The sequence below is a fragment of the Streptomyces sp. NBC_01006 genome, from assembly GCF_045162725.1.
Classification (GTDB): domain Bacteria; phylum Actinomycetota; class Actinomycetes; order Streptomycetales; family Streptomycetaceae; genus Streptomyces.
In genome coordinates, this window is sequence record NZ_CP108700.1 from 7,633,641 (window position 1) to 7,746,715 (window position 113,075).

General features: G+C 73.2%; 94 protein-coding genes, 1 tRNA gene, 4 pseudogenes and 1 riboswitch (2 of these 100 cut by a window edge). Of the genes and pseudogenes, 49 read left to right on the forward strand and 50 right to left on the reverse strand.

Annotated elements, in window-relative coordinates:
* Together OG509_RS34835 and OG509_RS34840 are read left to right on the forward strand one after the other, a co-directional pair.
* Nucleotides 1–6, forward strand: the end of a protein-coding gene (locus tag OG509_RS34835; protein ID WP_406186557.1) for a bifunctional 4-hydroxy-2-oxoglutarate aldolase/2-dehydro-3-deoxy-phosphogluconate aldolase. The gene continues 630 nt to the left of window position 1, outside the view; 6 of the gene's 636 nt are visible here — the last part of the coding sequence; its start codon lies beyond the left edge, outside the window; it ends in the stop codon at nt 4–6.
* 2 nt (nt 7–8) lie between these two features.
* Nucleotides 9–1,016, forward strand: coding sequence for a PfkB family carbohydrate kinase (locus tag OG509_RS34840; RefSeq protein ID WP_406186558.1), 1,008 nt, complete (start codon nt 9–11; stop codon nt 1,014–1,016).
* On the opposite strand, the gene OG509_RS34845 is transcribed toward OG509_RS34840, so the two are convergent.
* The 3 genes and pseudogenes from OG509_RS34845 to OG509_RS34855 form a co-directional block, all read right to left on the reverse strand.
* Complete coding sequence (locus tag OG509_RS34845; protein ID WP_406186559.1) at nt 1,013–1,894, reverse strand: aldo/keto reductase; 882 nt, start codon at nt 1,892–1,894, stop codon at nt 1,013–1,015. The genes OG509_RS34840 and OG509_RS34845 overlap by 4 nt on opposite strands.
* Nucleotides 1,891–3,075 carry a serpin family protein gene (locus OG509_RS34850; RefSeq protein WP_406186560.1) on the reverse strand — a complete coding sequence of 395 codons (1,185 nt, stop codon included), beginning with the start codon at nt 3,073–3,075 and terminating at the stop codon, nt 1,891–1,893. The genes OG509_RS34845 and OG509_RS34850 overlap by 4 nt, the downstream gene beginning before the upstream one ends.
* Nucleotides 3,076–3,208: 133 nt before the next feature.
* Nucleotides 3,209–4,534: pseudogene (locus OG509_RS34855) on the reverse strand (glycoside hydrolase family 18 protein).
* A 172-nt stretch (nt 4,535–4,706) separates the two neighbouring features.
* Here OG509_RS34855 and OG509_RS34860 point away from each other — a divergent pair.
* The 5 genes from OG509_RS34860 to OG509_RS34880 all read left to right on the forward strand — a co-directional run bounded on the left by OG509_RS34860 (nt 4,707) and on the right by OG509_RS34880 (nt 8,672).
* Nucleotides 4,707–5,471 (forward strand): ankyrin repeat domain-containing protein, encoded by a 765-nt coding sequence (locus OG509_RS34860; RefSeq protein ID WP_406186561.1) that lies wholly within the window; start codon nt 4,707–4,709, stop codon nt 5,469–5,471.
* Nucleotides 5,472–5,526: 55 nt separating this feature from the next.
* Nucleotides 5,527–5,600: transfer RNA gene (locus OG509_RS34865), tRNA-Trp, on the forward strand.
* Nucleotides 5,601–5,703: 103 nt separating this feature from the next.
* A riboswitch (cobalamin riboswitch) is annotated at nt 5,704–5,780 on the forward strand.
* A 56-nt stretch (nt 5,781–5,836) separates the two neighbouring features.
* Nucleotides 5,837–6,826, forward strand: coding sequence for an ABC transporter substrate-binding protein (locus tag OG509_RS34870; protein ID WP_406186562.1), 990 nt, complete (start codon nt 5,837–5,839; stop codon nt 6,824–6,826).
* Nucleotides 6,823–7,872: a FecCD family ABC transporter permease gene (locus tag OG509_RS34875; RefSeq protein WP_406186563.1), complete on the forward strand. Its 1,050-nt coding sequence runs from the start codon at nt 6,823–6,825 to the stop codon at nt 7,870–7,872. Before OG509_RS34870 ends, OG509_RS34875 begins: the two co-directional genes overlap by 4 nt.
* Nucleotides 7,869–8,672 carry an ABC transporter ATP-binding protein gene (locus tag OG509_RS34880; RefSeq protein WP_406186564.1) on the forward strand — a complete coding sequence of 268 codons (804 nt, stop codon included), beginning with the start codon at nt 7,869–7,871 and terminating at the stop codon, nt 8,670–8,672. The genes OG509_RS34875 and OG509_RS34880 overlap by 4 nt, the downstream gene beginning before the upstream one ends.
* Before the next feature lie 17 nt (nt 8,673–8,689).
* On the opposite strand, the gene OG509_RS34885 is transcribed toward OG509_RS34880, so the two are convergent.
* The 6 genes from OG509_RS34885 to OG509_RS34910 form a co-directional block, all read right to left on the reverse strand.
* Complete coding sequence (locus tag OG509_RS34885; protein ID WP_406186565.1) at nt 8,690–9,088, reverse strand: VOC family protein; 399 nt, start codon at nt 9,086–9,088, stop codon at nt 8,690–8,692.
* An 84-nt stretch (nt 9,089–9,172) separates the two neighbouring features.
* Nucleotides 9,173–10,801, reverse strand: coding sequence for a N,N-dimethylformamidase beta subunit family domain-containing protein (locus tag OG509_RS34890; protein ID WP_406186566.1), 1,629 nt, complete (start codon nt 10,799–10,801; stop codon nt 9,173–9,175).
* Nucleotides 10,802–10,830: 29 nt separating this feature from the next.
* Nucleotides 10,831–13,224: a polysaccharide lyase 8 family protein gene (locus tag OG509_RS34895; RefSeq protein WP_406186567.1), complete on the reverse strand. Its 2,394-nt coding sequence runs from the start codon at nt 13,222–13,224 to the stop codon at nt 10,831–10,833.
* An 87-nt stretch (nt 13,225–13,311) separates the two neighbouring features.
* On the reverse strand, nt 13,312–14,151 hold the full coding sequence (locus OG509_RS34900; RefSeq protein ID WP_406186568.1) for a sugar phosphate isomerase/epimerase family protein: 840 nt from the start codon (nt 14,149–14,151) through the stop codon (nt 13,312–13,314).
* Nucleotides 14,148–15,326, reverse strand: a complete 1,179-nt coding sequence (locus OG509_RS34905; RefSeq protein ID WP_406186569.1) for a dihydrodipicolinate synthase family protein — start codon at nt 15,324–15,326, stop codon at nt 14,148–14,150. Before OG509_RS34905 ends, OG509_RS34900 begins: the two co-directional genes overlap by 4 nt.
* Complete coding sequence (locus OG509_RS34910) at nt 15,323–16,447, reverse strand: Gfo/Idh/MocA family protein (RefSeq protein WP_406187772.1); 1,125 nt, start codon at nt 16,445–16,447, stop codon at nt 15,323–15,325. The genes OG509_RS34905 and OG509_RS34910 overlap by 4 nt, the downstream gene beginning before the upstream one ends.
* A 251-nt stretch (nt 16,448–16,698) precedes the next feature.
* Here OG509_RS34910 and OG509_RS34915 point away from each other — a divergent pair, with 251 nt between their 5' ends.
* Entirely contained in the window at nt 16,699–17,775 is a 1,077-nt protein-coding gene (locus OG509_RS34915; protein ID WP_406186570.1) for a LacI family DNA-binding transcriptional regulator, read from the forward strand.
* Nucleotides 17,772–18,581 (forward strand): sugar phosphate isomerase/epimerase family protein, encoded by an 810-nt coding sequence (locus OG509_RS34920; RefSeq protein ID WP_406186571.1) that lies wholly within the window; start codon nt 17,772–17,774, stop codon nt 18,579–18,581. Before OG509_RS34915 ends, OG509_RS34920 begins: the two co-directional genes overlap by 4 nt.
* Here the strand turns inward: OG509_RS34920 and OG509_RS34925 are convergent.
* From OG509_RS34925 to OG509_RS34945, 5 genes are all read right to left on the reverse strand, one after another.
* The gene (locus OG509_RS34925) at nt 18,569–19,555 is read right to left on the reverse strand and encodes a hydroxyacid dehydrogenase (RefSeq protein WP_406187774.1); all 987 of its coding nucleotides are present in this window, start codon (nt 19,553–19,555) and stop codon (nt 18,569–18,571) included. The two genes, OG509_RS34920 and OG509_RS34925, sit on opposite strands and share 13 nt — an antisense overlap.
* A 59-nt stretch (nt 19,556–19,614) precedes the next feature.
* Nucleotides 19,615–20,562 carry a carbohydrate ABC transporter permease gene (locus tag OG509_RS34930; RefSeq protein WP_406186572.1) on the reverse strand — a complete coding sequence of 316 codons (948 nt, stop codon included), beginning with the start codon at nt 20,560–20,562 and terminating at the stop codon, nt 19,615–19,617.
* Nucleotides 20,559–21,467, reverse strand: coding sequence for a carbohydrate ABC transporter permease (locus OG509_RS34935; RefSeq protein ID WP_406186573.1), 909 nt, complete (start codon nt 21,465–21,467; stop codon nt 20,559–20,561). Before OG509_RS34935 ends, OG509_RS34930 begins: the two co-directional genes overlap by 4 nt.
* Nucleotides 21,467–22,792: an ABC transporter substrate-binding protein gene (locus tag OG509_RS34940; protein WP_406186574.1), complete on the reverse strand. Its 1,326-nt coding sequence runs from the start codon at nt 22,790–22,792 to the stop codon at nt 21,467–21,469. Before OG509_RS34940 ends, OG509_RS34935 begins: the two co-directional genes overlap by 1 nt.
* Nucleotides 22,793–22,928: 136 nt before the next feature.
* The gene (locus tag OG509_RS34945) at nt 22,929–24,125 is read right to left on the reverse strand and encodes a substrate-binding domain-containing protein (protein WP_406186575.1); all 1,197 of its coding nucleotides are present in this window, start codon (nt 24,123–24,125) and stop codon (nt 22,929–22,931) included.
* A 199-nt stretch (nt 24,126–24,324) separates the two neighbouring features.
* On the opposite strand from OG509_RS34945, the gene OG509_RS34950 reads away from it, so the two are divergent.
* From OG509_RS34950 to OG509_RS34965, 4 genes are all read left to right on the forward strand, one after another.
* Nucleotides 24,325–26,169: a glycoside hydrolase family 35 protein gene (locus OG509_RS34950; RefSeq protein WP_406186576.1), complete on the forward strand. Its 1,845-nt coding sequence runs from the start codon at nt 24,325–24,327 to the stop codon at nt 26,167–26,169.
* A gap of 87 nt (nt 26,170–26,256) precedes the next feature.
* A complete protein-coding gene (gene galT, locus OG509_RS34955; protein ID WP_406186577.1) occupies nt 26,257–27,297 on the forward strand; it encodes a galactose-1-phosphate uridylyltransferase in 1,041 nt (346 codons plus the stop codon).
* Nucleotides 27,294–28,451 (forward strand): galactokinase, encoded by a 1,158-nt coding sequence (gene galK, locus OG509_RS34960; RefSeq protein ID WP_406186578.1) that lies wholly within the window; start codon nt 27,294–27,296, stop codon nt 28,449–28,451. The genes galT and galK overlap by 4 nt, the downstream gene beginning before the upstream one ends.
* 96 nt (nt 28,452–28,547) lie before the next feature.
* Nucleotides 28,548–29,489 (forward strand): aldo/keto reductase, encoded by a 942-nt coding sequence (locus OG509_RS34965; RefSeq protein ID WP_406186579.1) that lies wholly within the window; start codon nt 28,548–28,550, stop codon nt 29,487–29,489.
* A 54-nt stretch (nt 29,490–29,543) separates the two neighbouring features.
* On the opposite strand, the gene OG509_RS34970 is transcribed toward OG509_RS34965, so the two are convergent.
* From OG509_RS34970 to OG509_RS34980, 3 genes are all read right to left on the reverse strand, one after another.
* Nucleotides 29,544–30,275, reverse strand: coding sequence for a carbonic anhydrase (locus OG509_RS34970; protein WP_406186580.1), 732 nt, complete (start codon nt 30,273–30,275; stop codon nt 29,544–29,546).
* A 129-nt stretch (nt 30,276–30,404) separates the two neighbouring features.
* Complete coding sequence (locus OG509_RS34975) at nt 30,405–31,271, reverse strand: ABC transporter permease (protein ID WP_406186581.1); 867 nt, start codon at nt 31,269–31,271, stop codon at nt 30,405–30,407.
* The gene (locus tag OG509_RS34980; protein ID WP_406186582.1) at nt 31,268–34,012 is read right to left on the reverse strand and encodes an alpha/beta fold hydrolase; all 2,745 of its coding nucleotides are present in this window, start codon (nt 34,010–34,012) and stop codon (nt 31,268–31,270) included. The genes OG509_RS34975 and OG509_RS34980 overlap by 4 nt, the downstream gene beginning before the upstream one ends.
* Nucleotides 34,013–34,164: 152 nt before the next feature.
* On the opposite strand from OG509_RS34980, the gene OG509_RS34985 reads away from it, so the two are divergent.
* The 5 genes from OG509_RS34985 (at nt 34,165) to OG509_RS35005 (ending at nt 38,281) form a co-directional block, all read left to right on the forward strand.
* On the forward strand, nt 34,165–35,691 hold the full coding sequence (locus OG509_RS34985; protein WP_406186583.1) for an ATP-dependent DNA ligase: 1,527 nt from the start codon (nt 34,165–34,167) through the stop codon (nt 35,689–35,691).
* Between the two features lie 87 nt (nt 35,692–35,778).
* Nucleotides 35,779–36,480, forward strand: a complete 702-nt coding sequence (locus OG509_RS34990) for a helix-turn-helix domain-containing protein (RefSeq protein ID WP_406186584.1) — start codon at nt 35,779–35,781, stop codon at nt 36,478–36,480.
* A gap of 61 nt (nt 36,481–36,541) precedes the next feature.
* Nucleotides 36,542–36,664 (forward strand): DUF6126 family protein, encoded by a 123-nt coding sequence (locus tag OG509_RS34995; protein WP_037835509.1) that lies wholly within the window; start codon nt 36,542–36,544, stop codon nt 36,662–36,664.
* A gap of 58 nt (nt 36,665–36,722) precedes the next feature.
* Nucleotides 36,723–37,805 carry a dihydrodipicolinate reductase gene (locus OG509_RS35000; RefSeq protein WP_403726713.1) on the forward strand — a complete coding sequence of 361 codons (1,083 nt, stop codon included), beginning with the start codon at nt 36,723–36,725 and terminating at the stop codon, nt 37,803–37,805.
* On the forward strand, nt 37,802–38,281 hold the full coding sequence (locus OG509_RS35005) for a carboxymuconolactone decarboxylase family protein (protein WP_053692332.1): 480 nt from the start codon (nt 37,802–37,804) through the stop codon (nt 38,279–38,281). Before OG509_RS35000 ends, OG509_RS35005 begins: the two co-directional genes overlap by 4 nt.
* 72 nt (nt 38,282–38,353) lie before the next feature.
* Here OG509_RS35005 and OG509_RS35010 read toward each other — a convergent pair whose 3' ends face one another.
* The 3 genes from OG509_RS35010 to OG509_RS35020 form a co-directional block, all read right to left on the reverse strand.
* Nucleotides 38,354–40,009 (reverse strand): GMC oxidoreductase, encoded by a 1,656-nt coding sequence (locus tag OG509_RS35010; protein ID WP_406186585.1) that lies wholly within the window; start codon nt 40,007–40,009, stop codon nt 38,354–38,356.
* 91 nt (nt 40,010–40,100) lie between these two features.
* On the reverse strand, nt 40,101–40,727 hold the full coding sequence (locus tag OG509_RS35015) for a DUF6629 family protein (RefSeq protein WP_406186586.1): 627 nt from the start codon (nt 40,725–40,727) through the stop codon (nt 40,101–40,103).
* A 10-nt stretch (nt 40,728–40,737) separates the two neighbouring features.
* A complete protein-coding gene (locus OG509_RS35020) occupies nt 40,738–42,243 on the reverse strand; it encodes an MFS transporter (protein ID WP_406186587.1) in 1,506 nt (501 codons plus the stop codon).
* A 98-nt stretch (nt 42,244–42,341) separates the two neighbouring features.
* On the opposite strand from OG509_RS35020, the gene OG509_RS35025 reads away from it, so the two are divergent.
* From OG509_RS35025 to OG509_RS35045, 5 genes are all read left to right on the forward strand, one after another.
* The gene (locus tag OG509_RS35025; protein WP_406186588.1) at nt 42,342–45,974 is read left to right on the forward strand and encodes a S8 family serine peptidase; all 3,633 of its coding nucleotides are present in this window, start codon (nt 42,342–42,344) and stop codon (nt 45,972–45,974) included.
* 161 nt (nt 45,975–46,135) lie between these two features.
* Nucleotides 46,136–46,870 (forward strand): hypothetical protein, encoded by a 735-nt coding sequence (locus OG509_RS35030; RefSeq protein WP_406186589.1) that lies wholly within the window; start codon nt 46,136–46,138, stop codon nt 46,868–46,870.
* 121 nt (nt 46,871–46,991) lie between these two features.
* The gene (locus OG509_RS35035; protein WP_406186590.1) at nt 46,992–48,194 is read left to right on the forward strand and encodes a cytochrome P450; all 1,203 of its coding nucleotides are present in this window, start codon (nt 46,992–46,994) and stop codon (nt 48,192–48,194) included.
* Between the two features lie 67 nt (nt 48,195–48,261).
* Nucleotides 48,262–49,062, forward strand: a complete 801-nt coding sequence (locus OG509_RS35040; RefSeq protein WP_406186591.1) for a hypothetical protein — start codon at nt 48,262–48,264, stop codon at nt 49,060–49,062.
* Nucleotides 49,059–49,292 (forward strand): hypothetical protein, encoded by a 234-nt coding sequence (locus OG509_RS35045; RefSeq protein ID WP_030154014.1) that lies wholly within the window; start codon nt 49,059–49,061, stop codon nt 49,290–49,292. Before OG509_RS35040 ends, OG509_RS35045 begins: the two co-directional genes overlap by 4 nt.
* On the opposite strand, the gene OG509_RS35050 is transcribed toward OG509_RS35045, so the two are convergent.
* Both OG509_RS35050 and OG509_RS35055 read right to left on the reverse strand, forming a co-directional pair.
* The gene (locus OG509_RS35050; RefSeq protein WP_406186592.1) at nt 49,278–50,675 is read right to left on the reverse strand and encodes a gluconate:H+ symporter; all 1,398 of its coding nucleotides are present in this window, start codon (nt 50,673–50,675) and stop codon (nt 49,278–49,280) included. The two genes, OG509_RS35045 and OG509_RS35050, sit on opposite strands and share 15 nt — an antisense overlap.
* Nucleotides 50,676–50,688: 13 nt before the next feature.
* Entirely contained in the window at nt 50,689–51,273 is a 585-nt protein-coding gene (locus OG509_RS35055; RefSeq protein ID WP_406186593.1) for a gluconokinase, read from the reverse strand.
* A 106-nt stretch (nt 51,274–51,379) separates the two neighbouring features.
* On the opposite strand from OG509_RS35055, the gene OG509_RS35060 reads away from it, so the two are divergent.
* Nucleotides 51,380–52,096, forward strand: a complete 717-nt coding sequence (locus OG509_RS35060; protein ID WP_406186594.1) for a FadR/GntR family transcriptional regulator — start codon at nt 51,380–51,382, stop codon at nt 52,094–52,096.
* A gap of 58 nt (nt 52,097–52,154) precedes the next feature.
* Here the strand turns inward: OG509_RS35060 and OG509_RS35065 are convergent, their stop codons facing one another.
* The 4 genes from OG509_RS35065 to OG509_RS35080 form a co-directional block, all read right to left on the reverse strand.
* Nucleotides 52,155–53,021: an NAD(P)-dependent oxidoreductase gene (locus OG509_RS35065; RefSeq protein WP_406186595.1), complete on the reverse strand. Its 867-nt coding sequence runs from the start codon at nt 53,019–53,021 to the stop codon at nt 52,155–52,157.
* A gap of 416 nt (nt 53,022–53,437) precedes the next feature.
* Nucleotides 53,438–55,420 carry an amino acid transporter gene (locus tag OG509_RS35070; protein WP_406186596.1) on the reverse strand — a complete coding sequence of 661 codons (1,983 nt, stop codon included), beginning with the start codon at nt 55,418–55,420 and terminating at the stop codon, nt 53,438–53,440.
* A 329-nt stretch (nt 55,421–55,749) separates the two neighbouring features.
* A complete protein-coding gene (locus OG509_RS35075) occupies nt 55,750–57,120 on the reverse strand; it encodes an MFS transporter (protein ID WP_406186597.1) in 1,371 nt (456 codons plus the stop codon).
* Nucleotides 57,121–57,229: 109 nt separating this feature from the next.
* The gene (locus OG509_RS35080) at nt 57,230–57,580 is read right to left on the reverse strand and encodes an ArsR/SmtB family transcription factor (protein WP_406186598.1); all 351 of its coding nucleotides are present in this window, start codon (nt 57,578–57,580) and stop codon (nt 57,230–57,232) included.
* Between the two features lie 277 nt (nt 57,581–57,857).
* Between OG509_RS35080 and OG509_RS35085 the strand changes: the two genes are divergently transcribed.
* The 6 genes and pseudogenes from OG509_RS35085 to OG509_RS35110 form a co-directional block, all read left to right on the forward strand.
* On the forward strand, nt 57,858–58,247 hold the full coding sequence (locus OG509_RS35085; RefSeq protein WP_406186599.1) for a hypothetical protein: 390 nt from the start codon (nt 57,858–57,860) through the stop codon (nt 58,245–58,247).
* Between the two features lie 118 nt (nt 58,248–58,365).
* On the forward strand, nt 58,366–59,478 hold the full coding sequence (locus OG509_RS35090) for a PLP-dependent cysteine synthase family protein (RefSeq protein ID WP_406186600.1): 1,113 nt from the start codon (nt 58,366–58,368) through the stop codon (nt 59,476–59,478).
* Nucleotides 59,475–60,758, forward strand: a complete 1,284-nt coding sequence (locus OG509_RS35095) for an MDR family MFS transporter (protein ID WP_406186601.1) — start codon at nt 59,475–59,477, stop codon at nt 60,756–60,758. Before OG509_RS35090 ends, OG509_RS35095 begins: the two co-directional genes overlap by 4 nt.
* A gap of 39 nt (nt 60,759–60,797) precedes the next feature.
* Nucleotides 60,798–61,199, forward strand: a pseudogene (locus tag OG509_RS35100) (YcaO-like family protein); the annotation flags it as partial.
* Nucleotides 61,200–61,553: 354 nt separating this feature from the next.
* Complete coding sequence (locus OG509_RS35105) at nt 61,554–62,240, forward strand: GNAT family N-acetyltransferase (RefSeq protein ID WP_406186602.1); 687 nt, start codon at nt 61,554–61,556, stop codon at nt 62,238–62,240.
* A 5-nt stretch (nt 62,241–62,245) separates the two neighbouring features.
* Nucleotides 62,246–62,350 (forward strand): annotated as a pseudogene (locus OG509_RS35110) (alpha/beta hydrolase); the annotation flags it as partial.
* Nucleotides 62,351–63,244: 894 nt separating this feature from the next.
* On the opposite strand, the gene OG509_RS35115 reads toward OG509_RS35110, so the two are convergent.
* Together OG509_RS35115 and OG509_RS35120 are read right to left on the reverse strand one after the other, a co-directional pair.
* The gene (locus tag OG509_RS35115) at nt 63,245–64,087 is read right to left on the reverse strand and encodes a hypothetical protein (RefSeq protein WP_406186603.1); all 843 of its coding nucleotides are present in this window, start codon (nt 64,085–64,087) and stop codon (nt 63,245–63,247) included.
* A gap of 311 nt (nt 64,088–64,398) precedes the next feature.
* A complete protein-coding gene (locus tag OG509_RS35120) occupies nt 64,399–66,303 on the reverse strand; it encodes an ABC transporter ATP-binding protein (protein WP_406186604.1) in 1,905 nt (634 codons plus the stop codon).
* A gap of 128 nt (nt 66,304–66,431) precedes the next feature.
* Here OG509_RS35120 and OG509_RS35125 point away from each other — a divergent pair, with 128 nt between their 5' ends.
* Nucleotides 66,432–68,504 (forward strand): AMP-binding protein, encoded by a 2,073-nt coding sequence (locus OG509_RS35125; protein WP_406186605.1) that lies wholly within the window; start codon nt 66,432–66,434, stop codon nt 68,502–68,504.
* Here OG509_RS35125 and OG509_RS35130 read toward each other — a convergent pair.
* On the reverse strand, nt 68,435–70,318 hold the full coding sequence (locus OG509_RS35130) for a GNAT family N-acetyltransferase (RefSeq protein ID WP_406186606.1): 1,884 nt from the start codon (nt 70,316–70,318) through the stop codon (nt 68,435–68,437). The genes OG509_RS35125 and OG509_RS35130 overlap by 70 nt on opposite strands.
* A gap of 126 nt (nt 70,319–70,444) precedes the next feature.
* On the opposite strand from OG509_RS35130, the gene OG509_RS35135 reads away from it, so the two are divergent.
* Nucleotides 70,445–70,867: a DUF350 domain-containing protein gene (locus tag OG509_RS35135; RefSeq protein ID WP_030873439.1), complete on the forward strand. Its 423-nt coding sequence runs from the start codon at nt 70,445–70,447 to the stop codon at nt 70,865–70,867.
* Between the two features lie 18 nt (nt 70,868–70,885).
* On the opposite strand, the gene OG509_RS35140 is transcribed toward OG509_RS35135, so the two are convergent.
* From OG509_RS35140 to OG509_RS35155, 4 genes are all read right to left on the reverse strand, one after another.
* The gene (locus OG509_RS35140; RefSeq protein WP_406186607.1) at nt 70,886–72,097 is read right to left on the reverse strand and encodes an acyltransferase; all 1,212 of its coding nucleotides are present in this window, start codon (nt 72,095–72,097) and stop codon (nt 70,886–70,888) included.
* Nucleotides 72,094–73,137, reverse strand: a complete 1,044-nt coding sequence (locus tag OG509_RS35145) for an alpha/beta hydrolase (RefSeq protein WP_406186608.1) — start codon at nt 73,135–73,137, stop codon at nt 72,094–72,096. The genes OG509_RS35140 and OG509_RS35145 overlap by 4 nt, the downstream gene beginning before the upstream one ends.
* Nucleotides 73,138–73,265: 128 nt before the next feature.
* Nucleotides 73,266–73,946 (reverse strand): response regulator, encoded by a 681-nt coding sequence (locus tag OG509_RS35150; protein WP_385581119.1) that lies wholly within the window; start codon nt 73,944–73,946, stop codon nt 73,266–73,268.
* Complete coding sequence (locus OG509_RS35155) at nt 73,943–75,295, reverse strand: sensor histidine kinase (RefSeq protein WP_406186609.1); 1,353 nt, start codon at nt 75,293–75,295, stop codon at nt 73,943–73,945. The genes OG509_RS35150 and OG509_RS35155 overlap by 4 nt, the downstream gene beginning before the upstream one ends.
* A 92-nt stretch (nt 75,296–75,387) precedes the next feature.
* Here OG509_RS35155 and OG509_RS35160 point away from each other — a divergent pair, with 92 nt between their 5' ends.
* The 3 genes from OG509_RS35160 (at nt 75,388) to OG509_RS35170 (ending at nt 77,335) form a co-directional block, all read left to right on the forward strand.
* Nucleotides 75,388–76,335, forward strand: coding sequence for an AEC family transporter (locus OG509_RS35160; protein ID WP_406186610.1), 948 nt, complete (start codon nt 75,388–75,390; stop codon nt 76,333–76,335).
* Nucleotides 76,332–76,874 carry an HXXEE domain-containing protein gene (locus tag OG509_RS35165; RefSeq protein ID WP_406186611.1) on the forward strand — a complete coding sequence of 181 codons (543 nt, stop codon included), beginning with the start codon at nt 76,332–76,334 and terminating at the stop codon, nt 76,872–76,874. Before OG509_RS35160 ends, OG509_RS35165 begins: the two co-directional genes overlap by 4 nt.
* A 65-nt stretch (nt 76,875–76,939) precedes the next feature.
* The gene (locus OG509_RS35170; protein WP_406186612.1) at nt 76,940–77,335 is read left to right on the forward strand and encodes a hypothetical protein; all 396 of its coding nucleotides are present in this window, start codon (nt 76,940–76,942) and stop codon (nt 77,333–77,335) included.
* Here the strand turns inward: OG509_RS35170 and OG509_RS35175 are convergent.
* Nucleotides 77,289–78,209 carry a hypothetical protein gene (locus OG509_RS35175; RefSeq protein ID WP_406186613.1) on the reverse strand — a complete coding sequence of 307 codons (921 nt, stop codon included), beginning with the start codon at nt 78,207–78,209 and terminating at the stop codon, nt 77,289–77,291. The two genes, OG509_RS35170 and OG509_RS35175, sit on opposite strands and share 47 nt — an antisense overlap.
* Before the next feature lie 11 nt (nt 78,210–78,220).
* Nucleotides 78,221–79,747 carry an FAD-binding oxidoreductase gene (locus tag OG509_RS35180; protein ID WP_406186614.1) on the reverse strand — a complete coding sequence of 509 codons (1,527 nt, stop codon included), beginning with the start codon at nt 79,745–79,747 and terminating at the stop codon, nt 78,221–78,223.
* Nucleotides 79,748–79,976: 229 nt separating this feature from the next.
* Here OG509_RS35180 and OG509_RS35185 point away from each other — a divergent pair, with 229 nt between their 5' ends.
* Complete coding sequence (locus tag OG509_RS35185; protein ID WP_406186615.1) at nt 79,977–81,125, forward strand: hypothetical protein; 1,149 nt, start codon at nt 79,977–79,979, stop codon at nt 81,123–81,125.
* Here OG509_RS35185 and OG509_RS35190 read toward each other — a convergent pair.
* Nucleotides 81,122–81,778: a class I SAM-dependent DNA methyltransferase gene (locus OG509_RS35190; RefSeq protein ID WP_406186616.1), complete on the reverse strand. Its 657-nt coding sequence runs from the start codon at nt 81,776–81,778 to the stop codon at nt 81,122–81,124. The two genes, OG509_RS35185 and OG509_RS35190, sit on opposite strands and share 4 nt — an antisense overlap.
* Before the next feature lie 11 nt (nt 81,779–81,789).
* Nucleotides 81,790–83,346, reverse strand: a complete 1,557-nt coding sequence (locus OG509_RS35195; RefSeq protein ID WP_406186617.1) for an IucA/IucC family protein — start codon at nt 83,344–83,346, stop codon at nt 81,790–81,792.
* A gap of 120 nt (nt 83,347–83,466) precedes the next feature.
* Between OG509_RS35195 and OG509_RS35200 the strand changes: the two genes are divergently transcribed.
* Together OG509_RS35200 and OG509_RS35205 are read left to right on the forward strand one after the other, a co-directional pair.
* Entirely contained in the window at nt 83,467–85,104 is a 1,638-nt protein-coding gene (locus OG509_RS35200) for an IucA/IucC family protein (protein ID WP_406186618.1), read from the forward strand.
* 55 nt (nt 85,105–85,159) lie between these two features.
* Nucleotides 85,160–85,909 (forward strand): GntR family transcriptional regulator, encoded by a 750-nt coding sequence (locus OG509_RS35205; RefSeq protein ID WP_406186619.1) that lies wholly within the window; start codon nt 85,160–85,162, stop codon nt 85,907–85,909.
* Nucleotides 85,910–85,933: 24 nt separating this feature from the next.
* Here OG509_RS35205 and OG509_RS35210 read toward each other — a convergent pair whose 3' ends face one another.
* The gene (locus tag OG509_RS35210; RefSeq protein WP_406186620.1) at nt 85,934–87,535 is read right to left on the reverse strand and encodes a S8 family peptidase; all 1,602 of its coding nucleotides are present in this window, start codon (nt 87,533–87,535) and stop codon (nt 85,934–85,936) included.
* Nucleotides 87,536–87,827: 292 nt separating this feature from the next.
* Here OG509_RS35210 and OG509_RS35215 point away from each other — a divergent pair, with 292 nt between their 5' ends.
* The 4 genes from OG509_RS35215 (at nt 87,828) to OG509_RS35230 (ending at nt 92,305) form a co-directional block, all read left to right on the forward strand.
* Nucleotides 87,828–88,754, forward strand: coding sequence for a SigB/SigF/SigG family RNA polymerase sigma factor (locus tag OG509_RS35215; protein ID WP_406186621.1), 927 nt, complete (start codon nt 87,828–87,830; stop codon nt 88,752–88,754).
* A 225-nt stretch (nt 88,755–88,979) separates the two neighbouring features.
* Entirely contained in the window at nt 88,980–90,044 is a 1,065-nt protein-coding gene (locus tag OG509_RS35220) for a glycine betaine/L-proline ABC transporter ATP-binding protein (RefSeq protein WP_406186622.1), read from the forward strand.
* Nucleotides 90,044–91,834, forward strand: a complete 1,791-nt coding sequence (locus tag OG509_RS35225; protein WP_406186623.1) for an ABC transporter permease/substrate binding protein — start codon at nt 90,044–90,046, stop codon at nt 91,832–91,834. Before OG509_RS35220 ends, OG509_RS35225 begins: the two co-directional genes overlap by 1 nt.
* Before the next feature lie 210 nt (nt 91,835–92,044).
* Entirely contained in the window at nt 92,045–92,305 is a 261-nt protein-coding gene (locus OG509_RS35230; RefSeq protein ID WP_406186624.1) for a hypothetical protein, read from the forward strand.
* On the opposite strand, the gene ligA is transcribed toward OG509_RS35230, so the two are convergent.
* Nucleotides 92,295–94,367 (reverse strand): NAD-dependent DNA ligase LigA, encoded by a 2,073-nt coding sequence (gene ligA / locus OG509_RS35235; RefSeq protein WP_406186625.1) that lies wholly within the window; start codon nt 94,365–94,367, stop codon nt 92,295–92,297. The two genes, OG509_RS35230 and ligA, sit on opposite strands and share 11 nt — an antisense overlap.
* Nucleotides 94,318–94,704: an RICIN domain-containing protein gene (locus tag OG509_RS35240; protein WP_406186626.1), complete on the reverse strand. Its 387-nt coding sequence runs from the start codon at nt 94,702–94,704 to the stop codon at nt 94,318–94,320. The genes ligA and OG509_RS35240 overlap by 50 nt, the downstream gene beginning before the upstream one ends.
* 271 nt (nt 94,705–94,975) lie before the next feature.
* Here OG509_RS35240 and OG509_RS35245 point away from each other — a divergent pair, with 271 nt between their 5' ends.
* The gene (locus OG509_RS35245; RefSeq protein WP_406186627.1) at nt 94,976–98,215 is read left to right on the forward strand and encodes a TIM-barrel domain-containing protein; all 3,240 of its coding nucleotides are present in this window, start codon (nt 94,976–94,978) and stop codon (nt 98,213–98,215) included.
* 12 nt (nt 98,216–98,227) lie between these two features.
* Here OG509_RS35245 and OG509_RS35250 read toward each other — a convergent pair whose 3' ends face one another.
* Nucleotides 98,228–98,854, reverse strand: coding sequence for a DUF6817 domain-containing protein (locus OG509_RS35250; protein ID WP_406186628.1), 627 nt, complete (start codon nt 98,852–98,854; stop codon nt 98,228–98,230).
* Between the two features lie 202 nt (nt 98,855–99,056).
* Here OG509_RS35250 and OG509_RS35255 point away from each other — a divergent pair, with 202 nt between their 5' ends.
* On the forward strand, nt 99,057–99,965 hold the full coding sequence (locus tag OG509_RS35255) for a LysR family transcriptional regulator (protein ID WP_406186629.1): 909 nt from the start codon (nt 99,057–99,059) through the stop codon (nt 99,963–99,965).
* Here the strand turns inward: OG509_RS35255 and OG509_RS35260 are convergent.
* From OG509_RS35260 to OG509_RS35270, 3 genes and pseudogenes are all read right to left on the reverse strand, one after another.
* Nucleotides 99,915–101,300, reverse strand: a pseudogene (locus OG509_RS35260) (MFS transporter); the annotation flags it as partial. The gene OG509_RS35255 and the pseudogene OG509_RS35260 sit on opposite strands and share 51 nt — an antisense overlap.
* On the reverse strand, nt 101,297–101,956 hold the full coding sequence (locus OG509_RS35265; protein WP_406186630.1) for a TetR/AcrR family transcriptional regulator: 660 nt from the start codon (nt 101,954–101,956) through the stop codon (nt 101,297–101,299). The pseudogene OG509_RS35260 and the gene OG509_RS35265, both read right to left, overlap by 4 nt.
* A 64-nt stretch (nt 101,957–102,020) precedes the next feature.
* Nucleotides 102,021–102,944, reverse strand: a complete 924-nt coding sequence (locus OG509_RS35270; protein WP_406186631.1) for an alpha/beta fold hydrolase — start codon at nt 102,942–102,944, stop codon at nt 102,021–102,023.
* Nucleotides 102,945–103,089: 145 nt separating this feature from the next.
* On the opposite strand from OG509_RS35270, the gene OG509_RS35275 reads away from it, so the two are divergent.
* Nucleotides 103,090–103,698, forward strand: a complete 609-nt coding sequence (locus OG509_RS35275; protein ID WP_406186632.1) for a TetR/AcrR family transcriptional regulator — start codon at nt 103,090–103,092, stop codon at nt 103,696–103,698.
* Between the two features lie 38 nt (nt 103,699–103,736).
* Here OG509_RS35275 and OG509_RS35280 read toward each other — a convergent pair whose 3' ends face one another.
* Complete coding sequence (locus tag OG509_RS35280) at nt 103,737–104,855, reverse strand: M20 family metallopeptidase (RefSeq protein WP_406186633.1); 1,119 nt, start codon at nt 104,853–104,855, stop codon at nt 103,737–103,739.
* A 119-nt stretch (nt 104,856–104,974) separates the two neighbouring features.
* Here OG509_RS35280 and OG509_RS35285 point away from each other — a divergent pair, with 119 nt between their 5' ends.
* Nucleotides 104,975–105,217 carry a DUF6158 family protein gene (locus OG509_RS35285; protein ID WP_406186634.1) on the forward strand — a complete coding sequence of 81 codons (243 nt, stop codon included), beginning with the start codon at nt 104,975–104,977 and terminating at the stop codon, nt 105,215–105,217.
* Nucleotides 105,218–105,253: 36 nt separating this feature from the next.
* On the opposite strand, the gene OG509_RS35290 is transcribed toward OG509_RS35285, so the two are convergent.
* Nucleotides 105,254–105,415 carry a DUF6126 family protein gene (locus OG509_RS35290; protein ID WP_406186635.1) on the reverse strand — a complete coding sequence of 54 codons (162 nt, stop codon included), beginning with the start codon at nt 105,413–105,415 and terminating at the stop codon, nt 105,254–105,256.
* A gap of 182 nt (nt 105,416–105,597) precedes the next feature.
* Here OG509_RS35290 and OG509_RS35295 point away from each other — a divergent pair, with 182 nt between their 5' ends.
* Nucleotides 105,598–107,133, forward strand: a complete 1,536-nt coding sequence (locus OG509_RS35295; RefSeq protein WP_406186636.1) for an MFS transporter — start codon at nt 105,598–105,600, stop codon at nt 107,131–107,133.
* Between the two features lie 24 nt (nt 107,134–107,157).
* Here the strand turns inward: OG509_RS35295 and OG509_RS35300 are convergent, their stop codons facing one another.
* Nucleotides 107,158–108,492: a tetratricopeptide repeat protein gene (locus OG509_RS35300; protein ID WP_406186637.1), complete on the reverse strand. Its 1,335-nt coding sequence runs from the start codon at nt 108,490–108,492 to the stop codon at nt 107,158–107,160.
* A gap of 153 nt (nt 108,493–108,645) precedes the next feature.
* Here OG509_RS35300 and OG509_RS35305 point away from each other — a divergent pair, with 153 nt between their 5' ends.
* Nucleotides 108,646–110,013, forward strand: coding sequence for a M64 family metallopeptidase (locus tag OG509_RS35305; protein WP_406186638.1), 1,368 nt, complete (start codon nt 108,646–108,648; stop codon nt 110,011–110,013).
* A gap of 28 nt (nt 110,014–110,041) precedes the next feature.
* Here OG509_RS35305 and OG509_RS35310 read toward each other — a convergent pair whose 3' ends face one another.
* Nucleotides 110,042–111,193 carry a serine hydrolase domain-containing protein gene (locus tag OG509_RS35310; RefSeq protein ID WP_406186639.1) on the reverse strand — a complete coding sequence of 384 codons (1,152 nt, stop codon included), beginning with the start codon at nt 111,191–111,193 and terminating at the stop codon, nt 110,042–110,044.
* A gap of 182 nt (nt 111,194–111,375) precedes the next feature.
* Here OG509_RS35310 and OG509_RS35315 point away from each other — a divergent pair, with 182 nt between their 5' ends.
* Nucleotides 111,376–112,449, forward strand: a complete 1,074-nt coding sequence (locus OG509_RS35315; protein WP_406186640.1) for a GNAT family N-acetyltransferase — start codon at nt 111,376–111,378, stop codon at nt 112,447–112,449.
* Nucleotides 112,450–112,470: 21 nt separating this feature from the next.
* Here the strand turns inward: OG509_RS35315 and OG509_RS35320 are convergent, their stop codons facing one another.
* Together OG509_RS35320 and OG509_RS35325 are read right to left on the reverse strand one after the other, a co-directional pair.
* Nucleotides 112,471–112,884 (reverse strand): peptidase inhibitor family I36 protein, encoded by a 414-nt coding sequence (locus tag OG509_RS35320; protein ID WP_406186641.1) that lies wholly within the window; start codon nt 112,882–112,884, stop codon nt 112,471–112,473.
* A protein-coding gene (locus OG509_RS35325; protein WP_406186642.1) for a hypothetical protein crosses the window boundary here: on the reverse strand, nt 112,812–113,075 show its 3' portion. 120 nt of this gene lie beyond the right edge of the window; only the last 264 of its 384 coding nucleotides appear in the window; the start codon falls outside the window, past its right edge; it ends in the stop codon at nt 112,812–112,814. The genes OG509_RS35320 and OG509_RS35325 overlap by 73 nt, the downstream gene beginning before the upstream one ends.

A 113,075-nucleotide genomic window follows, 5' to 3' on the forward strand; every position in this document is an offset into this window, starting at 1 on the left:
CGCTGAGGATGGCGCCCGCGCCCCGGACCGGCCCTCACGCCGGCCACGACACCGGCTACGACGTCCTCGTCCTCGGTGAGGTCCTCGTCGAGATCCACGCCGACACCGCCCTGCGGGAAGCCGCCGACGGCACCCCGGCCCGTATCTCCTACTCCGGCGACGCCCTCAACGCGGCGGCCGCCGCTGCGGCCGCCGGGGCCAGGACCGCCCTCCTCACCGTCGTCGGCGAGGACGAGCTCAGCGTCCCGCTCCTGCACCGCGCGGCCGCGCTCGGCGTGGACGTCTCCCACGTGCGCCGCGCCCCGCGCCCCAACGGCGCCTATCTGCTCGCCTCCGACACCGAGGGCGACCGGGCCTTCGTCTACTGGCGCACCCACAGCGCGGGTTCCACCCTCTCCACCCGGCACATCGAGTCCTGGCGGGACCTGCTGACCGGCACGAAGGCGCTCGTCACCAGCGGGATCACGGGCGCGCTGTCCCCGAGCAGCCGCGAGGCGGTGGTGGCCGCCGCCCAGACCGTGCGCGACGCCGGCGGGCACGTCTCGTACGATCCCAACTTCCGCCCCCGCCTGACCGGTCGGGCCGAGGCCCGCGAACTGCTGGCCCGGATCGCCCCGCTGACCGGGCTGCTCAAGTCCTCCTGCCCGGCCGACGCCGAGGCCCTGGTCGCCGCCACCGATCCGTGCGCCGCCGCCGCCCGCTACCGGGCCCTGGGCGCCCGTACGGTCGTGGTCACCGCGGGCGCCGGCCGGCTGCTGCTCGACGACGGCACGCGGGCCGAGTACCACCCCGTACCGGTCAACCCCGATCCGGTCGACGCGACCGGCGCCGGGGACTGCTTCACCGGCACCACCACCGCCCGGCTCGCCCTGGGCGACAGCCTCGCCGACGCCGTCGCGTACGGCATGGCGGCGGCCTCCCTCTCGGTCTCCGGCCGCGGCGGCACGGGCCGCGTCCCGGCGTTCCCCGAAACGGCGGCCGTGGCCGCCGCCCACCGCGGGCGCGGCCGCAGCTAGGCCGAGAGCAGCGCGATCTCCTCCGGGGACAGCCGCAGCGCCCCGGTGGCGATGTTCTCGACGAGGTGGTCGGGGTTTCCGGTACCCGGGATCGCCAGTACGTGCGGGCCGCGGTTCAGGGTCCAGGCGAGCCGCACCTGCGCCGCCGACACGCCATGGGCCTCGGCGACGGCCCGTACCGGCTCGGCCTCCTCGGTGACCACCCCGGCCTCCTTGCCCGCGCCGGCGATCGCGAAGAACGGCACGAAGGCGATGCCCTGCTGCCCGCACGCGTCGAGGAAGGCGTGGTCCTCGGCCGGGGAGCCGATCCCGTACGGGTTCTGTACGCAGACGACGGGAGCGATGGCCCGGGCCTCGGCCAGGTGGTCGGGCCGTACGTTGGACACGCCGAGGTGGCGGATGAGCCCGGCCGTGCGCAGCTCGGCGAGCGCGCCGAAGTGCTCGGCGATCGATCCCGTGGTCTCCCGGCGCGGGACCCGCAGGTTGACCACGTCCAGGTGGTCCCGGCCCAGCTGGCGCAGGTTCTCCTCGACCTGCCCGCGCAGCTGCTCGGGCGTGGCCCACCACCACTCCCCGCCGTAGTCGCGGCCCGGTCCGACCTTGGTGGTGATGACGAGGTCGTCGGCGTACGGGGCCAGGGCCCTGTTGATCAGCTCGTTGGCGGAGCGGGTGGGCGAGAAGTAGAAGGAGGCGGTGTCGATGTGGTTCACGCCGAGCTCGACGGCCCTCCGCAGTACGGAGACCACGCGCTCGCGGTCGGTGGGGGAGCCGTCGGCGAGGTGCGTCAGACGCATGGCGCCGAAGCCGATCCGGCGGACGGCGAGGTCGCCGAGCCGCCAGGTGCCGGATCCTGCCGCGGTGATCGTTTCGGAGGTCATGGCGCGAGGGTAACCGGCTCGGCGACCCAGCCCGCGGCGAGCACCAGGCGGGAGGTGCGGTGGACGGCGAGGAAGCCGAAGGGCCGGTGGAAGGCGACCTCGGCCTGGCGGACCCGGTACCGGTAGCGGGGGAGGGCGCAGCCCGCGGCCGAAGCGACGGCGGTCACGGCCGCGGCTTCGAAGCCTTCGGCGTGGAAGCGGGCCATCGCCGACTGCCGGGCCGACTTGACGGCCAGTGGGTCGGCGCTGATCCCGGGGAAGTGCCCGGAGCCGGTGTCCGTAGCGGTGTGCAGGCCGAAGAGCCGGGCATGGTCGAGGAGATCGTGATCCGCGCTGACATCGAAAGCCACCGCCTTGACCCACAGGCGGGGTGCACGATCCGCCGAACGGACCGTCCCGATGTGCAGCCCCGGCCCCGGATTTCCCTCGGGAAGCAGGCTCGCGCCCGTCGACGGCACGGTCCGGGTGACGACGGAGGTGCCGGCCGCGAGGACCTCCCACGGTCGGGCGGCGCTCTCGCCCAGCACCAGATGGACGTCCACCCCGCCGTCGCCGACCACTTCGAGCACAGTCACCGGGCCGGTCGGCGTGTGTGCCACCCGGGCGCGGTCCAGGAGGGAGGTACCGCGGTACAGCGCGAGCGCCGACCGCCCGGCCCACGGGCCCTCGGACAGATCGATGGATCCGGTTCGGAAGGGCCGGATCCACTTGAGCCGCAGCGCGAGCGCCGAGGCGAGGACCAGCATGGTGTCCCTGTCGACGGGTACGGGCATCCGCTCGATCAGCCCGCCGGTCCGGTCCGCCGCCCACGCGTCGAGGGCCTCGCGGTCGGTGTCCTCGTCGCCGGTCAGGGTGGCGCGGGCGCCGTCCGGCAGGCCGGCCAGCCAGGGTTCGTGCAGGGGGAGGTCCGCCCTGGTCCACAGTCCGGTGGCCGCCTGGAGGCCTCGTACGCCGGTCAGGGCGGTCAGCAGCTTCCGGGCGGCGTGGGCCGCGGACCCGGCGGGTATGCCGAGGGCTTCGGCGAGCTCGGCGCGGGCCGGGCCGCCCGCGCCGTCGGCGAGGAAGGCCAGCAGGGGCCAGATCCCGGCCGCCGTGAGGACGGTGCCCTTCTCGCCCGTCACCGCCTGCCGGGCCCAGCGTGCGGTGAGTTGGTTGACGGCCCGTACGGTCGTGATCTCCATGGCGGGGAGCGTACGTGGTGGGACGCCGCCGGGCCGGGTCGATTTCCGCGGCCCGGCGGCGCCGGTCTCTCGGCCGGTCTTGCTTCCGGTTTCGCTGCCGGTTTCGCTACCGGCCGGCCGGCCGGTAGCCCGGTCAGCGGCCGTGCAGGCCCCGGTCGACGGCCGTCATCAGCTCGCCGTCGGCGGTGTCCGCGTCCAGGGACCAGAACATCGCGCCGCCCAGGCCGTTCTCGCGGATGTACTCCGTCTTGGTCCGCAGCACCTGCGGGTCGTCGTACGTCCACAGAGTGCTGCCGTCGAACAGCCAGGCGTGGCCGCCCCGGCGGTCGCGGTAGACCCTGTACGTGCCCGAATCGGCGAGCTTCTTCAGCGCCTTGTAGTCCTCGTACCCAGCCCCCCAGGTCGCCGGCGCCGGGCCCGTCGCCGGCTGTCCCATGCCGTCCCCGCCGCCGCTGACGCCGGTCCAGCCCTGCCCGTAGAACGGCATGCCCATCACCAGCTTCTGCGCCGGCGCCCCTCGGTGGCGCCAGGCCTCCACCGTGCCGGCCGCGCTGAAGTCGCCGCGGGCGTGGAGCGCGGACTGCTGGGCGGTGGTCGGCTCGCCGGAGACGTGGAAGTCGTAGCCCTGGAGGGTCACGAAGTCGAGGTCGCGCATGATGCGGCGGACGTCGAAGCCCGCGTCGATCTTGGCGGGGGCTGTCGGGACGAATGCCGTCAGCTCGTACTTCTCCTTCCGCTTCTGGCCGCGCGCGTACGCGTCGAGCTGTGTGCGGAACTCCTTCACCAGCGCCGCGAAGTTCTGCTTGTCCTCCGGGCGGTACGTGGTGTCCGTGTCACCCGCCGATCCGGGCCACTCCCAGTCGAGGTCGATCCCGTCGAAGAGGCCGGCCGCCGCGCCCGCGCCACCGCGGGCGCCGTCCTGCGGCAGGTTGCCCTTGATGTAGAGGTCGATGCAGGACTGGACGAGGGCCTTGCGGGAGGCGGGTGTGAGCGCGGCGTCCGAGAAGTGCGTGGACCAGCTCCAACCACCCAGCGAGAGGAGGACCTTGAGGCCCGGGTGCTTGGCCTTGAGCTCCCGCAGCTGGTTGAAGTTCCCGGCGAGCGGCTGCTCGGCGCTGTCGGCGACCCCGTCGACGGAGTTCGCGGCGTCGAGCGGGCGCACGTAGTCGGCCCAGGCGTCCGCCTCACCCGGCACGTTGCCGGTGAAGCACTTGCCCTCGGCGCTGATGTTGCCGAAGGCGTAGTTGATGTGGGTGAGCTTGCCGGCCGTGCCGCTCGTCTCCAGGTCCTGTACCTGGAAGTCCCGTCCGTAGACGCCCCATTAGGTGAAGTACCCGACCCGCTTGTACGAGCGGTCGTGCCCGGTGTCGGCCTGCGCGGCGGCGGCGGGTGCGAGGGCGGTGAGCAGGGAGAGGGAACAGGCGGCGACGGCCAGCCTGCCGGGCATGCTGCGGCGCATGGGCTTCCTTTGCGGAGGCGGGAGCGGTGCGGGATGCGTGCGCGGTGCATGCCGGAAACTATTGGTCTGGACCAGCCGGGTCAAGGGGGTGTACGAAATCGGGCGGCGGCGGCCGCGCCGGCTGCGCCGGCCTCGTAGCCTGGGCTCCGCCCACGGAAGGAGGCTCCCGCCCATGCCGAACCGGTCAGTGTCCCCGCCGCTGATCCTCGATTCCGGCGATCCGCTCGCCGTCGCCGTCACGGCCGCGATCGAGGGCGGCGACGTATCCGAGCTGCGGCGGCTGCTGGACGCGCACCCCGGACTCGCGGCCGGCCGCATCGTCAAGCGGTGTGCGGGCGCCGGCGAGCGCAGCCTGCTGCACATCGCCACGGACTGGCCCGGCCACCGGCCGGACACCGCGCTGGTGATCCGCACCTTGGTCGCCGCCGGGGCCGACCCGATGGCCCGGTTCGTCGGGGCGCACGCCGAGACCCCGCTGCACTGGGCCGCCGGCAACGACGACGTGCAGGCCCTCGACGCCCTCGTCGAGGCCGGAGCCGACATCGCGGCGCCGGGCGCGGTCATCGGCGGCGGCACCCCGCTCACCGACGCGTGCGCCTTCGGCCAGTGGCGGGCCGCCCGTCGGCTCCTCGAACTCGGCGCCCGCCCCGACCTCCACGAGGCCGCAGCCCTCGGAGACTGCTCGACCGTGTCACGGAGTTCCTCGCCGCAGGCTCCCCGACCGCCGGACGAACTCACCGGCGCCTTCTGGTCCGCCTGCCACGGAGGTCAACTGTCCGCCGCCCAGTACCTCCTGTCCGATCGTGTGGACGTCGACTGGATCGGATACGGCGACACGACCCCCCTGGATGCCGCCCTGACCAGCGGAAACGATGCCCTGATCGACTGGCTCCGGACCGTCGGCGCCCACAAACGGGCCGAACTTCCACCCGCCTGACCCACTAATTCATTTGGATCTCCGCGGCGCTCCATGTCAGAGTTTCCCTCACCGAAGGGGTGTAGCTCAGCTGGTCAGAGCGCTGGTCTCCAAAACCAGATGCCGCAGGTTCGAATCCTGCCGCCCCTGCAAGAAGTACGCGGCGTCGGGCCCGTCCCCTCCACGGGGGCGGGCCCGACGGCGTTTCGCGGCCGTCTGGCAGACTGGGGCGAACCACCCAAGGCGGTGCAGGACAGGAAACCGGTGCGAATCCGGTGCGGTCCCGCCACTGTGACCGGGCCCCGTGCGGGGCCCGGGAGTCAGACACTGACGCATCGCCTCTTCACGTCGACCAGGGGACGAGGATCCCCCGGAGAGGCTTCGCCATGCCGCGTCCCCGCGCCGTTCTGCGCGCCCTTGTCCCGATCGCGCTCCTGATACCCCTGGCCGCCTGCGGCGGTCCGCCCACGGCGGGAGGCGGGGCCGCGGACGCGGACGCCGCGCCGGGGTTCCCGTACACCGTCACCAACTGCGGTGTCAGCAGCACCTACCAGGCCCCGCCGCAGCGGGCCGTCACCATGAACCAGCACGCCACCGAGATCCTGCTCGCCCTCGGCCTCCAGGACCGGATGGCCGCTACGGCCTACCTCGACGACTCCGTACTGCCCGCCTACCGGCCCGCCTACGACAAGATCAAGGTGCTGGCCAAGGAGTACCCCTCGAAGGAGGTCCTCCTCGGTGCCGCCCCGGACTTCGTCTACGGCGGCTATGCGAGCGCCTTCGACAAGGCGCAGGGACGCGACCGCGAGGGGCTCGCCAAGGCCGGCATCAACTCCCGGCTCAGCGTGGAGTACTGCAGCACCGGCGCGGTCGGCCTCGAACAGCTGAAGACCGAGATCACCGAGGTCGCGCGCACTTTCGGAGTGCCCGAGCGCGGCGCGCACCTCATCGAGGACGAACAGCGCCGCATCGACGCCGTCACCGCCCGGGTCAAGGAGAAGGCCAAGCCGACCGTCTTCGTCTACGACTCCGGCGAGGGCCCCGCCTTCACCTCCGGAGGAGGCGGCATCGGCAACGAGATCGTCTCGCTGGCGGGCGGGACGAACACCTTCGCCGACCTCAAGGACACCTTCGGTGACGTGTCGTGGGAGAAGGTCATCGAGCGGCGGCCCGAGGTCGTCCTCATCTACGACTACGGCGGGACCACCGTCGAAGCCAAGAAGCAGCGCCTGTTGAACGACCTGGCGCTGGCGGAGGTTCCCGCCGTCAAGAACAAGCGGTTCGTGGTGCTGCCCCTGTCCTCGGCCGTCCTCGGCGTGCGCGTCGCCGACGCCGTCGAGTCCCTGGGCCGCCAGCTCCACCCCGACGCCGCGTGAGCCGCCCCCGTACGCCGGTCGTCCTGGCCGTCCTCGCCGCGGCGCTCCTCGCGTCCGCCGTCGCGGGCCTGGCCCTGGGGCCGGTACGGATCGCCCCCGGCCAGGTCCTCGACATCGTGCTCGGCGGTCCCGGACAGCGCACCGGGGCGTTCGCCTCCATCGTGTGGGACGTGCGGATGCCGCGGGTGCTGCTCGGGGCGGTCGTCGGAGCCGGGCTCGCCGTGGCCGGGACCGTCCTGCAGGCCCTCGTACGCAATCAGCTCGCCGACCCGTTCCTGCTGGGGGCCTCCTCCGGGGCTTCGCTGGGCGCCGTCCTCGTCATCGTCTTCGGCGCGGGAGCGGCGGGAACGGTGGGAGCCCTCGGCGGGATCGGCGCCCTGGGCGTGCCGGCCGCCGCGTTCGCAGGATCGATGGGGGCGCTCGTCGCCGTCTACGCCATGGCCCGGCGCGGCGCCACCATGACCACCGGGCGGCTGATCCTCGCCGGGGTCGCCGTCCAGTACATCCTGTCCGCGCTCACCAGCCTGGTGCTGGTGCTCGCCGCGCACCCCGACCAGATCCGCTCCGTCCTGTTCTGGACCCTGGGCGGCCTGGGCGGGGCCCGCTGGGACGAACTGGCCCTGCCCGCCGCCGCACTGCTCGTCGGCACCGCCCTGCTCACCGCGCTCGCCAGGCCGCTCGACCTGCTCCTCGCGGGGGAGGAGGGGGCCCGGACCCTAGGCCTGGACACCGGGCGCTTCCGCGCGGCCGTCTTCGTCCTCACCTCCCTCGTGATCGGCGTGCTGGTCGCCTACAGCGGCGCCATCGGGTTCGTCGGGCTGATGGTTCCGCACGCCGCCCGGATGGTCGTCGGCGCCGGGCACCGGGCGCTGCTGCCGGTGGCCGCACTGGGCGGGGCCGTGTTCCTGACCCTGGCCGACCTGGTCGCCCGTACGGCCGCGGCGCCCGAGGAGATACCGGTCGGCGTGGTCACCGCGCTCGCCGGCGGACCGTTCTTCCTGTGGATGCTGCGCCGCTCGACGCGGGTCGAGGGGGTGGCGGGATGAGCGGGCAGCAGCCGGTGGAACTCGCCGTCGAGGCCGTGCGTTACGAGACCGACGGGCACACGCTGCTCCACGGAGTCGACCTCACCGCCCGGCCCGGCGAGACGGTCGGCGTGGTCGGCCCCAACGGCAGCGGCAAGACCACGCTGCTGCGCTGCGTCTACGGCACCCTGCGGCCCACCGCCGGCCGGGTGCTGCTGGACGGCGCGGACGCGGCGCCGCTGGGGGCCAAGGACCGGGCCCGGCGGGTGGCGGTCGTCCCGCAGGACGCGGCGGGGACCTTCGGGCTGACCGTCCGCGAGGTGGTCGCGATGGGGCGCAGCCCGCACAAGCGGTTCTGGGAGCAGGACGGCCCGGACGACGTCCGGCGCGTTGCCCAGGCACTGGAGACCGTCGGCGCGGGCAGCCTCGCGGACCGGCGGTACGACGGGCTCTCCGGCGGCGAACGGCAGCGCGCCCTGGTGGCCCGCGCCCTCGTCCAGGAGCCCGGCCTGCTCGCCCTGGACGAGCCGACGAACCACCTGGACATCCGCTACCAGCTGGAGATCCTCGCCCTGGTCCGCGCCCTGCCGGCCACCGCGCTGCTCGTGCTGCACGACCTCAACCTGGCGGCCTCGTACTGCGACCGCCTGTATGTGCTGGCGGGCGGCCGGGTGGCGGCCTCGGGGACACCTTCGCAGGTGCTGACCGAGGACCTGCTGGCCGAGGTGTACGGGGTCCGCACCCGCATCACCACCCACCCGGTCACCGCCGCCCCGAACATCGTCTACCTCCCGCTCGCCGGGGAGGGAGCGGGAGGCTGACGCATCGGTCGGGTCGGCTAGCCGGCCGTGGGCTCCTGGTATCCGTACGGGCGGGTGATGATCTCCATGCCGTGGCCCGACGGGTCCAGGAAGTAGACGCCGCGGCCGCCGTCGTTGTGGTTGATCTCGCCGGACCGCTTCATGTGGGGGTCGGCGAAGTACGGGATCCCGCCCGCCCGGATCTTCCCGAACGACACGTCGAATTCCTCCTCCGAGACGAGGAAGGCGTAGTGCTGGATGGTGAGGGAGCCGGCGGGTACGGTCGCGAAGTCGAGGGTGACGCCGTTGGCGGTCTCGACGGGGACGAACGGCCCCCACTCGGTCCCGACCTCAAGGCCGAGGACGTCCGCCAGGAATTCGGCGGCCTCCCGGTTGTTCCGGGACTGGACGATCGTGTGGTTCAGCTGTACTGACATGAGTGAATGCCTCCGCAAGGCACATCACGGCACCTCCATGCCTCACCCGGTCGGTGACCGACACGCGATGCCGTGATCACGATCCTAGGTGGTGCCCCCGTACACCGCCTTCACATTGTCCTGCGCGGGGTGCGCGCGGCCCGCCGGGCCGGCCGCGAAGGTCCGCAGCAGGTTCTCCGTCACGCGGGTGGTCAGCGCGCCCGCCTTCGCGTCGAGGCCGTGGTTGGCGCCGCTGTGGCCGTCGCCCGTCGCGTCCAGGGCCTCCACCCACCGCATGGTCCCGGTCGCGAACACGCCCGCGCCGCTCGGCGTCGTGTAGTACGCCGTGTCCTGGTGGCTGGGCCGGCCCTCGCACACCACGGGGGAGTGGGCCAGTATCTCGATCGGCCGGGGCGTCGGGAACCCGGTGTCGACCTTGTCGTACTCCACCCCCACCAGGTGGGGGAACCGGTCGCCGGCCTGCACGCCGGTGCCCTCGAACAGCCAGTGGCCGGGGTGGGTCACCACGTAGGGGGCGTCCACCGGGTAGCCGTCGTAGATCACGCCGAGCAGCGAGCTCTCCGGATCGGCGCCGGGCGCCGAGCGGAAGTCGACGGTGGCCGGCCGGCCGCGCTTGAATCCGGGGTCCTGGTCGTAGGCGGACTTGTAGCAGACCACCGTACGGTCCGGACCGAGATCGGAGGGCTCCAGCCGGATCCGGCGGAAGCAGCAGTTCGCGCCGAGGACCGCGATGTTGGTCCCGGCGTCCCGGGCGGCGGTGAAGTGGGCCCGCTGCTCGGGCGACCAGTACTCGTCGTGGCCGAGGGAGAGGACCGCAGCGGCCCCTTCCAGCAGCCGCTTCTCCCGCGCCACGTCGGTGGTCGTCGCGTAGGCGAGAGGTATGCCGAGCCGCTCGGCGAGGGCGAGCAGCGGGGCCTCGTACACGAGGAACAGGCCGGCGCCGTCGTCGTACTCGTACGGACGGTCGAAGGTGACCGAGAGGGAGCGCGAGGCGTAGCCGCCGCTGGGGCCGTCGTAGCTGCCGTAGCCGCCCCACCGGTTGTACGCCTGCCAGGTCGCCACCGCGTTCACCACGACCGTACGGCCGGCGCTCCCCGCCGAGCGGACGGTGACCGGGACGAAGCGCTGGCCCTCGCCGCCCTGTGCGTCGAGCCGCAGCAGGTAGCACCCCTCCGGCCAGTCCTTGGTGTCGACGGTGGTCGTACGGGGCCACCGGGTACGGACCATCCGGGTCGCGGAATCCACCGTGTGTTCGGGCTGCCGGACGCCGGGCAGCGCCTCGGACCGCCACACCAGCCGGGCCCGGGCGCCGCCGTACCAGCCCATCCGGTAGGCGGAGACGGTGAACCGGGGCGCGGTGGTGGACACGTGCAGGCCGAAGGACTCGCCGGGCAGGACGCTGACCTTGTCGGCGAAGCCCTCGATGGCCCGGGCCGCCCCGGCTCTGGTCACACGCCAATCGGCGTGCCCCGGCTTGGCGTTCTCGGCCTTGACGTCGAAACCGGCCGGTCCGGCCTTCCCCGCTGCCCCGCTGGGCGCCGCCCCCTTGCCCTCGCTCTTCCCGGCTGCCCGTCCGGCCGCTCCGTTCGCGCAGCCGGCCACGGCCACGGCCCCGAGCCCGGCGGCGGTGGCCGCTCCCGTCGCGATCGCGAGGAACCGCCGCCTGCCCGCGCCGTCGCCGTCGCGGGCCCCGGCTATGTGCTCATGATCCATGAAGGGCACGCTATGTCACCCTCGACGCCTCACCCCATCCGGACCACCACCTGCTGGCCGGCGCCCGCCGCCGCGGTGAGGTTCCCGAAGTCGAGCCGCAACCGGGTGCCCGTGGCCTCCGAGACCAGGCTCGGCGGGCGGGACAGCACCGCGGCGACGGGGCGGTTCCATACCAGCGTCAGCGAGGTCAGCGCCCGGGCCGGGTCCGCTACGCAGACCGCGGCCGTGCCGTCCGCTCTCTCCCGGACCGTCACCGAACAGGGTGCTCCCGCCTCCAGCGGACCGGCCGATCCAGCCCGCCAGAAATTGACCCCGGTGAAGCCCAGCGAGGGCACCGAGACGCCTTGGGCCGTCTCCGAGTTGGCGAGTACGGAGAGCCACCCCGGGGCGGAGGCTCTGGCGGCGGTCCGGGCCACCGACGCCCCCGGCAGCATCTGGTGGACGTACCCGGCGCCGGCCGGGTCCTTGCCGTGGTCGTACCAGAGGGTGAGGTAGCGCCGGGTCAGGGCCGTGGCGGAGCCGCCCCGGTTGATCTCGCTCCACCGGCCGGTGCGGGCCTCCCGCAGCGCCTTGAACGAGCCCGGACCCGACATCACGTACCCGCCGAATCCTGCCAGATGAGCCCAGCCGGGGGAGGGGAAGGCCGCCGACCAGCCGAGGGCCGCCGGCTGGACGGTGCCGCCCACGGTGAGGGCATGGGTGCCGGATGCGCCCAGATTGCGGTTGTCGACCACCGTCTCGACCGCGGTCCCGTCCGAGCAGCGGATCCCGGCCCCCAGGCAGATGATCGTGTCGTCGAGGAAGAACCAGGACTTGCGGGCCGTGAGCGTGCTGCCCAGTCCCCGCAGGTGCTGGCCCAGGGAGGCGAAATCCCCGTCGGTCGTCCCGCCCACCCAGGCCGCGTCGGGCCGGGACGCCCCCCAGTCACCGCCCGCCCCGTCGGCGAGCACCTTCCGCGACACCGTGGTCCCCGGCAGTCTGTACGGGTCCACGGTGGGCCAGAAGGCGTCCGAGTACTGGCCGTTGCCGTACGCGGCCCCCCACCAGGAGAGCATTCCGCTCCCGGTGTGCCAGCCGCGCAGGTTCTCCCCGTTGCCCGTCTCGTAGTGGGCGATCCGTTTCGAGGCCATGGACAGCGAGGCCGCCCAGCCGGGCCGCCGGTGCGTGGCTCGGTCCATGGAAGCGAACAGGCGGTGCCCGACCGGCTCGGGCACCGCCGTGACCGACGCGTCGGACTCGACCTGCGCCAGGCGGGCGAGCGAGGACAGGGCGAGTCCCGTGTCCGCGAGGGGACGGCTGTAGTAGGCCCGGGCCATCCACCCCTTCACCAACCCCCGCCAGCGCGCCCGCTCGACGGCGCTCGCACCCTCCGCGAGGAGCAGGATCGCGGCGAGCACCGCATGCCCCCGGGCATGGTCGTCCTGCTGGACCTGCCGAGGATCGGCGACCATCAGACCCCGGCTCACCGCCCGCCCCGAAACGGCGTCCATGATCAGCCCGTTGAACAGGAACGGCGCCCAGGCCCGCTCCACCGCGTCGAAGGCGATCTGCGCCCCGGGGTCCGTGACCTCCCACGCAGTGCCCCTGAGAAGAGCGAAGAGCATGCCCAGCCCGCCGAGCAGCACCGCCCCGTACGTCCCCGTGTACGGCACCCAGGTGTGCTGGACGAACGACCCGTCCCGGTAGAGCCCGTCACCCGAGGTGACGTACGGGAACACCGGCGCGAGCGCGTCCCGGGCCAGGGCGATCTTCGCCGGGTCCCCGCCGACCACCCCGCGCACCGCCAGCACCCGGCACAGGTCGACCCGGTTCGCCCCCGTACTGGTCCCGGTGTACGAGCCGACGACCGAGTCCGGGACGAAGTGGTCGACGGCCGCGCAGGATTCGGCGAGCCGGGCGGCCGGCAGCTCCTCGTGCAGCAGCACGCACAGGTCCAGCAGGGCCTGCGGGGCGCCGATCTGCCAGCAGTACCAGTTGCCGTACCGCACCTGGCCGGCGTGGTAGACGTCCGTGTGCAGATGGTCCAGCCCGGTCAGCAGGGCCGAGCGCAGCCCGGCATCCCCGGTGAGCCCGGTCCCGGGCCGCACATAGGCCTCGGCCATCGTCCGCAGCCGGTAGTAGCTCTGCAACATCATCTCGGGGTCGCTGCCGTACCCCAGGTCGGGCCAGAGCGATCCGGTCGCCGGAGCCATGGCGGAGCGCCACCCGCCGGCCAGGGCGCCGAGATCGGCGAGTCTCGAACGGAACGGCTCGGCCGCGGCAGGGACGTCACCGCCCAGGAATAGACCGCGCCACACCGCCCGCATGGCGTCGTGGACCTCATCCGCCGGTGCGGCCCCCGCCCGCGCGGCGGGCGCTCCCAGCAGGAGCGCACCCCCGCCCGCGGCCGAGAGGAAGGCGCGCCGACTCCACCCGTCTGTCATCGCATGCTCCTTGTCCGATCCCGTACCGGCCCCCGCCGGCCCGTCACTTGCCCCACTCGGAATACGTCGTGCCTCGTGCCACGCGCGTCAGGCCACGTGCTCGCGGTATCGGTCGATCACCTCCCGGAGCACCTCGGCACCGTCTCGCGCCCACAGCCCCGGATGGAAGATCTCCACCTCCACCGGGCCCCGGTAGCCGGCCGCTTCGGCCAGCTCCCGGAACGCCCGCAGATCGATACAGCCGTCGCCCAACTGCCCCCGCCCCAACAGCACCCCTTCGGGGAGCGGGGTCACCCAGTCGGCCACCTGGACCGACATGATCCGCCCGCCCGCACCCGCCCGGCGCAGATCGGCCGGCAGCCGCTCGTCCCACCACAAGTGGTAGGAGTCGACGACCACCCCCACCTGTTGCGCCGGGAACCGCTCGGCGATGTCCAGGGCCTGTCCGAGCGTGGAGACCACGCATCGGTCCGAGGCGAACATCGGGTGCAGGGGCTCGATCCCCAGCCGTATCCCGTGTGCGGCCGCCCACGGGGCGAGCTCGCCCAGGATGTCGACGATCCGCCGCCGCGCCCCCACCAGGTCCCGGTCGCCGTCGGGCAGGCCCCCCGAGACCAGGACCAGCACATCGGCGCCCAGCTCGGCGGCCTCCTCCACGGCCCGGCGGTTGTCCTTCAGGGCCGCCGCCCGCCCCGCCGGATCGGCGGCGGTGAAGAACCCGCCGCGACACAGTGAGCTGACCCGCAGCCCGGCTCCGGCGACCAGCTTCGCCGTCTCGCGCAGCCCGAACTCCCGCACCGGATCCCGCCACAGCCCGACCGCGCCCACCCCGGCCGCGACGCACCCGTCGACCAGCTCGGGCATCGACCACTGCCGGACCGTCTCCTGGTTGAGGCTGAACCGGGCCGGGGCCGGCCCCCGGCTCATGACGCCACTCCGTACACCGCGAGGAGCTGCCGCATCCGCGACTCGGCGAGCTCCGGATCGGGAAACAGGCCCAGCAGATCGGCCTGTTCGTACGCGGTGGCCAGATGGGGCAGTGGCCGGGCCGACTGGAGCCCGCCCAGCATCGTGAAGTGCTCCTGGTACCCCGCGAGCCAGGCCAGCAGCACCACCCCCGTCTTGTAGTAGCGGGTCGGCGGGCCGAACAGGTGCCTGGACAGGGACACCGTCGGATCCAGCAGCCCGCGGAAACCGGCGGGGTCGTCGCGGTCCAGCGCGAGCCCGGCGCGGGCGGCCAGCGGGGCGATCGGGTCGAATACGCCCAGAAGCGCATCGCTCGCCGGATCTCCGGGCCCCTCCCCGGCGATCAGCTCGGGATAGTGGTAGTCGTCGCCCGTGTAGCAGCGCACGCCTGGCGGGAGTCTGTGCCGGATGTCCTTCTCCCGCTCCGCGTCCAGGAGCGAGACCTTGATCCCGTCCACCTTCTCCGGGCAGTCGGCGATGACCTTCAGGAACACCTCGGTGGCCGCGTCGAGATCGGCGTGCCCCCAGTAGCCCGCCAGCTCCGGATCGAACATCGGGCCGAGCCAGTGCAGGACGACCGGCCGGCCGCTCTGCCGCAGCAGCCTCCCGTACACCTCCAGATAGTCCTCCGGGCCGCGCGCCGCGGCCGCCAGGGCGCGGGATGCCATCAGTACGGCTCCCGCCCCGCACTCCTCGACGTGCGCGAGTTGCTCCTCGTACGCGGTGGTGATCGCGGCCGGAGTGTGCCCGCCGCCCGGGGTCAGTTGGTCGGTGCCCGCTCCGCAGACGATCCGGCCGCCCACCGCCCGGGCCTCGGCGGCCGACCGCTGGATCAGCTCCGCCGCAGCCGGCCAGTCCAGACCCGTCCCGCGCTGCGCCGTGTCCATGGCCTCGGCCACCCCGAGCCCCTGCGCCCACAGCCGGTGCCGGAAGGCCAGCGTCGCCTCCCAGTCCACGGCGGGGCCGGCCAGGGAGGCCGAGCCGCCGGAGCAGGCGGCGAGCGGATCCGCCACCACGTGCGCCGCCGCATAGAACCTGCGGCTGCGTGCCGGACCGCAGACCAGCGGTGCGAGCGGATCGGTACAGGGCCGGTGCAGACGGTATCCGCCGTCCGCAGCGGGGAGCCGGATGCTCACAGGACCACCTCCGGCACCGGCAGCCGTCGGCCTTCCACGGAGGACCGCAGTCCCAGCTCGGCGAGCTGCACCCCGCGCGCCCCGGCCAGCAGGTCCCACTGCCAGGGCTCGTCGAGCACGACGTGGCGCAGGAACAGCTCCCACTGGGCTTTGAAGCCGTTGTCGAACGGGCCGTTGTCCGGGACCTCCTGCCACTGGGCGCGGAAGGCCTCCGTCTGTGGCAGATCGGGATTCCACACCGGCTTGGGTGTCGCCCCCCGGTGCTGGATGCGGCAGCCGAGCAGCCCGGCCACCGCCGACCCGTGCGTCCCGTCCACCTGGAACTCCACCAGCTCGTCGCGGTGGACCCGCACCGCCCAGGAGGAGTTGATCTGCGCGACGGCGCCGCCCTCCAGCTCGAAGACCCCGTACGCCGCGTCGTCCGCCGTCGCCTCGTACGGTTTGCCTTCCTCGTCCCAGCGGCGGCCGATGTGCGTACGGGCCAGGGCCTGCACCGTGCGGACCCGGCCGAACAGCTCGTGCAGCAGGTACTCCCAGTGCGGGAACATGTCGGCGACGATGCCCCCGCCGTCCTGCGCCCGGTAGTTCCAGGACGGCCGCTGGGCCGGCTGCCAGTCGCCCTCGAAGACCCAGTACCCGAACTCCCCGCGTACGGACAGGATCTCGCCGAAGAAGCCGCCTTCGATCAGCCGCTTCAGCTTGAGCAGCCCCGGCAGGAAGAGCTTGTCCTGCACCACCCCGTGTTTGACCCCGGCCTCCGCGGCCAGGCGGGCCAGCTCCAGCGAGGAAGCGAAGCTCAGAGCCGTCGGCTTCTCGCAGTACACGTGCTTGCCCGCCGCCACGGCCTGCCGGACCGCCGCCTCGCGGGCACCGGTGACCTGAGCGTCGAAGTAGATCTCGACCTCGGGGTCGGCGAGCACGGCCGTCAGATCCGTGCTGACCTGCTCCAGCCCGTGCTCCTCGGCGATGGTCTGCAGCGCCGGCTCCCGGCGCCCGACCAGCACCGGCTCGGGCCACAGCACCCGGCCGTCGCCCAGGTCCAGCCCGCCCTGCTCGCGCAGGGCGAGCAGCGAGCGGACCAGATGCTGGCGGTATCCCATGCGCCCGGTCACGCCGTTCATGGCGATCTTGATCGTCCTGCGCTCCACGGTGTCCCCTCCTTCGTGCTCGTTGCCTTCTTGCTCGTTCGTGGCCTGGCGGAAAGCGCGAGGGAAAGTCCGATAGAAAGCGCTTTCACTCACATCAGGCTAGGGCCGAGAACAGCTACGGCGCAACACACGTTCGAGTGATGGAAAGCGCTTTCTCAATCGGGGAGAATGGAGATCCACACCCGGATGAGACGATGACCCGGGACGAGCAGGAGGGGTGCAACATGGCGGTGACTCTCGCCGAAGTCGCGGCGCACGCGGGCGTATCGCCCGCGACGGTCTCGCGCGTGCTCAACGGCGGATATCCGGTGGCCGGCGGCACCCGGACCCGCGTGGAACAGGCCGTCGAAGAGCTCGGCTACGTGGCCAACGGCCCCGCCCGCGCCCTCGCGGCCGCCACCTCCGACCTGGTCGGCGTCCTCGTCCACGACGTGGCGGACAGTTTCTTCGGCATCCTCGCCGGATCCCTGCAGAGCGCGCTCGCCCCGACCGGCCACGGCGACCCCCGCCGCCTCGCCGTCGTCTGCAACACCGAGGGCGCCCCCGAGGCCGAACTCGCCTACCTCACTCTGCTGGAGGGCCAGCGCGCCGGCGGGGTCGTCCTGACCGGCGGCGCCGTCGAGGAGCCCGGGCACACCGCGGCCCTCACCGCCCGCATCACCCGAATGGCGGACGCCGGTGCCCCCGTCGTCCTGTGCGGGCGGCCCCCGCTGCCCGTACCCCCCGCACTGCCCGTCGCCACGGTCATGTTCGACGACCGCGGCGGCGCCTTCCGCCTCGCCGAACACCTGCTGTCGCTCGGCCACCGGCGCATCGCGTACGTCGCCGGCCCGCCGGGTCTGAGCACCACCCGGGAGCGGCTCGGCGGCCACCGCGAGGCGCTGCGAAGGCACGATGCCGGCCTGCCGGAAGCCTGCGACCCGCTCACCGTGCACGCCGGATTCGAGCGCTCCGCGGGCTACGACGCCACCCGCGAGCTGCTGCGCCGCGGGGCCCCGTTCACCGCCGTCGCCGCGGCCAACGACACCGTCGCCACCGGAGTGGCCGCGGCCCTGCGCGAGGCCGGCCTGCGCATCCCGGGGGACGTCTCCGTCGCCGGCTTCGACGACCTCCCGGTCTGCGTGGACACCGCCCCCGCGCTCACCACCGTCCGCGTACCGCTGCGGGAGGCCGGCATACTCGCCGCCCAGCTGGTCACCGGCCGCAGACCACTGCCGCCGGGCGGCATCACCACCCTGCCCACCGAGCTCATGGTGCGCGGCTCCACCGCGCCGCCCCCGCCCGAGGGGAGCCGTCCGTGAGGTACGCCTTCTCCACGCTCGGCCTGCCCGGGGCGCCGCTCGACCGCAGCGCCGCCCTCGCCGCCGCCCACGGCTACGACGCCCTCGAACTGCGCGCCCACCCGGAGGAGCCCCTGCACCCCGGCAGCCCGCCGGCGGACCGGGCGGCTGGCCTGCGCACCCTCGCCGCCGCCGGGGTCGCGGTCCTCGGGGTCGCGGGCTACGCCCGGGTGGCCGCCCCCGGCGCCGACGAGCCGGTCCTGGCCGAACTGCACACCCTGGTCCGGCTCGCCGCCGACCTCGAAGCCCCGTACGTCCGGGTCTTCCCGGGAGGCGCCGGGCTGCCCGAGTCCGCCGCCGATGCCCGTGCCGTGCGCCGACTGGCCGCCGCCGCACCGTTCGCCGAGCGGCACGGGGTACGGATCCTCCTTGAGACGCACGACTCGCACCGGACCGGAGCCGCCGCCGCGCGGGTGCTGGACCGGGTCGGGCACGGCGGCGCGGGCGCCCTGTGGGACGTACTGCACACCTGGCTCGGCGGCGAGTCCCCTGCGCAGTCGCGGCGGGCGCTGGACCGGCATCTGGGCTACGTACAGGTGAAGGACGTGGAGTCGGCTCAGGAGCTCACCCCCCTCGGGCTCGGCGCCGGGGTGCTGCCGCTCGCCGAGGCCGTGGCCGCCACGGCACCGGACGGCTGGCTCTGCTGGGAGTACGAGAAACGCTGGTATCCCGGCGCCGCCGAGCTGCCCGGTCAGCTCGCGCGGGGCCGGGAGTACCTGGAACGGCTGGTGACGGGGGGAGCGGGATCGCGGGCTCAGGCCGAGTAGGCGAGCCGGCCGCGGTCGACGGCGTAGCGGAAGTCCAGCCCCAGGGCGTACCGCTCCAGTTCCTCGACCGCAGTGGCCGCGAGCCGGTCCAGCTCCCCGCCCAGTGAACCCGCCACGTGCGGGGTGAGCAGCACGTTCGGCAGGTTGTACAGCGGGGAGCCGGCGGGCAGCACCTCGGGCTCGGTGTGATCGAGTACGGCGTGCAGCCGTCCCGCCACCAGTTCCTCGGTCAGTGCCGCGGTGTCGACGAGCGAGCCCCGCGCGGTGTTGACGAGGGTGGCGCCGTCAGGCATCAGCGCCAGCCGGGACGCGTCCAGCAGATGGCGGGTCTGGGGAAGCGCGGGGGCGTGCAGGCTCACCACATCGCTGCGGCACAGCAGTTCGTCGAGCGCGCAGGACTCACCGCCCAGGGCGGCGAGCTCGCCGGGGTCGGCGTACGGATCGTGGACGAGCACCCGCAGGTCGAAGGGGCGCAGCAGCTCCATCACGCGCCGGCCGATGAGCGAGGCGCCGACGATGCCGACGGTGCGCCGGTAGTTGCCGACGGCCGGGTAGCGGCGCAGCAGATCGATCGGGCCGCGCGCCGCCCGGTACGCATGGGCGGATTCCAGGACCCGTTTGTTGGCGAACAGGATGGCGGCGAGCGTGTACTCGGCGACCGGCACGGCATTGGCGGCGGCCGCGCTGGACACCAGCAGCCCGCGCTCCCAGCAGGCCTCCGTGACATGGTGTTTGACGCTGCCCGCGGCATGCACCACGGCGCGCAGCCGCGGCATCCGCTCCAGCGCCTCGGCGTCGAGCGGCGGGCAGCCCCACCCCGTGAACAGCACCTCGGCGTCCGCGAGGCGGCGCCGGAGCTCGGGCTCCTCGTGCTCGAAGCCGGTCAGCAGCAGGTCGGTGTCCACATCGGCGACCCGGACCAGCTCGGGCAGCATGCGGCCGCTGAGGACGGCGGCCCGGGTGCCGGCGCTCATGGCGAGCACGGTGGCGGGGCGGCGCCGGTCGCCGGGCCCGGCGGGGAGGAGGCGGTGGGTCACTTGACGGCTCCTGCGGTGAGACCCGAGCGCCAGAACCGCTGCAGGCCGAGGAAGGCCAGCACGAGCGGGACGACGGCGACGAGTGAACCGGTGATCACCAGGGGATAGAGCTCGGGCTGCTGGTAGACGCTGCGGTTCCACATGAACAGGCCCAGACTGACGGGGTAGAGCCGCTCGTCGTTCAGCATGGTCAGCGCGCCGTAGAAGTTGTTCCAGATGGCCGTGAAGGTGAACAGGAAGATCGTCACAAACCCCGGCCACAGCATCGGGAACGACACGTGCGCGAAGAGCCGCAGTTCACCCGCGCCGTCGACGCGGGCGGCGGCGAGCACCTCGTCGGGGACGTAGCCCTCGGCGAACACCCGGGCCAGGTAGACGCCGAAGGGGTTGACCAGGGCGGGCACCAGGTAGGCCCAGTACGTGTTCACGGCTCCGGCGGCCGAGGCCATCAGGTACAGCGGCAGCTGGAGCACGGTGGCGGGGACCAGGATCCCGGCGAGGACGAGGCCGAAGAGCTTCTCCTTGTGCCGGAACTCGTACGCGTGGAAGGCATAGCCGCATGCCACGCTGATGAGGGCGGAGAGGGTGGAGCCCACGACGGTGTAGAGGAGGCTGTTGGCGAGCCAGCGGCCGAAGATGCCGTCGTCGTACGTGAAGACGTCGCCGAGGTTGCCGAGGAGGCTGAAGTCCCCCAGCGCGTAGGGGCCGGTGGCGAAGAGGTCCCGGCGGTTCTTGGTGGCGGCCAGGACCAGCCAGGCGAGGGGCATCAGGGTGTAGGCGGCGACGAGGAGGAGCGCGGCGTTGACGGCCGTACGGGAGAGCAGGGCGCTGCCGCGCGTACTGCGGGCCGGGGCCGCGGGCGGGGTCGAGGTGGCGGGGGCCGGGGCAGGACCCGGGCACGGGGCTGTGCTCGCTGCCTCGGCAGCGGCGAGTGAGGCGGTCATGCGGACCTCCAGCGGTTGCCGAGCTTGGTGACGACGTACGAGGCGGCTGCGGCGGCCAGGGCGAGGAGCAGCGCGCTCGCGGCCGCCAGCCCGTAGTCGTGGCCCTTGAACGCGGCGCTGAAGATGTACATGGTCGGGGACCAGGACTCGCCCATCTCGGTGGCGCGGAGCTGGAGCAACTGCGGGGCGTCGAAGAGCTGGACGGCGCCGACGCAGGTGAACAGGACGGTCAGGACGAGGGTGGGCCGGATGCTCGGCACCTTCACCTGGAATGCGGTGCGGACGGCTCCGGCACCGTCCATGGTGGCGGCCTCCAGGGTCTCGCGGGGGATGGCCTGGAGCCCGGCAAAGAAGATGATCATGTTGTAGCCCATCCACTGCCAGGCCGAGATGTTGACCACGGACAGCAGGGCCTCGTCGCGGCCGAAGAAGTTCCAGGAGATCCCGGCCGAGTCGAGGACGTCGAGGACGGGGCTGAGACCGGGTGTGTACAGGTAGAGCCAGACCATCGCGGCGATGAGGCCGGGGACGGCGTGCGGCAGGTAGAAGGCGATCTGGAAGAACCGCCGGGCGCGGGCGAGGGCGGAGTCCAGGAGCAGGGCGAGGACAAGGGCGCCGCCGACCATGACGGGGATGTAGAGCAGGCAGTAGACGGCGATGTGGCGGAACGAGGCGAGGAAGAGGGGATCGGCCAGAGCCTTGGTGTAGTTCCCGATTCCGCTGAAGACCCGCTGGGCTCCACCGAATCCGAGGCCGGACCGCTCCTCGCGGAAGAGGCTGAGCCAGGCGGCGTACCCGATGGGGGCGACGGTCACGAGCGCGAAGAGGAGGAAGAAGGGCGCCATGAACCCGGCCGCCGCGCCGCTACCTCCGGTGGTTCGGCGGGGGGAGTGGGTGCGGGGCATCAGCCGGCCAGGCCCAGGCCGCGGTCCCTTATGGCCTTCTCGGCGGCCGACTGGCCCTCGCTCAGGGCCTTGACCAGGTCCGGGCCGGTCGCGTTCTGCGCCGAGTTGACCTGGAGGTGGACCGGGCCCCAGGTCCAGCCGGGCACGATGGTCGCCGCGGCCGCACCGGCCAGGCCGTACGGGTCCTGCCCCTCGAAGTACGTCGTGTCGAACAGCTTCGCGGCCTCCGCCCGCATCTCGGCATTGGCCGGCAGGGCGCTGCTCGGCGACTTGAGCGAGCTGAGCCGCGCCTTGATCGCCTCCGGGTCGGTGGTGACCCACGTGATGAACTCCGCCGCGGCCTTGGTCTGCTTGCTGCCCTTCGGCACGATGTACGAGGTGCCGCCGTACATGCCGGTGGCGGGCTTGCCGTCCCAGGTCGGCAGCGGGGCGATGCCCCACTTCCCCTTGAGGTCGGGGTAGTTCGCGAGGAACGTGCCGGCCGTCCAGGCGGCGCCGATGACGGTCGCGACCTGCCCGGATGAACGTTCCTTCGCCTCACCCTCGCCCCACAACGGGGTCTTCGAGGCCACCCCGGAGGCCATCAGGCCGTTCCAGTACTCCGCCACCTTCTTCGAGGCGGGATCGTCGATCGCGACCTTCCACTTCTCGCCCTCGGTCCCGTACCACCGCGCGCCCGCCTGCCAGGAGAGGCCGGCCAGCACCGCCGGGTCGCCGCCGCCGAAGTTCGTGATCTTCACGGACGGGTCGGCCCCGTGGATCTTCTCGGCGGCCGCCTCGTACTCGTCCCACGTCTTCGGCACGGCCACCCCGTGCTTCTCGAAGATGTCCTTCCGGTAGAAGAGTTCGAGCGGGGTGACGTCGAACGGCACGGCCCACGTCTTGCCGCCCAGCTTCACCAGCGACTGGACCGCCTCCGGGAACTTCTCCGAGACGAGCTTGCCGGAAGTCCCGCTCAGGTCCTCCAGGTTGCCGCCGCTCGCGAACTCCGGGAGCGCCGAGTAGTCCATCGTCGCGATGTCCGGTGCGTCGCCGCCCTTGACCGCGTTGGCCAGCTTCGCCGCCCCGTCCGGCCCGCCCGGCACCGCCGAGAACTGCACCCGGATGCTCGGGTGCGTCTTGTTGAACGCGTCGGCCGTCTGCTGCGCACCCGCGGACGAGGACCAGTAGGTGACGGTGAGCGGCTGCTCCGGCGAACCGCCGGCCGCCCCGGCCCCGCCCGGCTTCGCCTCCCCGCCGCACGCGGTGACGAGCAGGGCCAGGGAGGCGACCGAGGCGGTCAGGAAGAGTCGGGGCATGCGGGAGGAACGGAGGCTGCGCGACATGGAGTGGCTCCTACGGACGACCGCGGACAGCGGCGGATGGGAGAACGCGGCCCATCTTTTGTGCGAACAGGCACACCGTCAAGAGCGAATGAGCAACTCGATCGAAATGATCGCCCAGGGAGTCCCTTCCCGTTCCTTATGAGCGGATCGTCAGCCGGGGGAGCAGCTCCACGTGCTGCCGCGGACCGGCACCGGCACCGGCACCGGCACTGTCACCGTTACCGTTACCGTTACCGTTACCGTTACCGTTACCGGCCCCGGCACCCGGCGCCGTCAGCCGGTCCAGCAGCAGCCCCGCCGCCCGAGCCCCCACCTCGCGCTTGGCCGGTGCCACCGCGGAGAGCGGTACGTCGGCGAGCCCCGCCACCTCGTCGTCGTACGTGATCACCGCGAGGTCCTCCGGCACCCGCACCCCGCGCGCCTGGAGCCGCGGGATCAGCATGATCGCGTCGGTGTCGCTGTGGATCAGCGCGGCGCTCACCCCGCCCGCCGTCACCGCCTCGCACAAGTAGTCCAGCATCCGCGCGAACAGGTCCGCGTCCGAGAGCGGACCCGGCCCGGCCGGCGGCCACGGCGGCGCCGGCTCCAGGCCGAGCGCGGCCACCGCCGCCTCGTACCCGGCCCGCAGCCGCGGAGTCGTCGGCGTCGCACGGCTGGCCAGCGCGATGCGCCGGTGCCCCCGCTCCACCAGGTGCTGCACCGCCGTCGCCGCGCCGTGCGCATGGTCAGAGGCAACCCGGTCCAGCGCCGCCGCCGGATGGCCGGGCGGGGCCCACCGCTCCACCAGCACCGTCGGAACCGGAAGCTCCGCGGTCCACGCCCCCTCGCCGGGGCCGGGCGAGCCGGCATCCCAATTCGGGGTGAGCAGCAGCCCGTCCGCCCCGGTGGACAGCAGCCGGTCCGCCTGCGTCCGGTCCTCGCCGGGCAGATACCGGGTCAGGCCCACGGTCAGCCGCGCGCCGCGCGCCTCGACCACCTCGCGGGCTCCGCGTACGACATCGGCGTAGTAGTACTCCGTGGTCGGCACCACCATGCCGATCACCAGCCCCTCGGCATCCGCCGAGGTCGCGGCCCGGTCCCCGGCCGAGGCCGCCAAAGGAACCGACGCCCGGGCCGCGGCCGCCGACGGGCCGCCCGGCCGCCCCGTCTCCACCCGGCTGATCACCCCGTGCATCCGGTGGATCTCGCCCCGGGCCGCCATCGCCTCGATGTCGCGCCGCAGGGTGACCGGCGAGACGCCCAGCTCCTGCGCCAGGTCTGCCACGCGCACAGTGCCCCGCGCCCGGACGAGCGCGAGCACCTGCGCCTGGCGCTGGTCCACATGTGGTCTCAAGGTTTCCCTACCCCCTGCGGTCTTCCGACGGCATCCGTGTCTGCGTCCGTGCCTGCTTCCGTACTGCACAGCCATCATAGAGAACCGATCGATTCGATCGTTTCCGATCAACCGGTCATTGACGGCGTGGACGCAGCGTTCATATATTCGGCGGCGTCCCGCACCTCACGGCATCACGACCTCTCTCGGGAGTCAGCGCATGCTCACGTACGACCAGGACGGGTTCCGGCGCGCAGGGCGCCCCCACCGCATCGTCTCGGGGGCCCTGCACTACTTCCGGGTCCATCCGGACCTGTGGGAGGACCGGTTGCGGCGGCTGCGCGCCCTCGGTGCCAACACGGTCGACACGTACGTCCCCTGGAACTTCCACGAGAGCGCCCCGGGCAAGGCCGACTTCACCGGCCCGCGCGACCTCGGCCGCTTCCTGCGCACCGCCCAGGACCTCGGCCTCGACGCCATCGTCCGCCCCGGCCCCTACATCTGCGCCGAATGGGACTTCGGCGGCCTGCCCGCCCGGCTCCTCGCCGTCGACGGCCTCCACCTGCGCTGCTCGGACCCGCGCTTCGAGGCCGAGGTCGACGGCTGGTTCGACCTCGTCGCCCCCGAGCTGCTGCCCCTGCTCGCGAGCCGCGGCGGTCCGGTCGTCGCCGTCCAGATCGAGAACGAGTACGGCTCGTACGGCAACGACACCCGCTACCGCGCCCATGTGGAACGAGCACTGGTCGAACGCGGTGTGGACTGCCTCCTGTTCACCGCCGACGGGCCCGAGGACGCCATGCTCCAGGGCGGCATGATCCCCGGCCGGCTCGCCACCGCCACCTTCGGCGCGCGGCCCGCCGAACGCCTCGCCCACCTGCGCCGCTACCAGCGGTCCGGGCCGCTCGCCGCGATGGAGTTCTGGATCGGCTGGTTCGACCACTGGGGCGAGGACCACCACGTCCGCGCCGTCGAGGACGCAGCACGGTCCCTCGACGAACTCCTCGCCACCGGCGCCTCCGTCAACCTCTACATGGCCCACGGCGGCACCAACTTCGGCTTCTGGGCCGGCGCCAACCACACCGGGTCCCGCCCCGGCGACCCCGGCTACCAGCCCACGGTCACCAGCTACGACTACGACGCCCCCATCGGCGAGGCCGGCGAACTCACCCCCAAGTTCCACGCGTTCCGCGAGGTCATCGGCAAGTACGTGCCCCTGCCCGACGGCCCGCTGCCCGAGCCGCCGCCCCGCATCACCCCGGCCCTCGCCGTCCCCGCCGGCACCGCCCCGCTCCTGGACCACCTCGACGTGCTCGGCGGGGAGCCCGTGCTGCGCCCCGCGCCCGAGTCCATGGAGAAGCTGGGCCAGTCCCACGGCCTGATCCACTACCGCACCACCGTCACCGGGCCGCGCCCCGCGATGCCCGTCCGGATCGACGGCCTCGGCGACCGCGCGTACGTCTTCGCCGACGGCGAGCCCCTCGGCATACTCGACCGCAACCGGCCCGACGAGGGCCTCGACCTGCCCGTCGGCGAGCCGGGGGTCGTCCTCGACGTCCTCGTCCGCGCCCAGGGCCGGGTCAACTACGGTCCGCTCCTCGACGACCGCAAGGGCATCTGGCGCGGGGTCCGGCACGGCCACCAGCAGCTGTTCGAGTGGGAGATCCGGCCGCTCCCGCTCACCGATCTCAGCGGCCTCGGCTGGTCGTCGCAAACCGCGGAAACTGCGGAAGCCACGGATACCGCAGAAACCGCAGAAACCGCAGAAACCCCCGAGGACACGGGCCGCCCTGCCTTCCACCGCTTCACGCACGCCCTCCCGGGCGACCCCGCCGACGGATTCGTCGACGTCTCCGGCTGGGGCACCGGCCTCGTCTGGCTGAACGGCTTCCTCCTCGGGCACTACGACACCCCGCGCGGCCCGCAGCGCACCCTCTACGCCCCCGCGCCCCTCTGGCAGGCCGGCCGGAACGAGATCGTCCTCCTCGAACTGGAGCGCCCCGGCGCCGACCTGCCGCTGCGCGACCGCCCCGACCTCGGCCGCCCCACCGTCGTCACCCTCGAATGAATCCCGGCCCATCGCGGCCCATGGTGGCGACCCCCCCGGAGAGCCCCCGCGCACCTCCCCGCCCTTTCCCTGAGAGAAGCTCTTCCCGTGAAGCGAACGAGCACCCGCCTGGCCGACGGCCGCGAGATCCTGTACTACGACGCCGACGACGGTGCGGCCCGCGCCGTCCCCGACACCCGCCCCCTCGACGCGTCCGCCACCTCCTCCGAGGTGCGCCGCGACCCGCTGCTCGGCGACGCCGTCGTCATCGCCTCCCACCGCCAGGGCCGCACCTACCACCCGCCCGCCGACGCCTGCCCGCTCTGCCCCTCCACCGAGGGTCGCGCGAGCGAGGTCCCGGCCCCCGACTACGACGTGGTCGTCTTCGAGAACCGCTTCCCCTCCCTCGCCGGCGACACCGGCCGCTGCGAGGTCATCTGCTTCACCCCCGACCACCGGACCTCCTTCGCCGAGCTCGACGAGGAACGCGCCGCGCTCGTCCTCGCCGCGTGGACCGACCGCACCGCCGAACTCTCCGCCCACGCCGGGGTCCGGCAGGTCTACTGCTTCGAGAACCGCGGCGCCGAGATCGGCGTGACCCTCGCGCACCCGCACGGCCAGATCTACGCCTTCCCCTTCATCACGCCGCGCACCACCCGCATGCTCGCCACCGTCGCCGCCCACCGCGCCCGCACCGGCGGCAACCTCTTCGAGGAGGTGCTCGCCGCCGAGCGCGCCGAACGCACCAGGGTCGTCCTCGAAGGGGAGCACTGGACCGCCTTCGTGCCGTACGCCGCGCGCTGGCCCTACGAGGTCCACCTCTACCCGCACCGCCGCACCCCCGACCTGACCACCCTGGACGAAGCGGCCCGCGCCGAGTTCCCCGGCCTCTACCTGGACCTGCTGCGCCGCTTCGACCGGCTCTTCGGGACGCCCGCGCCCACCCCGTACATCTCCGCCTGGCACCAGGCGCCGGTCTCCGGCGAGGGCCGGGCCGACTTCGCGCTCCACCTGGAGCTCTTCACGGTCCGCCGCACCGCTGACAAGCTCAAGTACCTGGCGGGTACCGAATCCGGGATGGAGGCCTACATGAACGACGTCCGGCCCGAGGACGCGGCCGCGCGGCTGCGGGAGGTGGCGAGCCGATGAGCCAGGCCACGGACGGATTCCACCGGCTGTACGGGTCCCCGCCCGAGGGGGTCTGGGCGGCGCCGGGCCGGGTCAACCTGATCGGCGAACACACCGACTACAACGACGGCTTCGCCCTGCCCTTCGCCCTCCCGCACCGCACCGAGGTGGCGGCGGCCCGCCGCCCCGACCGGACCCTGCGGCTCCACTCCGCCGACGTCCCGTCGGGCGTCGTCACCCTCCACCTGGACCGCCTCGACCCGGCCCGCCCGCACGAGGGCCCGGAGAGCTGGGCCGCCTACCCCGCCGGAGCCGCGTGGGCGCTGCTGGACGCGGGCCTGCCCGTCGGCGGCGCGGACCTGCACATCCGCTCCGACGTGCCCACCGGAGCCGGACTCTCCTCCTCCGCCGCCCTGGAGGTGGCCGCCGCCCTGGCGCTCACCGACTTGTACGGGATCCCGCTCACCCGGCCCGAACTGGCCGCGCTCGCCCGCCGCGCCGAGAACGCCTACGTCGGCGTGCCCTGCGGGGTGATGGACCAGATGGCCTCGGCCTGCGCCACCGAAGGCCACGCCCTCCACCTCGACACCCGCACCCTCGAACAGCAGCACATCCCCTTCGACTGCGCGGCAGCCGGACTGCGCCTCCTGGTCATCGACACCCGCGTCAAACACGACCTCGGCGACGGGGCGTACGCCCAGCGCCTGGCCTCCTGCCACGGCGCGGCCGCCGCGCTCGGGCTGCCCGCCCTGCGCGACCTCCCGTACGAGGACCTGGACCGGGCCCTGGCACGCCTCGGCGATCCGGTCCGGCGCCGACGGGTCCGGCACGTCGTCACCGAGAACGAGCGGGTCGTACGGGCGGAGGAACTGCTGCGCGCCGGACGGCTGCGCGAAACGGGCCCGCTGCTGACCGAGGGCCATGCCTCGCTGCGCGACGACTACGAGGTCTCCTGCCCGGAGCTCGACCTGGCCGTCGCCACCGCCAACGCGGCGGGCGCGTACGGGGCCCGGATGACGGGCGGCGGCTTCGGCGGCTCGGCCCTGGCCCTGATCGACGCGGAGGCCGAGGCGGCCGTGACCCTGGCGGTCACCGAGGCCTTCGCCGCGGCCGGGTTCAAGCCGCCGCGCGTGACGGCGGCGGCCCCGGCCGCCGGGGCCGAACGCATTTTCTGACGGGTGGTCGGCCGACTGCTTCGAGCCCGGTGGACGCGGGCGGGGCCTTCGGCAAGACTCTCGTCGATCTCTTCTGACGTTGGAGGAACGAAACGCATGCGCTACATCCCGCTGGGCAGTTCAGGTCTCCAGGTCTCCGCCGTCGGCCTCGGCTGCAACAACTTCGGAGGCCGCCTCGACGCCCAGGCCACGCGCGCCGTCGTCGGCGCCGCCCTCGACGCGGGGATCACCCTCCTCGACACCGCCGACATCTACGGCGGGCTCGGCGGCTCCGAGCGCCACCTCGGACAGGCCCTCAAGGGCCGCCGCGATCAGGTCGTCCTCGCCACCAAGTTCGGCTACGCGGGCATGTCCATGGAGTACGGGCCCGCCGCCGGATCCCGCGGCGGCCGCGCGTACGTCCGGCGGGCCGTCGAGGAGTCCCTGCGCCGCCTGGACACCGACCACATCGACCTCTACCAGCTCCACAGCCCCGACCCGGCGACCCCCATCGCCGAGACCCTGGCCGCGCTCACCGAGCTCGTCGCCGAGGGCAAGATCCGCTACATCGGCCACTCCAACTTCAGCGGCTGGCAGCTCGCCGAAGCCGCCCACGTCGCCCGCGAAACCGGCGCGGTGCCCTTCGTGTCGGCGCAGAACGAATGGTCGCTGCTCCAGCGGTCCGCCGAGCAGGAGCTGGTTCCGGCGGCCGTGCACTACGGCCTCGGGGTGCTCCCGTACTTCCCCCTCGCCAACGGCCTGCTGACCGGCAAGATCCGCCGGGGCGCCGCCGTCCCGGCCGGCTCCCGGCTGGAGGGCCGCGACGGCTACGTCACCGAGGAGCGGCTCGACACGGTCGAGGCGCTGGCCGGCGTCGCCGACAAGCACGGCCGCAGCATCCTCGAACTCGCCATCGGCTGGCTCTCCGCCCGGCCCGGCTGCTCCTCCGTCATCGCGGGCGCCACCTCACCCGAGCAGGTGCGGGCCAACGCGGCCGTCGCCGACCGCCCCCTGGAGCCCGAACTGCTGGCGGAGATCGACGCGATCGCAGGGGCGTGAGCCGAGCCATGAGCCGAGCCGTGAGTCGCGCCTGAGCCGCGCCCCGAGCCGGGCTCAGACGGGCGCACCCGTCAGTACCTCCACCTTCCCGGTGTCCAGCGAGTAGTAGGCGCCGACCACGCCGAGGGCGCCCTTCTCCACGAGGGGCCCCAGGTCGGCGTTGGCCCGCAGATCGTCCGCGGTCACCTTGATCTGGTGGTGGGTCATCGTGTCGACGGGGTCGGCGCCGGGGTTCTTCGCCGTCAGCTCGTACGCCGGCACCATCGCCTTCGCGAGCGCCTCCAGATTGCCGGGCAGCGGCTTGCCCGCCTTCAGCGACTTGTACGCGGCCTCGACCGCACCGCAGCGCTGGTGGCCGAGCACGACGACCAGAGGAGTCCCGCCCGTCATGGGCCCGTACTCGACCGAGCCGGTCACCACCGGGCCGACCGCCTGCCCGCCCGTCCGCAGCACGTACAGGTCGCCGAGCCCGGTGTCGAAGATCAGCTCGGGCGCCACCCGGGAGTCGATGCACGCGAGGACCACCCCGAAGGGGTCCTGTGCCTCGGCGACCAGCTCGCGCCGCTCCGGATCCCGGTCGGGGTGGTCGAGGTTGCCGCTCACCCAGCGCCTGTTGCCCTCCATCAGGCGGGCGAACGCGGCCTGCGGGGTGGCCGGCCGTGGCTGCGGGGCGGCGGTCGTCGCCTTCGGGGGAGGGGCGGACGAGCACCCCGAGAGGGCGACGGCGACGGCCGCGAGGCCTCCGGTCAGCACGGCCCTGCGAGCCGGAAGTCCTGCTGTGTGCATCGGTCGTACCCCTCGCTGCCGCGCAGACGCGTCCGTACGTCGTGACGACCGCGATTGTTCAGCGTGCCGGGGGCGACCGGACGGCAGGCGCACACGCCCGCTGCCCCGATTGGCACAGACGGCCCACGCTCAGGACACGATGTCCTTGCGGGAGAAACCGCGGAACGCGAGCGCGAACAGCACCAGCGCGTACGACACCGACACCGCCGTCCCCTTGATCATCCCGCCCCACTCCAGCTGCGGCTGCAGCGCGTCCGCCCACGCGAACTGCCAGTGCGCGGGCAGGAACTCCCGCCAGGAGCCGAGCGCCGTCACCGCGTCCAGCACGTTGCCGACGATCGTCAGGCCGACCGCCCCGCCCACCGCGCCCAGCGGTGCGTCCGTCCGCGTCGACAGCCAGAACGCCAGCCCGGCCGTGACCAGCTGCGAGACGAAGACGAACGCCACCACCAGCGCGAGGCGCGGCACGCTCTCCCCGGCCGCCAGCGATCCGCCCGTCGGCAGCTTCAGCGGCCCCCAGCCGTACGCGGCCGTCCCCGCCGCCAGCGCCACCACCGGCAGCAGCACCATCGCCGCCAGGCTGAAGCCCAGCGCCACCACCAGCTTGCTCCACAGCAGCCGGGCCCGCGGCACCGGCGAGGCGAGCAGGTAGCGCAGCGAGGACCAGCTCGCCTCCGAGGCCACGGTGTCCCCGCAGAACAGGGCCACCGGCACCACCAGCAGGAAGCCGGCGGACACGAACAGACAGGTCGCCGCGAAGTTCGCGCCCGAGGCCGTGGCCGTGTCGATGAGCGTGATCCGGCCGTTCCCGCCGCCCCGGCCGCCGTCCTGCCCGCCGCCCACCGCGAACGCGATGATCATGACGAACGGCAGCGCGGCCAGCACCCCGCCCATCACCAGCGTCCGGCGCCGGCGCCACTGCCGCAGCGCCTCGACGCGCAGCGGCAGCGTACGGCTCGGCCGGTAGCCGCGGGCCACCTCCCTCACGGCGCTCATGCCGCACCTCCGATCAGCGTGAGGAACGCGTCCTCCAGCCGGCGGTGCGGACCCACTGCGGCGACCGGCACCTCCAGCCGTACCAGCTCGGCGATCAGCCCGGAGGCCGTCGCGCCCTCCAGCCGTACGAGCAGCCCGTCATCGGCGGCCGTCACCGCACCCACTCCCTCCAGCGCGGCCACCTTCGCCACGGTCCCTTCGTCCACCGGCCCGGCCAGCGCCACCAGCAGCGTGTCCCCGCCACCGGTGATCTCCGCAACCTCGCCCGCCCGTACCAGCCGCCCGCGGTCCATGACCACCAGATGCGTGCACGACTGCTCGACCTCCGACAGCAGGTGGCTGGAGACGATGACCGTCCGCCCGCCCGCCGCGTACCGGATCATCACGTCCCGCATCTCCCGGATCTGCGGCGGGTCCAGACCGTTCGTCGGCTCGTCGAGGATCAGCAGGTCCGGCATCCCGAGCATGGCCTGAGCGATCGCCAGGCGCTGCCGCATGCCCTGTGAGTACGTGCGCACCGCGCGCTCCAGCGCGTCCCCGAGCCCGGCGATCTCCAGGGCCTCCGCCATGTGCGCGTCCTCGGGCGGACGCCCGGTGGCCTGCCAGTACAGCTCCAGGTTGGCCCGCCCCGACAGGTGCGGCAGGAAGCCGGCCCCCTCGACGAACGCCCCGACGCGCGACAGCACCGGCGCCCCCGCCCGCACCGCGTGCCCGAACACCCTGATCTCGCCCGCGTCCGGCGAGATGAGGCCCATCAGCATCCGCAGCGTGGTCGTCTTCCCGGCGCCGTTGGGCCCGAGCAGGCCCAGGACCTGCCCCTTCTCCACCCGGAACGACAGGTCCCGCACCGCGTACCGGTCCTGTGCCTTGGCGTACCGTTTCGTCAGACCCGTGATTTCCAGTGGTACGTCGGCCAGCGCCGGGTCGGGCTGCGCTACCTGGCCCCGCGCCCCCGCACTCTCCCTACCGGTCCTCCGGATCCCCAGCAGCGCCGCGGCCAGCAGCGCCGCACCCAGCGGCAGCCCCCAGGTCCACGCGGGCAGAGCCGCCGAGGCCGTCCGCACCCCGTCGGCCACCGGCACGGCCAAGGCGCCCCGCACGGCGACCGTGTAGGTGGCCGGCGCGGCCGGAGACGCGTAGCCGAGGTCGGTGGCGGCGACGACCAGCCGCAGCCGGTGCCCGGCCTCCACGGCATGGTCGACAGCGGGCAGCCGCAGCTCCACCGTGGCGCCCTGCTGCGCGTTCTCCACCCGCACCGGGGCGACCAGCTGACTCGGCAGCACCTGCTGGCGCCCATCGGGCCCGACGTCGTACACCTTGCCGAACAGGACGGCCGAACCGTCCGCAGCCGTCGACCTCACGTTCAGGGTGACGGTCGGGGCCCCGGTGACCCGTACCTCCCCGGTCAGCGGCTCCGACTCGAACCGGGCGTTCTGCCCGGGGAAGTCCAGCGACAGCCCGGCCCCGACGGCGGCGAGCTGCCCGCCGATCCCGGGCAGGGAGGACAGCGCGGGTGGGGCGCCGCCCGCCGGATTGGCGAAGCTCTGCTCCCGCCCGCTCAGGGCGAACTCCCGGGGAGCGGACGTCAGCCCCGGATAGCGCTCGCCGCTCGCGCCGCGCAGCTGCACCGCCCCGTCGGTGGAATCGATGCCTCCGGAGCGTGAGACGCGGAAGGCCGGACCGGTGTCCACGCCCTGCTCGTCCTTGAGGTAGCGGTCGAACCAGGCGGCCACCCGGTCATCGACCCGGCCCGACTCGCGCACGCCGCCGTCGTGCCCGCCGGCCGCCCAGTCCACCGAGACGGGCGCGCCGTTCGCCGCGATCGCCTTCGCCATCGCGTCGGCCTGGTCCAGCGGGAACAGGGAATCGTCCTGGCCCTGCACGATCAGGGTCGGCACCTTGATCCGGTCCCCGACCGCCGACGGACTGCGCCGCTCCAGCAAGGCGCGGGCCTCGGCATCGGGCTTCCCGGCCACGGCGACCCGTTCGTACATGGCGCACAGCTCGGGCTGGAACCGCCCGCAGGCGGTGGCGGTGGCGGCGTCGGAGGGAGCGGGGGCTGCCGCCGCGCCGGGGCCGCCCGCCGGCAGCGTCCCGGGCTGCATCCCGTCGGCCGAACCGGTGGTGAAGAACAGCCCTGCCCACAGCTTCTTGAACACGCCCTGCGGGAAGAGGGAGTCCGCGAGGTTCCAGTACGTGATCTGCGGTGCGATCGCGTCGACCCGCCGGTCGTATCCGGCGGCGAGCAGCGAGATCGCCCCGCCGTACGAGGCCCCCGCGACGCCGACGCGCGGATCGCCGTCCCCGTCGAGCCGCACCTCGGGCTGGAGCGCGAGCCAGTCGACGAGCCGGGACACGTCCTTGACCTCGTGCTCGGGATCGTTCAACCCGATCTGCCCGCCGGAGCGGCCGAAGCCGCGCGCCGACCAGGTCAGCACCGCGTACCCCTCCCGGGCCAGCCGCTCGGCCTGCGCGCGGACGTCGTCCTTGCTGCCGCCGAACCCGTGCCCGAGCAGCACGGCGGGCCGCTTCTCCCCGCCGCCGGCCGTGAAGTACGAGGTGTCGATGGCCGCTCCGGGCATCTCCACCATGCGGTCCTGGCGGTGCACGGCGGGCGCCCCGCCGGACGCGGCGGCGGTCCACGTACCGGCCCCCGCGACGACGGCGAGCGCGGCGGCCCCCGCGAGCAGGCGGGTGCGGCGGCGCCGTGGCAGCCGGAGCTTCGGCAGTCGGGGCTTCATACGGGAACCCTAGACGCCGGGCCGCGGGCCCCCCAGCACCCCCAGGCGGAGCCGCCCACCTCCTGAAGGATTACCCGGGCGGCCCGGCATACCGCACCCGCGGTACCCCGAGCCGACCTGCGGCGCACGCCCAGCGGCGGGAGGATGACGGCATGCTGCTCGCCGAGGTCGCGCGCGTGTCCCGGGAGGTCGCCGAGACCTCCGCCCGCTCCCGCAAGACCGCCCTGCTCGCGGAGGTGTTCGCCGCCGCGCCGCCCGAGGAGGCCGGCCTGGTCGTCTCGTACCTTTCCGGGCGCCTCCCGCAGGGACGGCCGGGCATCGGCTGGCGGACCCTCGGCCGGGAGGTCGAGCCCGCCGACGGGCCCACCCTCACCGTCACCGCCGTCGACGCGGCGGTGACCGAGCTCGCCGCCGCCCGGGGCACGGGCGCGCAGGCCGAGCGGCGCCGGATCCTCGACGCCCTGCTCGGTGCGGCCACCGGGCCCGAGCAGCGGTTCCTGCGCAGCCTGCTCTCCGGCGAGGTCCGCCAGGGCGCCCTCGACGCGGTCGCGCTGGAAGGGGTCGCCGCGGCCGCCGGGGTGCCCGCCGCCGAACTGCGCCGCGCCGCCATGCTCGACGGCTCGCTGCCCCGGGTGGCCGCGGCGGTACTGGCCGACGGCGCGGCGGCCCTGCGCGGGGTCACCCTGCGCGTCGGGCAGCCCGTACAGCCGATGCTGGCGAACACCGCAAAATCGGTGGCCGGGGCCCTGGCCGCGCTCGGGCCCTGCGCGGTCGAGGAGAAGCTCGACGGGATCCGGGTGCAGGTGCACAGGGACGGGGAGGACGTACGGGTGTACACGCGCTCCCTGGACGACATCACCGGCCGGCTGCCGGAGGTGGCGCAGCTCGCGCGGGCGCTGCCGGGGGAGCGGTTCATCCTCGACGGCGAGGTGATCGGGCAGGCGCCGGACGGCCGCCCGGTGCCCTTCCAGGAGGTCGCGAGCCGGGTCGGATCCCGGGTCGACGTCGAGGCCGCCCGGCGGACGCTGCCCGTCGTCCCGTACTTCTTCGACGTCCTGGCGGCGGGGGACGCGGTGCTCCTCGACCTCCCGGTGCGCGAGCGGTACGCGGCGCTCGCCGCCCTCGTACCGGAGGAATCCCGGGTCCGCCGGCTCGTCGTCGAGGACGCGCAGGGGCAGGCGGCGGCCGCCGAGGAGTTCTGGGCCGAGACCCTGCGCCGCGGCCACGAGGGGGTCATGGTCAAGGCCCTCGACTCCACCTACGCGGCCGGGCGGCGCGGCAAACACTGGCTCAAGGTGAAACCGGTGCACACCCTCGACCTGGTGGTGCTCGCCGTCGAACGGGGCCACGGCCGGCGCACCGGGCTGCTGTCGAACCTGCACCTCGGGGCGCGGGCCGCCGACGGCTCGTTCGCCATGCTCGGCAAGACCTTCAAGGGGCTCACCGACGAGATGCTGCGCTGGCAGACGGACCGGCTGGGTGAGCTGGCGGTGGAGGACGACGGCTTCACCGTGCGGGTACGGCCCGAGCTCGTCGTGGAGATCGCGTACGACGGCCTCCAGCGCTCCCCGCGCTACCCGGCCGGGGTCGCGCTGCGCTTCGCGCGGGTGCTGCGGCACCGCCCGGACAAGAGTGCGGACGAGGCGGACACGGTCGAGACGGTGCTCGGGGGCGGATGAGGCGAGGGAGCCGACGAGCCGACAAGGCTTTTTGCCTCAGAGGCAAGGGAAATTGCCAGAGAGGCAGGATTCTGGCTCAATCGAGGCATGACATCCGGTCCTGCCCCCGGCCCCGAAGGGCCCGAGCGTCCCGACGAACCGATCGGCCCCGACGCCGGACCCGACCTCGGCTCCGATCCCGGCTCCGAAGAGCTTCCCTCCGTGGCACCGCAGCTGCGTGACCTGCGACGCCGCTCCGGGCTCACCCTGGAGGCCGCCGCCGCGCGGGCCAGGCTCTCGCCCGCGCACCTGTCGCGGCTGGAGACCGGGCGGCGCCAGCCCTCGCTGCCGCTGCTGCTCGGACTCGCCCGCACCTACGGTACGACGGTCTCGGAACTGCTCGGCGAGAGCCCCGCCGTCGCCGATCCCATCGTACGGGCGGGCGGTCCGGGCGCCCGCGAGGCCGACGGGTGGACGTACTGGCAGGCCGGCGGCTCCGGCCGCGGGATGCAGGCGCTGCGCGTGCACGTCCCGTACGGCCGCAGCCAGGGCGACCTGGTCCGCGTACATCCCGGTGAGGAATGGCTGTACGTCCTCAAGGGACGGCTGCGGCTGCACCTGGCCGAGGCCGAGTACCTGCTGGAGCCCGGGGACAGCGCGCACTTCGACTCCCTCACCCCGCACCGGATCGGCGCGGCCACCCAGGGCGGAGCCGACCTGCTGTTCGTCCACACCCTGCTGCAGAGCAGCCTCGCCGGGCTGTGCCTCGGCGGCGGCGGTGCCTCCGGCGCGCCCGCACATCACCGTTGACCCCTCGAACTCCTCGAACTCCTCGAACCCCACCAAGTCCCCCCAGCCCAGGAGTCCCACCATGAAGCTCCAGTCCAAGTTCCCGCGCGGTCTGGTGATTCGGCTGGTCGCCTACTTGTTCGTCGGCCACCTCTTCGCCTTCTTCGTCTACCTCCTCTTCGTCCTGGGCGGCCAGAACCAGTAACCGAAGGCCGGGGTCCGCGACTCTGGAAACGTGCAGGTCCTGTCGCTACCCTCCGCGCATGATTTCCACGGTTGTCTGGGGTACCGGCAACGTCGGCCGTTTGGCCATCCGTGCCGTAGAGGCCCATCCGGCGCTGAAACTGGCCGCCGTCATCGTCCACCATCCCGACAAAATCGGCCGCGACGCGGGCCGGCTCGGTGAACTCGACCACGACACCGGGGTCCTGGCCACCGACGACGTCGAAGCGGTCCTCGCCGCCAGGCCGCAGGCCGTCGTCTACGCGGCCTCCGGCGACACCCGCCCCGACGACGCGCTGGCCGACATCACCCGGGCCGTCCGGTCCGGCGCGGTCGTCGTCAGCCCCGCCCTCTACCCGCTCTACGACCACCGCAACGCCCCGCCCGAGTTCCGCGATCCGGTGGCCGCCGCCGTCGCGGAGGGCGGTGGCTCGCTGTTCGCCTCCGGCGTCGACCCCGGCTGGGGCAACGACGTACTCCCGCTCCTGCTCAGCGGGCTCGGCAGCACCATCGACGCCATCCGCTGCCAGGAGATATTCGACTACTCCACCTACGACCAGCCCGACTCGGTCCGCTACCTCGTCGGCATGGGCCAGCCCATGGACTTCGAGCCGATGATGCTCATGCCGTCCGTCCCCACCATGGTGTGGGGCGGGCAGATCCGCATGATGGCCCGGGCCCTGGGCGTCGAACTCGACGAGATCCGCGAGACCGTGGACCGCCGCGCCCTCGACACCACCGTCACCACCCGCACCATGGGCGAGTTCGCGGCCGGCACCCAGGGCGCCATCCGCTTCGAGGTGCAGGGCATCGTCGAGGGCGAACCCCGCCTCGTCATCGAGCACGTCACCCGCATCCACGCCTCCTGCGCCCCCGACTGGCCGTCGCCGCCCGACGGCGGCGACGGCGCCCACCGCGTGATCATCGAGGGCCGCCCGCACATCGAGGTCACCGTCGAGGCCACCGACGAGGGTGAGAACCGCTCGGCCGGCGGCAACGCCACCGCCGTCGGCCGCCTGGTCGGCGCCATCGACTGGCTGGTGGAGGCAGAACCGGGCCTCTACGACGCCCTCGACGTCCCCCTGCGCCCCGCCATCGGAAAGCTCGGAAGGAAACAGCCATGAGGATCGACATACCCGAAGGCCAGCACCCGATCGAGTACGTGTGGGGCGACATGGTCCCCGGGATCGGCATGGCCGCCGCGAACTTCTCCCTGTCGGTGTACGCCCACACCACCCTGGGCCTGCGCGAGTTCGAGGCCGCACGGCTGCGCGTCGCGCAGATCAACGGCTGCGTGTTCTGCCTCGACTGGCGGACCGAGCGGGACGGGGAGAAGGTCGAGGAGGAGTTCTCGGACGCCGTGACCGACTGGCGCACCACGGACCGCTTCGACGAACGGACCCGGCTGGCGGCGGAGTACGCGGAGCGCTACACGCTCGACCACCACAACCTCGACGAGGAGTTCTGGGAGCGGATGACCGCGCACTACAGCCAACTGGAGATCGTGGAGCTGACGATGAGCATCGGGTCCTGGCTGGCCTTCGGCCGGCTCAACCACGTGCTCGGCCTCGACAGCGTGTGCGTACTGCCGGGGCACTGACGCCGGCTGCGAGGGCAACGGGTCCGGGGCCGGTCGCTACCTCCGACGGCCCCGGGTCTGCGTACGGACCACCTACAGGTCGGTGGCGATGATCTTCTCGATGTTGCGCTCGGCGAGCGCCGTGATGGTGACGAACGGGTTGACGCTGGTGTTGCCGGGGATCAGCGCGCCGTCGATCACGTACAGGCCGGTGTAGCCGTGCAGGCGGCCGTAGTTGTCGGTGGCCTTGTTCAGGACCGCACCGCCGAGCGGGTGGTAGGTGAGGTGGTCGCCCCAGATCTTGTTGGTGCCGAACAGGTCCGTCCGGTAGATCGTCCCCTCCTTGGAGTTGATCTTGTCGAAGATGCTCTTGGCCATGTCGATGGACGGCTGCTTCCACGCCGTCTGCCAGTTCAGCTCGACGTTGCCCGAGGCCGCGTTGTACGTGAACTCGGCGCGGTTCGGGTTCTTGGTGATCGACAGGTAGAAGGAGGCGTACGTCTCGATCCCCGTCGGCAGCGGTGCCACCTCGGCGAACGCCCCGCCCGCGTCCCAGTTGTCGATGCCGCCGCAGGGGATGGAGGCCTGGACCTTGCCGGTGGGGTCCCACAGGTGGTTGGCCCGGCCGCACATGACGTTGCCGTTGTCTCCCCAGCCCTTGCCGATCTCGCCGTTCAGGGCGGGCAGCGCGCCGGTGGCCTTGAGCCGCACGAGCAGCTTGCTGGTGCCGACGCTGCCGGCCGCGAAGAACACCTTGTCGGCGACCACGGTCTTGGTTGCGGTGGTGGCGCCGGTGGTGTTGATCTGGTCGATGACGACGGTGTAGCCGCCGCCCGACGCGGGGGAGACGGAAGTGACCTTGTGCAGCGGGGAGATGGTGACCTTGCCGGTGGCCCCGGCCTGCGCGAGATAGGTCTTCTGCAGCGACTTCTTGCCGTAGTTGTTGCCGTAGAGGATCTCCCCGGCGACCGCGGACTTCGGGGCGGTCCCGGCCGCCTCCTGCTTCATGTAGTCCCAGTCGTACACGTCCGGTACGAAGACGAACGGGAAGCCGGAGCGCTGGGCGTGCTTGCGGCCGACGCGGGCGAACTGGTAGCAGTCGACGGTGTCGAACCAGGCCGGGTCGACCAGGCCGACGCCGAGTCCGGTGTTGGCCCGCGGGTAGTAGGTGCTGTACATCTCCTCCGCGTCCACCGACGGGAGGATGGCGCCGAAGTTCGCGCGCCTCGGGGTGACCGCCATACCGCCGTTGACCAGGGAGCCGCCGCCGACCCCGCGGCCCTGGTAGACGATGATGCCGCCCATCTCCTCGGCGTCCAGGATCCCGGTGTAGCGGGGGATGTCCTTGTCGATCGGGAAGCCGAGGAAGTTGCTCAGGGGTTGCTTGGTCCTGGTCCGCAGCCAGTAGGAACGCTGGTCGGGCGTGGTCGTGTTGCAGAAGATCTTGCCGTCCGTGCCCGGGGTGTCCCAGGCCATGCCCATCTCGATCATGTGGACGTCGACGCCGGCCTGGGCGAGCCGCAGGGCGGCGACGGAGCCCCCGTAGCCGGTGCCGATCACCAGGGCCGACACGTGCGCGCCGTCGGCGATGTGTCCGGCGGCCGCTGCCGACGAGGCGGCGGTCTGCGCGTGGGCCGGGGTGATCTGACCGGCGAGGGCCGCGGCCCCGAGAATGGAACCTGTTCCAGCTATGAATCCACGGCGTGAGATTCCATTGGAGCCGGATTTGTGCAGGCCTTTGTCGTTCATGTGACGTTCCTCACTCTCGACGGAATGGGAACGAGTTCTACTGCCGGGCGCATGGGAAGTCACTACATACGTCTAGGTAACTTTCGGCCTGTCACGTCACAGGGGGGCCGGACCGGGGGCGCCGGACCCAGCCCAGGACCAGCAGCGAGGCGACCGCCGCGAAGGCGCACCAGGTGGAGGCGAATTCCAGCCGCCACAGCGCTGAGCAGGCCAATGCCCCGACGGCGAGCACCGCGCCGAGGAGCCGCAGCCGCCGGTCGCCCGACAGCAGCAGGGCACCCAGCGTGGCGAAGAGGTAGCCCGCGAGGACGAGCGGCGTCCACGGAACCTTCACGCCGTAGCCGAGGGTGTGGCCCCGGATCTCGGCGACGGCCGGCCGGGTCGCGAGGCAGTGCGAGAGCACGGCGGCGGTGGCGAGCCCGACGACCGCCGGCCCCCACAGGCGGCGCCGGTCCACCGGAGCGGCCGCGAGCAGGACCCCGAGCGGCACCCAGACCGGCAGCACCGGCAGGGCGATCACCAGCCAGGCCGTGGTGGCCGGGCCGCAGCCGCCGCCCGCGCGCCACACGGCCGCCTCCACCAGCTGGTGGGCACCCAGCAGCAACGGCAGCGCGGCGACGGGCAGATCGCGGACCCGCCGTGCGCGGGCCACGCACACGACCCCGACGGCGGTGACGACCGCACCCGCCGTCAGATCGGCCGTGGCGTTCCAGCACATGCCGCGCCGGTCAGGGCTTCGCCGTCCTCGGGGGTTCGAGCGGCGGGGAGGTCGTCGCGCAGAAGGTGTGGCACTCCGGGTGGCACTCCGTTCCCCGCACGGGGTTGCGTACGGTGGTCCAGGCCACGATCGCCCCCGCCACCAGCAGCCCCGCGCACCACAGCATGGCCCGCCCGAACGCGGCGTCGAACTCGGACGCCGAGCGGTACGCGTCCGGCCCCATGCCGGCCAGCAGCGGCAGCGCCGCCACCGCCAGCAGTCCGGCCGCCCGTGCGGCCGCGTTGTTGATGCCGCTGGCCAGGCCCGCCCGCCCGGGGTCCACCGAGGACAGCACGGTCGCCGTCAGCGGAGCCACCAGGGCCACCATGCCCATGCCCATCACGATCAGCGCCGGCAGCACGTCCCGTACGTACGAGGCGTCCGGCCCCACCCGCAGCATCAGCAGCAGTGCGGCCGCGCACAGCAGCGGCCCCACCGTGAGCGGGATCCGCGGCCCGATCTTCTCTCCGAGCGCCCCCGACCGGGCCGAGAGCAGCAGCATCAGCAAGGTCGTCGGCAGCAGCGCCGCCCCAGCGGCCAGCGCCGAGTAGCCGGAGACCACCTGGAGCTGGAGCACGACGAGGAAGAAGAACCCGCTGAAGGCCGCGTACACGAAGAAGGTGACCACGTTGACGGCGGTGAACTGCCGGGAGGCGAAGATGTCGGGCGGCAGCATCGGATCGGCCCGGTGCCGCTCGACGTAGACGAACACGGCGCCCAGCAGTACGCCCCCGACGGCCGAGGCGATCACCAGCGGGGACCCGGAACGGGCCTCGATCAGCGCGTACGTGACCAGGGCGAGGGCCGCGGCCCCCAGGACCGCGCCGAGCACGTCGAACCGTCCGTGCGCGTGCGGGTCACGCGATTCCGGTACGTGCCGCAGGGCGATCGGCACGCACACCGCGGCCACCGGCACGTTCAGCAGGAACACCCAGCGCCAGCCGGGCCCGTCCACCAGCCAGCCTCCGAGGAACGGCCCCACGGCCGCGCCCACCCCGCCGAACCCCGACCACAGCCCGACGGCCCGGGCCCGGTCCCCGGCGGCGATCGAGCCCTGGATCAGCGCGAGCGAACCGGGGGTCAGCAGTGCGCCGCCCACGCCCTGGAGGGCCCGCGCGGCCACCAGCACCCCGGCGTTGGGCGCGATCCCGCACAGCAGCGAGGCACCCGCGAACCACACCACCCCGAGGACGAAGATCCGGCGCCGCCCGAAGCGGTCCCCGAGCGCTCCGCCGACCAGGATCAGCCCGGCCAGGGTGAGCATGTACGCGTTGACCGTCCACTGGAGGACGGCCAGGTCGGCGCCCAGATCCACCCCGATGGTGGGGAGGGCGACGTTGACGACGGTCGAGTCGAGCAGGGCCATCGTCGACCCGAGCACGGTGGCCAGCACGATCCAGCGGCCCCGGGCGGTCGCGAGCGGCACACCGGGCCCGGCCGGAACGTGCTCTTCCGTACCCGGCACTGGATCGGTCATGTCTTCAGGCTGGCCCGCCGGGGCCGCAATGGCCACCCCAGGCGCGCAGCGTACGGCTCATTAGGCCCTCTTGTAATGTCCATGACCCCTCCTTCACCATGACCGCGCACGTCGCGCACGCCCTTCCCGCACAACCTGCACACGGCGTCCGAGGAGGACCACACGTGGCCCAACGCAACAGGCGACGATCATTACGCGCGGCGCTCGCCGCTCTCACCACGGCCCTGCTCCTGCCGATAGGCGCGGGCGTGGCGGCGGCCGCGCCGGAACCCGGCCCCACCCCCGGAGCGGCCGAGCGCAAGATCGAGCCGAAACTCCGCACCCAGCTCGACGACGCGGGCAAGGCCGTCTTCTGGGTCTACCTGGACAGCGCCGCCGACCTCACGGCGGCGGGGCGGCAGAAGACGCGCGCAGCCAAAGCTGAAACGGTTCTGCACGCCAAGCAGGAACACGCCGCGCGCAGCCAGGCCGAGGTGATCAAGGCCCTGGACGGCGCCAAGGCCGAGTACACCTCGTACTGGATCGTGAACGCCGTCCGCGTCGTCGGCAGCCAGAAACTCGCCGGCACCCTCGCGCAGCGCCCCGAGGTCTCCCGGATCGACGCCGACGACAAGGTCACCCTCCCCAAGCCCGCCGAGGGCAAACGGGAGAAGGCCGCCGCCGACGCCGTCGAGTGGAACATCGACCGCATCAAGGCCCCGCAGGTCTGGGACCAGCTCGGCGTGCGCGGCGAGGGCATCGTCGTCGCCAACATCGACAGCGGCGTCGACTACACGCACCCGGCCGTGAACGGCCAGTACCGCGGCAAGAACGCCGACGGGTCGTACGACCACAACTACAACTGGTTCGATCCGGCCGGCGTCTGCCCCACCGCGGCCCCCTGCGACAACAACGACCACGGCACCCACACCATGGGCACCATGGTCGGTGACGACGGCGGCGCCAACAAGATCGGCGTGGCCCCCGGGGCCAAGTGGATCGCCGCCAAGGGCTGCGAGACCAACTCCTGCTCCGAGGCCTCCCTCCTCGCCGCCGGCCAGTGGATCGTCGCCCCGACCGACCTGAACGGCCAGAACCCGCGCCCCGACCTCGCCCCGCACGTCGTCAACAACTCCTGGGGCAGCGCCACGCACGACGACTGGTACCAGCAGATCGTCGACGCCTGGCGCGCCGCCGGCATCTTCCCCGCCTTCTCCAACGGGAACTCCGGCCCCGGCTGCGCCACCAGCGGTTCGCCCGGCGACTACGCGAGCTCCTACAGCTCCGGAGCCTTCGACATCAACGGCACGATCGCGCCGTTCTCCTCGCGCGGCGCGGGCCCCGGCGGCATCGTCAAACCGAACATCGCGGCCCCCGGCGTGAACGTCCGCTCCTCCGTCCCCGGCGGCGGGTACGAGGCCTTCTCCGGCACGTCCATGGCCTCACCGCACACCGCGGCCAGCGTGGCCCTGCTCTGGTCCGCCGCCCCCGCCCTCGAAGGCGACATCGCGCAGACCGAGCAACTGCTGAACGGCACCGCCCAGGACACCGACAACGGCCAGTGCGGTGGCAACGCCGCCGACAACAACGTGTTCGGCGAGGGCAAGCTCGACGCGTTGGCCGCCGTCTCGGGCGCCCCGCGCGGCGCCATCGGAGCCGTCTCCGGCACCGTCCGCTCCGCCGGCGCGCCGCTCGCGGGCGCCAAGGTCACCGCCGCCGGGCCGATCGGCCGTACGACGACCACCGCGGCCGACGGCACCTACACGTTCCGCTCCCTGTCGGTCGGCGACTACACGCTGACCGTCTCCAAGTTCGGCTACGGCCAGCAGACCTCGACCGCGACGGTGACCGAGAACGCCACCGCCACCGGCGACTTCACCCTCACCCAGGCCCCCTCCGGCAAGCTCACCGGCACCGTCACCTCGGCCGCCGGATCCGCCGCGGGCGCCACCGTCACCGTCACGGACACCCCGGTGACCGCGACCGCCGACGAACAGGGCCGCTTCGAGGTCACCCTGCCGCACGGCACGTACGAGGTACGGGCCGCGCACTCCTCCCGCTGCGTCACCGGCGGCAGCGCCCAGGCCACCGTCGCCGGCGACACGACCGTCGCGGTCGCGCTGCCCGAGCGCACCGACGGCTACGGCTACGCCTGCGCCACCCCGGGCGGCCGCCCGTACGCGGCGGGGGACCGGCAGCTCGCGCTGACCGGCGACAACACCACCGAGCGCGTCGACCTGCCGTTCCCGGTCCCGATGTACGGCAAGACGTACGGCCAGGCCTGGATCGGGACGAACGGCACGGTCAGCTTCGGCGGCAACAACACCGGTGACATCAACGGGGACCTCCCGAGCACGGCCACGCCCAACGCGGCGCTCTACCCGTTCTGGGACGACCTGGTCGTCGGCGCGGCCGGCAGCGGCTCGGGCGTCTTCACCGGCGTCACCGGCACCGCACCGCACCGGACGTACGTGATCGAGTGGCGCGAGGTGTCCCACTGGTCGGCGCAGGCCGACAAGTTCTCGTTCTCGGCGGCGATCGGCGAGGACGGCACCGTCGTCTACACGTACAAGGGGACGGGCGGCACCGGCATCAAGGGCGGCTCCACGGCCACGGTCGGCGTGGAGAACGCGACGGGCACCGACGCCTTCAAGTACTCCTTCAACCAGGCCGTCATCACCGACGGGCTCGCCATCGCCTTCAAGACCACCAAGAGCGGCGTGGTCGCGGGCCGGGTGCTCGACGCGAACGACGGCAAGGGCGTCGCGGGGGCCACGGTAAGCGTCGGCACCGGCGCCGACGCCGTCACGGCGACCACCGCGTCGGACGGCGGCTACCTCCTGCAGGCCGGCTCCGGCAAGAGCTCCGTCACGATCCTGGCCGACTGGTACACGGGGGTCACCAACGCCCTCACCGTGGAGCAGGGCGGCGTCACCGCCCTGAACGAGTCGCTGCGCACGGCGCGGGTCACCGCGTCCCAGCCCTCCCTGGAACTCGTCCTCCCGGCGGGCCAGAAGCGCACCCGCACCCTCGAACTCACCAACTCGGGCACCCTTGACTCGCAGTTCACCGTGGCCGAGGACGCGGCCTGGCTGACGGCCACCCCCGACGCCGGGAACCTGGCGATCGGAGGCAGGGCCACCGTGAACCTGGCCGTCGACACCACGGGGCTGGCCGCCGGCTCGGTCCTGACGGCGAACCTGCGGATCAGCTCGGTGAGCGGCCGCAGCCCGGTCCTCACCGTCCCGGTCAAGGTCGTGGTCCCGCGCTACCAGGTGGCCCTGGACGCGGGCTCCGACTCCGCGGCCACGGACACGCTCGGGGACGGCTGGTCCCCGGACCGCAAGTACACGGCCGGCTCCTACGGCTACCAGGGCAGCTCCTCGGTGCACTCCACCGGGCGCACGATCGCGGGTACGGCCGAGCAGAAGCTGCTGCGCAACGCCCGTGAGGGCATGTACGAGTACCGCTTCGACAACGTCCCGAACGGCACGTACACCGTGGAGCTCGGCTTCGCGGAGCTGTCGTCGACCAAGCCGAACAAGCGGGTCTTCGACGTGATGGCCGAGGGCACGCAGGTGCTGCCCTCGCTGGACATCGCGCTGGAGGCGGGCACGTACACGGCCCTGACCCGGACGTACACGGTCACGGTCACGGACGGTGTGCTCAACGTCCGCTTCGTCGCGCACGGCGGGTACGGCAAGCCGCTGCTGAACTCCCTCCGGGTGACGGACCGCCCCGACAAGAGCTGACGGGCACCGGCGGACAGCGGGGGCGGGTCGCCGAAGGGCGGCCCGCCCCTCGCGCGTGCGGCTGTCGCAGGAACGACGTGTCGCGGTCGGCGAAGGCCGGACCGGCGTGTCGGGGGCGGCGTGGCCGGGCCGGGGGCCGGTGGTGGTTAGCGTGGGGGACCATGACGCTCCAGAGCGACCGGGCCGACGCGGCCGAGCCGACCGGTGTGGTCGGGGAACGGATCAGGGCCCTGATGCAGGCCGCGGACCCCGGGGCGGTGTGGGGAGTCGGGGGAGCGGACGGGGTCCGTGCCGGGTCGGCGGACGAGGACTCGACCCTCGACGTCGACGGGCTGATGCCCGCGCTCGCCCTGTGGCCCGTGATCGGGAGCCTCGTCGCCGAAGAGGCCCTACGGCTGCACACCCCCCTCACGGCATACGGGGTCGAAGCCGCCGCGGGGACCACCGCACACCACCTCCTGAGCCACTCCACCGGCCCCACGGCCCACACCGCCCTCGCCCGCCTCGCCGAGCACCTCACCGGCAGCCCCCTCGCCGAGCTCGCCGCCACCCGGATCTGGCACCCCCTCGGCATGACCGGCACCGGCTTCGCCGACGGCGTCCTGCACGCGCCCCCGGCCGACCTCGCCCGCTTCCTGAGCCACCTCCTCGCCCCGGCGGAGCACCCCCTCACCCGCGCATGGATCACCGAATCCCTCCGCATCCGCACCGGTGAGCTGACCCCGGCCCGCGGCCTCCTCTGGCACCCGGCCCCGCACGGCACCTGGTCCTACGGAGACACCCCGACGCTCTGGCTCTCCCCCCGCCTCCACCGCTGGGCACTCCTCCTCCCCACCCACCCCCCGGGCCCCCTCCGCACCACCTTCCGCGAAGCGGCCTTCGCGCCGATTCCGTAGCGGCCGGGTCCCGGGTTCCGGATCCACCCCGGTTGCTCGGGGCGCGGGGGTGGCTCGGGGGACGTACGGTGAGGGCGATGTCACCGACCGTTGGTTTCCGGCCGCGCGCGGAGGTACCCGGATGCGCACGCTTCACGAGGCCGCCCCGGACGTCCTGCCGGAGGACCTCGCCCCGGTGGCCGGATCGCAGGGAGGTGGTGCGGCCATGACCGGTCCCGGTACGACCCAGTCCGCCGTCTCACGCGGACAGCAGGCACGGGCCGGCCGCGCAGGGGCCGTCCGGTTCGCGGCGGGCCGGGCCCTTCCGCTCCTGGTCCGCGGCCGCGGCTCCGGCGGCGCCCGCCCGGCCTTCTCCGCCGAGGCGCTGCGCGCCCTGCGGGCCCGCCACGGCGGCGCCCCCGTGCTCGTGCGCGGGCTGTCCGGAGCCGTACTCGTCCTGCTCGACCGGCAGGAACTCCGGCAGTTCTACGAAGCCGAACCCGCCGCCGCACTGTCGCCCGGCCCCGGCGCGGTCCGCTCCTGCGCCGCCGTCCGCACCGTCATCGCCGAGGAGGCCCGGCACCTGACCGCCGCCGCCACCCTCGACCTGGCCCGCGCCCGGCACACCGTGGCCCGCGCCGCCCGCCGGATCGTGCTCGGCGACGGCGCGGCCGCGGGGGCCGAGCAGTTCACCGGCCTGCTCGGCCGGCTCCGCCGCCGCAGTCGGGAGCGCGCCGCAGGTGGCGACGGGCACACCCTGTTCGGCCACTGCGCCGCGTACGCCGACCGGGAGGAACAGACCCTGCGGGCCATGGACGCAGTCCCCGCCACGATGCTGCGCACCCTGCTCCTGCTCGGCACCCACACCGCCGAGCACGACGCTGCCGCCACCGAAGCCGCCGGACACGGCGTCGCCGAGGAGTTGCCCCGGCTGCGGGCCTGCGTACGGGAGTGCCTGCGCCTGTACCCGGCGGTGCCGGACCTGATCCGCGTCACCCGTACCGAGACCGAGTGGCGGGGCGTACGCCACCCCGCCGGCACCACCGTCCTGCTGCCCGCCCACTTCCACCAGCGCGACCCGGAGCAGGTGCCCGCCGCGCACGTCTTCGTACCGGGCCGCTGGAAGACCCCCGGCGCGGACGAGGACATCCGGATGGCCCCGTTCGGCCACGGCCCGGGCCGCTGCCCGGGCGACCTGCTGGGCCTGCTGATCACCACCGCGCTGTGCGCCGAGGTCCTGCGCCGCCGCCGGATCACGGCCACCCGGCCCGTACTCGACCCGCACGGACCGCTGCCCCTGGCGCTGGACCCGCGCGGCATCCGGCTCGCCCTCACCCGCCGCTGACACCACCCGCCGCCGACACCACCCGTCGCCGACGCCACCCTCCCCACCGAGATCCCGCGAGGATTCCATGTCCGACGCCGCGACCTCCGCGCCCACCGACCCGGACGCCGAGCTGCTCGACGCCCTGTGCCGCGAGCTCGCCGAGGCCGCCGACGCCGTCGGCGAAGCCGCCCGGCACGCCTCCGAACTGGCCCTCGGCACCCGGCTCCCGGCCGCCGCCCTGGGGCGCCGCCGCGCCCGCTCCCGGCACGGCTGGCGCACCCTCCTGCGCACCCTCACCGACCCGGCGGGCCTGGGCTGGGCACCGCGCGGCAGGGGTGTGGCGGGGGCCGGCTGGTTCGCCGGAATCCTCACCGGCCGCGAGAGCCTCGCCGTCAGCCTCGCCGTCTGCGGACTCAAGGCCCGGATCCGAGCGGCGAGCGCGGACCGGCCCGACCTGCTGGACGACCCCGACTGCGCGGCGATCCTCCGGGCCGTGGACGAGGACCGGCAGGCGGCGGCCGTCCGGGTGTTCCGCCGGCTCATGCGGGACCGGGGTGCCGAGCGGGCGTTCGCGCTGCTGTCCCCGTCCTTCGCCGACCTGTTCGCCTGGAACGCCCTGACCGACGCGAACCCCTTCAACGACCACGCCGGGTGGCAGGTGGCCACCGGCCGGGCCGTGCCCGCGCAGCCGCTGCTCGGACTGGGCGCCGCCATCCGGGCGTTCTTCGACCGGGACCGGGACCGCAACCGGGATCAGAACCTGGACCAGGACCGGGATCAGGGGCAACGCCCCGCCCCGACCGCCCCGCACAAAGGCTGCGTCCACACCGTCGGCCTCCTCGGCACCGGCGGCATCCTCCTCGTACAGCCCTGGCGCAGCCGGTGAGCCCCGCCACGCGGCTCCGGCCCGGTCCGCCGGACCCGGCCGACGGCCTGCGCGGCCACTCCGCCGCCCTGCGCGCCCATGCGCTCCGGCTGCACGCGGCAGCCGAAGCGCTGGACTGGCAGGGCCCGCAGGCCGACGCGTTCCGCGCCGAGGTCGCCGCCCTGGCCGACCGCTGCGCCACCGCCGCGAACGGCCTCGCCGTGGCGGCCGCGCAGCTAGAGGACGAGTGACAGCAGCAGGACGAAGCCCAGGCCGACCACCGAGATGATGGTCTCCATCACCGACCAGGTCTTGATCGTCTGTCCGACCGTCATCCCGAAGTACTCCTTGACCAGCCAGAACCCGGCGTCGTTGACGTGGCTGAAGAACAGCGAGCCCGACCCGATCGCCAGCACCAGCAGCGCCGTCTCAGTGGTGGACATGCCCGCGGCGAGCGGAGCCACCAGCCCGGCCGCCGAGATCGTGGCGACCGTCGCCGAGCCCGTGGCGAGCCGAATGGCCACGGCGATCAGCCAAGCCAGCAGCAGGGCCGGGATCGACCAGCCCTTCGAGAGGTCCAGGATCATCCGGCCGACGCCCGCGTCGATCAGGGTCTGCTTGAAGCCGCCGCCCGCGCCCACGATGAGCAGGATGCCCGCGATCGGGGCCAGCGACTTCTCCACCGTCGTCGAAAGCCGTTCCTTCGTGAACCCGGCCGCCCGGCCGAGGGTGAACATGCCCACCAGCACCGCCGCGAGCAGCGCGATCAGCGGGGAGCCCGCGACGTCCGTGACCCGCTGCAGGCCGTTCTGCGGATCGTCGACAACGATGTCAACAAGCGCCTTGACCAGCATCAGCGCCACCGGCAGCAGCACGGTGAAGACCGTCGCCCCGAACCGGGGACGGTGTTCCAGCTCGGCCGAGGGCCGCTGCGGGATCATCTGCTCGGGCGTCGGGACGTCCACCCAGCGGGCCGCGTACCGGGAGAACAGCGGCCCGGCGATGATCACGGTCGGGATGGCGACCACCACGCCGAGCGCGAGCGTCACGCCGAGGTTCGCGTGCAGCGCGTCGATGGCGACGAGCGGGCCGGGGTGCGGCGGGATCAGCCCGTGCATCACGGACAGGCCGGCCAGCGCCGGGATGCCGATCCGCATCAGCGAGTAGTTGCCGCGCTTGGCCACCAGCAGCACCACCGGGATCAGCAGCACGATGCCGACCTCGAAGAAGAGCGGCAGCCCGATCACCGAGGCGATCAGCACCATGGCCCAGGGCATCGCCCGGCCCTTGGCCTTGGCGAGGATGGTGTCGACGATCTCGTCCGCGCCGCCCGAGTCCGCGAGCAGCCGGCCGAGGATCGCGCCGAGCGCGATCAGTACGCCGACCCCCGCGACCGTGGCGCCGAGCCCGGCCGTGAAACTGACGATGGTCTTGTCCAGCGGGGCGCCCGCGAACACCCCGAGGGCGAGCGAGCCGATCGTCAGCGCCAGGAAGGCGTGCAGCTTGAGGCGGGTGATGAGCAGGACGATGACGGCGATACCCGCGAGGACGGCCACGCCCAGCTGGGTGTTCCCGGCCGAGGTGATCGGGGCGGGCGCGGCCGCTGCCAGTATCTCGACGCTGAGACCTGTCACAGTGGGGGGTTCCTTAGCTTTCTCGGGAGGGAGCGGCGGTCGGGCAGACGCCAGGCAGCGCGGACAGCGCGGCCAGGGCCCGTTCGGTGATCTCCTCGGGTGATCCGGACACGTCGACGACGACGCCGAGTTCGTCCTGCTGGAGCGGCTCCAGCGTGGCGAACTGCGAGTCCAGCAGCGCGGTCGGCATGAAGTGGCCCGTGCGCGCCGCCATGCGCCGCTCGATCAGCGGGCGTTCGCCGGTCAGGTGCACGAACACCGCGTCGGGCGCGGCGCCGCGCAGCCGGTCGCGGTACGCGCGCTTGAGCGCCGACGAGGCCACCACCGCGCCCCGCCCGGCCGGCCGGCCGGCGATCCAGGCGCCGATGGCGTCGAGCCAGGGCCGCCGGTCTGCGTCGTCCAGCGGAATGCCGGCGGACATCTTGGCGACATTGGCCGCCGGGTGGAACGCGTCGCCCTCCACGTACGGGAGGCCGAGCGCGTCCGCGAGCAGCCCGCCCACGGTCGTCTTGCCCGTGCCGGCCACACCCATCACCACCAGCACGCGCTGGGTGCCGCTCACTTCGTACCTCGCTGTTTTCGTCGTCTTCGTCGACATCGGTTCGTGCGCCCTCACTGAAGCCCATTAAGTAGTACTTATTCAAGAGTCTGACGGCAAAACATCACATCTTTTGTCCATCGAGAGGTCGCCGTACGCTTACGCCATGACCACCGAAGGCCAGGGACTCCACTCCCACGTGCTGGACACCCTCGGCCTCGCGATCACTGCGGGCGAGCACCCGCCGGGCAGCGTCCTGCGCACCGACGAGATCGCGGAGCGCTTCGACGCCTCGCGCACCGTGGTCCGCGAGGTCGTGCGCGTCCTGGAGTCCATGCAACTGGTCGAGTCACGCCGCCGGGTCGGCGTCACCGTGCGCCCCGCCGAGGAGTGGAACGTCTACGACCCGCGCGTCATCCGCTGGCGCCTCGCCGGCGCCGACCGCCCCCGCCAGCTGCGTTCCCTGACCGTGCTGCGCTCCGCGATCGAGCCGGTCGCGGCCGGCCTCGCCGCCGCCCGGGCCACCCCCGGCCAGTGCGCCGCGCTCACCGAGGCCGCCCTCGGCATGGTCAGCACCTCGCGCGGCCACCAGCTCGACGCGTACCTGCGCCACGACATCGACTTCCACCGGATCGTGCTGAACGCCTCCGGCAACGAGATGTTCGCCCGGCTCGGCGACGTCGTCGCCGAGGTCCTGACGGGCCGTACGCAGCACGCCGTGATGTTCCCCGACCCCGACCCGGCCGCCGTCACCCTCCACGTCCGGGTCGCCGAGGCCGTACGGGAGGGCGACGCGGCCCGCGCCGAGTCCCTGACCCGGCAGATCGCGGTGGGCGCCCTGGAGGAACTCGACGTCCTCGCCCCGGCGCCCACCTGCCCGTGACCGACCTCTGAAGCGCGCCTAAATCGCGTTCAACCGCAGCGCGTTCACGACACGTTCCCTACGCCACGGGGGCGTTCTCGAAGCCGGCGAAGTAGGCGGCGGCCATGTCCTCCTCGGCGTGGCCCCCCGCCGCGGCGCGGTGCATACGGGCCGCCGTGGCCCGGGCCAGGTCGACCGCGACACCCGCCCCGTCCGCCGCCTCCGCGATCAGCGCGGTGTCCTTCGCGGCGCCGTGCACCGTGAAGCTGGGCGCGAAGTCCCGCTCCAGGACGGCCTTCATCTTCGTCTGGAGGTACGGGTTGTCCATCGGGCCGCCGGTCACCGCCTGCGCGAACAGGCCCGGATCCACCCCCAGCCCCTCCGCCAGCGCGAGGGCCTCGCCGACCGCCGCCGTCAACGTGATCGCGTACCCGACCGTGGTCAGCTTCAGCCGGGTCGCGGCCCCCGCCTCGGCCCCGGCCCACAGAGTCTTGGCGCCCACCGCGTCGAACACCGGGTCCAGCCGCGGATCCGCCGGCCCGGAGGCCAGTACGACCAGCGTCCCCGCCTCGGCAGGCTGCCGGGTGCCCTGCACCGGGGCGTCCACGAACACCAGGCCGTGCTCGCGGGCGAAGCCGGCCAGTTCGTCCAGCGCGGCCACGCCGACCGTGCTCATCTGCGCCCACACCTGCCCCGCGCGCAGCCCCGGCACGGCGGCGGCCATCGCCTGCGCCACGGCCGCGCCGTCCGTCAGCATGGTCAGCACCACGTCGGCCCCGGCGACCGCCTCGGCCGGGGTGTCCACGACCACCGCGCCTTCCGCGGCCAGCGGTTCGGCCTTGTCCCGGGTCCGGTTCCACACCCTCAGCCCGAGCCCGGCCCGCAGCAGGTTCCGTGCCATTCCCGAGCCCATGATCCCGGTGCCCAGCAGCGCGACAGTGTTCACGGCGTCACTTCCCTTCCGGATACGTCCAGTCCGTCCAGTCTCGGCGCCGCACCCCGCCCGGCGGGTCATCCCACGCCCGGCGCACCCGGGCGCGGCCCGTCGTGACTCCAGGATCGCGGAAGTGGAGGTCTCCCGGGCCCGTCTCCGCAGCGACCGAGAGGCCGGGCCGTACGACTCCCCGGATGACGCCGAGCGGTTCAAGAGCCGGTACCGGGACTTGGGGAGCGAGCTGACGTAGCTCCGAGCCGAGCCGGACTCACCACTGCTGACAGCGGGGTCGGGGCAACGCAAGATCGCGGCGAGGAAGGGGATCGGTCCCAAGCCGGAGGTGGCGCTGTTCTTTCGGCTTCAGGACGCGCCCGAACTCGGCATCTTCGGCTTGGAGCCATCCTCCCAGCGCCAGGGCAGCAACGGCGTCAGCCTCCGACGTGGATGCCGGGGCGGCGGGCGGGGTCGGGTTCGTGTTTGCGGATGATCTCGCGGGTGACGGGGGCGGTGTCGCCGCGGCCGAGGAGGAAGTAGCGGAACATGTGGGTCAGGGGGCTGCCTTCCGCCCAGGCGAAGTAGCAGTGCGGCTTGACGCCCGTGGTGTCGCGCAGTGCGAGGAGGATCGCGGCGATGGCGTTCGGGGCGGCGGGGGCTTCGGCGCGCAGGATCCGGTACCCGTCCACTTCGACCCCCTGGACCGTGAGGGTTTCGCTGAAGTCCGAGGGGTCGACGACGTCGATCTCCACGAACATCACGTCGGCCGGACCGGGCACCGGGTTGTTGCCTCGCTGTTCGCGTTCCTTGTCGGCGTATTCGGCGCCGTCGCCTGCCTGGCGGCGGTTGGCGATGATGTTGATCGCGTTGTCGTAGGCGAGGGTGTCGGTGATGAACTGCCGGGCCATCGGGTCGAAGACGATGCGGTCGGCGCGCAGTTCGGTGGTCCGGGACACCCGGGAGATCAGGGAGATGGCGATGATTCCGGCGATGAAGAGGCCGGAGATGGTGATGCCGTCGGGCTTGTCGACGATGTTGGCCACCAAGGCGTAGACCAGCACGGCGGTGAGAACGGTGAAGCCGTAGGTGGTCGCGCGCTGGCGGCGGCGCAGGGCCGAGACGGTGACGGCGAAGGCGCCGGAGACCATCATGGCCAGGATGCCGGTGGCGTAGGCGCCGGCCTGGGCGTTGACATCGGCGTCGAAGGCGAAGGTGATGGCGACACAGACAACCGTGTAGACCAGTACGACCGGGCGTACGGCGCGGCCCCATTCGGGGGCCATGCCGTAGTCGGGGAGGTAGCGCGGGACGATGTTGACCAGCCCCGCCATCGCGGAGGCGCCCGCGAACCACAGGATCAGGATGGTGCTGATGTCGTAGACGGTGCCGAAGGCTTCTCCGACGTGCTCGTGGGCCAGGTAGGCCAGGGCGCGGCCATTGGCCGCCCCGCCGGCCTCGAATTCCTTGTGCGGGATGAGGACCGTGGTGACGAAGCTGGCCGCGAGCAGGTAGACGCTCATGACGGCCGCGGCGGTGGTCAGCAGCTTCCGGGAGTTGCGGATGCGGGACTGCAGCCGCTGCTCGGCGTCCTCGCCGTCGGAGGCGATGAGCGGCATCATGCTCACCCCGGTCTCGAATCCCGACAGGCCCAGGACCAGAAGAGGGAAGGCCAGCAGTGCGGGTCCGGCCAGCTCGCCGAGTCCGCCTCCGCCGTCCATGAGCGCGTCGGTCCACGCCGACCAGGCGCCCGGCGAGGTGACGACGTCGACCACGCCGACGACGATGGTCACCGCGTTGAGCAGCAGGAAGACGGCGACCAGGGGGATCGCGACGCTGACCGCTTCGCTGAATCCGAGCAGGAACACCCCGCCGAGCAGCAGCAGGAGCGCCACCGTGATGGCGACCTCGTGGCCGTTCAGGGCCTGCGGGAAGAACGGGTTCTCGACCACGTGCACGGAGGCGTCCGCCGCGGACAGGGTGATGGTGATGATCCACGAGGTGGCGACGAACCCGAGCAGCACCAGCACGAACACCTTGCCCCGCCAGAACGGCAGCAGGTCCTCGAGCATCGCCACCGACCCCGCACCGTGCGGGCTCTCGCGGGCCACCCGCCGGTACATCGGCAGCATCCCCAGCAGGGTCAGGGCCACGATCAGCAGGGTGGCGAGCGGTGAGACCGCACCCGCCGCGAGAGCGGCGATCGCCGGGACGTAGGCGAGGCTGGAGAAGTAGTCCACCCCGGTCAGGCACATCACCTTCCACCAGGCGTGCGGCTCGCCGTGTCCCTCGCCGGCCGCAGGTCCGACCGGCTGTACGCGGTGGCGGAGCAACCACTGGGCCAGACCGCCGGTCGGTGGCGCCTCCCGGGCAGGGCTCTCCACTACTTCTGGTACGGCCAGATCGTTCACGTCTGTCATGTCCCCCATCAACCCTTCCAACTCGCCCGGTCCACCGGCTCGATGGCCCGGCAACGATGACCGAGTATGGGGTCTGCCGATGTCGCGGCCCTCGGCGGGGTTCTACAACGCGGAGCCGCCGACTGCTCACCCGAAGCCGGGTCGGCCGGTGTCAGGCGTTCTCGGAGCGGCGGCGCTTGAGGAACCACCAGGCACCGGCGATCACCACGATGACGAGGACTCCGAGGCCGATCGGCAGCGCGAGAGAGGTGTCTTCCTTCTGACCGGTCTGCTCCGTGGCCCGGATCGAGATCTCTCACGGTACGGGCGGGGGTGGTGCGAGATCGTCGTCAGCGCGATCCGGACGACGCGTGCTCGGCGCGATCGGGCCAGCGGTGGTGGTGCTGGTCGATGACGTAGTGGTGGCCGTGCTGCCAGCCGCCCGAGGCCGGGTGGGCGTCGGTGAGGTGGGGGTGGCCCGGGGGCAGGTCCGGGTGGACGTGTTCCAGCTCGGACGGGTCGCGGGCCGGCCAGATGAAGACCGCGGCGGTCGCGGAGGCCAGGGCTATGACGCCGAGGACCACGGCCGTGATGGGGAGCCCGGCGCCGGCGGCGAGCCAGCCGGCCAGCGGGTAGGTGAGCAGCCAGCAGCTGTGGGAGAGCGAGAACTGGGCGGCGAAGGCGGCGGGCAGGTCCGCGTCGGCCGTGGAGCGGCGGATCACCCGGCCTCCGGGGGTCAGTACTGCCGAGCAGGCGGCCCCGATCGCGGCCCAGGAGGCCAGGATGGCGAGCCAGGACCACGAGCCGGCCGGCGATGCGGTGAGGCCGGCGACGGCTGCGAGGATCAGTGGCAGGGCGAACGCGGCCGGGAGCATGACGGCGCGGTCGGTGAAGCGCCGCAACAGGCGCGGCAGCAGCAGCGCGGTGATCATCGAGCCGGCGCCGTACGCGCCGAGGGCGAGGGACACGGCGCTGGCGGCGCGTTCGAAGTGGTCCCGGACCATGGCGACCGTGTTGACGAAGACGATGGCTCCGGCGGAGGCGACCGCGAGGTCAAGGGCGAGCAGGGCCCGCAGGCGGGGCGTCGCCCAGAACAGCCGGATGCCGAACGCGGCCTTCGCGTACGCGCCCCCGGTGCGTTCGATCGGGGCCGGCTTCGGCAGCACCGTGGCGACGACGAGGACCGCCGAGGTGATGAAGCCGAAGGAGGTCCCGATGAACAGCCAGTTGTACGAGACCAGGGTCAGCAGGGCAGCGGCCAGGGCCGGACTGAACAGGCTCTCCAGGTCGTAGGCGAGCCGGGACATCGACAGGGCCCGGGTGTAGTCCCGCTCCGCGGGAAGGACCTCCGGGATCGTGGCCTGGAAGGTCGGGGTGAAGGCCGCCGACGCCGCCTGCAGCAGGAAGATCAGGACGTAGATCTGCCAGACCTCGGTGACGAACGGAAGGGCCACGGCGACGCCGGCGCGGGTGAGGTCCATCGCCGCCATCAAGGTTCGCCGGGGTATCCGGTCGGCGATGGCGCCGATCACCGGGGCAATGGCCACGTAGGCGATCATCTTGATCGCCAATGCGGTGCCGAGGACCGCGGAGGCGTTGTCGCCTGCGATGTCGTACGCGAGGAGGCTCAGGGCGACGGTCGCCAGTCCCGTACCGACCAGGGCGACGACCTGGGCCGTGAACAGGCGGCGGTAGGTGCGGTTCCGTAGTACGTAGAGCATCGATCCCGTCCCGGTCGGCGGCGTGGGGAGACCAAACGAGCATAACCAAGATGTGCATACGTGTGCACATGTTGATTGTGGAACCAGCGACCGGCGGCCGGGGGAGCGGTCAGTCGTGGGGCGGGAGGGAGCCGAGCTGGTGGTCGGCGACGTTCAGGGCCTCGTCCACCAGCCGCCGCAGGTGCCCGTGCCGCAGGGCGTAGACGACCCTGCGGCCGTCTTTGCGGGTGGTGACCAGTCCGGCCAGCCGGAGCTTGGCGAGGTGCTGGCTGACGGAGGGACGGGCGGCGCCGCACGCTTCGGTGAGGGTCGTGACGTCGGCCTCGCCCCGGCCGAGCTCGTCCAGCAGCGCGAGGCGGGTGGCGTCCGCGAGCAGCGCCAGAACCGATACGGCTGCGGCCAGCCGTTCCGTCTGCTCCTGCGAAGGGTGTGCATCTGCCACGTGCTTGCTTGCGCTCATGCGCACATGTTAGGGCGGCCCGATGCGAATGACCGCAGTCGCGGGCGGCCCGCTCGTGCGCGCAGAACCGCTACCTGTCGTCGGTCCGCGCCCGTCAGCGATCCAGTTCCCGCTGGACTCGTCGTGACGGCTGGAAGGCGTACAGGCCGAGGACGCCGGGCTCCTCGGCGAGACGACCGAATGCCGCTGCTCGACCTTCTCGATGAACAGCTGCGCCAACCTGCGTTTCGCCGGGTCGCCGGGCATCTGAACATCCACTAGCCTTGACGTTGTGTGCATGAATGGTCGCAGAGTGTTGACGGCGCTGGTGATGGCGCTGCTGACCGTTGCCTTCTGCACGGCGGCCGGGTCCCCCGCACACGTACACGCCCTGTCACGGGCCGAGGCTTCCGCCTTCGTCGTGGCCGACCCGCCCGGCACCGCGGAGCTGTCCCACCCGGACGATCCGGCCGCCCCGCACCAGCCGGGTGACCACTGCTCGCGTGAACGGACCGAGCCGTACTGGACCGGGGCCGAGGGCCCGTCGCCCACAGGACGGGCGACTCTCGTCGAGGCCGACCCGGCGCAGCCGCGTGACCCTTCCGGGCCCCATCTCGACATGGGCGGCGGACCACCAGGTCCTGCCTGCACCAACACCCAGTCCTGCCTCTGCCTCTGGCGCATCTAGAAACCGCCGAACGGACCGTTTTGACGCGGTCCCTCACCCCCGCCTGCCCGTATGCCGAGGGCGCGGGTGAGCCGCCGCTGCCCGGCACCCGGCGCATCAAGTACCAGAGAGCAGACCCATGCACGACTCCTTCACCGCCGTCGCGACACCTGACGCCGGTCACTCCCTCCAGGCCGCCGTCGGCAACACCCCGGTCGTCCGAGTCTCCGACCCCCTCACCCCGTCAGGGCGAGGCTTCTGGGCCAAGCTCGAAGGCTTCAACCCGGGCGGCATCAAGGACCGACCCGCGCTCCACATGGTGGAGCGGGCCCGCGCCCGGCGCGAACTGAGGCCCGGAGCAGAGATCATCGAGTCCACGAGCGGCACGCTCGGGCTGGGGCTCGCCCTCGCGGGAAAGGTCTACGGACATCCCGTCACGGTCGTCACCGACCCGGGACTCGAACCCGACATGCAACGCCTGCTGTGCGCCCAGGGCGCCCGGGTGGACATGGTGGAAACCGCGCACCCCAGTGGCGGCTGGCAGGAGGCCCGGCGTCTGCGGGTGCGTGAACTCCTGGCCGAACGCCCCGGATCCTGGTGCCCCGACCAGTACGCCAACCCCGACAACGTCGGGGCCTACGCGCCGCTCGCCCGCGAGCTCGTCGCCCAGCTCGGCCGGATCGACGTCCTGGTGGTCAGCGTCGGCACCGGAGGGCACTCCGCCGGCATCAGCCGGGTCCTGCGCGTGCACTCGCCCCGTCTCAAGGTCATCGGGGTGGACTCCACCGGCTCCACCATCTTCGGGCAGCCCGCGCGGCAGCGGCTGATGCGCGGCCTCGGGAGCAGCATCCACCCCCGCAACGTCGCCTACGGCCAGTTCAGCGAGGTCCACTGGGTCGCCCCCGGCGAAGCCGTCTGGGCGTGCCGCGGGCTCACGCGCTCCCACTACGTATCCGGCGGCTGGAGCGTCGGGGCGGTCGCGCTCGTGGCCGCCTGGGCCGCCCGTACCCACTCCGCGGACACCCGGATCGCGGCCGTCTTCCCGGACGGCCCCCACCGCTACCTCTCCACCGTCTACAACGACGACTACTGCCGTCGGCATGACCTCCTGGGCGCCGAACCGGCCGACGCCCCCCTGGACATCGCCCACCCCACCGAACTCGAAGCCGTCACCTGGACCCGCTGCCGACGCGTACTCGACCCGCAGGCAGTGGACCCGCAGGCCGTGGCCGGAGCGGAGGGCCGCCGATGAGCGCGGCCGTCCTCAGGCAGCTCCGCAGCTACGACCGCAGCGTCCAGCTGCTGCTGCTCAACCAGTTCACGATCAATCTGGGTTTCTACATGCTGATGCCGTACCTGGCGCAGCACCTGTCCGGGGACCTGGTCCTGTCCGCGTGGGTGATCGGCCTGATCCTCGGCGTACGCAACTTCAGCCAGCAGGGCATGTTCCTCCTCGGCGGCACCCTCGCCGACCGCTTCGGCTACAAGCCGCTCATCGTCGCCGGCTGCACCCTCCGTACGATCGGCTTCGCCGCGCTCGGCCTCGTCGACTCGATGCCCGGACTGTTGGCCGCATCCGCGGCCACCGGTTTCGCGGGAGCCCTGTTCAACCCGGCAGTGCGCGCCTACCTGGCCCGCGACTCGGGCGAACGACGAGTCGAGGCGTTCGCCCTGTTCAACGTCTTCTACCAGGCCGGGATCCTGGCCGGGCCGCTCATCGGGCTCGCCCTCACCCAGGTCGACTTCTCCCTGACCTGTCTCGTCTCGGCGGGTGTCTTCGCGGTCCTGACCGTCGTGCAACTGCGCTCCCTGCCGCAGGCGCGCGGCACCGACACCGGCCCGCGCGAGAGCGTCCTGCACCAGTGGCGCACGGTCGTCGCCAACCGGCCGTTCCTGTACTTCGCCGCGGCCATGACCGGCTCGTACGTCCTGTCCTTCCAGGTCTACCTGGCCCTGCCGCTCGCCCTTCGCGAGTCCGCACCGCCCGGCATTGCCACGACGGCCGCAACCAGCATCCTCTTCGCGGTTTCCGGCCTGGCCACGATCTCCGGGCAGACCCGCATCACGGCCTGGTGCAAGGAGCGGTGGTCCTCCCGCCGCTCCATCACGGCCGGACTGGTCCTGATGGGGGCCGCGTTCCTGCCCATGCTCGTCCCCGCACCTGCGGCGGGCATCGGCCGCCTTCTCGGAGGCACCCTGCCCGTCGTCCTCAGCGGACTGCTCCTCGCCGTCGCGACGATGATCGTCTACCCCTTCGAGATGGACACCATCGTCACCCTCGCCGGCAACCGCCTCGTGGCCACCCACTACGGCCTGTACAACACCATCTGCGGCATCGGCATCACCGCCGGAAACCTCCTCACCGGAGTCGCCCTCGACGCCGCCCGCCGCGCCGGACTCCCGGCCCTGCCCTGGCTCTTCCTCACCGCGCTCGGCCTGGCCTGCGCCCTGGCCGTACGACGGCTGGGGTACGGCACCGAGCTGCCCGCCGCAGACGGCGCCCACGCACACCCCGAGCGACAGACCCGCTGATGGCAGTGGAAAGAGCCTCCAGGGTGCCCTCGAGCGCGGTACGCCATCACCCGAGCGGTCACGGAACTCGTGCAGCTGCACAGCACCATGGGCCTGCGCGAGCAGTACGTACACCTGCTGCCCGAGCAACGTGACGACACCCTGCCGTACCCGCAGCTCCACGCTTGCTACCTGTCGGACTTCACTGCCGCCCTGCCCTCGGCCGAATCGAGGCCGTACGAGGCCACCGTGGTGCCGGACACGCCCCGGGGCCATCTGGACCGGCTCCTCGCCATCTTGCGGAAGCGCGGCTTCGAGGTCTATCAACGCGACCACTACGTCACCCCGGACCTCGCTGTCGTCAACGTCACGGTGCCGGGACTGGAGCGGTTCATGCTCGTCACCGACGGGCAGGTCGTCGTGCCAGGCCGACGCGGGATGGCGGCCCGCGGCCGTGGCTGAACCGCGGTGGCGACCGCTCCGCCTCGCCGACGCACCGCGGGTGGCGGCACTGCTCGCCGTGTGCGAGGCAGTCGACGGGACGGGCGGCGGAGGCGGTGGCGTGGCAGACGTGTGTGAGGTCTTGAGGGCGCCCGGCATGGACCTGGCCGGCGGCACCACGTCCGGCTGGCTCGGTGGCGAGCTGGTGGCCTACGCGACGACACCGGCCCGTGAACACGCGGACCCAGTACACCGGGTGACCCTCGACATCGCAGTACACCCCTCGTACCGCGCACCGAGGACGCTCCGCGCCCTGCTCGATTGGTGCCGAGACGTCGGCCTCGCCGTCACCAAGAGCTCTACGGCGAGACCCTGTTGGAGCTCCACACCCGTACCCACCACGGCCAGGCCTGGCTCGCCGAGGCGCTGGAGGGTGCGGGTCACCGACCCGAGCGCACGTACTGGGGCATGCGGCTGGACCTGAAGGACCACCGGCTCGTCGGCTCGGCACCGATTCCGAACGACGCGGTGATCGTGCCCTTCGACGACGCGTACGACACGCTGCTACTGCGCGCCCGCAACGAGATCTTCGCCGACAACCGGGGCAGCGTTCCGATGACGGCGCGAACGTGGCGCCACTCGGTGACCGGCAGTCCGTACTTCAGGCCGGACTCCTCGTTCCTGCTCCTGCCTGAGCAGCACCGGGAGATCCTCTGCTGCCTGCTGTGCACCGAGATCGCCGACGCCGGCTCGGGCAACGACCGCGAGCTCTACCTCGCCAACGCCGGAACCCGGCCCGCACTGCACGGCAGGGGCCTCTACCGCGCCGTGTTCACCCACACTCTGGACCGGGCGAAGACACGGGGCTACCGGTGGGCCGTCCTGGACGTCGATTCGACCAACCCCATGGCGGCCGGAGGGTTCTACGACCGCATGGGCCTGCGGAGGTTCCGGACCTGGACCGCTCATGTACTGCACTGCACCCCGCCACCGAGGCCATCCTCCCCGGAGGATGCCCGGGGAGGGGCGGCAAGGCCCATGTGGCATGGTCCGGTTCAGTGACAGCCCCTGAACGCATCGGCGCGCTGGGCATCTGTGCCTCCGGCGGATACGTGCTGCCCGCAGCCGCCACCGATCACCGCATCAAGGCCGTCGCCACCGTCAGCCCCGTCGGTTTCCCAGGTGTAACCAGCTGGGTCAGCTTTGCCAGGACCATTGCTGGCCCAATGCCGACTTTGGTGACGGTTCGTCAGGTCAGTCGGCGCCCTGAGGCGATCGTGAAGAAGGCGTGGAACTGGGCTCACAGGGCCGACGCGACACCCTGGACGGAGCGTGACTGTCAGAGGCTTTGGCGCATAGCCTCGATGCAGGTGGCGTGGGCGGCGTTCGAGCGGTCGCCGGGGGTGGGCGGTACCCAGGTTCATGCCGCTGTCTGTGTCGATCGGCGGCTGTTTCCACGCCTCGCTCATGTGCACGCCGGCCTCGGAGTGTGAGGCAAAGCGTTTGGCAGCCGCCGAGGCTTCGGTCTGGAGCCGAGCTGGCGGAAGGCCATGCGGTCGCTCCGCACCGAAGGCCAGGACCTGACGGTCCTGTCGAAGGCTGACCTCGACAAGAGGGACTGCCGCCGTCATCCCCGGGCGCTCCCACGTGAGTCGCGACGATCCCCTGAAGGGCTTGGCGTCCCCGCGCTGAGCAAGCGGTGCAGTGCGCCTCGACGAGTTCGCCGAACGCTCGGCTACGACGAGACGTGCAACGCTGGAGAGCGATGCCGGGGCCGGCCACAGGGCGGCACCCCCGCAACCGGGCACTGGATCGGACGCCCAGAGGAGTAGGCGCGGTCCTACCCCGGTGCCCGCGTACCCGGTCTGCCGTGTCGCCCATGACAGTTCTGATCATTGGCGGCAGCGGCTTCCTGGGGACCGAACTGATCCGGCAGGCAAGAGCGGCGGGGCACACACCGGCCGCGACGTACGCGACCAGACCCGGTGATGTCTCGCAGGCCGAGTGGTACGCCCTTGATCCGCGGAATCCGGGAGACCAAATCTCTCGTACGCGGCAGGCGGCGACTAATCCGCCGGAGGGGCGGGGGCAGGCGCCGGTGCCGAGGCCGGCGCGGGTACGGGAATCACGGGACGCGGTGGGCGGGTCAAGAACAGCCAGACGGAGAGGCCGACCGCCGCCAGGAAACCGGCGACCATGACCGCCACCACGCCGGCCATCGGCACCGGGCAGCCGCTCCCGCCAAGCGCGACCGTGCAGCTCACCAGCAGGACACACACGGTGACGACCGCCAGCCCGCCACCGGCGATCCCCCGGGTTGCCCCGTCCCCCGCCAGACGGACTCCGTCCAAGCCGGGACGGCCGTAAGCGATGTAGCCGACTACGGAGACTCCGAGCAGCAGGACGAGCAGGCCTGCGATGAGGAAGCCTAGCCAACCGGGCACCGTTGTGTAGTACGCCCTGCCGTACTCGTACACCCCGTTGCACAGGAGCGTGAACATCGGCAGGGGCGCGCACTGGCCGAGCAGGCGGCGCCCGTGGTCGGCCGCCGTGTGCGGCAGCACGCTCTCCAGGAGGAGGATGGCCGCGAAGATCAGCATCGCTCCGGAGACGGAGAACGCGACGCCCGCCACGTCGTGTTCGACTATCGCCCTGCCGGTGTTCTTCCCGTCGGACGCGATGATGCAGTACGCGAGGGAGGTCAAGATGAGGCCCAGGAGCGCCGAGAGCAGGACGGGCACGGCCTTGTTCAGCGCCTCTTCCCGGCGTCCCGCGGGCGGGGCGCCGCCGAGCAGGTGCGAGACCACGATGAACACGGCCGCGAGGGCGAAACCTGCGAGTGTGCCGGACAGTTGTGCGTAGAGGTTCGCGACCTGGGTGAAATCGAGGAGCGAATTGGTGCAGTCCATCGGCACTCCGAGCTAGAGGGAGCCTGTTCCTTGGAGCCGTGCATCCGTGCAGCCGTGGGGGCGTCGCAAGAGCGGCGACGTCTCACGCGGGCCATGGTTCCTGCCCGGCTGGTGCTCCAAACCCGGAACCGGGAAGTCCGGCGGTCACGCTGCAGTGCGGGCGGCCCGTGGACTGGACGGGCCTGCACCGTCCGCCTGCCTTGGCCCGGTCGACGTCGGTGACGGGGACGGGGACCCGCTCCAGCTTGATGTCCGTCGGTGCTCCACGGCCGGTGCCCGGCGGAGGCCCGCCGCGGGCGGGCCTCCCGGGATCATGCTCCCGCAGCCGGTACGGCGCCGCCCGGAGCGGCGGCGTCCGCCGCCGCGAACTGGGTCCGGTACAGCTCCTCGTACCGACCGCCCGCGGCCAGCAGCTCTGGGTGCGTACCGCGCTCCACGATCCGGCCGTCCTCGACCACCAGGATCAGGTCGGCCGCCTGTACGGTCGACAGCCGGTGCGCGATCACCACCGCGGTCCGGCCCGCCAGGGCCTCGCCCAGGGCCTCCTGCACCGCCGCCTCCGAGGTGGAGTCCAGGTGCGCCGTCGCCTCGTCCAGGATCACCACCCGCTGCCGGGCCAGCAACAGCCGCGCGATGGTGAGCCGCTGGCGCTCGCCGCCCGAGAGGCGGTAGCCGCGCTCGCCGACCACCGTGTCCAGGCCGTCCGGCAGCGAGGCGACCAGCCCGTCCAGCCGCGAGCGGCGCAGGGCCTCCCAGATCTCCTCCTCGCTCGCCCCCGGCCGGGCCAGCAGCAGGTTGGACCGCACCGACTCGTGGAACAGGTGCCCGTCCTGGGTGACCATGCCGAGCGTCTCCCGGATCGAGTCGGCCGTGAGGTCCCGTACGTCGACCCCGCCCAGGCGGACGGCACCCGCGTCGGCGTCGTACAGCCGCGGCAGCAGCTGCGCGATGGTCGACTTGCCGGCGCCGGAGGAGCCGACGAGCGCGACCATCTGCCCGGGTTCGGCGCGGAACGACACCTCGTGCAGGACCTGCGTACCGCCCCGGGCGTCGAGGACCGCGACCTCCTCCAGGGAGGCGAGCGATACCTTGTCGGGGGAGGGGTAGCCGAAGGAGACCCGGTCGAACTCCACGGCCACCGGCCCCTCCGGCACCCGGCCGGCGTCCGGCTTCTGGGCGATCAGCGGCTTCAGGTCGAGGATCTCGAAGACCCGCTCGAAGCTCACCAGGGCGCTCATCACCTCGACGCGGGCCCCGGCGAGCGAGGTCAGCGGGGCGTACAGCCGGGTCAGCAGCAGGGCGAGGGCGACGACGTTCCCGGCGTCCAGGCTCCCGCGCAGGGCGTAGTACCCGCCCAGCCCGTAGACGAGCGCGAGCGCGAGGGCCGAGACGAGGGTGAGCGCGGTGATGAACGCGGACTGGGCCATCGCCGTACGGATCCCGATGTCCCGTACGCGCGCCGCACGCGCCGCGAACTCGGCGGACTCGTCGGCGGGCCGCCCGAAGAGCTTGACGAGGGTGGCGCCGGGAGCGGAGAAACGCTCCGTCATCTGCGTGCCCATCGCCGCGTTCAGGGTCGACGCCTCCCGCTGCATGGCGGCCATCCGCGCCCCCGTGCGGCGGGCCGGGAGCACGAACACCGGCAGCAGGACGAGGGCCAGCAGGGTGATCTGCCAGGAGATGCTCAGCATCACGGCGAGCGTCAGCAGCAGGGTGACCGTATTGGCGACCACCCCGGACAGGGTGTTGCTGAACGCCCGCTGGGCGCCGATCACGTCGTTGTTGAGCCGGCTGACGAGCGCGCCGGTGCGGGTCCGGGTGAAGAAGGCGACCGGCATCCGCTGTACGTGGTCGAAGACGGCCGTCCGCAGGTCCAGGATCAGCCCCTCCCCGAGGGTGGCCGACAGCTTGCGGGTGAGCAGCCCGAGCGCCGCCTCCACCACCGCGATCACGGCGATGAGCAGGGCGAGCCGGGTGACCGTACCGCTCTCCTTGCCGTCCACGATGGCGGTGACCACCCGGCTGGCGAGCACCGGGGTGGCGACCGCGAGCAGCGCGGTCACCACGCTGAGCAGCAGGAAGAGGGTGAGCCCGCGGCGGTGCGGGCGGGCGAATGCGGCGACCCGGCGCAGACTCGCCCGGGAGAGCGGGCGCCGGTCCTGCTGGGCGTTCATCGCGCTGTGCAGCGATGTCCAGGCGGTGACTTCCATGTCCATGCGGGGAACGCTAAGACCTCAACCAAACTTGAGGTCAAGGGATTGGCCGGATCGATACCGAACCCCCGCTCCCACGAGGGACGTTCAGCATCCTGCGGACTGTCGGTGGGGGGTGCCATCATCGGGGAATGACCCAGGCATCGACGCAGGGATCGACGCAGGAACCAGGCTCCGATCGCTCCGGTCGGACGACCGCCGACACCGCCTTGCACCTGTTCGAGCAACAGGCGCGCGACACCCCGCGGGGCTACGCCGTCATCGCCGGCGCGCACAGCCTCACCTACGGGCAACTGGACGTCCGCGCCAACCAGCTGGCGCACCACCTCATGGCCGACGGACTGCCGCCCGGCGCCGTCGTGGCCATCGGGACCGCCCGCCGGACCGAGATCGTCGTCGCGCTCCTGGCCGTCCTCAAGGCCGGCGGGGCCTACGCCGTCATCGACGTCGAGGTCCCGCTCACCGGGCAGCGGCAGCTCGCCGCCCTCACCCCGTACGTCCTGCTCACCGACGCCGCGCACCACGCCCGGCTGGACGACGGCAGCGGGCTGCGGGTGATCCGCCTCGGCGCGGAGGCGGCCGCGATATCCGGTCGGCCCACCGAAGCGCCCGAGCGCCCCGAGCCGGGTGCGACGGCCGCCGTCCTGTTCACCGGAGCGGCGTCCCCGCGCGCCGTGCCCGTCGGCCACGCCCGGCTGCTCGCCGCCCACGAGGGCTGGGCCGAGGTCATCCGGCCGGTCCCCGGGGACCGGCACCTGATCACCCACGGCCCGGACCTCACCCCGTTCGCCGCCGGCTGGACCAGGGCCCTGTGCTCCGGCGGCGCCCTCGTCGTGCCCGAGCGCACGCCCTGGACGCCCGAGGGGATCCGCCGGGCGGTCGAGAGCGAGCAGGTCAGCGTGGTGCACACCGACCCGGCGGGCGCGACCCGGCTGCTCGTGCGCGCCGCCGAGCGCCCCGGCTCCGCGGCCGCGCGCCGCCGCGAATCCGACCCGGCCCTGCGGTCGTTGCGCATGGTCACGGTCACCGGCGACCGGCTCTTCCTCGACGAACAGGACGCGTTGCAGTCCAGGCTCCGGGCCGGCACCCGGCTGCTCAACGTGTACGGGCTCACCGAGGCGGCGGGTACCGGTACCTGGTTCGAACTGTCCCAGCTGCCCGGCCCGTTGGACGACCCCGAGCAGCTCTCCCTGATCGGCACCCCGTTCCCCGGCTGCCGGGTGGAGCTCCCGGGCGGGCAGATCCGCCTCACCCCGCCCGACGGCGGCGAGCCGATCCCCACCGGCGATCTGGCAGAGCTGCGCCCGGACGGACTGCTGGAGTTCCAGGGCCGGATCCGGGACCGGATCACCACGGCGGACGGCGCACTCGACCCGCACACCGTCGAAGCCGCCATCCGCAGCCACCCGGACATCGGCGCCGCCCTCGTGGCCGAAGTCCCGGACGGCAGGAGCGGTGCGCGCCGACTGGTCGCCTACCTGGCCCCGCCCGCCGATGCGCAGGCCTGGCCCCCGGCCGCCGACCTGCCGGACAGCGGGCGGCTCCGCGACCACCTCGCGGGGAAGGTGCTCCGGGTGGAGACCCCGCAGGCCGTGGTCCGGCTGCGCACGCTGCCCCGCAACCGCGCGGGCCAGGAGAACCGGGACGCCCTGGCCCAGCCCGTGCTCACGACGAATCCGGGCCGGGGGGACGGCGCGAGCGGAGGCGGAAAGTACGCGGCCGCCGGCGTCCCGACCGCCGAACCGCTCACCGTGATCGCCCTCTGCGCCGGGTTCGTGGTCTTCACCGGACTCTTCTTCTTCGTCCTCTCGAAGGTCGTCTGGCCGGGCGCGACCGACCTGTACGGGGTGCCGAGCCCGTGGGCCTTCCTCTTCTTCGTGCTCTACCTGTTCGAAGGGGCAGCCTTCGCGGCCGGGCTGCTGTTCCTCTTCAGAGGCCGTGCCCGGATGCGGCGCCACGGTCACGGCCAGGGCATCACCACGGCCGCCCATCTCGCGGTGGTCTACCTGCTCGTCGCCTGGTGGCCGCAGGACAACTGCTACCGGCTCGCGGCCAAGCAGGACTGGCCGGTCCAGGCAGCCCTCGTCTACGCCTTCAACATTCCGCTGATGATCGCGGCCGCCGTCCTCGCCGTCTACGTCACGGAGGCGCCGCCGTCACCCGCCGACTCCGACACCGACGTCCCGGGCCACTCCGTCGGCTGACCCTCCGTGAACCCCGCCCCCACGGCGAGCGCCTCCGCCCGTACCAGTGCCTCGGCCGCGTCCAGCACCTCCCTGCTGTGCGCGGCCACCAGTACGCCCAGCCAGGGCGCCGGGTCGAAGGCGCCCGTCGGGATCGCGGGCAGGAACACCGCCCCGAGTTCCGCGCAGCCCCGCTCCAGCGTCTCGCACAGCTCGTCCAGCGCCGCCCCGGGCAGTCTGGCCCCCAGCCCCACCCGGTCCGCGATCCGTACGAAATGCCCGGCGCCGCGCAGCGAGTCGAGCCGGGCCGCCACCATGAAGGCGATCGACGGCCCGGTGAGCCGCAGGTTCGTCTCCGTCGGCGCCAGCCGCCCCGCCCCGTCGGCGACGAAGTCCACGTCGAACCAGCCCCGGTAGCCGGCGGCGGACAGCTCCCGGCCCACCGCCTCCCCGAACGCGAGCAGCGGTTCCTCCGCCCACGCGGGCACCACCCCGGGGCCCACCGTCGCCCCGCGGTACCCGGAACCCGCCACGTCCATCACCGCGCCGCCCACCTCGTGCACCCGGCCCGCCTCGTCCACGAACCCGTCGTACGTCAGATCCCGCGCCTCGTCGAGCCCGGCCGGGCCGGACACGTACTCCTCCACCAGCAGGGGCCCGCGCGGGAGGGCGCGCAGCACCGCGCGGGCGCCGCCCGCGGCCCGGACCCGGTCGGGCGTCACCACGGTGGTGCCCGAACCGCCGACACCGTGCTCCGATTTCAGCACCGTGCTCTCGCCCGCCTCCGCCCGCGCGGCCAGCAGCCTGGCCGCCGCCCGCCGGGTGGGGGCCGGCCACTGCCCGGGGAGCAGGATCCGGGGGTGGCCGCCGTCCGCCAGGATCCGGCCGAACAGGCCGTGCGCCGCAGACTTGGACTCGTACCGCAGCTCGCGGGGCCGCCACCGCAGCCCGGCCAGCCGCGCGAAGGCCGCCGTCCGCCCCCACGGTACGAGGGGCAGCCCGGCCGAGGTCAGCCGCCCGGCCAGCGCCGGCCGGGCCCGTACGGCATCCGACAGCCCGGCACTCGGCGACAGCCCGGTATCCGGCGGCAGTCCGGGGCCGCCGTCCGCCAGGCCGTCGTAGACCTCCACCCCCTCCCACTCCAGGACGCGTCCGACCCGCTCGATCCAGCCCGGAGGCACCGCCCCGGGCAGCACCAGCGCCCCCGGCCACGGACTGTAGAACGCCGCCAGGCAGGCGTAGTGGTGCGCGGCCCGCTGCTCGCGGTCCAGGGACGCATCGGCGAACTGGGCGTTGTACTCGGCGACATTGCCCACGTGCACGGCGGGCCCGCCGCCCGTCCAGGCCCGCGCCCAGTCGGCGAGCGGCGCGGGCGCGGCCTCGAACCGCGCCAGACCGGCGGGCGGTTCGTCCTCGCCGCCGGCCGCGCGGGACTCCGGCGGACCCAGCGCGCCCATCGCCCGGTAGAACCCCGCCGCATACGGATCGGCGTCGATCAGCAGCCTGCGGAAGCCCAGTTCGGCGGCCCGGCGCAGGGCGTCCCGGTACAGCCGCCGCCCCACGCCCCGTCCGATGGCCCCCGGCTCCACGAACAGCAGTCCCAGCCGGGCCACCGGCGGCGCGCCCTCCAGGGAGGCGAGCCCCAGCACCCGGCCGCCGGCCGCGTCCTCGGCCACCACGATCCGGCGGTCCGCCACCTCCCCGGCCGGGATCCGCAGTTCCGGCGCGCACGCGGCCAGGAACGCGGCGTCGTACCCCCAGTACGCCTTGGAGCGGAGCACGAGGGCGGTGAGCTCCTCCGCCTCACCGGGCCGCGCCGCTCTGAGCTTTACCATTCCCTGACCTCCCCATGGCCTGCCGCGAGACCGTGCGATAGATTCGGCCACCCTGAGCCCCCCTGACGGGAGGTGTCCCGTCATGTACGGCAGGTCCTTCCTACCCCCGCGGAGAACGGCTTCCCAATGAGCGACATCATCAACGGACTTGGCCGCACCAGCGCCTACGGCGCCCTCGGCCTGGTCCTGCTGATCCTCGGCATCGTTCTCGTGGACGTGCTGACGCCCGGGAAGCTCCCGAAGCAGATCTGGGAGGAGCGCAACCGGAACGCGGCCGTCATGCTGAGCTCCGCGCTCCTGGGCGTCGGCGGGATCGTCTTCACCTCGATCTGGACCACGTACGACGACTTCGGCAAGGGGCTGCTGTCCACCGCCGCGTTCGGGCTGCTCGGCCTGGTCCTGATGGGCCTCGCCTTCCTGGTGCTGGACTGGGTGACCCCCGGCAAGCTCGGCGCGATCGTCGTCGACCCGGAGCCGCACCCGGCGGTCTGGGTCACGGCCTCCTGCAACCTGGCGGTGGCCGCCATCGTCGCCGCCTCGATCGCCTGACACTCCCTGGGACCGGTGCTACGCCAGACCCAGCGCGAACACCGCGAACCCGGCCGCCAGGACCCCGGCGAGTATGCGCCGCACCGCCGTCGCCCCCCTCCACGGCTCCTCGAACCGTCGGGCGTACCGGGCGATGCCCACCAGCAGCACCGCGAACAGCGGCATCCACGCGAGGCGCGCCGCGATCCAGACCGGACTGTCCGGCGCCGTCGTCAGACCCGGCAGCCCGCCCGCGAACGAAGCGGGAACGGCCGCCGCCAGCATGGCCGTCTGGTGCCAGCACAGGATCGTCATCGCGCACAGGTTGATCACGACCACCGGGGCCCACAGCGCCGGCCGGGCGAGCAGCTTCGCCAGCCGGTCGCGCAGCAGCATCGCCGCCCCCGACTGCGCCGCGGCCAGGGCCAGCACCAGCAGCGACGGCGGGTGCGAATTGGTCCGCGCCTCGCCCGGTACGCCCACCATCGACGCCGGGTAGTGGAACACCGCCAGCAGCGCCGCGAACAGTACGGTCCCGCCCGCCAGCAGCAGCCAGGACCCGCGCCGCCCGATCCGCCCCTCGCCCCAGGAGACGCCCAGCTGGTACGCGAACAGCCAGCCCGGCAGGGTGTTCACCACCGCCAGCCAGGACGGCACGGAGTCGGCGAGCGGCCCGTACCGCAGGAAGTCCACCACCGCGACCGAGGCGAGCAGCGGGGCCGCGGCCCAGCCGCCGAGCCGGTGCGCCGCCCGTACGCAGTACGGGGTCAGCGCGGTGACCACCACGTACACCCCGACGAACCACAGCGGCTGGACGACCAGCGTGGCCCCCGTCCGCAGCGTGGCCTCCGGCACCCCCGCCGCGTAGAGCACCGGCGCGGCCAGCGCCCACACCGCCGTGACCCCGAGCACCGGCCGCCCCAGCCGGGCGATCCTGCCCTTCAGCCAGGCCCCGGCGGACCCGGTGCGGCGGTGGTAAGAGAGCACCGAGGCGTAGCCGCCGACGAGGAAGAAGATGCCGAGCATCTGGAGCACCCAGCTGGCGGGGGCCAGAGCGCCGAACGCGGAGAGCGGGCTGGCGTTGTGCAGGCCGCCCTCCGCGTCACGGGTCAGTCCGCCGAGCAGCCAGTGCCCGGTCGGCACGGCCAGCAGGGCGAGGGCGCGCAGCCCGTCGACGGCCCGGTCGCGGTGGGCGGGGGTCTGCCGCTCGATCCGGTCGGCGGCCTTCCCGAGCCGGGTCAGCGTGCTCATCGGACCTCTCCCTTCGCGATCGCGGCGAAGGCCGCCAGGGACTGGGTGCCGGGTACGAGGTAGCCGGTGTGGCCGTGCACGTCGGCGGCCGGCACCTTGCGGGCGCCGAAGGCGGCGGAGGCCGGGTCGGCGCCGTGGCCGATCCCGGCGAACTCCACGTTCGGCACGTCGCCGATCCAGTCGGAGGGCCCCCGGGCCGCCCAGACACGGGCGCGGGTGTGCAGGTCGGCGGCGGTGTCGGCGCGCATGCCGGGGGAGCCGAACACGACGATGTCGCCGGCGTCCGTACGCCCGGCCGCGAGGCCCCCGACCACCGAGCCGTAGCTGTGGCAGAACAGCACCGGGTCGGGTGCGCCGACCGCGTCGAGCCCCGCCGTGAACCGGACCAGCCGCTCCGCGCCCGCCTCGGCGAGCCGCCCGGAGGCCGCGTCCAGACCGACCCCGACGGGGGTGGTGTAGCCGGTCCAGGCCACCACCGCGGTGTCCTCGCCGGCCGCGGCGCGCAGCGACCGGGCCATCCCGGCCGGCCCGGTGTTCGGCGCGCGCTTCGCGTCGTACGTGGTGGCGTCGCTGTCCGAACCCGGCACGATCACCGAGACGTGCGCGGCCCGCCCCAGATCCCCGAACACCTCGACGACCTGGCCGCGCCCGCGCGGATCGAAGGCGAGGATCTGCCGCCCCGGCGAGGCGAGCGAGGCGTAGCGCGCCTCACCCGTCGCCAGGACGGCCAGCCGGTTGGCCTCGTACCTGAGGGTGACGGGGGCGCCGTCGAGGTTGCCCACCACCAGCGGGTGGCGGCGTACGAGCTGCCGGCGCCCGGCGTCGTCCAGCCCGGCGAAGAACCGGGCCACGTCGTGCGGCGAGGCGCTCGCCGGGTCGGGCAGCGACCGGCCGGACGCGGTGTCGGCCCGCCAGGCGGCGGTGCCGGGCGGCGGTCCGGTGACCGCCTGCTGGCTGTCGCCCGAGGCCCAGCCCGCGGTCCCCCCGACCACGGCCACGGCCAGTGCGGCGGTGGCCAGGGTCCTTCCGAAGCGGCGCATGCCCCTTCTCCTCTCCTCGTGATGAGGAGGAAGGTAGGAAGAAGGTGTCCCGCCGGGCGTCGGACCGTGGAGCCAAGTCGGATTTCATACCCCGGTAGGGGGTGGAGGAGTAGGGGGTGAAGGAGACGTCAGTCCGAGTCGCCCGGCCGCACCAGCCCCGCCTCGTACGCGAAGATCACCGCCTGGGCCCGGTCCCGCAGGTCCAGCTTGGCCAGCACCCGCCCGATGTGCGTCTTCACCGTCTGCTCGGCCAGCACCAGGTGCCCGGCGATCTCCTGGTTCGACAGCCCGCGCGCGATCAGCTCCAGTACCTCGGTCTCCCGCGGGGTCAGCCCCTTCAGCCGCAGCGCCGGGTCCTTGCGCGGGGCCGGCCGCTGCTGGACGAAGTCCGCGATCAGCCGCCGGGTGACCGAGGGCGCGAGCAGCGCCTCGCCCGACGCGACCACCCGGACCGCCGCGATCAGATCGGCCGGCGGGGCGTCCTTGAGCAGGAAACCCGAGGCGCCCGCGCGCAGCGCCTCGTACACGTAGTCGTCGATGTCGAAGGTGGTCAGCATCAGCACCTTCGGCCGGTGGACCACCCCCGGCGGCGGGCTGAGCAGCTCCCGGGCCGCCGTCAGCCCGTCCATCTCCGGCATGCGCACGTCCATCAGCACCACGTCGGGATGCGCGGTGCGCGAGACCTGGACCCCCTGCCGCCCGTCGGGGGCCTCGCCCACCACGTCGATGTCGGCCTGCGCCGACAGCAGGGCGGCGAACCCCGCCCGCACCATGGCCTGGTCGTCGACGATGATCACACGGATGGTCAACTGGCGTCCTCGGTCGGGTCGTTCGTGGGTTCGTTCAGGGGCAGGCGGGCCGCGACCCGGAAGCCGCCGTCGGGCAGTGGACCGGTGTCCAGCGTCCCGCCCGTCAACCGTACGCGCTCGCGCATGCCGACCAGCCCGTGCCCGGTGCCCGAACTGCCCGGCTCCACCACTGCGTCCCGGGCCGCCGGGCCGTTCACCACGAGCACGAGGACCTCCTCGGCGTCGTGCGTCACCGAGACCCGGGTCGCGGCGCCCGGCGCGTGCCGCACCACGTTCGCCAGCGCCTCCTGCACGATCCGGTACGCCGACAGGTCCACGGCCGGTGGCGCCGCCCGCTCCGCCCCCGCCGCGAGCGACAACTCCACCGGCTGCCCGGCCCGTACGGTCGCCTCCACCAGCTGCTGGATCCGGCCGATCCCAGGCTGCGGGGCCGGCGCACCCGTACCGTCAGGCGCTGCGTCCCCGCCGTTCGCCCGGTCGCTGCGCAGCACCGTCAGCAGCCGCCGCATCTCGCCCAGCGACTCGCGCGCACTGGCCGCGATCGCCGCGAACTCCTCCTGCACCGGCTCCGGCATGCCGGGCAGCCGGTACGGCGCGGAGTCCGCCTGCACGGTGATCACCGACATGTGGTGGGCCACCACGTCGTGCAGCTCCCGGGCGATCCGCGCCCGTTCCTCCAGCAGGGTCCGCCGGGCCCGCTCGGCCTCGCTGATGCTCTCCTGCTCGGCGATCCGCTGCTGCGCGTCACCGATCCCGCGCAGCGCCCCCGTCACAGCGAGGAAGCTCCCGCTCAGTACGGAGAGCAGCGCGACCGTGGTGGTCACCCCGTCGGGCTCGAAGAAGCCGAGCACCACCCCTACGGCGCCCGTCACCAGCCACACGCCGATCAGCGTCCGGATCGACTCGCGCAGCCCCAGGCACACCATCAGCACCAGGTAGCCGACGATGCACATCGGGGTCCACGGCCAGGCGTGTCCGGCCACCTCGTCGGCGTGCGTCAGCACGACCGCCCCGACCGTGTCCGCGACCAGGACCAGGGCCCACGCGGGCAGCGGCCGCGTCACCGCCAGCAGCAGCGGCACGGTCTGGGCCACGCCCAGCGCCCCCGCCCAGCCGCCGCCCGACTTGTAGTCGTTGGTCAGCACGGTGACGGTCGCCGGCAGCAGCGCCACCACGAAGACGCCGACGACCACGTACGGCAGCATCCGCTGCCAGGCCTTCGGCGCCTGCGCGAACAGCGGCTCCGCCGCCCGGGCCGGCGTGCGCAGCACCACCGTGAACCGCATCGGCGCCCGGGACCCCTTCGCGGGGGCCGGCGTACGGGGGCGGGCTTCGTCGCGATCGCTCATGATCGGACCAGCCTATGCTCCGCAGGGGCTCCAGGAAGGCAGGAGTACGCTGCTCGCGGTCGATCACGGGGTCACAGGGGGAGCCGGTACGCATGGGCACGGCAGCGGCACTAGAGAAGCTCGTACCGGTGCTGCTGGCCTTCGGCGGAGGTGTACTGCTCGCCCGCCGCAAGACCGTCCCGGCCGAGGCCTCCAAGGCCTTCGCCGACTACGCCTTCCTCTTCGCCGTCCCCTGCTACCTCTTCGGCAACATCTACGGCAGCGACCTCGGCGCCCTGTTCAACTGGCACGCGATCGGCGCCTACGCCGCGGCCGCCGCCCTCGCCGTACTCGTCATAGCCTTCGCCTCGGGCGCCCGCGGCATCCGCGATCCCCGCGACGTGGCGCTGCGCGTGATGGCCGGAGTCCAGGTGAACACCGCCTACTTCGCCGTTCCCGTGTTCATCACCTTCTTCGGGACGGCCGCGCCGATCTTCCCCGTCCTGCTCTTCCAGGTCTGCGTGCTCTCCCTCGTCGTCATCTCCATCATGGAGCTGGGCCGCGCCGGCCCCGCCGCGGGCGGTCCCGGGCAGCGGCTCTCGCGGGCCGTCGGCGCCTCGCTCGCCACCCCGGTGGTCCTGGCCTGCAACGCCGGGATCGTGCTCAACCTGCTCTCGGTGCACCTCCCGAAGGTGGTCCTGGACGGGGCTTCCTTCGTCGGCGACAGCGCATCGCCGATCGCCCTGTTCGCCCTCGGCCTGCACCTCGGCGGCGTGGGGCTGGACGTCCGGGGCACCTCCCGCGAGGAGATGGCCCTCATCGCCTTCAAGTGCCTGGCGTTCCCGCTGCTGGCCTGGACGGTGTGCGGGGTGCTGTTCGGCGTACGGGGGGAGTGGCTGACGTACCTCGTCCTGATCGCCGCGATGCCCACCCCGCAGAACCTGTTCGTCTTCGCCCAGCGCTACGACGTGGGCGTGGACCTCTCCGCCTCACTGGTGATCAAGAGTTCGGTCGTGTCGCTGCTGTTGCTCCCCCTCTGGCTGCAGACTGTGGCCTCATGAGCACACCGATACGAACTGCCGCCACGAACACCGCCGTTGCCGCCACCGGCTGGGGGCTGCTGGCCGCCTGGGCCTTGCACGACCTGGAGGAAGTGGCGACCGTGGGACGCTGGTCCCGCACCCGGGTCCCGGTACTGCGCGAACGCCACCCCCGCGTCCCCGACCGCGTCTGGGACGTGCTGGGCAGCACGGACGGCCGGCAGTTCGCCCGCGCCGTCGGGGTGATGGGCGTCATCGTGGCCGCGGCCGCCGCCGACGGCCACCGCACCGGCGGCCGGTCCGCCTTCTACCAGGCCGGCCTGAACGGCTTCGGCCTGCACGGCCTCGTCCACCTCGGGCAGGCGGCCGCCACCTGCGGCTACACCCCCGGCGTGGTCACCTCACCGCTCCTCGTCGTCCCCTTCACCCTCTGGGCCCGCGGCCGGCTGCGCCGCGCCGGGGTGCTGCGGCCGATGCGGGTGCGGGACGCCGTGCAGGGGCTGGCCCTGGCCGCCGCGGCTGCCGCAGGATCGCAGGCGGTGGCCCGGCGGCTCGGCTGAGCCGCGTCCGGTGAACCGGCGGCGCGGTGGTCGTTCCCCGCGCGGGCTTCGGTCGTTGACCCGGCATGGAGCTGCTGCCGACCATCGCGGCGCCGGGCGTCGGTGAACGGGCCGACGCCGCGGCCGATGCCGCCTGCCACCTCTACGACGCCGTCGCCCCCTGGAGCTCCGCCGAGCCCGGCGGGTGGAGCCGTACGGCGGCCGAGGACGCCGCCGAGACCATCGAGACCACCGCGCACGCGCTCGCGTACGCCCATCCGCGCGCCGAGGTCCTCCTGGCCCCGGTCCACACCGCGCTCGCCGACCTGCGCCGCCAGCTCGGACTGCCACCCGCCGACCAGCTGACCGCCGACGGGAACCCGGCGAGCCCGCGCACGGTGGGCAACCCCCGGCGCACCCGCTGGGTGCGGGTGCTCACGCCGCCTTTGCCCCGGCAACCGCCTGCTCGTACAACTTCTTGACCTCCGGGCCGAAGTACGAGCTGTACGAGGTGTCGGCGGTGTCCCCGCCCGTCTTCCAGCCGCCGATGACCCCGACGACGTCCCCGGTCTCGGTCACCTTGTCGTAGTTCTTCAGGAAGGGGCCGCCGCTGGTCCCGCCCGGGTATCCGGTGCAGTCGATCCGCAGGAACGATCCGGGGATCCCCGGATCGCTGCTGGTGAACTTGGTCGTACGGTTCACGCACAGCCGCGGGCGCGCGGCCGATGCCGGATAGCCGATCAGCGACACCTTCGCGTGCTCGTAACCGGCGCCGGTGACCAGGCGGTTGCCGCCGACCACGTCCTCTACGGGGAACCCGTCGGCATCCGGCCCGACCTGTGCGAAGGCCACGTCGAGCGTGGCTCCCTTGTCGGCGCCCAGGCTCTTGTAGCGGGGGTCGATCCACACCTTGGACTTTCCGTCGGCGGTCCGCAGCACCGGGAACATCCCGTACGGCTGCGGGTTGTCCGCCGTGTACAGCGGTACGAAGGCCACCTGGCGGGCGTCGGTGCCGAGCAGGCAGTGCGCCGCGCTGAGCACCATGTCGCGGCCGGGGGAGGCGACCACGCTCGCGGTGCAGAAGTACGCGCCGCCGCCCTTCATCACGAACATCCGGCCGACGACCGGGATCCCGTCGAAGTCCTGCCCGGTGCCGGGGTCCGTGGCCGCGGCCGCCGACGCGGGGGTCATGGGCGCCGCGGACGCCATCCGGTCGGCCGTCCAGAAGGTCTCCGCCTCGCGGGCGGACCACCGGCCGGGCGGCGGCAGAGCGCTCCCGGCCTCGGCCACCGGCAGCGGTCCGGCGGGCAGCAGCAGGGCGGCCGTCGCCGCCGCCACGGTCAACGTACGTCGCATGTCGAGCTCCTCTAGATGGCCTGCGGGAAGCGGAACAGCCGGTCCGGGTCGTAGGCGCGCCGGACCTCTTCGAGGCGGGCGAGGTTCGGCCCGTAGTACGCCTCGCGCCAGGCGGGCAGTTTCGGATCGATGTAGTTCTGGTACGCGCGGCCGCTCGCCCAGGGGCGCAGGTCCTGCCACAGCCCGTCGAGCCAGCCCTGGTGCGCGGCCACCTGCGCGGACGTCGCGGAGGCGGGCCAGTAGGCGAGGTACTGGGTCAGGAAGGCGCTGTCGCGGTGCACGAACGCGGTATCGGCCGCCGCCGGCCGGTTCACCGCACCGCCGCATTCGCCGCTGAACTGGACGACTCCGAGTCCGCCGGCCGGCACGGTCCGCCCGTAGCGCCGTACGGCGGCCAGCACGGCGGCGACGCCCGCGTCGGGCAGCCCGGCGGCGCCCCAGAAGTCGCAGCGCCCGCCGTAGGAGTCCCGGCCGATCAGCCCCTCGGGGGTGCGGCCGGGCAGGGTGCCGGGCAGATGGCACTGCGGGGCGCTCTGCTCCAGGCACCCCGACATGGCCCGCAGGGTCTCCTCGTAGGTGCGTACGACGGTCCAGCTGTCCCGGAGCGGCCTGCCGACCAGGTCGGACAGGCGGGACAGCTGCCGCTCCAGCTCGGCGCGCCCGTCGAAGCACAGGACGCGTACGGCGGGGGCCGCGGCCGGGGCCGGGCCGGCTTCGATCAGGAACTCGACCTGGCTCCAGAAGGGGTCGGGGAGGGCGGCCAGCCAGCGCTGCCAACCGCGCAGCAGGGCGGCGGAGTCGGCTTCGGGCCAGTGGAGTTCGGCGTAGGCGCAATCGGTGGCCGGGTGGGTGCGGAAGCGGAACTCGGTGACCACGCCGAAGTTGCCGCCCCCGCCGCCGCGCAGCGCCCAGAACAGCCCCGGGTCACGGGTGGCGTCGACCTCGCGCACGACGGCGTCGGGGGTGACGACGGTGGCGCCGGTGAGGGCGTCGGAAGTGGTCCCGTGGGCGCGCGAGGCGAGGCCGAGCCCGCCGCCCAGGGTGAGTCCGGCGATCCCGACGGTGGGGCACAGGCCGGTCGGTACGGCGAGGCCCTGCGCGGCGAGGGTCCGGTTGACGTCGCCGAGCCGGGCTCCGGCGCCGATCCGCACGCCGGCCGTCCCCTCGACGGCGAGCCCGGCCATGGCGCCGACGTCGACGACGAGCCCTCCGGCGCAGGTGGACCAGCCGGCGTAGCTGTGGCCGCCGCCGCGCGGTACGACGGGGACGGCGGAGCGGCGGGCGAAGTCCAGGCAGACGGCCACGTCGGCGGCGTGCGCGGGGTAGGCCACCGCGCCCGGCGCGACCGTGTCGTAGCGGGGCTGGAACAGCTGCCGGGCCTCCGGGTAGTCGGGGTCGCCCGACAGCACCAGCCGCCCGTCGATCCCGCGGGCGAGCGCCGCCCAGTCGGGGCCGCGGGCGGGCGCCGCCGCGACGGCGAAGGCGGCCAGCACGGCCGCGGGAGCGCTGCCCAGCAACTGGCGGCGGTGGAGGCTCATCCCTCCTTCCTGCCATCGCCCGGCCCGATCGCGGCGAAGGCGGGCCCAGGGGGAGGACGCTGCCCCCCGAACGGCCCACGCCCCGCCCGGCGAAGCCGCCCACCCCGCGGAAACCCGACCCTTGGGGGGTGCCTCGGGGGGTGCCCGATCAGGCGGGTGGCGGGAGGCGTAAGGGTATGGTTCGAACCCCTGGGCTGCGACGGGGGCGTGAGGTGAGTACGGTCTGCCCATGCAGATCGACGGAGCCGGCAGGCAGCAGCGGGGGCATGTTCTTCTCATAGCGGGCGACGCCGCCGTACGGCGGCGGGCCGTTCAGGTCGCGCCCAGTGCGAATCTGGCCGCGCTCGGAGTGCTGCCCGCGTCCGCGCTGCTGAACAGTCACGTCCCCAATGACACCACGTACCTCGACGGGGCCCGGGATCCCAACACCGTGCTGATGCGGCTGCGCGCGGCCGCGGCGACCCCGGGGCCGCTGCTCGTCTACCTCTCCGGCCGGCTCACGCTCGACCGCCGCGGGCACGGACTGCACCTCGCGCTCGCGGGAACCACGGCCTCCACCGTCCGTTACACGGCCCTGCCGTGGGACTGGCTGGGGACCGAGCTCGCGGCCCGTCCCACCGGCCCGACCACGGTGGTGCTCGACCTCGTCGCGGACAAGTCAGCCTGGCCGGTGCTGCAGGAGTACGGGAGCCTGCCCGCCTCACCCTCCGCCGAGGTGTACGGGGTGGTCGTCCCGCCCGCCTTCGCCGGCGGGCAGCAGCAGGTGAGCGCGTACACCCGGCACTGGATCGACCAGCTGCGCCGCAGCCCCACCCGCCCCTCCAACCTGCAGTTGCACGCCTTCGCCGTCGGCGCGGCCGCCCTGCCGCCCGGCACCCTCGTCCTGCCCGCCACACGCGAACTCAGCGCGTCCGCCGCCCAGCAGGCGCCGCCGGAGCAGGTTCCCGACCCGCGGCCGCACATCCACGCCCTCGCCTCCGGCGGCCGGCACCAGGAGGCCGCCACCCTCGCGCAGGCCTGGGAGCAGCACGTTCTCCAGACCCACGGCCACACCTCGCCCGAGGCCACCCACTGGGCCGAGATCCGCGCCGACCTCGCCCGGATGGCCGGAAACTACCGCTCGGCGACCCAGCTCTGGATCAACGCCGGGCACACCCGGCTGGAGCATCAGCCGCCGGACGCACCCGAGGTCCTCGCGGCCGCGGCGGGCGCCCTGTACTGCTGGACCCAGCTCAAGGACCAGGCGGCGGCCCGCGATTCCGGCCCCGAACTCGTCCGCCTGCTGCGCGCCCTGCCGAGCCTCGAACCGAGGCTCCTGCGGCTGACCCAGCAGCGGCTGGAGGTACTGGAGGGCAGCCCCGCCGGCCGGACGATCTAGAGCCGTTTGCGGGCCAGGAGGAAGGCCTGGGGGGATTTCTCCTGGCCCGTGGGCCGGCGCACCAGGCGGGCCACTTCCTCCAGGCCCGCCCCGGCGAGCAGGTCGGCGATCAGCTCCGGCGGGGTCCAGTACACGTCCAGCTCGACGGGGTGCCCGTACGCGTGCTCCAGCCGGATCTTCTCCTCGCCCGCCTTGAACGCGATCAGCACATGGCCGCCGGGCGCGAGCACGCGGGCGAACTCCGCGAACAGCGGCGGCAGTTCCCCCGGCGGGGTGTGCACCGTCGAGTACCAGGCCAGGACCCCGCCGAGCACCCCGTCCGCCACGTCCAGCGCCGCCATCGAGCCCACCTCGAAGCGCAGCCCCGGATACGTCCGCCGGGCCACCGCGACCATCGCCGGGGACAGGTCGACGCCGAAGGCCCGTACGCCGAGCCCGTCCAGATGGGCCGTCACGCGGCCCGGGCCGCAGCCCAGGTCCGCGACGGCCCGGGCCGCGCCGCCCTCGTCGCCGCGCACGCACTCGGCGAAGGCCGCCAGCATGGCCCGGTCCAGCGGCCTGTTCACCAGCTCCGTGCCGAGGAGCCGGGCGTAGTCGACGGCGACGGCGTCGTACGACGCCCGTACGGAGTTCAGGTCCGAGGTCTCCTTCATGCCCTGTGACACTAGACTGCCCGCCCCCGCCCCCGCCTGTCGGTCCTGGCCAGCGGATTGTCCAGCTCCGCCCATTGGTCGCCCGGGACTCCGGGGCTCAGCCGCATCAGCGTCAGGGCCTTGGTCGGCAGCGGCGCCGTCAGCAGGGCCTCGGTGTCGGCGGTGGCCGGGAGCCCGGCGGCCTCGGCGAGCGCCTCGCCGAAGGCCGCCGCAGAGCCCGCCGTGGCCCCCAGGGTCCCGGTCAGCAGGGAACCGAACAGCTTGCGACGCAGCAGGGTCACGTCATCGGTGACCAGCCGGCCCGAGAGCGGCGGCACCGGCAGGCCGTGCCGGGCGAGCCGCTCCGGGCTGATCCGGATGTCGGCGAGATCGCGGTAGACCAGCCGCAGCGGGGCCCCCGTCGCGGACAGCACGACGAGCAGGTTCTGGCCGTGGGCCTCCAGCGCCACCCCGAGGTCCAGCACCCGCAGGCAAACCGAGAGCGCGAGGCGGGCGAACTCGGCCCGCCAGGCCGCCGAACGCGCGAACGGAGCCCCGCCCAGGGCCGCCACCGGTACGACCCGCTCGCCCGCCGCGGCGTCCGCGTACACCTCGGGCGGCTCGCGCAGCACCGCGGCCAGGTCGGGGCTGTGCGCGGTCGCGGCGCCCAGGGTGCGGGTGATGTGCAACTGCCCGTCGAGCCGCTCCGACAGGGCCTGGGCAAAGGCGGAGACCGCGGCGGCCGTCTCGATGGAGTACTCGGAGATGTCCCGCACGGAGGAGGTCAGCCGGGTGCTCAGCGCCGTCTTGACGTGTGCGCCGCCCGCCGCGGGGGCGAGGGTGCGCAGGGCCATCAGGGGGTGCGCCGCGAAGCCGGGGCGCAGCGCCCCGGCCACCCCCCGGCCCGTCTGTTTCAGGACGTGTTCCGCCTGCCACGGGTGCACCGGCAGCAGGAGCCGGCCACCGTCGCGCAGCCCGGCCGGCCACGCGCCCGTGACCAGGCACTCCTCGGCCCGTACGGCGACCAGCCCGAGCTCGACCAGCGGCCGGTGCTCCGGCGCGTACGCCAGCTGCTCGGCCACTGAGAACCCGGGGCGGGAGCGGCAGTTGGGGTGGTAAGGATGGCCGTCGACCACCCGCTGCTCCCATTCCCGGGCGGCCTGCGGAGCCGCCTCCGCCGCGGGCGGCTGCCCGGCCCGGGACAGCGCGAGCGAGGCCGTGCTGTCGTCCAGCTCGGCGGCGAAGGCGTCCCCGTGCGGCACCCCCAGCGCCGCCACGAGCCGCCCGGACTGCCGGTACGCGACGCCGTCGAGCAGCACCTCGTGGACGTACGGATCGGTCGCGTACGGGTCCGGCGGCGGGCCCTCCAGCCGGCTGCCGCCGGACAGCCGGAGCGTCAGGCCGCCGGGCCCGCGCTCGCGGCGCTCCACCCACGGCAGCGGTTCGAAGGCCAGCGCCCGCCACAGCCGGGTCAGCACGGCGGCCCGGGCGCCGCCGAGCGCGGCGCCGTAAGCGGAACCGAGGGCTGGGCGCACTTCGGCCAGCTCGGCGGACACGGCCTCTTCGGCCGGGGAGGCGGGGAGGTTCATGCTGGGGTGCAGGGCCCTGTTCCTCTCACGGGTCTCTCACGGGTGACGTGATGATCACGTCATCATCGCGGATACTGAAGATCACGGCCGGAGGTACGCCCCGCGACCCCGGCACCTGGGATGGACCGAATGGAATCCGTGGACCTCAACGCCGCAGCCGACGCGTACGCCACCACCCCCCTGCTGAACTGCCTGCTGAGGGAAGCGGCCGATCCCGCCGAGGAGCTCTCCGCCGCGCCGGACGACGGCTGGTCGGTCCACCGGCTGCGCGGCAGCGGCCGGCTCCTGCGCGTACGGGGCCCGCGCCGGCCGCTGCGCCCCGAGCTGCGCGCGGCGGACGGCTGGCGTCCGCTCAGCCACACCGAGCTGGTCAAACTGACCGCCGACGAACTGCACCGGTACACGGGCGTCCCGAACGACGAGCTCCCGGTCGAGATCGCCGACAGCCGCGAGGCCGTCGCCGCGCTGCTGGCCGCCCGCGCCGAGGCCGCGCCCCCGCAGGACCCGTACGTCCTCTCCGAGCAGTCCCTGGTCATGGGACACCCGTACCACCCCGCCCCCAAGGCGCGGGGCGGCGCGCCCGCCGCGAGCTGGCTGCCGTACGCGCCGGAGGCGTACGCCCGCCACCCGCTGGTCTTCCTGGGGCTGCGCGAGGACCAGGTGGCCGAGGAGGGCGGGCCGGCCGCCGCCGACGCGGTCGACGCGCTGGCCGGGCTGCTCGACGGGCCGCGCCCGCCGGCCGGATACCGACTGCTGCCCGCGCATCCCTGGCAGCTGGAGCTGGTCGGCGGCTCGGCGGCCCTGCGCACGGCGTTCGCCGACGGGCGGCTGCTGCGCCTGGGCCCGGGCCGCCGGACGGTCCGGCCGACGGCATCGATCCGCACGGTGTACGTGCCGGGTGCGGCGGACCTCTTCGTCAAGTTCAGCCTGGACGTCCGGATCACCAACGACGTGCGCCGGCTGTGGCGGCATGACCTGCTGGAGCTGCGCCGTACGGACGCCGCGGTCGGGGCCGGATTCGCCGATCTGCGGCGCCGCGGGTCGAACGCGGTCTGGCTCGCCGACCGCGGCTACCGGACCGCGTCCTTCGCCTTCGAGGAACTCGCCGTGCTGATCCGCGACGGACTCCACGCGCAACTGGAGCCCGGGGCCACGCCGCTCGCGTCCGCCGCGCTCGCGGAGGGGTTCGCCGGCAGTCCGCTGGCCGCGACGAACGATCCGGCCGGCTGGTGGCGGGCGTACCTGCGCCATGTCGTACCACCCGTACTGGACTTGTTCGCCCGGCACGGCGTCGTACTGGAGGCGCACCTGCAGAACACCCTCGTGGCGGTCGACGCCCAGGGCCTCCCGGTACAGGCGCTGTTCCGGGATGCGGAGGGGGTGAAGCTGCTGCCGGGTACGGAGCGCGCGGCCGCCTGGCAGCGGCTGGTCTACTGCCTGGTCGTCAACCACCTCACGGAGGTGGCGGGAGCCCTTGCCGAGGCGCATCCGGAAGCGGCTGCCGGGGTGTGGCCGGCGGTGCGCGAGGAGTTCCTGCGCTACGACGCGGAGCACGGCCTGCCCGAGATCGCGGAACTCCTCTCGGCCCCCTCCCTCCCGGCCAAAACGAATCTGCTGCTCCGCTGGACCCGCGCGGACGGCGCGGCCGCCCGCTACATCCCCCTCCCGAACCCCCTGCGCGGCGAGAGCGGCGTCGGGGCGCCGGGATTCGGCCAAGGTGGGGCGGGAACGGCGGGTACCTCTCACTCAGAGGTATAGACCAATGCTAGGTTGCGTACCGCGCAGTCCTTGACCACCCGTCAGAGGAGAAGTCATGCCCTCCCTTACGCGGGACGGCGGCCCGGCCGCCGCCATGCCCAAGTATCAGCGGATCGCCGCGGCGCTGCGGCGCGAGCTGGAGCGCGCCGCGCACACCCCCGGCGGCAGACTGCCCTCCGAGCGCACCCTGGCCGCCCGGTACCAGGTCAACCGGCAGACCGTCCGGGCCGCCCTCCAACACCTGCGGGAGGACGGCCTGATCGTCACCGAGCGGCGGGGCACCCGGTCCGCGGCCGTCGAGACAGTCGGGGGCGGCTCCCCTACGCGCCCGGCCGTCGTGCGCGACCAGAGCCGGCTGACCCTGGTCAGCGTGCCGCCCTCGCTCGCCGAGCTGCTCGGCATGCGCGGCGGGGACCGGACCCTGGTCCACCACCGCCGCGAGCGCGGCCCGTCGGGGGAGACCCTCCGGGACGCGGTCACGTACGTCTGCCCGGGCGCGGTCGCCGGGGATCCCGAACTCGCCCGCTACCGCGACCGCCCGGAGGCGGCGGTCCGGGACGAGGATCTCGGGCCTCTGCACCGGTGGCTCGAACGGGCCGCGGAGCAGGGGCGGGTCGCCGAGACCCTCACCATGACGCGGAGCAGCAGGCCCGCGGCCGCGGTCCCCGTCTGCGGCCTGACCGTACGCCGCACGCTGTACGACGACCGCGGCCGGCTGCTCGCCGTCACCGACCTCGCCTTTCCCACCTGGAACCGGCTGACCTTCCACCGGGACCACGCGGTGGCCGGATTCCACGTCACCTGAGGCCGGACCCCCGAGACCGGACCCTCAGAAGCGCAGGGCCCATGCGTCGATGTAGCCCGTGTAGCCCGCGAAGGCGTCGTACACCCGCAGTTTCCACACGCCGTTGGCGGTCTCCGACGAGGCGTCGATCGCGTACACCCCTCGCAGATCGGCCTCGCCCCAGCCGGTGTAGCTGTCCTTGATCTGATACACCGTGCCGTCGGGCGCGACCACGTCGACCTGGAGGGTGCCGGAGTCCGGGTGCCCGATGTCGAGCTCCACGTCCAGCTGCGCGGGCGCGTGCCCGGGGATCCCGCCGACCGTGACCGGGGATTCGATCGGCTCCAGGTCCTCGACCGGATAGTCCGACGTGTTCGCGAAGCGGGGCCCCGGTACCCGGTTCGGCGCCGTCCCCACGTACAGGAGCCGGTCGGGCGAGCCCGGTCCGGCGTCGACCACCGAGCCGGTCGTGGCCGCCGCGGTCAGGGCGCCCGCCACCTGGGCGGGCGTGGCCGTACGGTGGTCGGCGAGGTAGAGCGCGGCCGCACCCGCCACGTGCGGCGAGGCCATCGAGGTGCCGGACATGGTCGTGCTCCAGTCGTCTCCCCAGAAGACCGCCGAGGTGATCGAGTCGCCCGGGGCGAACAGGTCCACCAGAGGGCCGTAGTTGGAGTACGAGGCGCGCGCGTCGCGGTCGTTGGTCGCCCCGACCGTGAGCGCCGCGGGCACCCGGGCGGGGGAGTGGGTGGAGGCGTCCGCGCTCTGGTTGCCCGCTGCCACCGCGTACGTGATGCCGGAGGCGATGGAGTTCCGTACGGCGGCGTCCAGTACGTCGTCGGGGTCGCCGCCCAGGCTCATGTTGGCCACGGCGGGCTTCACGGCGTTGCGGGTGACCCAGTCGATCCCGGCGACCACCTGCTCCGTGGTGCCCTCGCCCGACCAGTCGAGCACCCGGACCGACACGAGCTTCGCCTTCTTCGCGACGCCGTACGTCGTGCCCGCGAGGGTCCCGGCGACGTGCGTGCCGTGCCCGTGCAGGTCGTCGGCCTCGTAGTCCTCGTCGATGGCGTCGTACCCGTACGAGGCGCGCCCGCCGAAGTCCTGGTGGCTGATGTTGACGCCGGTGTCGATGACGTACGCGGTCACACCCTGCCCGGCCGAATCGGGGTACGTGTAGCTCCCGTCGAGCGGGAGCCTGCGCCGGTCGATCCGGTCGACGCCCCATGAGGGCGGCTCCGGCTGGGTGGCATCGAGCCGCAGTTTGCGGTTCTGCGCGACCTCGGCGACGGCTGGGTCCGCGGCGAGCCGGCGGGCCTGGTGCTCCGACAGTTGGACGGAGTAGCCGTTGAGGGCGGAGTCGTAGGTCCGGCGGATCGTGCCGCCGAAGCGTGTGACCACGGACCGGCCCTGTGCCGTACGGGCGCCTGCGCGGGCCGGGTTCAACAGGACGAGGTAGCTGCCGGCGACGGCTCCGGGCGCTCCGGCGTACCGGACGGTCCCTTCGGCGGGCGGACTCGCGGCCGAGGCCCCGGTCTGCGCGCCGAGGGCGAGCGCCGCGGCGAGGGCGAGGACGGCCCCGCACCGCCGTGGTCCGAATCCGAACTGCCGTAATCCGTGTGACCCATGTAACCCGTGTGATCTGCGCAATCCGTGTGATCTGCGCAACCCGTGTGATCCGTGCCATGTCTTGAGCATTCGGGTCGAACCCCCCTTGAGTCGTCCGCCCAGACTGGGGCGCCAAGGGGCCCCGCACAAGGCTGTGTACACAGGAGGAACCAGACCCGCCGGTCGCGTGCGCGTTCGTGTGCGTGCCTACGCGTGCGCGTGTAAGCGGACGGCCGCATTTCCGGCAATTCTTGACGTACAAGCTGAAAGAGACCACCATCTACGGCAGTCAAGGTCCCGCGCCGCAAGCCGACAAGCCCAAGGAGCGAACCCCATGCCCGCCTTTGCCCCGTCCTCCACTTCCGAAACCACCGCAGTCGTCCCCAGTCCGCGCCGCGGCAGCCACGCCGCCCGGATCGCGGACCTGCCGCGGATCGAGGAGCCCAGGGAGGTGGCTCCCGCGGATGCGAGGGAGCTGTCACGGGTGTTCTTCCGGCGGCTGCGCGAACTGCCCGAGGGCACGCCGGAACACCAGTACGTCCGGAACACGCTCATAGAGATGAACGCCTCACTCGTCCAGTACGCCGTCCGCCGTTTCCGCGGCCGGGGTGACGGGGGCGACATCGAGGACATCGTCCAGGTCGGCGCCATCGGCCTGATCAAGGCCATCGACCGGTTCGACCCGGCTCTCGAGAACGAATTCGCCACACTCGCCATGCCGTACATCACAGGCGAGATCAAACGGCACTTCCGTGACACCTCCTGGGCGGTGCGCGTCCCGCGCCGGCTCCAGGAGCTGCGCATCGACATCGCCCAGGCGAAGGAGCAGCTGACCACCACCCTGGACCGAGCGCCGACGGTCGCGGACCTCGCCGGCCACCTCGACCTCGCGGAGGAGGAGGTCATAGAGGGTCTCGTCGCCGCCAACGGCCATACCACCGGCTCCCTGGACGCCCCGCACTCAGGTCACGCGGAGCGCGGCGACGGCTCGGCCGACGGCCACACCCTCGCCGACGTCATGGGCGAGGAGGAGCCGGCCCTGGAGCGGGTCGAGGACATCCAGACCCTCGCACCGCTGCTCGAACAGCTCTCGGACCGCGAACGCCGGATGCTGCGGATGCGCTTCGGCGAGGAGCTCACCCAGGCGCAGATCGGCGCCGCGCTGGGCATCTCGCAGATGCAGGTCTCGCGCCTGCTGACCCGCGTCCTCGCCCACCTGCGCGCCTCCATGCTGGAGGACCCGGACCCGGACATCGCCTAGGGCGACCCGGGACGCCCCGGACCTGGCCCGGACCTCCCGGCGTGAGGTGGGTCACCTCGGCGTTTACCCCGGAGGAGCGTGGGCACCCGCGGATCCGGAGCGAACCCTTCCGTCGGCCGTCACGCGGCCGGCCCGGGTGCGGGCGGATCCCGTGCCGCTCCACGGCCTGTGCCCGGCCCCAGCGGCCGGGCGCAGCCCGTTTCCGGTACGACCCGCGAGGTGTATGTGTCCACGCTCCAGGCCGAGCACGTCTACAAGGTGTTCGGAAGACGACCCGGCGACGCCGCCGCCGCTGTCCGCGCGCTCCGAGCCGGCGCCGGCCGCGACGACCTGCGCGCAGACGGTACGACGGCCGCTGTGATCGACGCCTCGTTCCGCGTCGAGCCCGGCGAGATCTTCGTCGTCATGGGTCTGTCGGGATCCGGCAAGTCCACGCTGCTGCGCATGCTGAACGGACTGCTCGAACCCACCGAGGGGCGCATCCTCTTCGACGGCCAGGACCTCACCTCCCTCTCCAGGCGTGAGCTGCGCCACGTCCGCTCCACCAAGATCAGCATGGTCTTCCAGCACTTCGCGCTCTTCCCGCACCGCAGCGTGCTGGAGAACGCCGCCTACGGGCTGGAGGTGCAGGGCGTCGCCCGCGACGAGCGCCTGCGCCGCGCCGCCGAGGCGCTGGAGCTGTGCGGGCTCGCCGGCTGGGAGGCCTCCTGGCCCGACGAGCTGTCCGGCGGCATGCAGCAGCGTGTCGGCCTGGCCCGCGCCCTCGCCACGGACGCCGACCTGCTCCTGATGGACGAGTCCTTCAGCGCGCTGGACCCGCTGATCCGCCGCGACATGCAGGACCAGCTGCTGGAGCTCCAGCAGCGGCTCAAGAAGACCATCGTGTTCATCACGCACGACCTCAACGAGGCCATGCGCCTCGGCGACGGCATCGCCGTCATGCGCGACGGCCGCATCGTCCAGCAGGGCACCGCGGAGGACATCCTCACCCGCCCCGCCGACGACTACGTCGCCTCCTTCATCCAGGACGTCGACCGCTCGCGCGTGCTCACCGCCGACGCGGTGATGACCGAGCCCGCAGCCGGCGCCGCCCCCGCCTGCGGCTGCCCCAGCGTCACCGCCGACACCCCGATCGCCGACCTGTGCGCCGTCAGCGCCCGCGTCCCGCACGCGGTCGCCGTCACCGACGGCGCCGGGGTCGTCGTGGGCTCCGTACCGCAGGACCGGCTCGTCGCCTTCATCGGCGACGAACAGCGCGACCAGGTGCGCTGCGCGGAGGTGGCCGCCTGATGCCCCGCCTGCACCTCGGCGCCTGGGTCGACAGCGGTGTCGACTTCCTCCAGCGCCACCTGTCCTGGCTGTTCGACGCCATCAGCGCGCTCGTCACTGGCCTGTACGACGGCATCCACGCCGTGCTCGACGCGCCCGCCCCGCTGCTGTTCGCCGGCATCCTCGCCGTCGGCGCCTGGTGGCTGCGCGGGCTGCTCGCCGGGCTCCTCGCCTTCGCGGGCTTCGCACTCGTCGACTCCGTCGACCTGTGGTCCGACGCGATGTCCACGCTCTCGCTGGTCCTCGTCGCGACCCTCGTCACCCTCGTGTTCGCGGTCCCGCTCGGGATCTGGGCCTCCCGGTCCGACCGGGTCAGCGCCGTCCTGCGGCCCGTCCTGGACTTCATGCAGACCATGCCGGCCATGGTCTACCTGATCCCCGGCATCATCTTCTTCGGCGTGGGCGTGGTGCCGGGCATCATCGCGACCATCATCTTCTCGCTGCCGCCCGGCGTACGGATGACCGAGCTCGGCATCCGCCAGGTCGACGCGGAACTCGTCGAAGCCGCCGACGCCTTCGGAACCACCCCGCGCGACACCCTCGTACGCGTCCAGCTGCCGCTGGCCCTGCCCACCATCATGGCGGGCATCAACCAGGTCATCATGCTGGGCCTGTCCATGGTCGTCATCGCCGGCATGGTCGGCGGCGGCGGGCTCGGCGGCGCCGTCTACCGGGCCATCGGCAACGTGGACATCGGCCTCGGCTTCGAGGCGGGCATCTCCATCGTCATCCTCGCCATGTACCTGGACCGGATGACCGGGGCGCTGGGCCGCCAGGTCTCCCCGATCGGCCGGCGCACGCTCGCCAAGGCACAGGCCGCCGCGAGCGGCGCCGCCAAGCTGTGGAACCACCGCCCCCAGCCCGCCTACGCCGTCACCGGAGCCGTGGTCCTCGCCCTCGTCGCGGGCGGCCTGAACACCTTCGGCGGCTCCGGGCAGCCGGCCGCCGCCGGGGCCGACGCCATGGGCAAGGGCCGCAAGATCAGCATCGGCTACATCCCCTGGGACGAGGGCATTGCCTCGACCTACCTGTGGAAGGAGCTCCTGGAGCGCCGCGGTTTCCAGGTGGAGGCCAAGCAGCTGGAGCTCGGCGCCCTGTTCACCGGGCTCGCGGGCGGCCAGGTCGACTTCCAGACCGACGCCTGGCTGCCGGTCACGCAGGCCCAGTACTGGGAGAAGTACGGGAACAAGCTGGACGACCTGGGCTCCTGGTACGGGCCCACCTCCATCGAGCTGTCCGTCCCCTCCTACGTGAAGGACGTCACCTCCCTCGCCGACCTCAAGGGCAAGGGCGCCGAGTTCAAGGGCCGGATCATCGGCATCGAGCCGAGCGCCGGCGCGATGGGGATCCTGAAGGGCAAGCTGCTCAAGGAGTACGGCCTGGACGGCGAGTACCAGGTCGTCGACGGATCGACCCCCGGCATGCTCGCCGAGTTGAAGCGGGCCTACGAGAAGCAGGAGCCGGTGGCGGTCGTGCTCTGGTCGCCGCACTGGGCGTACGCCTCGTACGACCTGAAGAAGCTCGAAGACCCCAAGGGGGCCTGGGGCAAGGGCGACGGCATCCACACCCTGGCCCGCAAGGGCTTCGCTGCGGACGAGCCCGAAGTGGCCTCCTGGCTGCGTTCGTTCAAGCTGACCGAGGCCCAGCTGACCGGCCTGGAGGCGAAGATCCAGGAGGCGGGCAAGGGCAAGGAGCAGCAGGCCGTCCGCACCTGGCTGAAGGAGCACCCGGAGGTCGCGAAGGCCGCGTGATCGCCGTACGGCGGTGAAGGCGCCGGCGGTCGGCGGAGCGTACCTCTCCACCGACCGCCGGCGCCTTCGTCGGCCCGGGCGGACGGTACGGCGGGTCTGCACCGGGAACGCACCCCTGACCAGCCGGGATCCTGGAGGATCGGCCCGTGCCGCAGAGTGGCGGGCCATGGCACAGTGCCTGGGACACCACCGCCGGACCAGGGAGCCCCCATGCGTGATCCGCACCCCGTGCCCCGGCTCGCGGCCGCCCCCGAGGCTCCTGCGGCGGAGCCGGGCCCGCTGCCGCGCTGCCCCGTGTGCGGGGGCGCACCGGAGCGGATCTCCTGGCGGCAGTGCCCGGGCCGGCCGGTGCTGCTGGTCTTCGACCCCTGCGGCGACCGGTACGCCTCGCAGGCCCCGCCGACCTTGGCCGTCACCCCGCCGCCGGGACCGACCGTACCGCCGGCGCCGCCCGTACCGGTCAGCAGCTGAGGAACGCGGCGATCCGCTCGGCGAACGCCTCCTCGCCGAGGATCTCGATGCCCGCCTCCTCGGCCTTGGCCACCTTGCCGCCCGCCTTGGCCCCCGCCACGAGCAGCGTCGTCCGCCCCGATATGCCGCTCGCGGACTTCCCGCCCGCCCGCTCGATCAGCTCGCGCACCCGGTCGCGCGTGTCGTACGCCGCCAGCGCGCCCGTCATCTTCCCGGTGACCACCACGGTCTGACCGGCGAGCGGCCCCTCGGCACCCTCCGCGCACTCGGCGCCGGCGGGGCGCTCCACCTGCGGCTCGGTGAGGTTGACCCCGGCCGCGGCCAGCTTGTCGATGACCGGTCCAAGCGAGGCGACCTGGGCGACGATGCCGGCCGCCTTGGTCTCGCCGACCAGCTCGACCTCCGTCATGGCGGCGGCGTCGGCGGCCCGGATCGCCTCCATCGTCCCGAAATGGCGGGCGATCCGGCGGGACATGCCGCGCCCGGTGCCGACGACCCCGAGCGCGCAGAACACCCGCGCCAGCGGCCTGCCCTTCGCGGCCCCGATCTGCTCCAGCAGCTTCGCGGCCCGCTTCCCGCTCCCCGCGGCCTGCGTCAGCGCCGCGTGGTCCAGCGCGAACAGGTCGGCGACGTCCCTGACCCGGCCGGCCTCGACCAGCGCCCGTACGTACGTCTCACCCAGGCCGTCGATGTCCAGCTGGTCGCGCCCGGCGGCGTACAGGATCGCGGCGATCCGCCCGCAGTCGGCCGGCTGCGCGCACCGCCACCGCTCCTGGCTCCGGTCTATCTCCCCCTGGCAGCCCGGGCAGACGGCCGGCAGCTCGATCGGCCGCTCCTCGCCGGTGCGCAGCTCCACCACCGGGGCCTCGACGCGCGGGATGATGTCACCCGCCTTGTAGACGGTCACGGTGTCGCCGAGCCGCAGGCCGCGGCGCTCGATGTCGGCGGGGTTGTGCAGGGTGGCGTGCCGCACCACCGAGCCGTCCACCTCCACCGGCTCCAGGACGGCGGTGGGCGCCAGCACCCCGGTGCGGCCCACCGCCCAGGTCACGCCGAGGAGCCGGGTGCGCCGCTCCACCGCCGCCAGCTTGTACGCGGTCGCCCAGTGCGGGTGGCGCGAACCGGTCCCGGCGGCGGCCTGCTCGGTCAGGGAGTCCAGCTTGACGACGACCCCGTCGATCCCGAACGGCAGCCGGGCGCGCAGGTCCGCGATCCGGTCGACCTGCTCCTGCACCTCGGCGGCCGTCGCCACCACCGTCAGCCCCGCGGGGGTGGCGGCGGCCGTCTGCACGCCCGCGGCGGCGACGAAGGCCATCACCTCCGCGTGGGAGGCGCCGGGCAGTACGGCGGGGCCGTCCGGCCCGACCGCGCCGAACGCCCAGAACGTCATCTCCACCGTGTACGGGCGGCCCTTGGCCCGGAGTGTTCCGGCCGCCCCGTTGCGCGCGTTGGAGAACGGCCCGGCGCCGTGCGCGGCCCGTATTTCGTTGGCCCGCTCGAACTGGGCCGTGGTCAGCAGCACTTCGCCGCGCACCTCGAAGGAGACGTCCGCGGCCAGCCGCTCCGGCAGCCCGACGATGGTCCCGATGGCGTGGGACACGTCCTCGCCGCTCGTCCCGTTGCCCCGGGTGACGAGCCGGACCAGCCGGCCGCCCTGGTAGCGGGCCGCCAGCGAGGCCCCGTCCAGTTTCGGCTCGACCACGAAGCCGCCCGAAACCGGCCCGCCCAGCCGGCGCACCACCGAGGCCTCCCAGTCGAGCAGGTCCTGCGGGCCGAACGCGTTCGCCAGCGAGAGCATCGCCGCCGTGTGCGCCACCTCCCCGGCCGGCACCGCGCCCCCGGCCACCTTCCCGGTCGGCGAGGCCGGGTCGGTGTGCTCCGGGTACCGCTCCTCGTACGCCTGTATCAGGGAGACGAGGAGGTCGAACGAGGCGTCGTCGAGCGGCGAATCGCCCGACCCGTAGTACGCGGCGGAGGCCCTGATGGCCGTACCGATCGCGTCGGCGTACTCGTCACGGGTGGTGAGGGCGGAACCGGCAGGAGTGGCGGTGGTGATCGTCATGCCCCGATCGTCGCGCAGGGGTCTGACAACGCCCCGGGACCGTGCCGCGAGACCCTCCCCAGGTGGCGGTGAAGAACCGCCACTGCTGGCTGTTGTTGTCCTGGTTCCGGCAGATCCACTGGTGGAGGTGGGCTCCGTCGGCGTACGAAGGGCCCTGGATGTCCAGGCACCTGCCGCTGTTCTGGTTGACGACGTTCCAGTACCGGTCGGCCGTGCGGCGGAACGTCCACTTCTGGTTCGAGTCGTCGTCCAGCCTGCAGCTCCACTGGTGGACGTTGCCCCCGTCGTCCTTGGACCACCCCTCGACGTCTGCGCACTTCGAGGAGTTCCTGTTCACGAGCTTGCCATGGTCACGGCACGGGTTTGTAGCGCTCCGGCTCGTCCGGCGGGAAGAGCATCGGCCGTACGGTCACCCGATCGGATGGCCCGGTTCACCGCAGAAACGACACGCCACCCCCGACGCACGATCTGGCTGACGGATGCTCAAAGCTGCTTGATTGGAGACGATTTCGAGCAGCATCCTTCAAGTGATCTCCGTGGACCGCTATCTTGCCAGGCGCATGCCAAAGCGGTGTGTCCGCAATCCGGACCGCACGAGGAGCTGCCCCATGAGACTCATCCGCATCCCCAGGCGCACGCACAGTCCCATCCCCACCCGTATCCCCACCCGCATACGCAAGAAGGCCAAGCGGCAGCGGGCACCCCTCGTCGCGCTGCTCGCAGCGGCCCTCGCCGTCGCCGGCCTGGCCGCCGCCGGGCCGATGACCTCACCGGCCGCCGCCGCCCCGGCCCCCGCCACGGCGGGCAACGCCACCGGCCTCACCCGGTCCGGGAACACCTTCACCGTCAGCACCTCCGCCGGAGCGAAGGCCCGCGTGGTCATCGCCCGCGCCGACATCTTCCGGCTCTGGCTCTCGCCCGACGGCGCCTTCACCAACGACCCGGCCGGCTCCGACCTCGCCCCCACCACCGACTTCGGCCCCGTCGACGCCTCCTTCACCGACGCGGGCGCGTACTACCGCATCACCACCGGCGCCCTGAACATCCGCGTCAACAAGACGCCCCTGCAGTTCTCCGTCTACCGCGCCGACAACGCCACCCTGATCTGGCAGGAGACCCAGCCCACCTCCTGGACCGGCACCCAGACCACCCAGTACCTGGCCCGCGGCGCCGACGAGCAGTTCTACGGAACCGGCCTGCGCCTCGGCGAATGGGCGCTGCGCGGCAAGACCGTCCCCGTGGCCGTCGACAACAAGTGGCGCGAGAACAACAACGCCAGCCCGGCTCCCTTCTACATGTCCACCAACGGCTACGGCGTCATGCGCAACACCTGGGCCCCCGGCTCGTACGGTTTCAACGCCCCGACCACCCTCACCCACGACGAGAAGCGCTTCGACGCCTGGTACTTCACCGGCGATTCGCTGAAATCCGTGCTCGACGGCTACACCGATGTGAGCGGCAAGCCGTTCATGGCACCGATGTGGGGCCTGGAACTGGGCAACGCCGACTGTTTCAACGCCTCCAACCCCGCATACCAGGGCGACCACAACCGGCTGCGCCACCAGACCACCCCCGACGTGGTCGGATACGCCACCGATGCCCGCGCCGCCGACATGCCCTCGGGCTGGTTCCTGCCCAACGACGGCTACGGCTGCGGCTACACCGCGCCGCTCAAATCGACCGTCGACGCCCTGAAGGCCAAGGGCTTCCAGACCGGACTGTGGACCTCCACCGGCCTCGGCTCCATCGCCGACGAGGTCGGTACGGCCGGCACCCGCGGGGTGAAGACGGACGTCGCCTGGATCGGTGGCGGCTACAAGACCGCCTTCACCGGCGTCCAGCAGGCCGTCGACGGCATCGAGAAGAACTCCGACGCCCGCCGCTACGTCTGGACCGTCGACGGCTGGGCCGGCACCCAGCGCAACGCCGTCGTCTGGACCGGAGACACCAACGGCACCTGGGACGACATGCGCTGGCACGTCCCCGCCATCGCCGGCGCGGGCCTGTCCGCCCTCAACTACGCCTCCGGCGACGTCGACGGCATCTTCGGCGGCAGCCCCAAGACCTACACCCGCGACCTCCAGTGGAAGGCCTTCACCCCCGCCTTCATGACCATGTCGGGCTGGGGCGCGACCAACCCGGCCGCCGGCTACCAGGACAAGCAGCCCTGGCGCTTCACCGAGCCGTACCTCTCCATCAACCGCAAGTACCTCCAGCTCAAGATGCGGCTGATGCCGTACCTGTACACCATGAGCCGCACCGCGCACGAAAGCGGCGTACCGAGCACCCGCGCCATGGTCCTGGAGTACCCGGACGACCCGGTGGCCCGCGGGAACCTCACCAGCGGCCAGTTCATGGCCGGTGATTCCTTCCTCGTCGCGCCGGTCGTCTCCGACACCTCCGTCCGCGACGGCATCTACCTGCCCGCCGGGACCTGGACGGACTACTGGAGCGGGAAGACGTACGCCGGACCGGGCTGGCTGAACGGCTACCAGGCGCCGCTCGACACCCTGCCCCTGTTCGTCAAGGGCGGCGCGATCGTGCCCATGTGGCCGCAGATGAACCACACGGGCGAGAAGCCCGTCTCCACCCTCACCTACGACATCCACCCGCGCGGGAACTCCTCCTTCAGCCTCTACGAGGACGACGGGCTCACCCGCGCCTACCAGTCCGGCGCGTACGCCCGCCAGCAGGTGGACGTCACGGCCCCGGCCGCGGGCTCCGGCACGGTCACCGTCTCCGTCGGCGCCCCCACCGGCAGCTACACCGGCAAACCGGCCGCCCGGGGCTACGAGTTCAGCCTTCACGTGGCCTCCGCCCCGGGCGCGGTCGCCGCGGACGCCGCCGCCCTGGCCCGCCACACGTCCAAGGCCGCCTACGACGCGGCCGCGTCCGGCTGGTTCTTCGACCCCGCCGACCGCGGCGGCATCCTGTGGGTCAAGTCCGGTACGAAGTCCGGCGCGTTCGGCATTACGGTCACCGGCACGTCCGTCCCGGCCGCCGAACCGATCCCGGCGACCTCCGCCCCCGTCCCGCAGTCGGCGTGGACCCTGGTCTCCGCCGACAGCCAGGAGACCGCCGCCGAGAACGGCGCGGCCAAGAACGCCTTCGACGGCAACCCGGCCACGCTCTGGCACACCGCCTGGTCCTCGGGCACCCCGGCCGCGCTGCCGCACGAGATCCGCATCGACCTCGGCGCGCGCTACGCGGTCGACGGCCTCGGCTACCTGCCCCGCCAGGACGGCGGGGTCAACGGCCGGATCGGCGGCTACGAGGTGTACGTATCCGACAGCACCACCGACTGGGGCTCACCGGTGGCGACCGGCACCTTCGCGGACACCGCCGCGGCCAAGTCCGTCTCCCTGTCCGCGAAGACGGGCCGCTACCTGCGCCTGCGGGCTCTGACCGAAGCCGGTGGCCGCGGCCCCTGGACCAGCGCCGCCGAGATCAGCCTGACCGGGCGGGCCGCCCCGCTCCCGGCCGACGACACCCTCGTGGGTGCGGCCTCGGCCCGCTGCGCGGACCTGCCGTACAGCGCCACCGCGCCGGGCACCGAACCCACCCTGTACACCTGCCACGGCGGCCCCAACCAGCGCTGGAGCCTGACGGCCGATGGCCGGGTCACCGGCCTGGGCGGGGTCTGCCTCGACGGTACGAGCGCCACCGCGGTCACCGTCCAGACGTGCGGCGGGGCCGCCGGCCAGAACTGGCAGCCGGGGCCGGACGGCAGCCTCCGTACGCTCGGCCAGTGCCTGGCCCCGGTCGGCGCGGGCACCGCGAACGGCACCAAGCTCACCCGCGCGGCCTGCGACGGAAGCCCCGCGCAACGCTGGACCTTCACGCCCTGACGGCGCCGGTCGTCAGAGCGCGCCGCCGCCGAGCACGGCCCGGCACTCCCGCCGGGCCGGCTCGGTCAGCAGCCCCCGCAGCCGGGTGAACAGGGCGAGGAGGCCCGGCCCGTGGGCCGCGCGGAACGCCGGGTCGATCCGGGCGAGGTCCAGCTCGTTCGCCGCGGACAGCTCGGCGAAGTCGCGCCGGGACTGCCGGTCGGGGGAGTGGACGTGGCCGGTGAACCGGTCGCGGAACGCCGGCGCCACCGACGACACCGCCTCGTTGTCGGCGGCGCCGGCGTCCGCGCCGCACGGTACGTCGGAAGCGAGCGTCGGATAGGAGGCCGCGCGGTCGCAACTGGCGTAGAAGTAGACGATCTCCTCGGCCTCGGCCCCGATCACCGCGGCCAGTTCGGCCCGCCGGGCGACCGGCAGCAGGGCGCTGGCGAAGCCGTCCGTCCCGTAGAACGCATGGCACAGGCCCGCGAGCCGGAGCGCCGGCCGGGCTCCCCACGCCCCGAGCAGTGCGTGTACGCGTTCCAGGTGGGCGAGCAGGGTGCCACCGGGGTGCGCCAGCCGCCCGGCGCCGAGTTCGCGCAGCAGCGCGAGGGCGCGTGCCTCCCGGCGCTCGGCCTGTGTCGGTATCGGTGCCGGCATGGGCGTGGTCCTCTCCCGCGTGACCCGGTCAGGTGGGTGGGTCGACACCCGTCCCCGCTCGCGCCGGGGTCCGGACCGTGGCGCGAGCGGGGACGGGTTGCCGCCCGGGGCCCTGGATTGATCGTTGTCCACCCGTAGATCCAAGTCAATCCTCTGATTCCCTATCAAGACCCAAGCCACAGCTTGGAGTAGCGTGGGCCCCGTGACTCTCGACGATCTCCGCGTCTTCGTGGCCGTCTGCCGGGCCGGCAGTCTCAGCGCCGTCGCCCGCGACCTCGGCTGTACGCAGTCGGCCGTCAGCCAGCACGTCCGCCGCCTCGAAAAGCAGACCGGCACCGAGCTGCTGGAGCGGCACGCCCGCGGCGTCGTCCCCACCGAGGCCGGGCGCATCCTCCAGACGGCCGCCGCCGACGGCATCGCCGGGCTCGACGGAGCCCTGCGCCGCCTCGACGAACTCGTCCGCGGCGACAGCGGATCGGTGCGCATCACCACGGGCGCGACGACCGTACGGCACTTCATGTCCGAAGCCGTCGTCGGCTTCCGCCGCCGCCACCCGCGGGTCAGCCTGGAGTTCCAGACCGAGAACTCCAGCCGCAGCTGCTTCGACGCGCTCGCCGCCGACGACCTGGACCTCGCCTGGATCACCATCGGCCGGCCCGTGCGCGGCATCGAGCAGCGCCCGGTGATGGAGCTGCCCTGGGTGCTCGCGGTCTGCGCCGACGACCCCCTCGCCGCCCGGCCCCGCGTCGAGCCGGCCGACCTCACCGGCATCCGCCACATCCGGCTCCCGGAGAACTCGGCCTCCCGTGCCCACCTCGACGCCGCCTTCGCGGAATCCGGCATCCGGATACGGTCCGACACCAGCGTGGCCGACTGGGACACCGCCCTGCTCCTGGCCGAACTGGGCCTCGGCCATGCCCTCGTGCCCGCCCTGCCCGGGTGGCGGGTCCCCGGATCAGAGGGCCCGCTGCGCCTCGTCCCGGTCCCGGCCCTGCCGCCGCTCCCGGTCGGCTGGGCGGTCCGGCGCTGGTCGGCGCTGTCCCCGCTGGCCCGCGTCTTCGCCGACGACGTGGCCCGCAGCTGCACGGCCCGCGCCGCGCGGCAGCAGTGACGCCGGCAGCAGTCCCACGGCCGCCAGCGCCGCCAGGGCGAACAGCGCGGTCGGCGCGGCCCCGGCCCCGGCGCCCGCGCCGCCGCCCGCCGCGACGGCGATGCCCAGGGTCGGACCGATGTTCATCGCCGTCTGCTTGAGCCCGCCGACGACCCCCGCGTACCCGGCCGGGGCGTCGCCGACCACCGTGCCGGTGGCGGTCACCATGACCGCGGCGAACCCGGCGCCGAGAACCGCGAAGGCCGCCATGACCGCCGGGCCCGCCACCGCACCCAGCCCGGCGACCCCGAGGACCACCAGCCCCGTACCGGCGAGCGCGGTCCGACGCGGCCCGTACCGGCGCAGCGCCAGGCCCGCCAGCGGTGCGCCCGCGACCATGCAGCCGGTCAGCGGGAGCACCAGCAGGCCGGTGGCGAGCGGGCCCTGCCCCCGTACGTCCTGGAGCAGGAAGGTCGCCGCGAACAACGCCCCGAACATGCCGGCGGAGACGGCCAGCAGCAGCGCCATCGAGGCCGCGACCGGCCGGGAGCGCGCCACGGCGGCCGGTACGAGGGGCTGCGCGGCCCGCCGTTCGTACCGTACGAGCACGGCCGCGAGGGCGGCGGCCCCGCAGAGCCCGAGCAGCGTCTGCGGCGCGGCCCAGCCGTGGGCGGGTACGCCGGCCAGCGCATGGACGAGCACGGCGAGGGCCGCGGCCAGCAGCGCCGCTCCGGTCAGCGCGGGCCTGCCCGACCCGCGCCCCTCGGATCCGGCCCCTCCCGATCCGGCCGGGGCCGGAGCGGGCACCCGTAGGGCGAGGGTGAGCGCGGCGATCGCGAGGGCGATCGGCACGTTCAGCACGAACACCGAACGCCAGCCCGACTGCGCGACCAGCACGCCCCCGAGCAGCGGACCGGCCGCGGCGGCGGCGCCGATGGCACTGGTCCGGACCGCCACCGGGGTGGAGAGCCGGTCGGGCGGGTACGCGAGGCGCAGCAGTGCGAGGGTCGCCGGTTGCAGCAGGGCGCCGAACACCCCCTGGGCGGCGCGCAGGGCGATGACCCAGCCGACCCCGGGCGCGAGCGCGACCCCGGCGGAGGCCGCGGCGAAACCGAGCACGCCGATGAGGAGCAGCCGCGGATGCCCGTACCGGTCGCCGAGGCGGCCGGCGATGACGAGGAGGGCGGCCACGGCGAGGAGGTAGGCGGTGCTGGTCCACTGGACCTGGGCCACGCTGGCCCCGAGGTCGTGGCGCAGGCTGGGCTGCGCCACGCTGAGGACGGTGCCGTCGAGGGCGACGAGCATCGCGCCGCCGACGCTGACGAGCAGCGCGATCCGCTGCCTCGCGCGGGTCATGCGGCGGGATCCGGCCCGAGGTGGGCGTCGAGGGCGGCGTCGACGAGCCCTTCGACGCCGGCCCGGGCATCGGCGGCGTCGCCGAGGACCAGGGGCAGACTGCCCCAGCCCCACAGCTGGGCCACGCCGTGCAGGTTGGCCCACAGGGCGGCGGCGGTCACCTCGGGATCCCCGCCGGTCCGGCAGCGGGAGACGAGCCCGACGAGGAGGCGGAAGAGCGGGATCGTGGACTCGCGCAGCCTCGGCGGCCGCTGCCCGACGGCTTCTTCCCCGACGGCTTCTTTCCCGGCGGGTTCCTCCCCGGTGTTCTCCTGTCCCTCGCTGTCGAGCAGGTCGTGGCGGAACATCAGCTCGAACATGCCGCGGTGCTCCAGCGCGTAGCCGACGTACGCGCACCCGAGCGCCCGCACCTGCTCGCGCGGCGAGGACGCATGAGCGGTGGCCGCCGCGAACCGGCCGCCGAGGTCGGCGAATCCGCGCCGGGCGATCGCCGAGAGCAGGGAGTGGTGGGTGGGGAAGTGGCGCCGGGGTGCGCCGTGCGACACCCCGGCGCGGCGGGCGATCTCACGCAGGCCGAGAGCGGCGGTGCCCTCGGTCAGCACGAGGTCGACGCCGACGTCGATCAGACGTTCCCGGAGCGGGCTGTGCGGATCCATGCACACTGTCTACCAGGATGCGTAGACAGTGTCTACTCGCTGCTCGATCGAGTCGGACCGCCGCTCAGTCGACCGAGTCCATGAACTTCAGCATCCGGTTGTTCGCCTGCTCGGCGTGGTCGATCTGGGGGCCGTGCCCGGTGTCGCGCATGATCTCCACGACGGCGCCGGGGATCAGGCGCGGTACGCGCTCGCGCTGCCGCTCCGGGTGGACGAGCAGGCTGTGTTCGCCGAGCAGGACGTACAACGGCGTCCGGACGGTGCGCAGTTCGTCCTCGGTCAGCGGCTGTGGGGAGGGTCGCCGGATCCGGTACGCGCGGACGCTGAGCATGATCATCGCGCGCAACTCCGGCACGATGAGCACCGGTTGGTCCAGCCAGGCCGCCAGGCGCCGCCGTACGGGCTCGGGGGCGATGGTCGCGAAGAGGCTGATGAAGATCCAGACGAAGAAGCGGGCTCCCGTCTTCTCCAGGCCGCCCGGGTCGAGCAGGGTGACCGATGCCAGCCGCTCGGGCCGGCGGTGCGCCTGGTTCAGCGACAGCCAGCCGCCGTACGAGCTGCCGGCGAGGTGGACCCGGTCGAGGCCGAGCCCGTCGAGGACCTCGTCGAGCCACTGGGCGGCGCGCTCGGGCTGGTGGATGGGGGTGTGCTGCACGCTGCGGCCCGGATCGCCGAGGGTGTCGACCGCGAACACCGGGCGCTCGGCGCTGAGGGCGGCGAAATTCGGGTACCACTGCGAGGAGTTGCCACCGGCGCCGTGGACGAGCACCACCGGGGTCCGGGAGGCGGCCCGCGGATCGGCGGGGCCGAAGCGGTAGACGTGCGTGGTCCCGAAGCTCGTCTCGACGTCCGTCTCGGCGTCCGCGGCCGGCCCCAGCGCGTAGACGGCGTCGCAGGCGGCGAAGTACCGCTCGCGCAGCTCGTCGCTCACGTAGCGGCCGACATCGGCCTGGGCGCGCTTGCGGTCGCGGGTCGTGGTCTCGGGCACGGTGGGCACCTCCGGTGGTCCGTCGCTTTCTTGATACGACCGTACCACGATACTGATACGGCGGTACCATGAAAATCTGCGGCCGGGCCGGAACCGTTCCGGCCCGGGCCACGACAGACCGGGCGAACGGGCGGAGACACGGCGGATGCCGAAGCGGGTGGACCACGAAGAGCGGCGCAGCCAGATCGCGGAGGCGCTGGTCCGCGTCGCCGGGCGGCGCGGACTGCACGCGGTGGGCATGCGGGACGTGGCCGCGGAGGCCGGGGTCTCGCTGCGCCTCGTCCAGTACTACTTCCAGACCAAGGAGAACCTGCTCCTGTACGGGCTTGAGCACCTGGCCTCCGGCCTCGGCGCCCGGGTCGCGGAGCGGTTGCGGGCGGTGGGGCAGGACCCGGGGCCGCGCGCGATGATCGAGGCGCTGCTGATGGAGTCACTGCCCACGGACGAGGTGAGCCGGACCTTCCACATCGTGTACACCTCGTACGCGGCGCTCGCGCTGACGGACGAGGCGCTCGCCGCGCAGCCGTTCATCGACAACCCGAACGCGGCCGAGGACGCCCTGACGGCGCTCCTCCAGCAGGCGGTCGACGCGAAACTGGCCCCGCCGGACACGGATCCGCGCACGGAGGCGATCAGCCTGCTGGCGATGTCGGCAGGGCTCGGCACCAGCGTCCTCGTGGGCCAGCGCACGGAGGAATCGGCCGCGTCGGTGCTCCGCCACCACCTCGACCGGCTCTTCCCGGCGCTCCGCTGACGGACCGGGCCGGTCCGGGCAGGCCGGGTGCGCAGGCGCTACGCGCTCGCGCTCTCCCGGGTGTTCCGGATCGCCCGCACCAGGCCGGCGACGAGGTTCGCCCGCTCGGCCATGGCCTCGACCACCACGTACTCGTGGTCGGCGTGGGCTCCGCCGCCGACCGCACCGAGGCCGTCGAGGGTCGGCACCCCCACCGCCGCCGTGAAGTTGCCGTCGCTGCCGCCGCCGACCGACCGGCCTTCGAGGCCGGGGAGCAGCCGCTGGGCCACCGCGAAGAGATCCGCCGACGCCGACTCCGGCATCGGGGGCCGGCCGATGGACCCGTGGACCGAGATCTCCGCGTCTTCGAGGTGCGGGGCGAGCGCCGCGAACGCGGACTCGATGCGTGCCTGTTCGCGGGCCGATTCGACCCGTACGTCGGCGGTGACGGTCGCCTCGGCGGGAACGACGTTGTCCACCCCTCCCGCGGAGGCCACGGTCGGGGTGACGGTCGTACCGATCTCGGGCCGGCCGAGCGCCGCGATGTCCAGTACGAGGTGTGCCGCCTCGATCAGGGCGTTCACCCCGGCCTCGGGCTCCAGGCCGGCGTGCGAGGCCCGGCCCGCGACGGAGACGTGGAACGAGCCGCAGCCCTTGCGCCCGGTCTTCAGGGCGCCGCCGTCGGCAGCGCCTTCGAACACCAGCACCGCGCCGCAGGCGAGGGCGCGTTCCTCGATGAGGGCCCGGGAGGAGGGGGAGCCGATCTCCTCGTCGGCGGTCACCAGGATCTCGACGCCCGACAGGTCGTCGAGCAGCGCGAGCCCGTGGACGGCCTGCACCAGACCGCCGAGCATGTCGAAGACCCCGGGGCCGGTCGCGCGCCCGTCCTCGACCGTGAACGGGCGGCGTTCGAGGGTCCCGAGCGGGAAGACCGTGTCGTGGTGGCCGAGGATCAGCACCTGCGGCTCGCCGCCGCCCGACCAGTGGACGTGCGGTCCGGTCTCGCTCTCGATGAGGACGGCCTCCCCGCCGAGGCGGTCCTCGATGACGGCGGCGACGGTTTTGGCCGATACCCCCAGCGCGTCGAGGTCCCGCGAGGGGGACTCGATCTCGACGAGTGTCCGGAGGTCCTCGATCATCGCATCCACACTCACATGGACGGCCGCTCGCATCGTCATGGCGCAAGGGTAGCCGCCGCGCCACGGCCCGCAGTCCGGGGGAAGGGCGGCCGAAACCGCCGTGGCCGGGACGAAAGGGGCATCGGAGGGGATGATGGAGGGGAGGAGGTGTACGGGCCATGGCGCAGCATGACGGCGGCCCTTCGGCGGCGAACCTGGAGGAAGGCAAGCTGCTCAAGGAGCTGGAGGCCATCCACCGGACCCGCCACGAGACCCTGCTCTACGGGTCGGACGAGGCGCTGGTCACGCACACGCAGCGGATGAACGAGCTGGAGCACGAGTACGTACGCCGGCACCCCCAGCGCGCCCAGACGCCGGGGCGGACCCGGTCGGGCGCGCGCGCCCGGTCCGGCGAGGACTGAGGGGTCACGCCGGCCGTCGCGCAGGCCGTACGGGCCTTACTTCTTGGCGTGCTCGCCCAGGTAGAACAGCAGCCAGATGAACCCGGCGAACGCGTGCGTGCCGAAGATGTAGAAGAACGCGCGCAGTGCGACGCCCTTCCCCTTCCACTGCTCGTGCCGCGCCGCCGCGGAGGCGGGCCCCTCTGTCTTGTCCGGCACGGCCGATCTCCGTTTCGAATGCGGGGCGGGGGGCCAGTGGCTACGGAAACAGCGTACGGGTGCGCCCGGGGTGTGAGAACTCTTCGCCTCGAATGAGACGTTGATGTATCATTCGAGGCGAAGGAGGCTCATCGCTGTGCGAAGCGGTGGGCCTCCCCGCCCGCTCACCCGAACGGAACCCCATGCACGCCCGCCGCCCCACCGCTCCACTCGACCCGCGCCGGTGGATCGTCCTCGCCATCCTTTCCGGCAGCCTGCTGCTGATCTCGATGGACACCACGATCCTCAACGTGGCCTTCCCCTCCCTCGTCGGCGACCTCCGGCCCGGTGCCGTGCAGCAGCTGTGGATCATCGACGTCTACGCGCTCGCACTGTCCGGCCTGCTCGTCACCGCCGGCGCCCTCGGCGACCGCTGGGGCCGCAAGCGGCTGCTCATGGCGGGCTTCGCGATCTTCTCCGTCGCCTCCCTGATCGCCGTCTTCTCCACCGAGGCCTGGCACGTGATCGCGGCCCGCGCCCTCCTCGGCGTCGGCGGCGCCGCGATCATGCCGGCCACCCTGTCGATCCTGCGCAGCGTGTTCACCGACGCCAAGGAGCGGGCCTTCGCGCTCGCCGTCTGGGCGGCCGTCTTCGGCGGCGGCATGGCGTTCGGCCCGGTCATCGGCGGGCTCCTCGTCCAGGACTACGGCTGGCACTCCGCCTTCCTCCTGAACCTCCCCGTCGCCGCGGTCATCGTCGCGGCCGGCCTGCGCTACCTCCCCGAATCCCGCTCCCCGCGCAGCAGCGGCCGCTGGGACTGGTGGGGCGTCGGCCAGTCGATCGTCGGCATGCTCGCCCTCGCGGGCGGCATCAAGCAGCTCGGCAAGAGCGGGATCGCCGATCCGCTCCCGTGGGCCCTGCTCGCCCTGGCCACCGTCGCACTGACCGTCTTCGTGCGCCGCCAGCTGCGCGTGGACAACCCGCTGCTCCAGGTCCGGCTGTTCACCAAGCCCGCCTTCAGCGTCGCCGCCACCGCGATCTTCCTGCCCATGGTGGGCATGGGCGCGATCCTCTTCCTCGTCACACAGTGGTTCCAGTACGGCCAGGGCTACACCCCGCTCGAAGCGGGCCTGCGCCTGCTGCCCGCCCCGCTCGCCCTGATCTGCGCCTCGATGGTGGCCCCCACGCTGATGCAGCGCTTCGCGATCCGGCACGTGCTGGGCGCGGGACTGCTGGTCCTGGCCGCAGGCATGGCCCTGCCCTGGACCTTCCAGCAGTTCACCGAGCTCGGCTACCCGGCGTTCGCCGTGGCCCTCACGGTCATGGGCCTGGGCGCGGGCATCGCCACCACCGTCGCCTCGGTCACGCTGATCTCGGCCGCGCCCGCGCACGAGGTCTCCAGCGCGGCCGCCATCGAGGAGACCTGCTACGAACTCGGCTCGGCCATGGGCGTCGCCATCCTCGGCAGCACCGCCGCCGTCCTGTACCGCGGCAACCTGCCGGCCCTCGGCCTGGACGGCGCGGCCGCCGCGGCCGTCCACGAGTCCGTGGGCGAAGCCGCCCACATCGCCGAACGGCTGGGCGGCACCGTGGGCAAGGGCCTGATCGAGACGGCCTCCCAGGCCTACACCCTCGCCATCACGCCGGCCTTCCTCATCGCGGGCCTCCTCGCGGTGGCCGCGGCGGCCACGACGTGGACGATGATCCCGCGCGACCTCCGGCCCACCGAGAACCACTGACACGGCCGCGCCCCGGCGCCCGCCTCACCGCCGCAGCGGTGACGCGGGCGCCGGGCCCAGCGTGGTGGTGCCCGGCGCCGCGCGGTGGCCCAGCCCCGTACGGTACGCATCCAGCGCGGCCTCGATCCGGCCCGTGCGCCGCAGCAGGTCGCCCAGCAGCCGGCACAGATCGGCCAGATCCCCGCTGGCCCCGCTGCGTTCCAGCAGGGTCAGCGCCTGGACGTAGTGCTCCTCGGCGGACTCGGTCTCCCCGCGCTCCTCGGCCATCAGCCCGAGCAGCCGGTGCGCCCCGCCCGCGTGCACGGCCCCGTGGCTGTCGCCCAGTTCCAACAGCCCGGAGAGCAGCTCGGCGGCCTCCTCGCAGCGGCCCAGCCGGCGCAGTACGTCGGCGAGTTCCACCTCGACCTGCGCCGTGTACAGAGCGGCCCGCCGGGCCGCGAGGATGTCCCGGGCCGTGCGCAACTCCGCCTCCGCCGCCACCAGATCGCCGTTCTGCGCCTGTACGTAGCCGCGCATCCAGTGGCAGTGCGCCAGATCGGTCCGCAGCCGCAGCTGCCGGTAGATCGCCTGTGCCTTGGCGAGGGAGGCATCGGCGTCCGCCGGACGCCCCGCGGCGAGGAACGTACGCGCGACCTGCCGGTGCATCCCCGCCACCAGGGCCGGATCGGCCACCTGCGGAGCCAGCGCCAGGGCCAGCTCGGCCGCGTGCGCGGCCCGGGCGTGGGCGCCCATGTCGATGTACGGGCCGATCACGGCGGCGTACAGCAGCACCAGCGCCTCCGGATCGGCCAGCCCGCCCGCGTTCAGCTCGTCGATGGCGGATTCGAGCAGGTAACAGGCGTAGCGGAGCTCCCCGGCGAGCAGGTGCGCCACGGCCCGGCCGCGGATCGGGCGGGCCCGGCGGGGGAGCGGCTCGTCGGCCAGCAGTCGCTCGGCCGCCTCGAAGCGGCCGATGGCGTCCGGCAGTTCCCCCGCTTCCAGCGCGCAGTCGCCGAGCCCGAGCAGCGCCTCCGCCCGTTCGGCATCGAGGCCGAGCCGTTCCGCGTCCGCCAGCAGCTGCCGGTAGCGTACGGCCGCCTCGGCGGCGGCCCCCGTGGCCAGCGTCTGCTGTGCGTCGGTGAGGCCGAGGCGCAGCTCGGTGGCCAGGTGGGCGGGGCGCCCGGTGGCGAGCTCCTCGTACGAGGTGCCGAGCCGCTCGGCGAGGAAGCGCAGTGCCGTCTCGGAGGGCCGTACCTTGCCCGACTCCAGGGTCGAGATGTAGGCGGAGGTGTACGAGGGCTGCGCCAATGCCCTTTGTGTCAGCCCGCGTTCGGCGCGCATGCGCTGAACCCTGCGGCCGATCTCGGCCGGTTCGTCCATGAAGACCCCCTGGTTGCTCCAACTCCCCATGGTGCAGGGGTGGCTGGCCATTGCGCACGTCCCGTGCGCCCCCTAGTTTAAGCAATCGGTTCAGCGTACTTATCGAGCCGCTTAACTTCCGGTGACTTCCGGCCTCTTCCCGGGGAGAACTCCATGGACGCGTCCCTCCGCCTCACGCTGCGCGCCGCCTTGGCCGCGGCCTGTACGACGGCCCTGCTGCTGGCCGCGGGCCCGCTCGGCACGGCCGCCGCGGCGCCGCCGCCGATACCTTCAACGGTGAAGGCCGGGACCGGGACCGAGGTGGAGATACCCGGGCCCGAGGACGGCACGGCCGCCGGATCCGGCCACGTCCGCGTCCCCGCCGCCGGGCAGGCGAAGAAGGCCCCGCAGCTCTCCGAAGCCGAGCGGGCGGCCGACGGCGAGGTCGCCAAGCTGGTCGACAACGGCTCGACCGCCGACCGCCTCGACATCGTCGTCATCGGTGACGGCTACACCGCCGCCGAGCAGGACCGGTTCCACGCCGACGCCCGGGCCAAATGGGCCGAGATCACCGCCGTCGAGCCGTACTCCACGTACCGGAACCTCTTCAACGTCTGGACGGTCGACGCCGTCTCCCACGACTCCGGCGTCACCGGCGACCCCACGCCGGCCACCGTCCGCGACACCGCCCTCGGCTCGTACTTCTGGTGCGAGGACATCGAGCGGCTGCTCTGCATCGACCAGCCGAAGGTGGACGCGTACGTGGCGAAGGCGCCGGCGGCCGACCTGGTCCTGGTCCTCTCCAACAGCGCCAAGTACGGCGGGGCCGGGTACAACGAGCCCAGCGCCGCCCTCGGCTACGAGGGGATATCGACGGCCTCCGCGGGCAACGCGAAATCCGGTCAGGTGGCCATCCACGAGACGGGCCACTCCCTGGGCAAGCTCGCCGACGAGTACTTCTACCCGGACACCCCGGGCTACGAGAAGTACGAGGGCCCCGAGCCCGCAGACTCCAACACCTCCACGCTGCCCGCCGACCGGATGGCCGCCGAGCGGGCCAAGTGGTACCGCTGGCTCGGCGCCGCATCACCCGACGGCGGTACGGTCGGCGCGTACGAGGGCGGCGGCTACTACGTCAAGGGCCTGTACCGGCCCACCGACAGCTCGATCATGCGGGTGCTCGGCAAGCCCTTCAACCTGCCCGGCACCGAGGCGATGATCGCCGGCTTCTACCAGCACGCGAAGCCCGCCGCCCCGCTCACCCCGACCGGCCGCACCCTGCGGCTGCGCAACACGGCGAAGGTCTCCGTACCCCGGCTGGCCGGTGCCGACGGCCGGCAGGTCGACGTCCGCTGGTACCTCGACGGCCGCGAGCTGAAGCGGTTCGCCGGCCGCACCGAGGTCGCGGTCGCCGAGCTGTGGCTCTTCGACCTGCGCACGCACAAGCTGTCGGTCACGGCCGAGGACCGCACCCCCTCGGTCCGCGACCCGAAGATCGCCCGGACCCTGAAGTCCACGGTCGACTGGAGCGTCCGCCTCTAGGAGGGTCCGGTCGAGTGTGCGGGGGGCCTCAGACTTCGGCCGCGTACGTCCAGAAATCGCGCATGACGACGGGCGCGGCCGGGCTGGTCATCTCCCGCTGGGTGAGCAGGACGGAGACGGCGCCGGTGGACGGGGTGACGTGGCCGGCGGTTCCGGTGCCGCCGATCCAGCCGTACCGCCCCGGCACGTTCCACGGATCGCGGGTCGTGACGTCCACGGAGCCGCCGAACCCCCAGCCCTGGCCCTCCAGGAACAGTTCGCCGGCGGCCCGCTGGGCCTGGGTCAGCCAGTCGGTGGTCATCCGCCGCACCGACTTGGCCGACAGGAGCCGGCCCCGGTCCCCGTCGAGCGCGCCCTCCGCGAGCAGCATCCGGCCGAACGCGTACCAGTCGTCGACGGTCGAGACCAGGCCGCCGGCGCCGGAGGGGAAGGCCGGGAGGCTGCTCCACTGCCCGTGCGGGGCGTCGGCCCGTTCGAGGCCGCCCTCGCCCCCGCGGTAGAGGCTCGTGAACCGGCCCAGGTCGGCGGCCGGGACGCAGAACCCGGTGTCCGCCATGCCCAGCGGCTCGAAGATCCGCTCGGCCATGAACTCGGGCAGGGACTGCCCCGAGACCCGGGCGATCAGTACGCCCAGGATGTCGGAGCAGGTGTTGTACAGATAGGCCTCGCCCGGCTGGTACAGCAGCGGAATGCCCGACAGCGTCTTCAGCCAGACGTCCGGCGCCGCGGTCTGCTGCGGCTGCGGCGGCCCCTGCTTCAGCTCGCCGAACAGCGGTGCGACCGCGGGCAGCGAGAAGTCGGACGGGAACCCGTACCCGGCGCGCGAGGTGAGCAGGTCGAACACGGTGATCGGACGGTCGGCGGGCACCACGTCGTCGAGCGGGCTCTCGGGCGTACGGGCGACGAGGGGCGAGGCCAGCTCCGGCAGCCACGGCGCGATCTCGTCCTCCAGGGCCAGCAGGCGCTCCTCGACCAGTGTCATGGCGGCCACGGCCGTCACGGGTTTGGTCATCGAGGCGATCCGGAAGATCGAGTCCCGGACCATCGGAGCCGTGCCCTCGACGTCGGCCGAGCCGACCGCCTCCACCTCCACCCGATCGCCGCGGGCCACCAGGCCCACCGCCCCGGGCAGCGATCCGCTGCTCACGTGCCGTTCCAGGATGTCGCGCAGGTCGCTCATCACTCCACCTCTCCCGATCCCGCTCCGGATGCCTGCTTCTCACAGACTCCCGCAGCGCCGCGCATTCATCGGCCGGACGCGCGGCCGACGCGCGGCGGACGACCGGAAGGGTCACCACCGGAAGGCGGGGCCGGCGGATATCCGGTGGCCCGGGCGCGGGGGGCGGTCCTAGGGTGCGAGCCATGACGATCATGGGCTCCGAAGCCGTAGACCGATCCGTGTCCCTCACCGCACAGGCGCTCAGGAGGGTGGCCCACCTCGACTGGTCCGTCCCGGCGGCCGGCCTGGAGTGGAGCTGTTACGACACCGCCGTCCACGTGGCGAGCGATTTCGCCGGGTACGCCACCCAGCTCACCGGGCGCTCGACCAGCGGGTACGCCCCCTTCGTCATCAGCGCCGCCCCCGGCACCACCCCCGACGGCCTGATCCAGGTCATCGAGGCCACCGGAGGCCTGCTGTCCGCCGCCGTGGCCGTGACCGACCCCGAGGTCCGGGCCTGGCACCCGTACGGCATGGCGGGCCCGGACGGATTCGCCGCGATGGGCATCGTCGAGACGCTGCTGCACACCCACGACATCCTGACCGCTCTCGGCGTCCACGACTGGGAGCCCGACGCGGACCTCTGCGAGCAGGTACTCGACCGGCTCTTCCCCCAGGCGCCGCGCGACATCGCCGCCCCGTGGCCGACGCTGCTGTGGGTGACCGGCCGGGGCGAGCTCCCGGGCCTGCCCCAGCGCACGGCGTGGCGCTGGTACGCCGAACCCATCACCGCGGAACGCGTCGTGCTCTGCGAGATCTCCCCGCTCGTCGCCGGCGACCTCCACGGCGGCGGCACCGGCGGCTTCGCCTGGGCCGAGGACGGCCCCGGAGAGGGCACCCGGGTCGCCTCCGGGATGGTGGCCAAGGCGCGGGAGGAGGGTACGCACCGCGCGGGCTGGGGCGCGTACGCCGTCGTCCGTACGCAGGACCGGCGCGCGATCGGCGGGATCGGCTTCCACGGAGCCCCCGACGCCGAGGGGAACGCGGAGGTCGGCTACGACCTCGTACCGTCGGCCCGCGGCAACGGCTACGTCACCGAGGCGCTGAAGGGCTTGGTCGCCTGGGCCTTCGCGCAGCCCGGTGTGACCGCGCTGCACGCCAGGGTGGACGCGGACAACGCGCCCTCCCACGGCGTGCTGGCCCGGGCGGGCTTCGAGCGGACGGGCTCCACCGAGGACGGCGGAGCCCGTTACACCCTGAGGGCGGCCGGTCGGTAGCCGCCGCTCGGTGGCCGCTGTTCAGTAACCGCAGTTGGTGACCCACTTGTGGGAGGAGATGCGGTCGTTCCACTCCCACGGGATGTTGCCGGCCGAGCCGTTCGGGGCGCAGGTGGACGCACCGCCGTAGCCGATGTTCTCGTAGACGCGCACGTCCCCGAAGGAGCCGGCGTACCCGTTGTTCCACCAGGACGAGGCCCGGTCGTTCATGTTGAAGTTGCCGCCGGCCCCGCAGGTGCGCCAGTCGGAGTCGTCGCCGCTCCAGCCGCAGGCGTGGCCGCCGCGGTTGGTGTCCTCCCAGACCCAGTAGTTGCCGTCCGCGGCCGCGCCGGCGGCGCCGGCCGTGGCGGCGCCGGCGGCGGTCACGGTCGCGGGAACGGCCAGCAGCGGTACGGCGAGCGCGCCGGCGAGCAGCAGGGTGCGGAACTTACGCATGGGATCCTCCGGAAGGTCGTTGGGTTCGGTGTGCCGTGTTGTACCTGGCGCGCCATCGGCAGCGCGCCGTTCTGGAGCCGCCACTTGAGCGCGATCTCCTCCTGGTGCTGGGCCCGGAGTTGTTCGCCGTAGGTGTGGTCCAGAGCCTGGGAGACCAGGGCCAGCGGAGTGCCGGCCGCGCAGGTCGCTTC

Excerpts from the sequence above, each read along its gene's own strand:
- OG509_RS34990 (WP_406186584.1), top strand. The coding sequence starts at position 35,779 with ATGACATCCGGTCCTGCCCCCGGCCCCGAAGGGCCCGAGCGTCCCGAC.
- OG509_RS35160 (WP_406186610.1), top strand. The coding sequence starts at position 75,388 with ATGGGCACGGCAGCGGCACTAGAGAAGCTCGTACCGGTGCTGCTGGCC.
- OG509_RS35275 (WP_406186632.1), top strand. The coding sequence starts at position 103,090 with ATGCCGAAGCGGGTGGACCACGAAGAGCGGCGCAGCCAGATCGCGGAG.
- OG509_RS35140 (WP_406186607.1), bottom strand. The coding sequence starts at position 72,097 with ATGAGCACGCTGACCCGGCTCGGGAAGGCCGCCGACCGGATCGAGCGG.
- OG509_RS34850 (WP_406186560.1), bottom strand. The coding sequence starts at position 3,075 with ATGGAGATCACGACCGTACGGGCCGTCAACCAACTCACCGCACGCTGG.
- OG509_RS34900 (WP_406186568.1), bottom strand. The coding sequence starts at position 14,151 with ATGAGCCGGGGGCCGGCCCCGGCCCGGTTCAGCCTCAACCAGGAGACG.
- OG509_RS35035 (WP_406186590.1), top strand. The coding sequence starts at position 46,992 with ATGCGCACGCTTCACGAGGCCGCCCCGGACGTCCTGCCGGAGGACCTC.
- OG509_RS34950 (WP_406186576.1), top strand. The coding sequence starts at position 24,325 with ATGCTCACGTACGACCAGGACGGGTTCCGGCGCGCAGGGCGCCCCCAC.
- OG509_RS35080 (WP_406186598.1), bottom strand. The coding sequence starts at position 57,580 with ATGAGCGCAAGCAAGCACGTGGCAGATGCACACCCTTCGCAGGAGCAG.
- OG509_RS35090 (WP_406186600.1), top strand. The coding sequence starts at position 58,366 with ATGCACGACTCCTTCACCGCCGTCGCGACACCTGACGCCGGTCACTCC.
- OG509_RS35005 (WP_053692332.1), top strand. The coding sequence starts at position 37,802 with ATGAGGATCGACATACCCGAAGGCCAGCACCCGATCGAGTACGTGTGG.
- OG509_RS35130 (WP_406186606.1), bottom strand. The coding sequence starts at position 70,318 with ATGGTAAAGCTCAGAGCGGCGCGGCCCGGTGAGGCGGAGGAGCTCACC.
- OG509_RS34880 (WP_406186564.1), top strand. The coding sequence starts at position 7,869 with ATGAGCGGGCAGCAGCCGGTGGAACTCGCCGTCGAGGCCGTGCGTTAC.
- OG509_RS35200 (WP_406186618.1), top strand. The coding sequence starts at position 83,467 with ATGGACCGAATGGAATCCGTGGACCTCAACGCCGCAGCCGACGCGTAC.
- OG509_RS34980 (WP_406186582.1), bottom strand. The coding sequence starts at position 34,012 with ATGAAGCCCCGACTGCCGAAGCTCCGGCTGCCACGGCGCCGCCGCACC.
- OG509_RS34935 (WP_406186573.1), bottom strand. The coding sequence starts at position 21,467 with ATGCCCCGCACCCACTCCCCCCGCCGAACCACCGGAGGTAGCGGCGCG.
- OG509_RS34930 (WP_406186572.1), bottom strand. The coding sequence starts at position 20,562 with ATGACCGCCTCACTCGCCGCTGCCGAGGCAGCGAGCACAGCCCCGTGC.
- OG509_RS35175 (WP_406186613.1), bottom strand. The coding sequence starts at position 78,209 with ATGCGACGTACGTTGACCGTGGCGGCGGCGACGGCCGCCCTGCTGCTG.
- OG509_RS34840 (WP_406186558.1), top strand. The coding sequence starts at position 9 with ATGGCGCCCGCGCCCCGGACCGGCCCTCACGCCGGCCACGACACCGGC.
- OG509_RS35265 (WP_406186630.1), bottom strand. The coding sequence starts at position 101,956 with ATGGATCCGCACAGCCCGCTCCGGGAACGTCTGATCGACGTCGGCGTC.
- OG509_RS34910 (WP_406187772.1), bottom strand. The coding sequence starts at position 16,447 with ATGAACGGCGTGACCGGGCGCATGGGATACCGCCAGCATCTGGTCCGC.
- OG509_RS35310 (WP_406186639.1), bottom strand. The coding sequence starts at position 111,193 with ATGAGCGACCTGCGCGACATCCTGGAACGGCACGTGAGCAGCGGATCG.
- OG509_RS35020 (WP_406186587.1), bottom strand. The coding sequence starts at position 42,243 with ATGACCGATCCAGTGCCGGGTACGGAAGAGCACGTTCCGGCCGGGCCC.
- ligA (WP_406186625.1), bottom strand. The coding sequence starts at position 94,367 with ATGACGATCACCACCGCCACTCCTGCCGGTTCCGCCCTCACCACCCGT.
- OG509_RS35185 (WP_406186615.1), top strand. The coding sequence starts at position 79,977 with ATGCAGATCGACGGAGCCGGCAGGCAGCAGCGGGGGCATGTTCTTCTC.
- OG509_RS35180 (WP_406186614.1), bottom strand. The coding sequence starts at position 79,747 with ATGAGCCTCCACCGCCGCCAGTTGCTGGGCAGCGCTCCCGCGGCCGTG.
- OG509_RS35085 (WP_406186599.1), top strand. The coding sequence starts at position 57,858 with ATGAATGGTCGCAGAGTGTTGACGGCGCTGGTGATGGCGCTGCTGACC.
- OG509_RS34970 (WP_406186580.1), bottom strand. The coding sequence starts at position 30,275 with ATGCACACAGCAGGACTTCCGGCTCGCAGGGCCGTGCTGACCGGAGGC.
- OG509_RS35145 (WP_406186608.1), bottom strand. The coding sequence starts at position 73,137 with ATGCGCCGCTTCGGAAGGACCCTGGCCACCGCCGCACTGGCCGTGGCC.
- OG509_RS35205 (WP_406186619.1), top strand. The coding sequence starts at position 85,160 with ATGCCCTCCCTTACGCGGGACGGCGGCCCGGCCGCCGCCATGCCCAAG.
- OG509_RS34915 (WP_406186570.1), top strand. The coding sequence starts at position 16,699 with ATGGCGGTGACTCTCGCCGAAGTCGCGGCGCACGCGGGCGTATCGCCC.
- OG509_RS35245 (WP_406186627.1), top strand. The coding sequence starts at position 94,976 with ATGAGACTCATCCGCATCCCCAGGCGCACGCACAGTCCCATCCCCACC.
- OG509_RS35250 (WP_406186628.1), bottom strand. The coding sequence starts at position 98,854 with ATGCCGGCACCGATACCGACACAGGCCGAGCGCCGGGAGGCACGCGCC.
- OG509_RS35135 (WP_030873439.1), top strand. The coding sequence starts at position 70,445 with ATGAGCGACATCATCAACGGACTTGGCCGCACCAGCGCCTACGGCGCC.
- OG509_RS35295 (WP_406186636.1), top strand. The coding sequence starts at position 105,598 with ATGCACGCCCGCCGCCCCACCGCTCCACTCGACCCGCGCCGGTGGATC.
- OG509_RS34995 (WP_037835509.1), top strand. The coding sequence starts at position 36,542 with ATGAAGCTCCAGTCCAAGTTCCCGCGCGGTCTGGTGATTCGGCTGGTC.
- OG509_RS35320 (WP_406186641.1), bottom strand. The coding sequence starts at position 112,884 with ATGCGTAAGTTCCGCACCCTGCTGCTCGCCGGCGCGCTCGCCGTACCG.
- OG509_RS35030 (WP_406186589.1), top strand. The coding sequence starts at position 46,136 with ATGACGCTCCAGAGCGACCGGGCCGACGCGGCCGAGCCGACCGGTGTG.
- OG509_RS35015 (WP_406186586.1), bottom strand. The coding sequence starts at position 40,727 with ATGTGCTGGAACGCCACGGCCGATCTGACGGCGGGTGCGGTCGTCACC.
- OG509_RS34965 (WP_406186579.1), top strand. The coding sequence starts at position 28,548 with ATGCGCTACATCCCGCTGGGCAGTTCAGGTCTCCAGGTCTCCGCCGTC.
- OG509_RS35010 (WP_406186585.1), bottom strand. The coding sequence starts at position 40,009 with ATGAACGACAAAGGCCTGCACAAATCCGGCTCCAATGGAATCTCACGC.
- OG509_RS35165 (WP_406186611.1), top strand. The coding sequence starts at position 76,332 with ATGAGCACACCGATACGAACTGCCGCCACGAACACCGCCGTTGCCGCC.
- OG509_RS35040 (WP_406186591.1), top strand. The coding sequence starts at position 48,262 with ATGTCCGACGCCGCGACCTCCGCGCCCACCGACCCGGACGCCGAGCTG.
- OG509_RS35155 (WP_406186609.1), bottom strand. The coding sequence starts at position 75,295 with ATGAGCGATCGCGACGAAGCCCGCCCCCGTACGCCGGCCCCCGCGAAG.
- OG509_RS35315 (WP_406186640.1), top strand. The coding sequence starts at position 111,376 with ATGACGATCATGGGCTCCGAAGCCGTAGACCGATCCGTGTCCCTCACC.
- OG509_RS34925 (WP_406187774.1), bottom strand. The coding sequence starts at position 19,555 with ATGAGCGCCGGCACCCGGGCCGCCGTCCTCAGCGGCCGCATGCTGCCC.
- OG509_RS35060 (WP_406186594.1), top strand. The coding sequence starts at position 51,380 with ATGACCACCGAAGGCCAGGGACTCCACTCCCACGTGCTGGACACCCTC.
- OG509_RS35025 (WP_406186588.1), top strand. The coding sequence starts at position 42,342 with ATGACCGCGCACGTCGCGCACGCCCTTCCCGCACAACCTGCACACGGC.
- OG509_RS35170 (WP_406186612.1), top strand. The coding sequence starts at position 76,940 with ATGGAGCTGCTGCCGACCATCGCGGCGCCGGGCGTCGGTGAACGGGCC.
- OG509_RS35230 (WP_406186624.1), top strand. The coding sequence starts at position 92,045 with ATGCGTGATCCGCACCCCGTGCCCCGGCTCGCGGCCGCCCCCGAGGCT.
- OG509_RS35070 (WP_406186596.1), bottom strand. The coding sequence starts at position 55,420 with ATGACAGACGTGAACGATCTGGCCGTACCAGAAGTAGTGGAGAGCCCT.
- OG509_RS34895 (WP_406186567.1), bottom strand. The coding sequence starts at position 13,224 with ATGACAGACGGGTGGAGTCGGCGCGCCTTCCTCTCGGCCGCGGGCGGG.
- OG509_RS35000 (WP_403726713.1), top strand. The coding sequence starts at position 36,723 with ATGATTTCCACGGTTGTCTGGGGTACCGGCAACGTCGGCCGTTTGGCC.
- OG509_RS35305 (WP_406186638.1), top strand. The coding sequence starts at position 108,646 with ATGGACGCGTCCCTCCGCCTCACGCTGCGCGCCGCCTTGGCCGCGGCC.
- OG509_RS34870 (WP_406186562.1), top strand. The coding sequence starts at position 5,837 with ATGCCGCGTCCCCGCGCCGTTCTGCGCGCCCTTGTCCCGATCGCGCTC.
- OG509_RS34890 (WP_406186566.1), bottom strand. The coding sequence starts at position 10,801 with ATGGATCATGAGCACATAGCCGGGGCCCGCGACGGCGACGGCGCGGGC.
- OG509_RS34940 (WP_406186574.1), bottom strand. The coding sequence starts at position 22,792 with ATGTCGCGCAGCCTCCGTTCCTCCCGCATGCCCCGACTCTTCCTGACC.
- galK (WP_406186578.1), top strand. The coding sequence starts at position 27,294 with ATGAGCCAGGCCACGGACGGATTCCACCGGCTGTACGGGTCCCCGCCC.
- OG509_RS34985 (WP_406186583.1), top strand. The coding sequence starts at position 34,165 with ATGCTGCTCGCCGAGGTCGCGCGCGTGTCCCGGGAGGTCGCCGAGACC.
- OG509_RS35215 (WP_406186621.1), top strand. The coding sequence starts at position 87,828 with ATGCCCGCCTTTGCCCCGTCCTCCACTTCCGAAACCACCGCAGTCGTC.
- OG509_RS35190 (WP_406186616.1), bottom strand. The coding sequence starts at position 81,778 with ATGAAGGAGACCTCGGACCTGAACTCCGTACGGGCGTCGTACGACGCC.
- OG509_RS35115 (WP_406186603.1), bottom strand. The coding sequence starts at position 64,087 with ATGGACTGCACCAATTCGCTCCTCGATTTCACCCAGGTCGCGAACCTC.
- OG509_RS35120 (WP_406186604.1), bottom strand. The coding sequence starts at position 66,303 with ATGGACATGGAAGTCACCGCCTGGACATCGCTGCACAGCGCGATGAAC.
- OG509_RS35075 (WP_406186597.1), bottom strand. The coding sequence starts at position 57,120 with ATGCTCTACGTACTACGGAACCGCACCTACCGCCGCCTGTTCACGGCC.
- OG509_RS34975 (WP_406186581.1), bottom strand. The coding sequence starts at position 31,271 with ATGAGCGCCGTGAGGGAGGTGGCCCGCGGCTACCGGCCGAGCCGTACG.
- OG509_RS35195 (WP_406186617.1), bottom strand. The coding sequence starts at position 83,346 with ATGAACCTCCCCGCCTCCCCGGCCGAAGAGGCCGTGTCCGCCGAGCTG.
- OG509_RS35225 (WP_406186623.1), top strand. The coding sequence starts at position 90,044 with ATGCCCCGCCTGCACCTCGGCGCCTGGGTCGACAGCGGTGTCGACTTC.
- OG509_RS34845 (WP_406186559.1), bottom strand. The coding sequence starts at position 1,894 with ATGACCTCCGAAACGATCACCGCGGCAGGATCCGGCACCTGGCGGCTC.
- OG509_RS35285 (WP_406186634.1), top strand. The coding sequence starts at position 104,975 with ATGGCGCAGCATGACGGCGGCCCTTCGGCGGCGAACCTGGAGGAAGGC.
- OG509_RS34860 (WP_406186561.1), top strand. The coding sequence starts at position 4,707 with ATGCCGAACCGGTCAGTGTCCCCGCCGCTGATCCTCGATTCCGGCGAT.
- OG509_RS34885 (WP_406186565.1), bottom strand. The coding sequence starts at position 9,088 with ATGTCAGTACAGCTGAACCACACGATCGTCCAGTCCCGGAACAACCGG.
- OG509_RS35125 (WP_406186605.1), top strand. The coding sequence starts at position 66,432 with ATGACCCAGGCATCGACGCAGGGATCGACGCAGGAACCAGGCTCCGAT.
- OG509_RS35055 (WP_406186593.1), bottom strand. The coding sequence starts at position 51,273 with ATGTCGACGAAGACGACGAAAACAGCGAGGTACGAAGTGAGCGGCACC.
- OG509_RS35280 (WP_406186633.1), bottom strand. The coding sequence starts at position 104,855 with ATGACGATGCGAGCGGCCGTCCATGTGAGTGTGGATGCGATGATCGAG.
- OG509_RS35300 (WP_406186637.1), bottom strand. The coding sequence starts at position 108,492 with ATGGACGAACCGGCCGAGATCGGCCGCAGGGTTCAGCGCATGCGCGCC.
- OG509_RS35095 (WP_406186601.1), top strand. The coding sequence starts at position 59,475 with ATGAGCGCGGCCGTCCTCAGGCAGCTCCGCAGCTACGACCGCAGCGTC.